General features: G+C 52.7%; 83 protein-coding genes and 1 pseudogene (1 of these 84 running past the window's edge). 29 read left to right on the top strand and 55 right to left on the bottom strand.

Features of this window, described 5'->3' with window-relative positions:
- A protein-coding gene (locus JI741_RS23795; protein WP_202013937.1) for a metallophosphoesterase crosses the window boundary here: on the top strand, positions 1 to 872 show its 3' portion. Its footprint begins 301 nt before the window's first position; 872 of the gene's 1,173 nt are visible here — the last part of the coding sequence; its start codon lies off the left edge, out of view; the stop codon is at positions 870 to 872.
- A 62-nt stretch (positions 873 to 934) separates the two neighbouring features.
- Here the strand turns inward: JI741_RS23795 and JI741_RS23790 are convergent, their stop codons facing one another.
- The 26 genes and pseudogenes from JI741_RS23790 to JI741_RS23665 form a co-directional block, all read right to left on the bottom strand.
- Positions 935 to 4,528 (bottom strand): PAS domain-containing protein, encoded by a 3,594-nt coding sequence (locus JI741_RS23790; RefSeq protein ID WP_202013936.1) that lies wholly within the window; start codon positions 4,526 to 4,528, stop codon positions 935 to 937.
- 12 nt (positions 4,529 to 4,540) lie between these two features.
- Positions 4,541 to 4,987: a response regulator gene (locus JI741_RS23785; protein WP_202013935.1), complete on the bottom strand. Its 447-nt coding sequence runs from the start codon at positions 4,985 to 4,987 to the stop codon at positions 4,541 to 4,543.
- Between the two features lie 151 nt (positions 4,988 to 5,138).
- A complete protein-coding gene (locus JI741_RS23780) occupies positions 5,139 to 5,690 on the bottom strand; it encodes a cupin domain-containing protein (protein ID WP_202013934.1) in 552 nt (183 codons plus the stop codon).
- Positions 5,691 to 6,001: 311 nt separating this feature from the next.
- The gene (locus JI741_RS23775) at positions 6,002 to 6,688 is read right to left on the bottom strand and encodes a DUF2461 domain-containing protein (protein WP_202013933.1); all 687 of its coding nucleotides are present in this window, start codon (positions 6,686 to 6,688) and stop codon (positions 6,002 to 6,004) included.
- A gap of 106 nt (positions 6,689 to 6,794) precedes the next feature.
- A complete protein-coding gene (gene bglX / locus JI741_RS23770) occupies positions 6,795 to 9,017 on the bottom strand; it encodes a beta-glucosidase BglX (RefSeq protein WP_202013932.1) in 2,223 nt (740 codons plus the stop codon).
- Positions 9,018 to 9,185: 168 nt separating this feature from the next.
- A complete protein-coding gene (locus tag JI741_RS23765) occupies positions 9,186 to 10,823 on the bottom strand; it encodes a glucoamylase family protein (RefSeq protein WP_236676249.1) in 1,638 nt (545 codons plus the stop codon).
- Positions 10,824 to 10,904: 81 nt separating this feature from the next.
- Positions 10,905 to 11,813, bottom strand: a complete 909-nt coding sequence (locus JI741_RS23760) for a LamG-like jellyroll fold domain-containing protein (RefSeq protein WP_202013931.1) — start codon at positions 11,811 to 11,813, stop codon at positions 10,905 to 10,907.
- 96 nt (positions 11,814 to 11,909) lie between these two features.
- Positions 11,910 to 13,418, bottom strand: a complete 1,509-nt coding sequence (locus tag JI741_RS23755) for a RagB/SusD family nutrient uptake outer membrane protein (RefSeq protein ID WP_202013930.1) — start codon at positions 13,416 to 13,418, stop codon at positions 11,910 to 11,912.
- A 12-nt stretch (positions 13,419 to 13,430) separates the two neighbouring features.
- Entirely contained in the window at positions 13,431 to 16,457 is a 3,027-nt protein-coding gene (locus JI741_RS23750; RefSeq protein ID WP_202013929.1) for a SusC/RagA family TonB-linked outer membrane protein, read from the bottom strand.
- Positions 16,458 to 16,809: 352 nt separating this feature from the next.
- Positions 16,810 to 18,732, bottom strand: a complete 1,923-nt coding sequence (locus tag JI741_RS23745) for a 7TM diverse intracellular signaling domain-containing protein (protein ID WP_202013928.1) — start codon at positions 18,730 to 18,732, stop codon at positions 16,810 to 16,812.
- A gap of 66 nt (positions 18,733 to 18,798) precedes the next feature.
- Positions 18,799 to 20,184: a glucoamylase family protein gene (locus JI741_RS23740; RefSeq protein ID WP_202013927.1), complete on the bottom strand. Its 1,386-nt coding sequence runs from the start codon at positions 20,182 to 20,184 to the stop codon at positions 18,799 to 18,801.
- 85 nt (positions 20,185 to 20,269) lie between these two features.
- On the bottom strand, positions 20,270 to 21,088 hold the full coding sequence (locus JI741_RS23735; protein WP_202013926.1) for a glucosaminidase domain-containing protein: 819 nt from the start codon (positions 21,086 to 21,088) through the stop codon (positions 20,270 to 20,272).
- A 109-nt stretch (positions 21,089 to 21,197) separates the two neighbouring features.
- Entirely contained in the window at positions 21,198 to 22,631 is a 1,434-nt protein-coding gene (locus tag JI741_RS23730; protein ID WP_202013925.1) for an NADH-quinone oxidoreductase subunit N, read from the bottom strand.
- Positions 22,618 to 24,150 carry an NADH-quinone oxidoreductase subunit M gene (nuoM, locus tag JI741_RS23725; RefSeq protein WP_202013924.1) on the bottom strand — a complete coding sequence of 511 codons (1,533 nt, stop codon included), beginning with the start codon at positions 24,148 to 24,150 and terminating at the stop codon, positions 22,618 to 22,620. The genes JI741_RS23730 and nuoM overlap by 14 nt, the downstream gene beginning before the upstream one ends.
- The gene (nuoL, locus tag JI741_RS23720; protein WP_202013923.1) at positions 24,147 to 26,024 is read right to left on the bottom strand and encodes an NADH-quinone oxidoreductase subunit L; all 1,878 of its coding nucleotides are present in this window, start codon (positions 26,022 to 26,024) and stop codon (positions 24,147 to 24,149) included. Before nuoL ends, nuoM begins: the two co-directional genes overlap by 4 nt.
- 5 nt (positions 26,025 to 26,029) lie before the next feature.
- Positions 26,030 to 26,338 carry an NADH-quinone oxidoreductase subunit NuoK gene (nuoK, locus tag JI741_RS23715; RefSeq protein ID WP_202013922.1) on the bottom strand — a complete coding sequence of 103 codons (309 nt, stop codon included), beginning with the start codon at positions 26,336 to 26,338 and terminating at the stop codon, positions 26,030 to 26,032.
- Positions 26,339 to 26,360: 22 nt separating this feature from the next.
- On the bottom strand, positions 26,361 to 26,888 hold the full coding sequence (gene nuoJ / locus JI741_RS23710; RefSeq protein ID WP_202013921.1) for an NADH-quinone oxidoreductase subunit J: 528 nt from the start codon (positions 26,886 to 26,888) through the stop codon (positions 26,361 to 26,363).
- 5 nt (positions 26,889 to 26,893) lie between these two features.
- Positions 26,894 to 27,409: an NADH-quinone oxidoreductase subunit NuoI gene (gene nuoI / locus JI741_RS23705; protein WP_202013920.1), complete on the bottom strand. Its 516-nt coding sequence runs from the start codon at positions 27,407 to 27,409 to the stop codon at positions 26,894 to 26,896.
- Between the two features lie 21 nt (positions 27,410 to 27,430).
- Positions 27,431 to 28,393 carry an NADH-quinone oxidoreductase subunit NuoH gene (gene nuoH, locus JI741_RS23700; RefSeq protein WP_202013919.1) on the bottom strand — a complete coding sequence of 321 codons (963 nt, stop codon included), beginning with the start codon at positions 28,391 to 28,393 and terminating at the stop codon, positions 27,431 to 27,433.
- An 820-nt stretch (positions 28,394 to 29,213) separates the two neighbouring features.
- Positions 29,214 to 31,085 (bottom strand): annotated as a pseudogene (nuoG, locus tag JI741_RS23695) (NADH-quinone oxidoreductase subunit NuoG); the annotation flags it as partial.
- Positions 31,086 to 31,087: 2 nt separating this feature from the next.
- A complete protein-coding gene (gene nuoF / locus JI741_RS23690) occupies positions 31,088 to 32,350 on the bottom strand; it encodes an NADH-quinone oxidoreductase subunit NuoF (protein ID WP_202013917.1) in 1,263 nt (420 codons plus the stop codon).
- A 10-nt stretch (positions 32,351 to 32,360) separates the two neighbouring features.
- Positions 32,361 to 32,825, bottom strand: coding sequence for an NADH-quinone oxidoreductase subunit NuoE (gene nuoE / locus JI741_RS23685; protein ID WP_202013916.1), 465 nt, complete (start codon positions 32,823 to 32,825; stop codon positions 32,361 to 32,363).
- A 36-nt stretch (positions 32,826 to 32,861) separates the two neighbouring features.
- Entirely contained in the window at positions 32,862 to 34,607 is a 1,746-nt protein-coding gene (nuoC, locus tag JI741_RS23680) for an NADH-quinone oxidoreductase subunit C/D (protein WP_202013915.1), read from the bottom strand.
- 118 nt (positions 34,608 to 34,725) lie between these two features.
- Positions 34,726 to 35,364 (bottom strand): NADH-quinone oxidoreductase subunit NuoB, encoded by a 639-nt coding sequence (nuoB, locus tag JI741_RS23675; RefSeq protein ID WP_202013914.1) that lies wholly within the window; start codon positions 35,362 to 35,364, stop codon positions 34,726 to 34,728.
- Positions 35,345 to 35,788 carry an NADH-quinone oxidoreductase subunit A gene (locus tag JI741_RS23670; protein ID WP_202013913.1) on the bottom strand — a complete coding sequence of 148 codons (444 nt, stop codon included), beginning with the start codon at positions 35,786 to 35,788 and terminating at the stop codon, positions 35,345 to 35,347. The genes nuoB and JI741_RS23670 overlap by 20 nt, the downstream gene beginning before the upstream one ends.
- Before the next feature lie 112 nt (positions 35,789 to 35,900).
- A complete protein-coding gene (locus tag JI741_RS23665) occupies positions 35,901 to 36,329 on the bottom strand; it encodes a CBS domain-containing protein (protein ID WP_202013912.1) in 429 nt (142 codons plus the stop codon).
- A gap of 702 nt (positions 36,330 to 37,031) precedes the next feature.
- Here JI741_RS23665 and JI741_RS23660 point away from each other — a divergent pair.
- The 7 genes from JI741_RS23660 (at position 37,032) to JI741_RS23630 (ending at position 49,244) form a co-directional block, all read left to right on the top strand.
- The gene (locus tag JI741_RS23660; protein WP_202013911.1) at positions 37,032 to 37,421 is read left to right on the top strand and encodes a response regulator; all 390 of its coding nucleotides are present in this window, start codon (positions 37,032 to 37,034) and stop codon (positions 37,419 to 37,421) included.
- A gap of 1 nt (position 37,422) precedes the next feature.
- Positions 37,423 to 38,535, top strand: coding sequence for a sugar transferase (locus JI741_RS23655; protein ID WP_202013910.1), 1,113 nt, complete (start codon positions 37,423 to 37,425; stop codon positions 38,533 to 38,535).
- A gap of 6 nt (positions 38,536 to 38,541) precedes the next feature.
- Positions 38,542 to 39,744: a glycosyltransferase family 2 protein gene (locus JI741_RS23650; protein WP_202013909.1), complete on the top strand. Its 1,203-nt coding sequence runs from the start codon at positions 38,542 to 38,544 to the stop codon at positions 39,742 to 39,744.
- Complete coding sequence (locus JI741_RS23645; protein ID WP_202013908.1) at positions 39,744 to 40,649, top strand: glycosyltransferase family 2 protein; 906 nt, start codon at positions 39,744 to 39,746, stop codon at positions 40,647 to 40,649. Before JI741_RS23650 ends, JI741_RS23645 begins: the two co-directional genes overlap by 1 nt.
- On the top strand, positions 40,640 to 41,245 hold the full coding sequence (locus tag JI741_RS23640) for an acyltransferase (protein WP_202013907.1): 606 nt from the start codon (positions 40,640 to 40,642) through the stop codon (positions 41,243 to 41,245). The genes JI741_RS23645 and JI741_RS23640 overlap by 10 nt, the downstream gene beginning before the upstream one ends.
- Positions 41,246 to 41,840: 595 nt before the next feature.
- Positions 41,841 to 47,888 (top strand): PKD domain-containing protein, encoded by a 6,048-nt coding sequence (locus JI741_RS23635; protein ID WP_202013906.1) that lies wholly within the window; start codon positions 41,841 to 41,843, stop codon positions 47,886 to 47,888.
- Positions 47,889 to 47,900: 12 nt separating this feature from the next.
- Positions 47,901 to 49,244, top strand: coding sequence for a PorP/SprF family type IX secretion system membrane protein (locus JI741_RS23630; protein WP_202013905.1), 1,344 nt, complete (start codon positions 47,901 to 47,903; stop codon positions 49,242 to 49,244).
- Positions 49,245 to 49,258: 14 nt separating this feature from the next.
- On the opposite strand, the gene JI741_RS23625 is transcribed toward JI741_RS23630, so the two are convergent.
- The 10 genes from JI741_RS23625 to JI741_RS23580 all read right to left on the bottom strand — a co-directional run bounded on the left by JI741_RS23625 (position 49,259) and on the right by JI741_RS23580 (position 66,451).
- A complete protein-coding gene (locus JI741_RS23625; protein ID WP_202013904.1) occupies positions 49,259 to 50,392 on the bottom strand; it encodes a hypothetical protein in 1,134 nt (377 codons plus the stop codon).
- The gene (locus JI741_RS23620) at positions 50,355 to 50,999 is read right to left on the bottom strand and encodes a class I SAM-dependent methyltransferase (RefSeq protein WP_202013903.1); all 645 of its coding nucleotides are present in this window, start codon (positions 50,997 to 50,999) and stop codon (positions 50,355 to 50,357) included. The genes JI741_RS23625 and JI741_RS23620 overlap by 38 nt, the downstream gene beginning before the upstream one ends.
- Entirely contained in the window at positions 50,996 to 52,114 is a 1,119-nt protein-coding gene (locus tag JI741_RS23615; protein ID WP_202013902.1) for an acyltransferase family protein, read from the bottom strand. The genes JI741_RS23620 and JI741_RS23615 overlap by 4 nt, the downstream gene beginning before the upstream one ends.
- 81 nt (positions 52,115 to 52,195) lie before the next feature.
- On the bottom strand, positions 52,196 to 58,690 hold the full coding sequence (locus tag JI741_RS23610) for a fibronectin type III domain-containing protein (RefSeq protein ID WP_202013901.1): 6,495 nt from the start codon (positions 58,688 to 58,690) through the stop codon (positions 52,196 to 52,198).
- 387 nt (positions 58,691 to 59,077) lie between these two features.
- Positions 59,078 to 59,791, bottom strand: coding sequence for a TolC family protein (locus JI741_RS23605; RefSeq protein WP_202013900.1), 714 nt, complete (start codon positions 59,789 to 59,791; stop codon positions 59,078 to 59,080).
- A gap of 80 nt (positions 59,792 to 59,871) precedes the next feature.
- Positions 59,872 to 60,996, bottom strand: coding sequence for a glycosyltransferase family 4 protein (locus JI741_RS23600; RefSeq protein ID WP_202013899.1), 1,125 nt, complete (start codon positions 60,994 to 60,996; stop codon positions 59,872 to 59,874).
- Between the two features lie 35 nt (positions 60,997 to 61,031).
- The gene (asnB, locus tag JI741_RS23595) at positions 61,032 to 62,930 is read right to left on the bottom strand and encodes an asparagine synthase (glutamine-hydrolyzing) (RefSeq protein ID WP_202013898.1); all 1,899 of its coding nucleotides are present in this window, start codon (positions 62,928 to 62,930) and stop codon (positions 61,032 to 61,034) included.
- A 75-nt stretch (positions 62,931 to 63,005) separates the two neighbouring features.
- Positions 63,006 to 63,869 (bottom strand): beta-1,6-N-acetylglucosaminyltransferase, encoded by an 864-nt coding sequence (locus JI741_RS23590; protein WP_202013897.1) that lies wholly within the window; start codon positions 63,867 to 63,869, stop codon positions 63,006 to 63,008.
- Positions 63,870 to 63,909: 40 nt separating this feature from the next.
- Positions 63,910 to 65,121, bottom strand: coding sequence for a glycosyltransferase (locus JI741_RS23585; RefSeq protein WP_202013896.1), 1,212 nt, complete (start codon positions 65,119 to 65,121; stop codon positions 63,910 to 63,912).
- Between the two features lies 1 nt (position 65,122).
- Positions 65,123 to 66,451, bottom strand: coding sequence for a flippase (locus tag JI741_RS23580; protein WP_202013895.1), 1,329 nt, complete (start codon positions 66,449 to 66,451; stop codon positions 65,123 to 65,125).
- Positions 66,452 to 66,503: 52 nt separating this feature from the next.
- On the opposite strand from JI741_RS23580, the gene JI741_RS23575 reads away from it, so the two are divergent.
- The gene (locus tag JI741_RS23575) at positions 66,504 to 67,241 is read left to right on the top strand and encodes a class I SAM-dependent methyltransferase (protein ID WP_202013894.1); all 738 of its coding nucleotides are present in this window, start codon (positions 66,504 to 66,506) and stop codon (positions 67,239 to 67,241) included.
- Between the two features lies 1 nt (position 67,242).
- On the top strand, positions 67,243 to 68,007 hold the full coding sequence (locus tag JI741_RS23570) for an FkbM family methyltransferase (RefSeq protein ID WP_202013893.1): 765 nt from the start codon (positions 67,243 to 67,245) through the stop codon (positions 68,005 to 68,007).
- On the opposite strand, the gene JI741_RS23565 is transcribed toward JI741_RS23570, so the two are convergent.
- Genes JI741_RS23565 through JI741_RS23555 form a run of 3 tightly spaced genes read right to left on the bottom strand, consistent with a single transcriptional unit; the run spans position 68,004 to position 72,549 of the window.
- Positions 68,004 to 68,942, bottom strand: a complete 939-nt coding sequence (locus JI741_RS23565; protein WP_202013892.1) for an SGNH/GDSL hydrolase family protein — start codon at positions 68,940 to 68,942, stop codon at positions 68,004 to 68,006. The two genes, JI741_RS23570 and JI741_RS23565, sit on opposite strands and share 4 nt — an antisense overlap.
- Before the next feature lie 4 nt (positions 68,943 to 68,946).
- Positions 68,947 to 70,329: an MBOAT family O-acyltransferase gene (locus tag JI741_RS23560; protein ID WP_202013891.1), complete on the bottom strand. Its 1,383-nt coding sequence runs from the start codon at positions 70,327 to 70,329 to the stop codon at positions 68,947 to 68,949.
- Between the two features lie 6 nt (positions 70,330 to 70,335).
- Positions 70,336 to 72,549, bottom strand: coding sequence for an exopolysaccharide transport family protein (locus JI741_RS23555; protein WP_202013890.1), 2,214 nt, complete (start codon positions 72,547 to 72,549; stop codon positions 70,336 to 70,338).
- A gap of 110 nt (positions 72,550 to 72,659) precedes the next feature.
- Here JI741_RS23555 and JI741_RS23550 point away from each other — a divergent pair, with 110 nt between their 5' ends.
- Both JI741_RS23550 and JI741_RS23545 read left to right on the top strand, forming a co-directional pair.
- Positions 72,660 to 73,523, top strand: coding sequence for a UbiA prenyltransferase family protein (locus JI741_RS23550; RefSeq protein WP_202013889.1), 864 nt, complete (start codon positions 72,660 to 72,662; stop codon positions 73,521 to 73,523).
- A 3-nt stretch (positions 73,524 to 73,526) separates the two neighbouring features.
- Entirely contained in the window at positions 73,527 to 74,123 is a 597-nt protein-coding gene (locus JI741_RS23545; RefSeq protein WP_202013888.1) for an HAD-IB family hydrolase, read from the top strand.
- Here JI741_RS23545 and JI741_RS23540 read toward each other — a convergent pair.
- Positions 74,105 to 75,355 (bottom strand): PD40 domain-containing protein, encoded by a 1,251-nt coding sequence (locus JI741_RS23540; RefSeq protein WP_202013887.1) that lies wholly within the window; start codon positions 75,353 to 75,355, stop codon positions 74,105 to 74,107. The genes JI741_RS23545 and JI741_RS23540 overlap by 19 nt on opposite strands.
- A 196-nt stretch (positions 75,356 to 75,551) precedes the next feature.
- Between JI741_RS23540 and JI741_RS23535 the strand changes: the two genes are divergently transcribed.
- Entirely contained in the window at positions 75,552 to 76,757 is a 1,206-nt protein-coding gene (locus JI741_RS23535; RefSeq protein ID WP_202013886.1) for a glycosyltransferase family 2 protein, read from the top strand.
- A gap of 13 nt (positions 76,758 to 76,770) precedes the next feature.
- Here the strand turns inward: JI741_RS23535 and JI741_RS23530 are convergent, their stop codons facing one another.
- The 5 genes from JI741_RS23530 to JI741_RS23510 all read right to left on the bottom strand — a co-directional run bounded on the left by JI741_RS23530 (position 76,771) and on the right by JI741_RS23510 (position 82,297).
- Entirely contained in the window at positions 76,771 to 77,634 is an 864-nt protein-coding gene (locus tag JI741_RS23530; RefSeq protein WP_202013885.1) for a transglutaminase domain-containing protein, read from the bottom strand.
- Between the two features lie 193 nt (positions 77,635 to 77,827).
- Positions 77,828 to 78,271 (bottom strand): DMT family transporter, encoded by a 444-nt coding sequence (locus JI741_RS23525; RefSeq protein ID WP_202013884.1) that lies wholly within the window; start codon positions 78,269 to 78,271, stop codon positions 77,828 to 77,830.
- A 257-nt stretch (positions 78,272 to 78,528) separates the two neighbouring features.
- On the bottom strand, positions 78,529 to 79,386 hold the full coding sequence (locus JI741_RS23520; protein WP_202013883.1) for an SUMF1/EgtB/PvdO family nonheme iron enzyme: 858 nt from the start codon (positions 79,384 to 79,386) through the stop codon (positions 78,529 to 78,531).
- Positions 79,387 to 79,434: 48 nt separating this feature from the next.
- A complete protein-coding gene (locus JI741_RS23515) occupies positions 79,435 to 80,415 on the bottom strand; it encodes a hypothetical protein (RefSeq protein WP_202013882.1) in 981 nt (326 codons plus the stop codon).
- A gap of 640 nt (positions 80,416 to 81,055) precedes the next feature.
- On the bottom strand, positions 81,056 to 82,297 hold the full coding sequence (locus JI741_RS23510) for a multidrug effflux MFS transporter (protein WP_202013881.1): 1,242 nt from the start codon (positions 82,295 to 82,297) through the stop codon (positions 81,056 to 81,058).
- A gap of 686 nt (positions 82,298 to 82,983) precedes the next feature.
- Here JI741_RS23510 and JI741_RS23505 point away from each other — a divergent pair.
- The gene (locus tag JI741_RS23505) at positions 82,984 to 83,121 is read left to right on the top strand and encodes a hypothetical protein (RefSeq protein WP_202013880.1); all 138 of its coding nucleotides are present in this window, start codon (positions 82,984 to 82,986) and stop codon (positions 83,119 to 83,121) included.
- A 168-nt stretch (positions 83,122 to 83,289) separates the two neighbouring features.
- Here JI741_RS23505 and JI741_RS23500 read toward each other — a convergent pair whose 3' ends face one another.
- Together JI741_RS23500 and JI741_RS23495 are read right to left on the bottom strand one after the other, a co-directional pair.
- Positions 83,290 to 85,911 carry an ABC transporter permease gene (locus JI741_RS23500; protein ID WP_202013879.1) on the bottom strand — a complete coding sequence of 874 codons (2,622 nt, stop codon included), beginning with the start codon at positions 85,909 to 85,911 and terminating at the stop codon, positions 83,290 to 83,292.
- A 76-nt stretch (positions 85,912 to 85,987) separates the two neighbouring features.
- Entirely contained in the window at positions 85,988 to 86,320 is a 333-nt protein-coding gene (locus tag JI741_RS23495; RefSeq protein WP_202013878.1) for a PadR family transcriptional regulator, read from the bottom strand.
- A gap of 217 nt (positions 86,321 to 86,537) precedes the next feature.
- On the opposite strand from JI741_RS23495, the gene JI741_RS23490 reads away from it, so the two are divergent.
- Complete coding sequence (locus tag JI741_RS23490; RefSeq protein ID WP_202013877.1) at positions 86,538 to 87,941, top strand: M20/M25/M40 family metallo-hydrolase; 1,404 nt, start codon at positions 86,538 to 86,540, stop codon at positions 87,939 to 87,941.
- A gap of 241 nt (positions 87,942 to 88,182) precedes the next feature.
- Here the strand turns inward: JI741_RS23490 and JI741_RS23485 are convergent, their stop codons facing one another.
- Positions 88,183 to 88,689 (bottom strand): lipocalin family protein, encoded by a 507-nt coding sequence (locus tag JI741_RS23485; RefSeq protein ID WP_202013876.1) that lies wholly within the window; start codon positions 88,687 to 88,689, stop codon positions 88,183 to 88,185.
- Positions 88,690 to 89,580: 891 nt separating this feature from the next.
- Here JI741_RS23485 and JI741_RS23480 point away from each other — a divergent pair.
- The 5 genes from JI741_RS23480 to JI741_RS23460 all read left to right on the top strand — a co-directional run bounded on the left by JI741_RS23480 (position 89,581) and on the right by JI741_RS23460 (position 94,217).
- Positions 89,581 to 90,348, top strand: a complete 768-nt coding sequence (locus tag JI741_RS23480; RefSeq protein WP_202013875.1) for a M15 family metallopeptidase — start codon at positions 89,581 to 89,583, stop codon at positions 90,346 to 90,348.
- Positions 90,348 to 91,550 (top strand): family 1 glycosylhydrolase, encoded by a 1,203-nt coding sequence (locus tag JI741_RS23475; protein WP_202013874.1) that lies wholly within the window; start codon positions 90,348 to 90,350, stop codon positions 91,548 to 91,550. Before JI741_RS23480 ends, JI741_RS23475 begins: the two co-directional genes overlap by 1 nt.
- 104 nt (positions 91,551 to 91,654) lie before the next feature.
- Positions 91,655 to 92,797 (top strand): lactonase family protein, encoded by a 1,143-nt coding sequence (locus JI741_RS23470; protein ID WP_202013873.1) that lies wholly within the window; start codon positions 91,655 to 91,657, stop codon positions 92,795 to 92,797.
- A 169-nt stretch (positions 92,798 to 92,966) separates the two neighbouring features.
- On the top strand, positions 92,967 to 93,800 hold the full coding sequence (gene bla / locus JI741_RS23465; RefSeq protein ID WP_439647555.1) for a subclass B3 metallo-beta-lactamase: 834 nt from the start codon (positions 92,967 to 92,969) through the stop codon (positions 93,798 to 93,800).
- A 12-nt stretch (positions 93,801 to 93,812) separates the two neighbouring features.
- The gene (locus JI741_RS23460; protein ID WP_202013871.1) at positions 93,813 to 94,217 is read left to right on the top strand and encodes an Imm1 family immunity protein; all 405 of its coding nucleotides are present in this window, start codon (positions 93,813 to 93,815) and stop codon (positions 94,215 to 94,217) included.
- Positions 94,218 to 94,255: 38 nt separating this feature from the next.
- Here the strand turns inward: JI741_RS23460 and JI741_RS23455 are convergent, their stop codons facing one another.
- From JI741_RS23455 to JI741_RS23440, 4 genes are all read right to left on the bottom strand, one after another.
- Positions 94,256 to 94,927: an OmpA family protein gene (locus tag JI741_RS23455; RefSeq protein ID WP_202013870.1), complete on the bottom strand. Its 672-nt coding sequence runs from the start codon at positions 94,925 to 94,927 to the stop codon at positions 94,256 to 94,258.
- 155 nt (positions 94,928 to 95,082) lie between these two features.
- Positions 95,083 to 98,007: a DNA gyrase/topoisomerase IV subunit A gene (locus JI741_RS23450; RefSeq protein ID WP_202013869.1), complete on the bottom strand. Its 2,925-nt coding sequence runs from the start codon at positions 98,005 to 98,007 to the stop codon at positions 95,083 to 95,085.
- Between the two features lie 38 nt (positions 98,008 to 98,045).
- Positions 98,046 to 99,950: a DNA topoisomerase IV subunit B gene (locus tag JI741_RS23445; RefSeq protein WP_202013868.1), complete on the bottom strand. Its 1,905-nt coding sequence runs from the start codon at positions 99,948 to 99,950 to the stop codon at positions 98,046 to 98,048.
- 237 nt (positions 99,951 to 100,187) lie between these two features.
- Entirely contained in the window at positions 100,188 to 100,622 is a 435-nt protein-coding gene (locus tag JI741_RS23440) for a hypothetical protein (RefSeq protein WP_202013867.1), read from the bottom strand.
- 38 nt (positions 100,623 to 100,660) lie between these two features.
- Between JI741_RS23440 and JI741_RS23435 the strand changes: the two genes are divergently transcribed.
- The 3 genes from JI741_RS23435 to JI741_RS23425 all read left to right on the top strand — a co-directional run bounded on the left by JI741_RS23435 (position 100,661) and on the right by JI741_RS23425 (position 103,202).
- Positions 100,661 to 101,890: a sterol desaturase family protein gene (locus tag JI741_RS23435; RefSeq protein ID WP_202013866.1), complete on the top strand. Its 1,230-nt coding sequence runs from the start codon at positions 100,661 to 100,663 to the stop codon at positions 101,888 to 101,890.
- Positions 101,868 to 102,239 (top strand): hypothetical protein, encoded by a 372-nt coding sequence (locus tag JI741_RS23430; RefSeq protein ID WP_202013865.1) that lies wholly within the window; start codon positions 101,868 to 101,870, stop codon positions 102,237 to 102,239. Before JI741_RS23435 ends, JI741_RS23430 begins: the two co-directional genes overlap by 23 nt.
- A gap of 69 nt (positions 102,240 to 102,308) precedes the next feature.
- Complete coding sequence (locus JI741_RS23425; protein ID WP_202013864.1) at positions 102,309 to 103,202, top strand: 3-hydroxybutyryl-CoA dehydrogenase; 894 nt, start codon at positions 102,309 to 102,311, stop codon at positions 103,200 to 103,202.
- A gap of 73 nt (positions 103,203 to 103,275) precedes the next feature.
- On the opposite strand, the gene mscL is transcribed toward JI741_RS23425, so the two are convergent.
- Entirely contained in the window at positions 103,276 to 103,713 is a 438-nt protein-coding gene (mscL, locus tag JI741_RS23420) for a large conductance mechanosensitive channel protein MscL (RefSeq protein ID WP_202013863.1), read from the bottom strand.
- Between the two features lie 128 nt (positions 103,714 to 103,841).
- Between mscL and JI741_RS23415 the strand changes: the two genes are divergently transcribed.
- Together JI741_RS23415 and JI741_RS23410 are read left to right on the top strand one after the other, a co-directional pair.
- Positions 103,842 to 106,976 (top strand): PAS domain-containing sensor histidine kinase, encoded by a 3,135-nt coding sequence (locus JI741_RS23415; protein ID WP_202013862.1) that lies wholly within the window; start codon positions 103,842 to 103,844, stop codon positions 106,974 to 106,976.
- Entirely contained in the window at positions 106,966 to 107,373 is a 408-nt protein-coding gene (locus JI741_RS23410) for a response regulator (RefSeq protein WP_202013861.1), read from the top strand. Before JI741_RS23415 ends, JI741_RS23410 begins: the two co-directional genes overlap by 11 nt.
- Before the next feature lie 56 nt (positions 107,374 to 107,429).
- Here the strand turns inward: JI741_RS23410 and JI741_RS23405 are convergent, their stop codons facing one another.
- Positions 107,430 to 108,248, bottom strand: coding sequence for a DUF3108 domain-containing protein (locus tag JI741_RS23405; protein WP_202013860.1), 819 nt, complete (start codon positions 108,246 to 108,248; stop codon positions 107,430 to 107,432).
- Between the two features lie 95 nt (positions 108,249 to 108,343).
- Positions 108,344 to 109,156 (bottom strand): 2,3,4,5-tetrahydropyridine-2,6-dicarboxylate N-succinyltransferase, encoded by an 813-nt coding sequence (locus JI741_RS23400; protein WP_202013859.1) that lies wholly within the window; start codon positions 109,154 to 109,156, stop codon positions 108,344 to 108,346.
- Between the two features lie 20 nt (positions 109,157 to 109,176).
- Here JI741_RS23400 and JI741_RS23395 point away from each other — a divergent pair, with 20 nt between their 5' ends.
- The 4 genes from JI741_RS23395 to mnmE all read left to right on the top strand — a co-directional run bounded on the left by JI741_RS23395 (position 109,177) and on the right by mnmE (position 114,712).
- Positions 109,177 to 110,292 (top strand): glycosyltransferase family protein, encoded by a 1,116-nt coding sequence (locus JI741_RS23395; protein ID WP_202013858.1) that lies wholly within the window; start codon positions 109,177 to 109,179, stop codon positions 110,290 to 110,292.
- Positions 110,293 to 110,385: 93 nt separating this feature from the next.
- The gene (locus JI741_RS23390; protein ID WP_202013857.1) at positions 110,386 to 111,039 is read left to right on the top strand and encodes a metal-dependent transcriptional regulator; all 654 of its coding nucleotides are present in this window, start codon (positions 110,386 to 110,388) and stop codon (positions 111,037 to 111,039) included.
- Positions 111,040 to 111,052: 13 nt separating this feature from the next.
- On the top strand, positions 111,053 to 112,942 hold the full coding sequence (locus JI741_RS23385; RefSeq protein ID WP_202013856.1) for an Nramp family divalent metal transporter: 1,890 nt from the start codon (positions 111,053 to 111,055) through the stop codon (positions 112,940 to 112,942).
- A gap of 402 nt (positions 112,943 to 113,344) precedes the next feature.
- Positions 113,345 to 114,712, top strand: a complete 1,368-nt coding sequence (gene mnmE / locus JI741_RS23380; protein ID WP_202013855.1) for a tRNA uridine-5-carboxymethylaminomethyl(34) synthesis GTPase MnmE — start codon at positions 113,345 to 113,347, stop codon at positions 114,710 to 114,712.
- The last annotated feature ends 631 nt before the right edge of the window (positions 114,713 to 115,343 follow it).

Genomic DNA, 115,343 nt, shown 5'->3' with positions numbered 1-115,343 from the left:
TCGGGCTGGCGGTTGCGCCGGCACCGGCCACCTTCACGTTTGTTCATGCTTCGGACACACACATCAGCCCGGCAAGTCTTCCGCGCACCGAGCGGCTGCGGGCCATGGCCGATTCGCTGCGGCCGGCGTTTGTGCTGGTGTCGGGCGATCTGGTGAAGGATGCATTGCGTGTTCCTGAAAAGGAAGCGTCCGATTTGTATGCGCTCTATGTGCAGGAGGTGAAGAAGTTTTCGATGCCCGTGTGGAGCGCTGCCGGCAATCATGAAAACTTTGGCATCGAGCGGCATCAGTCGCTGGTGGGCAAAACCAATCCGCTCTATGGGAAGAAGATGTTTCATCACTACCTCGGTCCAAACTACTATTCTTTCAACTTCGGCGGCATTCATTTCGTGGCGCTCGACGATGTTGATTTTGAAGACCTGTGGTATTATGGCCATGTGGACTCGGTGCAGGTAGCGTGGCTGAAGCGCGACCTCGCCGCCGTGCCCGCCAACCAACCGGTGGTGACGTTCGCGCACATGCCGTTCTTTTCGGGCGGGCTAAGCCTTTCGAATTTTGAGGAAGAAGGTCCCGGACGTTCGCTGGAGCGGCAGCAGGGCAAGTTGCACTATCGGCATGTAGTGTCGAATGCGCAGGAGCTTGTGGGCATTCTTAGCGGGCATCCCTATCCCCTTTCGCTGGCGGGGCATTTTCATTTCCGGCAGGTGTTCACGTTTGAGTCTTACGGGCAGCCTACACGCTATGAGCAAACCGCGGCGGTGGTGGGGCCTGCGCAGGAAGGGTCGATTCAGATGCCTTCGGGGATAACGGTGTATACGGTGAAGGGTGGTGTGATTGGGGAGGGGAAGTTTGTACGGTTAGATGTGAAGTAGTTTTTTTTGTGTCAGTCATAGACTGACTTTGTGGGGGGCACGGGTCGCAGACCCGCGCCAGTTCATTCCGTATTCGCGGGAATGAAGATGGTGAACTTGGCGCCTTTGTTTAGTTCGCCGGTGGCTTCGATGAAGCCCAGGTGGTTTTCTACTATCTTTTTGCAGATGGCGAGGCCGATGCCGGTGCCCGGATATTTGTCTTTGCCGTGCAGGCGCTGGAACACCTGGAAGATGCGATCGCTGAATTGATGTTCGAAGCCGATGCCGTTGTCGGTGATAACGATGCGGTGGTAGGATATGTTTTCGGCGGTGGCGTGGTTTTTCAGTTCCAGTCCGTTCACGATGTCGGCATGGATGGCGATGAGGGGTGCCAGGTCTTGTCGCGAAAACTTGAGGGCGTTGGCGATGAGGTTGGTGAACAGTTGTTCGAACTGGAAGCTTATGAGGTTGAGTGTGGGTAATGTGCTGGATAAGATCACGGCGTGTTTTTGCTCGATGGTTTCTTTCAACTGTTCTTTTACCAGACTCAGAATGTGATTGAGGTCTGTGCGTTCGAAATGTTTTTCGTTGGTGTTGGCGCGCGAGAACGACAGCAGGTCAAGAATGAGCTGTTGCATGCGCACGGAAGCCGACTGCATGCGGCGGAAGTAGTCTTTGCCCCGGTCAGACAGATTGGCTTCTTCCACCTCCAGAATGCGTGTGGCAAAGGTTTGAATTTTGCGCAGCGGTTCTTGTAAGTCGTGGCTGGCCACGTAGGCAAACTGGGCCAGTTCGTTGTTGCTTTGCAGCAGGTTTTGGTTGAGCTGGTTCAGCTCTACGGTGCGTTGCTGCACCATGCTTTCCAATTGATCGGTAAAGATTTTACGGTCGTGGATGTCGGTGCTGGTGCCCACCCACATCACCACTTTTCCGGCGGCGTCGCGCTGGGGCACGGCGCGGCTCAGTTGCCAGCGCTCTTCGCCATCGCGACGGCGCATGCGGTGTTCGAATGTGAATTCCTGGCCGATGTGCACGGCGTTTCTCCATACAATGTCGTAGGTCTCGCGTTCTTCGGGATGAATGCTGTTGGTCCATCCTCCGGCAAAAAGCTGTTCGGCAGCAAGGCCGGTGTAGTGCGACACCGACTGATTAAAGTAGTTGATCACTCCCGTGGCATCGGCGGTCCAGATAAACTGAGGTATGGAGTCGGCCAGTGTGCGGAATTTCTTTTCGCTTTCCTCGATCACTTTTTCGGCGCGCTTCGTTTCCGTGATGTCGATCATGGTGCCGATCATGCGCTCGGGTTGCCGGTTGTCGTCATAGAACACTTTGCCGTGGGTGCGTATCCAGTGTTCTGAATTGTCGGGATGAATGACGCGGGCTTCGTAGTAGTAGTTGCCCGTGACCATGGCGGCGGTGAATGCTTTCTCCACCACGGCCACACGGTCTTCGGGGTGAAGGGCATTGCGCATGTCGGCGTGTGTGATCACGGCATCTTCGCGACGACCAAAGATGCGGGCCAGGCGCGGCGAATAAATGATGTCGCGTGTTTTCAGGTCGAGGTCCCACGTGGCCAGCTGTGTTCCTTCGGTGGCAAGGGTGAGGCGTTCGGCAGCGTCCATGATCTGCTGGCGCGCTTCCACTTTCTCGCTCACGTCGTTCACCGTCACCATGATGCCCGACACCGTGCCGTCTGAATCGAACAAGGGTGCGTATTCAAAATCAAGATAGTAGCTCTTCAATCCGTCTTCGCCATCTACCGAGGCGAAGGCTTCGTTTTCGCGGTAGGGCTTTCCGGTGTCGAACACGTCCAACAAAAGGCGGGGAAATTGTTGTTCGTGCAGTTCGGGAAATATGTCGAGGAGCTTGCGACCCTTCACGTCTTCCCAATTGCGTCGCCACAGGTTTTTCAGCATGGTGTTGTTGGCGATTTCAATCACCAGGTCTCTGCTGCGGAAAATGGCCATGGCAATGGGCGAGTTTGCCACCAGGTTGCGGAAGCGCAGTTCGCTCTCGTGAAGTTTCTTGCGCGCCAGCACCTGGTCGGTCACTTCCGAGGCCACCACCATCACACCGTCTACCACGTTGTTGTCGCGGAGCGGGTGGTATACAAAATTGAAGTAGCAGGCTTGTCGTTTGCCGTGGCGAACAATGGGCACTTCAAACTCAGTGCCATAGTAAGGCTGTCCCGTGGCCAGCACGTTGGTGAGCAGCGGGCCCACAAACTCCATCACTTCCGGAAGGCCATCGCGCAGGTGTCTTCCCACAAAATCTTTCTCCTCGCGGTCCACAATTTGCAGGTAAGTGGTGTTGGCGATTTCCACCATAAAGTCGGGGCCTCTCAGGATGATGATGCCTACCGGAGCCTGTGTTACGGTGTCGCGGAACTTGCGTTCTTTTTCGCGGATGGTGTCGACAAACGTTTTTTCCTCAGTGATGTCTTTCACGGTGCCCAGGATGCGGTAGGGTTTCCGTTGTGCGTCGAAAAAGATCTTGGCCTTCACATTAATCCACAGCTGTGTGGCATCGGGTCGCACAATTCTTACGGCATATTCCAACAGTCCGGTGCGCATGGCTTCTTCCATGGCCTCGTCGCGAATGGGGCGATCGAGTGGATGGATGGCCTCCACGAGATCGTGTTGGGTAAATTTCTTTTTGCTGCCGAACAGTTCGCTGATGCGATCGGAGTATATAAGGGCACCGGTGATCAGGTTCAGATCGAACGTTCCCAGCATGGCTGCGTCCACGGCCAGGCGTGTGCGTTCTTCGGCGTCGCGAATGCGGTTGCGCGCCACCACCTGGTCGGTCACATCATAGCCCATGGTGAGAATGCCGTTGATGTTTCCGCTCTCGTCGCGCAGCGCCTTGTAGATAAAGTTGATGTAGATTTTCCGGAGCTTGCCATCGTGATCCAGCAAGGCTATGTCTTCCTTGCCTTCATAGGTTTTCCCGGTGGCGTATACGTCCGTGAGCAGGTCCAGGAAAGGCTGGCCCTTCAATTCGGGAATGGCTTCGGCCACGGGCTTGCCCATCACACTGCGGTCTTTGCCCCAAAGTTTCAGGGCTTCGTCGTTCGCCAACTCAACCACAAACTGAGGTCCCCTGAACACGGCTGTGCTCACGGGGGCTTCGTCTACGAGGCTTCGCAGCTGGCGTTCGTTTTCGCGGGCGCGATTCAGGTTCAGCACCTTTTCGGTGGTTTCGGAACACACCACCAGCACCCCTTCAATGCTGCCCGATTCGCCCCGCACGGGACTGTAGCTAAAGGTCCAGTATACGTCTTCGAGCAGGCCGTTGCGATAGATGGGGATGAGCTGATCTTCGAAATAGACCGACTCGCCCTGGGTCATCACCTGGTGAATGAGCGGGCCGATGACGGGCCAGATCTCGGGCCAGCATTCCTCGCCCCGCTGGCCCACGGCATGCGGATGTTTGCCACTGTTGCCCAGGCTGGGCCGGTAGGCGTCGTTGTAGAATTGAATGAGCTCGGGGCCCCACCACAAAAACATGGGAAACCGTGCCGAAAGCAGTATGCTGAGGGTTGTGCGCAGACTTTGGGGCCAGGTTTCGGGTGCGCCCAACGGGGTTTGTTCCCAGTCTTTGGCGCGTATGAGGCCTCCCAGTTCTCCCCCGCCGGAAAGAAATTGTTCTGTGCTATGCGGGGTTTCAACCGTCATGTGCTTGTCCGTTTAGGATTGAAGTATAAAATTGTCTTTCGAGGGCTGCGGCATTGACGCTCCCCAATCGATGTTCAGAATTTTGTGAATCACGTTCTTCAGCACGCCATAAGTGCGTGGCTTGGGAACATAGAAGTGTGCACCACCGGCATACACCTTGTCGACCGTTTCGGGTTGACTTGATGTTGAAAAAATAACAATCGGGATGTGCTTAAGTTTGGGAGATTGTTTGAGTTCCTGCAAACACTCGATGCCATTTTTGCGGGGCATGTTCAAATCCAGAAAGATCACATCGGGCACCCGGGTCTCTTCCCCGAGCATGGCCAGCAATTCCTGACCATCGTGTGCCAATGTGAGCCGCGCCCGTGCCGACACTTCGCGAAGGGCTTCTTCAAAAAGCATGCGGTCGTCCGCGTCGTCGTCGGCCAGATAAATGGCGCGTTCTGGATATTGATTCATTCGTGCCTGGGAGAAAACTCCCCCACCTCATTCGGAGACGTAAATTACCAAGGCCAGCCGACTTCCCAAAAGATGGGCAGGGGTTATTTTGGAACCGGCGATTCGCCGGGACTATGAACACGTTTGTTGCCTGGGCTTTTTTGGTGATTCCTTAATCCAGGTAGCGGCGATACGTGGGGCGATAGCCCAACAGGTAGGCCACCGGGGTGAGCAGTCCGAACAGGATCTTCTGCACGGCGAAGGGTGGTTTGGTCATTCGGAAAACGTGGTCGTATTTTCCGATGGTGAGTGCCACCTGGAGTAGGTTGGGCACGCCCTGGTTGTTGGTTTTGCCGTCGATGGCCAGACCGGTGGTTACTTCAAACAGATTTTCGGTGTCGAGGGCGGGTTGCACTTTCCAGTTGGCTTTGGCTTCCTGTGTGCCTGCGTTCCACATGGCGTGGATGGTGTGGCGGGGAACGTGAAGAGTGTCGCCAGCTTTCAGGATTTTTGTTTCGTTGTTGAGTTTCACGGTCAGTTCGCCTTGCAGCACTGTGAAGTGTTCGTCTTGCCTGGGATGATAGTGGGCCATGGGTTCCTGTGAGTTGCCGCGCCAGGTCGATTCCATTTCCAGCAAGGCTCCCTGCGTGTCTTTTGCTGTTTGGAGAAAGGTGATGGTCTGTCCTGTGCGCGGATTCTGAAGCACCTTGTTTTTGTAGGCCATGGCTTTTTTTTCTTGCCTTAACGGGATGTTGCGCTGTGGGGTTGGCACTTTCTGTGGCACGCTGAACAACCGCGAACCCGCTTTCCCCTTGCCTTAACCCTGCCTGATACATGGCTTTTACCCGTCTTTGCCCTTTAGAGGGAAGGGAGTTTCAACGGACTTTCTAAGGTGTTTCTAAGGAGTTACCGGTAGGCCTGTAGTTGCCGGAACAAACATCGCCAGACGTCCTTGGGGCCGATCGCCTTTTTGACGGGTCCGGCAAGATAGAAAATAAATCAGGCCAACACAACCTTCCGGCTATGCAAATCGCGTCAGACCGGTTCGCCGTTGCCATCGGTTGTCAGCACGTCGCTCACGTAGTCAAAAAACGGGCGGATGCTTTTGAAGGTTTGGTTCACGGTTTTCAGGAAGTCGTGAGCGAGTGCTTCGCGATCGGTGAAGGTTCGCTCGAACCAGTATTGTTTGTAGCGCAGCAGTGCTATGGACGGATCGCTGGCGTCGAAACCACGGGGTGTTGTTTTCACCTGCTCGCCGGTCATGCTTCCAAAGGTGTTGACGATTGATTTTGTGCGGAGCAGTTTCTTCCAGTCGGCGAGGTTCATGGCCATGTCTTCGCGAATGCGCTTGAGGTCAGATGGATTAGGATAGGCAAAGCCGCAGGCCACGCGCGTTGCACCAGGCTTGATCCAGATGTAGTAGCCTCCGCGCAGGAAAGGTTTGACACGGCGCAGGTATCCGGCAAAGCGCGGGCTGTATGGACTTTTGTCTTTGGCAAAGCGCACATCGTTGTAGATGCGGTATAGGCTCTTCTTGCCCGAGGGTGTTTCCAGTTGGTCGTGCACGTTCATCTTGGCAATGAGGGCGTCCATGACCTGCTCGGTGTTTTCCTTTGCCTTTTCGAAGTGGTGTTTGTTTTGTTGAAACCACTCGCGGTTGTTGTTGGCGGCGAGCTTCTTCAAAAAGTCGAACGTGGATTTATGAATCTGGATGTCGGGCATGATCGGTCAGCACATTTTGCGCAAGGAACTGAAATGCCCCCGAAGAACAAAATGCCATGACCATACATGATCAATGTGCCCCTCCATCCTGCTCAAACCATTCCGGTTAACGCAGTGTGAAGGTTGCCTGGTTGGTGGTTTCCGCATTGGGGCCGACAAACACAATGTACTTGCCCGGCTCTGTGCCAAACGACATGTCGCGGCGATAGAATGAAAGATCCTGCTGGCTCAGGGTGAAGGCCACGTCTTTGGTTTCGCCGGGTTGTAGCATCACTTTGCGGAAGCCTTTCAGTTCTTTCACGGGGCGCGTGACACTGCCCACCAGGTCGCGTACATAGAGCTGCACAATCTCTTCGCCTTCGCGCTTGCCGGTGTTCTTCACCTTGCAGGTCACGGTGATGTTGTCTTGCATGGTGATGTCGTGTTTGCTGAGGGCCACGTTGCCATAGTCGAACGTGGTGTAGCTCAGGCCAAAGCCGAAGGGAAAAAGCGGTGTGTTTTTTTCGTCGAGGTATTTCGAGGTGTATTTATTGTCGGGGTCCATGGGACGCCCGGTGTTTTTCATGCTGTAGAAAATCGGAATCTGTCCCACGGAGCGCGGGAAGGTGACGGGCAGTTTTCCGGCGGGGTTGTAGTCGCCAAACAACACGTCGGCAATGGCGTGGCCGGCCTGTGTGCCGAGGAACCAGGTTTCGAGAATCGACACGTTGCTTGTTGTCATCCAGTTGATGGTGAGGGGGCGACCGTTCATGAGCACCACGGCAATGGGCTTGCCGGTTTTGTAGATTTCTTCCAGCAATTGTTGTTGCACACCGGGGAGGTTGAGCGATGCGCGGCTTGCGGCCTCGCCCGTCATGAGCGCGGCTTCGCCGAGGGCCATCACCACCACGTCGGCTTGGCGGGCCGCTTGCAGCGCTTGTGCGAAGTAGGTTGTGGTGTCGTCGTTTATGTTGCAGCCCCGGGCGTAGATAATCTTGGTGGCCGGTGGTGTGGCGGCTTTAATGCCTTCCAGCAAACTCACCGCCCTGGCGCCTTCGCCCGCGGCCGACCACGACCCGATCATCTCCTTCTTTGCATCGGCCAACGGACCGATGACGGCAATGGTCTTTGTGTTTTTCGAAAGGGGCAACACGTTCTTGTCGTTTTTTAGCAACACGATCGACTTGCGGGCCATGTCGCGGGAGGCGGCGAGAAACTCCGGCTTCATGATGGTTGCCTTTTCGCGTTCGGCATTGCAGAAGCGATAGGGATCGTCGAACAGTCCCAACTCAAATTTCTTTCGCAGCACGCGGCGCACGGCCTCGTTCACCAGAGCCTCCTTCAGCTTGCCTTCTTTCACCAGGCGTGTGAGGGCGCTGTTGTAGAAGCCGGCTTGCATGTCCATGTCCACACCGGCTTCGAGCGAAAGCATCGCGGCCGAGGCGGTGTCTTCGGCAATGCCGTGCGGGATCATTTCCATAATGGAGGTGTAGTCGGTCACGACAAAGCCTTGAAAGTTCCACTCCTTCCGGAGGATGTCGGTCATGAGGTATTTGTTGCCCGTGGCGGGAATTCCGTTCAGTTCGTTGAAGGAGGTCATGACGGTGGCGGCGCCGGCATCGACTGCGGCCTTGTAGGGCGGCAGGTACACTTCGCGCAGCACGCGGTCCGACATGTCGGTGGTGTGATAGTCGCGGCCGGCTTGTGAGGCACCATAGGCAGCAAAGTGTTTCACACAGGCCATCACGGCGTTCAGTTCTCCGATGCCGTTGCCCTGAAAGCCCTTCACACGGGCCGCGGCAATTAACGCACCGAGATAAGTATCTTCCCCTGCACCTTCGGCCATCCTACCCCAGCGCGGATCGCGCGACACGTCGCACATGGGGGCATAGGTCCAGTGCAACCCCTGCGCTGAGGCTTCGTCGGCCGCGATGCGCGCCGACTGTTCCATGGCCGTCAGATCCCAGCTCGCCGCTTCACCAAGGGGTATGGGAAAGATGGTGCGATGACCGTGAATGACATCATAGCCAAAGATGAGCGGAATGTGCAGGCGTGTTTCCTTCACGGCCAGTTCCTGGAGTTTGCGGGTGTAGTCGGCACCAAATGCATTGAATACCGCGCCCACCCTGCCGGCCCGGATGTCTTCGCGGTAGTTCTCGCGGATGGTGGGGCCGGTCACATCGATGTCGCTGGTGAATAGCGTGAGCTGTCCCACTTTTTCATCGAGGGTCATCAGCGTCATCACCGAGTCGACACGACGTTCGATGTTGCCCGACGATGATGTTGTATTTTTTTGGCAGGCCGTGGCCACCAAGAGGAGCACGGCCGACAGAAAGAATATTCGTTTCATGAGGTCACATTTATAAATAAAACATGCAATGAAGTATTGTTGTAAAGAGATGCATATCGGTCACCTTGCGTTGCATCCGCCACACCAAAGCAAGTCTCCCGCATACCGGAAGAACTTATCTTTGGCTGGGCTCCTATCCCGGAGTTCTTTGTGTTTATATACTGTCTGTTATTGAAAATCAAGTTTCGTTTTCACGGCCTGCACTTCGGGTGCTGACATGAATAGCTCCCACAACAAACCCGTGCGATAGTTTTCGATCATCACCACAATCGGTCCCTGATCGATGGCCAGATAGCTGGTTGCTACCCACCCTTCCGACAAGTCGAATGCGTCATAAAATCCATAGGTGCCCCACAAGCGATCGCCCAGCGTGTAGTAGAAGAACTTCAGGGCCTTCATCGATTCTTCGGGTGTGTAGGGAAACGACGAGAGTGCCGCCGTGGGCGTGATCACCCCCTGATCGTTGCCAGGCGAATGTGCGTCGTAGCCCGAGGGATTGTCGCTGGCGGTGAGGCCCCAGCACATGTCGCTATAGCCAACATACTTTCGCGGGTTGGCTACACAATAGGCATAGTTGATGCGTGTGGCGTTCACGTTCTGCTGCCAATAGTCGGCGAAATCGTCTTTGAAATGTGGATCAAGTCCGAGGTATGAATACTGCACCCAGAACAACGGACTGGGTGTGCCCAGGGGCAGCACGATGTCGTAGTAGGTGTTGCCGGTTTTGATGGCGCCGTTTCGTCCGTAGCCATTCACGTATACGCTTTTCGGAATGCCGTGCGTGGGTGATGCGGCGGCGAGCACATAGGTGATCTGCTCTTCGAAATATCCCGACAAGGCGAAGTTCATGTCCCAGTTGTAGTTGGGCGACCAATGCCAATAGAGCACTTCCTGATTGTCTTTGCGATACCAATCCCACTCCACACCTTCCCACAATCTGGTGATGCGTTTGATGAGGTTGTTCCCCACGGTGTCGGTGCCGTTCAGGTATTGGCGGGCGGTGAGCAGCCCCTGCACAAGGAAGGAAGTTTCCACCAGGTCGCCGCCGTTGTCTTTGGTGCTGAAGGGTATGACCTTGCCGGTGCTGCCGTTGATCCAGTGCGACCATGCGCCATGAAAGCGGTCTGATGTTTCGAGGAAGGTCACAATTTTATTGAGACGCTGCACGCCTTCCGTGCGTGTCACAAAGTTCCGTTCCATGCCCACCACCAGGGCCATGATGCCAAAGCCACTGCCGCCGCTGGTCACGGTGGTGCCGGAGTTGTTGCGTTCGCGTGCCATGCCGCTGGAAGGATCGGCGCCTTCCCAGAAATAGTTGAAGGTCCGTTTCTGGGTGAGGGTGAGCAGTTCGTCGTCGGTGATGCGTGGAAATTTGTCGGCGGGATCAAACGTCGTAATGACCTTACTGTTGATGTTTCCGCCTAATGCTTTTTTCGCGACAGACGTTAACGCTGTCGAGATTTGGAAATCGTATTTGCTAAGATACTTCAGCGTGCTGCCAGGCGTGATGGTGACGGTGCTGTCGCCATGGCTGTAGGAGAAATTCAAGTCGAGGTCTTCGGTGGTGTTCACCAGCACGATGGCCTGCGATGCCGTGGTGCGATCGATGGGGGCTGAAAACGACGCCACTATTTCGGGAGTCACGGAAGCTCCCGGTGCCGTGGTGCCCACAGGTCGATCGTCCAGTTCAAGCGACACGAGCGTGAACGTGGGTTCATCGGCCGGAGACGGGTCATCTTTTTTACAAGCGCTTAACGCTATCGCGCAACACATCCACACCAGCGCCGTTCTCCGGAATATTTTCATTTTGTCATTGAGCGTTTAAAGAAGAAACATAAAAAAAGAGGGTACACCATCGGGTGTACCCTCACCCTGTACAACTATGAATTATCTACCGGCTGTTCCGAGATTAAATAAAGCGGTGATGTCTTTTTGAGCCAACACGGTGTTGAACACGCGCACATCGTCGATGGAAGCGGTGGCCAACGGTGCCCACTCGGGACGTGTTGCATTGGCAAAGCCCAGGTCTTTGTCGGCCATGCTGCCAAACATGGCTTGTGCAGGCACGCGCATTTTCATGATGGGTGCGGTGCCACGGTTGGTATATCCGCCCACGGCTTCTGCATTGCCATAGATTTCAAATTTGTGAGTCGCCGCATCCCAGGTCATCACATAGTGCGACCATTTGTTGGCGCCCATGAAATATTTTCCGGTGCCTCCATTGGGAGCATCTGTGCCGGTGTTTTTCAGGGCCACGTTATCCTGCACGTTTTGTGCACCATCTACCGTGGAGCTCATATAGTTTTTCAGCTCCAGCGTATCGTATGTGGGCAAGTGGCGCGACGTTTCAGCACATGCCTGAATGTTGCCCCAGATGTCGTCTACGGCCGTCGGGAAAATTCCGAAGAACGATGTGAAACCGCCGCCGGCAACGCCTTTGGTTCCCTTCACATTCACCCACAAACTGATGGTGAAGTTGTTCAACGCATCCACGGTGTTGATTTTGTCGATAGCGGGAAAGGCAATGGCGCCTTTGGTGAGTTGCAACGCCTGGCCAATCTGGCCTGTGGTGAAGCCTACGGTGCCCACGGTTTTGTTGGGTGCCGTGCTGGAAATCACTTCGTTGTTGGTGCCGTCGAATGTCCAGTGTGCTACCAGATTTGTAGCTGCAACTTCATCGGAATTGTTGTAGCCGTCAATTGCCGGCAACGCATCGTCGTCTTTCGAGCAAGACCCGATTGTTAACACGCCCAGCGCGAGAACACCGGCCTTCAGATAGTTCATTGATTTTCTCATGTTCATTTTAGTTTTCATTTAGGGTATAAAAATTCAAAGTTGTATTCGGGTTGTCGTGGCTTCCATTGGTTGGCGTAGAGGCCATAGACCGTTGTCTTAGTAGAGCGGGTTTTGTTTCAGCTTATTTCCGCTCAGCAGAATCTGTGAATTGGGAATAGGAAGCAGCTCGTGTTTGCCTTCCACGAAGTTGGTTTTACCCACGGCGTGCATCACCTGTGCTGCGCGTCCCTGGCGCACCAGATCCCAGAAGCGATCGTGTTCCATGGCCAGCTCCACTCTGCGCTCGTGCCAGATGTCGTCTATGGTCACGGCACCTTTGGGGTCGAGTTTGGCGCGCGCGCGCACCAGGTTCAACGGTGTGGCTGCATCGCCTCCTTCGTGGAGCGCCGCCTCGGCATTCATCAGCAACACATCGGCAAAGCGCAGGATGCGGATGTTTTTCGGATGATCTTTGTCTTCCTTGATGGGAAACTGCTCGAGGGTTTTGCTGGTGTAGGCCTTATAGTTGTAGTATAGGTTTTGTACAGAGTCGGAGCTGGGAATGCGAAAGCCGTCCCACAACACCGTGCCCTTGTGAGTGCCCGAGTTGTCGATGGCGATGATGGTGGCGTCTTTGCGCACGTCGCCGGGTTCGTAGGCATTCACGAGGTTGGCCGACGGGCCGTTGAAACCCCATCCCAAATCATTCCAACCGCCCACACCCCCTACGCGTGGACCCTGACACACGGTGTAGTTGTCGACTCTGAAATTGCTGTTGTTGAATTTCCCCGTTTGAATTTCGAAGATCGATTCTTCGTTGTTGTCGCCTACCTGGCGCCAGAGTTCGGCATAGTCGTCCACGAGGCTGTATTTGCCCGAGCTGATCACTTCGTTGGTAAGCTCCAGCACCTTGGGCCAATCCTTCTGATAGAGGTATACTTTGGCCAGCATGGCTTGCGCCGCGCCTTTGGTGGCATGACCGTCGGCAATTGTTTTCAACGGAAGGTTGTCGGCTGCAAATTGCAGGTCGCGTTTAATGCTGTCGTAGACCACCGACGCATCAACGCGCACCTTGAACACGTCGGTGTTGGCATCGTCTGCATCGGCCGCCACGCGAAGCACCAGCGGCACACCGCCAAACATGCGCACAAGGTTGAAATAGAAATAACCTCGCAGGAATCGCACTTCACCTTGCAGCTTTCTGCGCACCGCCGGATCCAGGTTGGATGTGGAAAGTGCCAGCAATGCCTGGTTTGCCGCGCTGATTCCTTTGTAGTGTCCACCCCAAAGTGTTTCGGCAAATTTGTTTGTGGGTGTGGTGTTGAAGTTATCGATGTCGCCCACGGGCACAAGTTGATCGCTGCCGGTGCTGCCTTTGTCGGCATCGTCGGAGATGATGTTGGTGACGGAGATAAATGCAAAGCCGTGCATGTCGCCGTTGCCCCACGAGTCGCCCTGGGTCATGCTGTTATAGACGCCCGTCACCAGTTTTGGTGCGAGGTTCGGATCGAGGTCGGGTGTTTGTCCACCCTGCAAGGGCACATCCAGAAAGTTGTCGCTGCAGGCCACGGCCGTGAGGGCAATCGTGGTGAAAAGTATGTGGCGTAAAGTACGTTTCGTTTTCATGCTGTTCTGTTTTTAAAAACCCACATTTAAACCGGCGGCAAACGTGCGCGTGGTTGGATAGGATGTTAATTCAATTCCCGACGACAGGGGGTCGCCCGGCAACTCGGCCGTAAAGCCGCTATACTTTTTATAAGTGAAGAGGTTCTGGCTCGTCACAAACACGCGCAGGTTCGCGATCTTCCAACGCTCCAGCAGCGCGGCCGGGAGCGTGTAGCCAATGGTGAGGTTGTTGATGCGCGCAAACGAACCTGACTCCACGAAGTAGTCTGACGCGGGCAGGTTGCCGGTGTTGGCCGAAGGTTCGGATTGCGTGTGGTTGGCCGACGTCCACCGTTTGTACACCATGTCTTTCTCTACGTTGTCGGTGCCATAGACACGGGCGGCTTTCTTGCCGTTATAAACTTTGTTGCCTACGTTGGCATAGATGGAAAGCGAGAAGTCCCAGCTTTTATAGTTTGCACCGAGGTTCACACCGAAGTAGGCAACGGGCTGATACGATCCGGCAAACTCGCGGTCACTGTCGTCAATCACACCATCGTCGTTTTTATCGAGGTAGCGGAAGTCGCCGGGCTTTGCTGTGGGTTGAATCACTTTGCCCGCGCTGTTGGTGTAGGCTGAGATCTCGGCTTCGGAATTGAACACGCCTAGCGTTTTGTAAACATAAAAGCTTCCCACAGGCTGTCCGTTGTCGGTGTAGGTGGTGAAGCCCTGCCCTGCGCCCACGGAACCGCCATATACAGCCTGGCCGCCGTTCAGGGCGAGCACTTTGTTTTTGTTGAAGGTCACGTTGCCGCCAATGGTGTAGGAGAAGTCATCGCCGATCTTGTCTTTCCAGTTCAGCACCACTTCCACGCCGCGGTTCTGAATGGAAGCCACGTTGGTGTAGATCACTTTGTCGCCATCGCCCGAGGTGAGGTTCACGGGAACTTTGATGAGGGCGTTTTCAACTTTCTTGTCGTAGTAGTTAACCTCACCCGTCAGTTTGGACTGCAGGATGGCAAACTCCAGGGCCACGTCATATTCCTTGGTGATCTCCCAGTTGATGTTCGGATCGATGATCTGTTCAATGAGGGCACCGTTGGTTGCATCTTGTGTGCTGCCGTTGTAGGGATAGGGTTTGTTCAGCGTCACACTCTTGGTGTAGGCATCGGTTGGAATCTGGTCGTTGCCCACTTTTCCATAGGAAGCACGCAACTTCAGCAGATCGAAGATGCCCTGCCCCTGCATGAAGCCTTCGCGACTCACAACCCACGCAGCGCCTACCGAGGGAAACGACTGAAAGCGATTCACTTTTGGCAGTCGAGAACTACCGTCAACACGAAAGGTTCCGGTCAGCAAATATTTTCCGCCATAGGCATAGTTCAATCTTCCGAGGTAAGAGTTTCTGGCCCACGCATCGCCTTTGCCATCGTTCTGTGAGCTATTGGCGTCGCCCACGTTGATGTACCACAGGTTGGGATCGGCCGGCACATCGTTGCGATTGGCGGAGATCCACGTTTGATTATACTTCTCGGCGGTTGTTCCCACCAGCAAGGTGAAGTCGTGCTTGCCAAATGATTTATTGATGGTGGCCGTGTTGTCCCACACCCACCGGAAAGTTTGAATTTGTTTTATGTTCAATGCGCTCAGGGCACGCAACTGATTTCCACCGGCCACTACGAAGGTGGTTTCGTCGGGATTGAACTGGTAGTTGTATTGACGATTCAGCGAATTTTTCCAATCGGCGCCAAGCGATGTGCGCAGCGTTAACCACGACACGGGCTTGTAGCTTAGGTAGCCCGATCCCTGCATGCGGTTTTCTTTCACCTTCACATCGTTGCTCTTCACGTCGAGCAGCGGGTTGCCCACGTTGCCATAGGCCGATGTGTTTCCATAGCGACCATCCACAATGCTCGGGATGAACGGCGCCGCACGATAAGCATCGCTATAAACCGAACCCACATTGCCATAGGTGTCGATGTCGATGACGTTGAAGCCGTTTTGATTGATGCTGTTGCCATACGACGACTGGAATCCGAACTTCAGGTTTTCACGAATCTGGTAGTCGTTGTTGAGGCGAAGCGTGAGGCGTTTGAATTCATTGCCAATCACAATGCCTTCGTCGTTGAGATAACCAACGTTGAACAGATAGGTGGACTTGTCGCTGCCTCCGGAAATGGAAAGGTTGTGGCTCTGTTCCCACGCCGTGCGCAAAATGGTTTTGTACCAATCGGTGTTGTAGGACGATGCGGGTGGTGGCGTGCCCACGGCAGCCTGCACGTAGTTGCTGTATTCGGCACTGTTAGCCATTTGCACCAGGTTGGCCGCCTGACGGATGCCGATGTTGTTGTTGTAAGTAATCTTCATGGCCCCCACCGACCCCTTGCGGGTGGTGATGATGATGACTCCGTTGGCACCACGCGAACCATAGATGGCTGCAGCCGAAGCATCTTTCAGGATGGTCATGTCCACGATGTCGGCGGTGTTGATGTTGGTGATGTCGTCGGTCAGCACACCGTCAACCACATAAAGCGAGGTGGTTCCACTCAGGGCAGTGCCCACACCACGTACGCGGATCTGGGGTGAGGCGCCGGGCTGGCCGCTGCTGATGATTTGCACGCCCGCCACTTTGCCTTGCATGGCTTGTGTGGCGGTGAGCACGGGTTGCTTCGAAAGTTCTTCGCCTTTCACGTTGGCGGTGGCGCCGGTGATGTCGCTTTTCTTTTGCTCGCCATAGCCCACAACCACCACTTCGTTCAGCTGGGTGGCGTCGGTTTCCATCACCACATTCACGGTGGTCTGATCGCCCACGGTGATGGTTTGTGCTTTGTAGCCGATAAATGAAAACGTGATCACATCCTCGCCCGGACCCAGCTCAAGGCTGTAGGCTCCGTTCAGGTCGGTGGCCATTCCCCGGGTGGTTCCCTGCACCAGAACGCTCACGCCCGGCAGGGGACTGCCGTCTTCGGCGTCGGTCACTTTGCCGGTCACGGTCCGGTTCTGCGCCAGCACCTGGGTGCCCAGCACGGCCAAGAAAAGTGTAAGTAAAAATGTCCGCATAAACCCTGGTGCGCAACAGGTTTTGGGTTCAGGTTTTTAGCTGTTCGCGCCAGTGAAGGTTGGACTTGTCAAGGGCTTTCGGGAGATTTTTCGAAGAAAGTCGACCAAATCAGCCGTGGAGAAGAGTGTTTCTGGTATGTTATTTTTCCAGATTAAAAACATTGAATTCAGCGGCTTTCAACCGTTTTCTGGTCCTTCCCGGACACTTCTTTGGCGCAATAAAAACATAGCTGCGGGAACGTTTGCTAAATGGATGGCTAAGCCCGTCCAGGCACCTTCGCAACGCATCGCAAATCGCATTTTAGCGTTGCCTTTAAACCTTGGCTGTGTGAGTGTTTGGGAAAGACGTTGGTTAGTTCTGGCTGCTTTTCAACCGGCTCTGGACCCGCGCCGCGGCAGGCAGTTTGGAGGGTTTCTCCTGGATCAGAATGACCTCCTGCCAGCGCGCAGAGTGTGGCCGGCGTCCTGTTTTTTCAAGGTCGTGGATGCGCTCCGCCACCTTGTGACGGAATGCCCAAAGGGTGTTCACCCGCAGGTCGAGCTGCTCCGAAAGCATCTCGAGGGTGTACTCCTTCTGGCCGATAACGGTGAGGTAGGCGATGTAGAATGCCTTTTCGATGGGGAACTTGATGCTGTGAAAAATGGTGTAGGCGGTGATGGATTCGTTGTAGCCACAGCGCGTGCAGCGTCGGGCAAACTTCTGGGCGCCGTCGAAATACTTTTCGTTGCCACACTTGCGGCAATGAAAGGTCCCCTCCCACTTCAGGTTTTCCAGGAAGCGATAGCACGCCAGCGTGTCGGGATAAAGCGTCTTAAACTGGTGATAGTCCATCGTCTTTTCCAGAAGGCGCTCGCTCAGCACTTCCTTGATGCTGTTCTTGAGTTTCCAATTGTCTAGATCGAGAATGGAGTTGATCTGGTTGATCTCGTGCGACTGGCGTTCGAGCTTTGTGTTAATTTCTTCCAGCAAATGATTCTTATCGTTTAGTTCGATGGTACGCTCCTGCACCTTCTGTTCCAGTTCGCGGGTCACTTTGTCTTTCAACTGCATGTTCACTTCGTGCTGGTGAATGATGCGGCGCAGTGCCCGGTCGCGCATGTCTTTGAGAATGCGAATGCGATCGCCCAACGCGAACGTGAGGAACAACATTTCCAGCACAAAGCTGAAGTGAAGACTATAGTGCAACGGCGTGGTGAACGGCAACACGTTGAAGTAGACCAGCGACCGGATAAAAAATCCAATGAACAACACGCCGTAGGCAATCACAAAGAAGCGCGCCGGCCGGTAGCCCTGGTTCCAGATGGTGATGCCGGTATAAAAAATGAGCGAGAGCGGAATGATCTCCACATTGCGATAGGTGAGCAACTCCGGCAGGAAAAACAGCTCCACCAAAAACCACACCGTGCGCAGCGCAATCATGCCCTTCAGGGCCTTGTCAAGCCTCGGCGCGTTGGCGCGTGTGCTCAAAAAACGCCGGGTAAAAATCAGTCCCCAGACAATAACGGAATAGAGCGTTACGCCCACGGCATAGTTGTTCCATTCCGGATGGTTGGGCCACAGGTATTGAAAGCCGATGCCATCATAACTCATCGCGTAGGCCGCCACACTCAATATATAGATGATGTAGTAGATGTTTTTTATTTCGCGAATGGCGAGATACACCAGGAAGTTGTAGAGGCTGATGATGAGGATCATGCCATAGAATGTGCCGAAGAGCAGGTATTCGTTCAAAGCATAATACACAAACCTATCAACCGACCGGAACCCGATGCGGATATCGGCAAACTCATGCGAACGGACATTGAAGTAATAATACATCAACGTGTCGGCGTTGATGTTCAACACGATCTCAAAGTTTTTATGACGCAACAGGCGGTGGGCAAAAGGCTGACTGTCGCCCATCATCACGTTTCGATACGATCCGTTTTCCTGGGGAATGTAGGCCTCAATCTCATCGATGGTCTGATCATAGAACTCCAGCATCCACACTTCTGTGCTGTTGGCCCGATGCCGAACGGGCAACCTGATCCAGTAGGAAGCGTTGGTCTTAAAATCCTTGTTGTGATAGTCGGGGTGCGCCTGAAAACGATTCGAAAAACTGTTGGACGAGACCTGCCAGAACGACAAGGTGTTGGTGGTGTCTACATAATACTCCAACTCATAGGGCATGAAGTTGTGTTCGTTACGACCGTCTTCCACCTCAAACACTTTCTGGGCACTGGCACTGCCCAGAATGATGATGATTGCCACGCCCGTCACTATCCACTGCTTCATACGTGAATATACTATGCGTTGTCTTACTTGTCCAACAGAAAGCGCCGCGAATGTGTGACGCGCATTTTATTGTTCGAGCCACCCTCCCGCAAAGCCTGCTTTTTTCAAGCCGTCTCGAATGTGTTTGTTCTTCTTCATCACGTTCCAGATCACTTGCGAGCGCCAGTTCTCCAGTTGAATGAGGATGGGTCCCTGATCGATGCCGAGATAATCTTTGTCAAACCATCCTTGTGTGCCATCGGCATAGTCGATGCTGAGGTTGAAGGCGTCTTTGAATCCGTATTTGTCGTAGAGCTTTGTGCCAAAGCGTTTCTTCATTTCCTGTAGTGCCGGTATGCAGATCTCCGGTGCAAAGGCAAGGGATCCACCGGCGGCCGTTGGTGCAATGGTGCCATCGTCCTGAAGATAGAATTGAGAAGCACCGCGCGCGTTGTAGCCCTGAAACGACACGTTGGGGTTGCGCTTGCCATCGTTGCCCGGACCATCGCAGGCCGTGAGACCCCAGATGCTTTTTTCATAGCCTTTGAATCCTGCAGCGTTCACCACACAATACGAGCGATTGGCATAGGTTGCGCGGCGCGAATTTTCGAAATAGTCGATGCCCTTTGTCTTCATATAGTCATCCGAGATGCCTTTGAAGTCAATGAACATGTGTGAATACTGATGGCCAAACAACGGACCGAAGTTCACAAACTCCTGCCCCTGATATTTTGTCCATTGATAAGAATCGGTCCATGCTTTCCAGCTGTCGGGTGAGATGCTGTGGGTGGGTGAACCTAGCGCAAGGATGTAGAGGATCATGCCTTCGTTGTAGCCGCGCCACGTAGCATCAAGGAAACCGTGTTCCGGATGCCAGCCCATGCTCATCACATTTTTTTTGTTCATTGCCCAGTCCCACTCCACAGCGAGGTAGAGCGCTTCGGCGATGTCACGAATTTCTTTTTCGGTGGCCGAGGCGCCGTCGAAGTAAGACTGTGTGGAGAGTATACCCGCCATGAGCAAGCCCGTGTCGATGGTAGAGAGTTCAACCTGCTGAAACCGAAGGCCGGTCTTCATGTCGAGAAAGTGATAGAAGAAACCTTTGTAGCCGGCTACCCCGGCCGTGGCGTCGCCTTTGGGAAGGGCTTGCATAAACTTGAGGGTCGTCAACACTCTTGTTGCGGCCTGTTCGCGGGTGATGTATTTGCGTTCCACGCCTACGATATAGGAAGTGAGTCCAAAGCCGGTGGCGGCAATACTGGAAAAGCTTTCTGAAGGCCAGCGGTCGGGTTGCTGACCGTTGTCTTTACCGGCCAGGTCCCAAAAGAAATCGAACGTCTGTCGCGACAGTGAATCGAGGAACGCTTTGGGAAGCGGCACTTTGGCCGGTGCCTTTTGCTGCGCGAAGGTGGTGCAGCAGCACACGACAAGAATCCATGCGGCGAGAATGAGTCTTCGAGAGGCATTGATCATAATAAAACGTCTTTGGTTGTAGAATAGAAATATCGGAAGAAAAACGAGATATGAAAGACGTATTTTTTTTGAGTGGCGTCTTCGGCTATTCTTCAATCAGAAATTCAGGATCGATGCGATAGCGATCGTATTGTGTGAGGTTGTTGGCCACGATCACCGAACGAAGCTGGCGGGTGTAGGCCGACCGGCGTTCGGAGAAATATTTGAGATGCGGCAAGAGCTTGAACGGATTGTCGGTCTTGAGGCGGGCGCGGCGCAGGCTTCGGTAGGCCGTTGATCGCGAAAGTATTTCGAAGTAGTGTTGAATGGACTGCGACATGTCGGTGTACGAGCGCAGGTAGATCATGCGGTTGCCCCGCGTGTGCGATGCCGCGATGCGCGGCTCGTTGGCGTTGAACGACCAGATGCCAAACAGGTTGCTGGCACTGAGAAAGAAACGGCTTTGCCCCCACCCGCTCTCTACCGCCGTTTGAGCCAGCACGATGCTGTTGGGCAAGGTTCGCATCCGGCCGATGAGGTCGTTCACTGTTTTTGCTTTGTAGCGAACCTTCATATCAAAAAAGAAAACACTATCGTCGGCTTCCCACGCCAGCTTCTTTTTCAGCTGCACCATGCGCTTGCGGTCTTCTTCGATGTTGTGTTTGGCGATGAGAATGGACGGCAACACGGCCGCAATGAACTTGGCTTTGGCCTGGGGCGATGGCAGGCGATCGAACCCCGACACGTTGGTATACAACACGGGCTTCACCAATTCGTCTTTCAGCATCTCCACCTCGTCCAGCGATTTGATGCTGATCGTTTGGGAATCTACCACCGTGCCTTTGTGACGGTTGCAACCCATGCCGAGCATGAGCAACACAACGGTCGCGATCTTCAACCCATATCCACCACAGCGGCAAGCCATAAAACAAAAATAACCAGGAAAGGTCTGATCACACCAACCAGTCATCGCCACCGGCTGCTGTCGGGCGATGCAGGAATGCTTTCACATTTCCTCAGGTAAATTTTTGATATTACAACAGCCCTTTAATGATGCCCATCAGTCCCGCCGGAAAAACGCCGAGCCAGATGAGCGACACCGTGAGGATGGCCATGGTGAACCCGCTGATGATGTAGGCCACCGGGTGCAGCATGTGTGGTTGATCGCTGTCGCGTTGTGGCTGCTCGAACATGACGGCGATGATTCTGATATAATAATACAGACCAACAACACTATTCACAGCCAGCATCACCACCAGCAACCATTGCTGCGTGTGCACACCGGCGGCGATGACATAGAACTTACCCACGAACCCGGCCGTGAGGGGAATGCCCGCCAGTGAGAGTAACATGGCGGTGAAGATGGCGGCCGTCCAGGGCCGGCGCCAGAGCAGGCCGCGATAGTCGTCCATCACTTCAGCGTCGCGCTCGGTGTCTGAGAGCGTGGCCAGAATGCCAAACGCTCCCAATGTGGTCACGAAGTAGGCCACCAAGTAAAAGGTGACGGCCTCCGTTCCCATGGCATCGCCCGCAATGAAGGCCACCAGCAGATAACCCATGTGCGATATGGATGAGTAGGCCAGCACACGCTTCACATTGTTCTGACGCAAGGCCAGAAAATTTCCGGCGAGCATCGACGTGATGGCGATGCAGGTGAAGATAAGTACGAGCACGGGGTATTGTTGCGCATGAAGGGTGTCGAAGAACCGCACCAGCAATCCCACCATACCTCCTTTCGACACGGTGGCAATGAACGCTGTGACCGGGGCGGGTGCACCTTCATAGACATCGGCCGCCCACATGTGAAACGGCACCACGCTCAGCTTGAAGCCCATGCCCACCACCATCATGCCCAGGCCTGCCACCATCATGAACGGCAGGCCTTGCACCGTTGCCAGGTATTGGGCCATGCCTTCGAACGACATGGTGCCCGTGGTGACATAGACCAGCGCCATGCCAAACAACAGGAACGCCGAAGAGAACGCCGCCAGAATCAGATACTTGATGCCGGCTTCGTCAGACCGCTCGCGCTTGCGCAAGTAGGCAATCATGGCATACAACGCCACGCTGAGAATTTCCAATCCCAGAAACAACGACACAAAATGTTTGCTGATGACCAGCACCACCGAACCCAGCGTGGCCAGTATCAGCAGGATATAATATTCCTCTTTACGTTCCTCGCGCTGCTCAAAATAGGCATACGACATCATGGTGACGAGCAACGATGTCAGCAGTATGAGGCCTATATAAAATACACCAAAGCCATCGATAACAAACAAGGGCTCCAGCTCATGCCGCGTGCCCGCCATGTTGGCAACTACATAAACAAAATCGGCCAGCAACGACAAGAGCGTGATGATGTAGATGACTTTATGATTGCGCTTCACGGCAATGGAGAACATGATGAGGATGGCCGCGCTGGTGAGAATGAACAGCGGAACAACGCTCAGAAAATCATTTCGGGTCATGCTCACCTCCTTTCACATGTTGATTGACCAACAGCCCTGACGTGGTGACCTGCGTTTGTGCAGTGCCTGCCTTCGCTGGTTGGTCTACCTGTTGCATGACGGCTTGCGGAAAAAGCCCGAGCCAAACAATTGCCACTACCAATGGAACCAGGATAAGTTTCTCACGCCCCGAAAGATCGGGTAGTGTGTAGTGGTGCTCTGGTTTCCCCAGGAAAATTTTTTGAACGATGCGTAGCGAATAGGCGGTTGCCGCCACCAGCCCCACCGTGGCGAGTATGGTGAGGGTATGATTGGCCTGCCATGCTCCCAGCAAGGTTAATATCTCCGCTACAAAGTTGCCCAGGCCCGGCAGCCCCAGCGACGCCATGGCAAACACCAACCCCATGGTGCCCATGAACGGCACCTGCGGCCAGAAGCCTCCCATGTGATTGATGTCGCGCGTGTGTATACGTTCATAGAGCACGCCTGCCAAAATGAACAACGCTCCTGTGCTGATGCCGTGCGTGATCATTTGCATGACCACACCTTTCATGGCCACCTCGTTGAAAGCAAACACGCCCAGCATCACAAAGCCCATGTGGCTCACACTGGTGTAGGCCACCAGGCGTTTGATGTCGGTTTGTGCAAAGGCGAGGATGGCGCCGTATAAAATTCCCAGCACGCCCAATCCCATGAGCACCGGCGCGAAGTAGTGCGAGGCTTCGGGAAACAGGGGTACCACAAAACGGATCAAACCATAGGCGCCGGTCTTCAACAACAGTCCCGCCAGGATCACGCTGCCGGCCGTGGGCGCTTCGGCGTGTGCATCGGGCAGCCACGAATGAAATGGCACCACGGGCAGCTTCACAATGAAGGCGGCCAGAAATCCAAGCATGAGCCAGCGGCCGGTTTGGGTCGAGAGCGGTGTGCCCAGCCATGCGAAGTAATCGAACGTATATTCTCCAGCCGTTGCGCCGTGAACAAAATACATGCCCAGCACTGCCAATAACATCAGCAGCCCGCTGGCTTGTGTGAAGATGAAAAACTTGTAGGCCGCATACCGACGATTCTCATGGCCCCAGATGCCAATGAGAAAATACATCGGGATCAGCATCATTTCCCAAAAGAAATAAAACAGAAAAAGGTCCATCGCTAAAAACACCCCGCTGATGCCGGCCAGCACCCACAGCATGTTGAAATAAAAGAAGCCCACCCGGTTTTGAATTTCCTTCCAAGAGATGAGCACCGCAGCCATGCCGAGAAAAAACGTGAGCAACAACATCAACAGGCTGAGGCCATCAAGCGCCAGGTGAAAGCTGACGCCAAATTGTGGAATCCACGGCTTCATAAAATGAACCTTCCAGCTTCCCCCGGTCAGCGCCGTAGTATTTTCGGCACTCCAAAGCGAACCCATAACCACAAGATAGATGGCAAGCACCGCCAGGGCTATCCATTTTGGATAGGAGGCGTTTATTTTTTCGGCGCTCCAGGCCAGTATCCCACCGGCGAGAAGGAAGATGATCAATGCGGGTAAAATCATAAGATCAATCCAATGGTTAACATCAGTATGGCCCCGATCACAATGCCCATCACATACCAGCGCATCATGCCACTTTGTGTATAGGCCAGCGCCCGATGGAAAAACTCGGCCACCGTCACCAGACCGGTATAGAATTTATCCAGTACGTCGTGCTTATTTACTTTCGCTATGTAGACGAAGGGTCGCACCAGCAGCGTATCGTAGAGCGCGTCGAATCCCCAACCCACAAACCAAAGGTGGTGGAGCCCGGGAATCTCTTCTTTTATTTTCGAAGGCAGGTCCGGCTTTAACACATAGAGGTAATAAGCAAGCCCTACCCCACTGAGCGCCACCACCGCCGCGATGACCTGGAACAACAACTCCATCGATTCTGCATCGGGCCGGACGTTTACTGCCGGAAGCACCGGGCTCAAAAAGTCAGAGAAGATCGTGACATGCCCCAGCGTGTGCGGCAATTCCAGAAAGCCGGCCAGCGTTGACAACACAGCCAAAACCACCAGTGGCGTCAGCATAGCCTTTCCAACGGGATGACTAACATGCGAATGTTCCGCTCCGAAGAACGTGACAAACACCATACGAAAAGTATAAACAGAGGTGATGAATGCGCCGAACAATGCCGCGAGATATAACAACACGTTGCCACGTTCTCCCGCCCAGGCCAGCCAAAGGATCTGGTCTTTGCTATAGAATCCACCGGTAACCAGCGGGATGGCGGCCAGCGATGCCGCGCCAATGAGAAAGGTCCCATAGATTACAGGAAGCTTGTGACGAAGCCCGCCCATTTTGAACATGTCGTGCTCATGATGCAGCACCAGGATGATGGCCCCGGCACCGAGAAACAACAAGGCTTTGAAGAAAGCGTGTATCATGAAATGGAAGATCGCCGCCGACCATGCGCCCACCCCAAGCGCAAGAAACATGTAGCCGATCTGGCTGATGGTGGAATAGGCCAGCACACGTTTCAAATCATTTTGCGTGAGAGCGCTGAAACCCGCCAGCAAAAGTGTTACCGCGCCAACAATGCCCACAGCCAGTTGGGCCTGTGGTGCCAGTTCAAAGATCACGTGCGTGCGGGCAATGAGGTAAACGCCGGCCGTAACCATAGTGGCCGCGTGAATGAGTGCGCTCACGGGCGATGGCCCCGCCATGGCATCGGGCAACCAGGTTTGCAACGGCAGCTGTGCCGATTTGCCAACCGCGCCACCCAGCAACAAGAAGCCAACCAGCAACGCCGTTTGATCGCCAACACTCCAGGCTTGGGGTGCTTGCTGCAGCAGGCTTTGAATGTGAAGGGTGCCAAACGTTTGGAACAGAATGAAGAGGCCAATGGCCATGGCCGTGTCGCCTACTCGTGTCACGATGAATGCCTTGCGGGCAGCGTAGCCGTTCTTCTCCTCCTGATACCAAAAGCCGATCAGCAAATAGCTGCAAAGGCCCACGCCTTCCCATCCCAGGTAGAGCAACAATAAATTGTCGGCCAGCACCAGGATGAGCATCGAACAAACAAACAGGTTGAGATAGGCGAAGAAGCGGGCAAAGCCTTCATCGCCGGCCATAAATTCGGAAGAGTAGATGTGAATGAGAAATCCCACGAAGGTGATCACAAAGAGAAAGATCATCGACAACGCGTCGAGGTGAAAAGCGAATGAGGGTTGAAAATTTCCAATGGCCATCCAGGTCCAGAGGTGTTGGTCAAACGGCTCGGGTGCCGACAGAAACGCGAACCCGATCAATAGCGTGATGAGCGCCGAGAGGCCAACACTTCCCGCCCCCACCAGGGTGGCCAGTGTGCGCGACATCCTGTGCCCACCCAGAATCAGGATGAGCGCTCCGGCCAACGGCCATGCAGGTATGAGCCACAACAATTCTTTCATAGGGATTATCCTTTCATTTTACTGGCCATGTCGCCGTCGAGTGTTTTCAATTGATGATAGATCTGCAGAATCAACGCCAGGCCTACCGACACTTCGGCTGCGGCCATGGTGAGAATAAAAATAAACATCACCTGTCCGTCGGCTTGCGCCCACCGCGATCCGGCCACAATGAAAGCCAGGCCAGCCGCGTTGAGCATGATCTCTACCGAGATGAGCATGAAGATGATGTTGCGCCGGATCAGCACGCTGATCAACCCCAGCATGAACAACACGCCGGCCAGGAGCAATCCGGATTCTACGGGAACGGTTTCCATTTTTCTAATTATTTAAGCGTCGTCATTCTTCTGTGCTTTCCAGAAAGCGGTGAACCACTTTCTTCTTTTGTCGTCCAAGGTGATAGGCACCTACAATGCCCGCCATCAACAGGATACCACTCAACTCGACACCGATCACATAAGGCCCATACAATGAAAGCCCGACAGCTTTGGCATCGAGCATGGGTGCGTTGAAGTCGGTGGTGCGGCTTTGTAAAATCATGTAGGCCAATTCCGCCAGGAGCACCACTGAAAGCAGCGCGGGGCCGATGAATATCTTTCGCGTCAGCCACTCCCGCTCCTGCTCTACCGCTTCGGCCTTCAGGTTCAGCATCATGATCACAAAAATGATCAGCACCACAATAGCACCTGCATAAACAATGATCTCCAGCGCCGCCACAAACGGCGCACCCAGCACGAAGAACACGATGGAAATGGCCAGAAAAGAAACGACGAGATACAGCAACGCGTGAATGAGGTTATAGCGCGTGATGACCATGATGGTGGACAACACAGCAATGGCGGAAGCGACATAGAACGTGAGGTGCATAGCGGTTATGGCATTAAACTTTTCACATCTACCGGCGGATTTTCATTTTCCGCTTCTCCTTTATCTTTTCCACCGATCGCCATGCCCGCCACCTTATAATAGTTGTAGCCGGCATACTTTCCTTGTCCGTCGATGAGCAAGTCTTTCTTTTCATAGACCAGGTTCTGACGATTGTATTCCCCCATTTCAAAATCGGGGATCAGTTGAATGGCATAGGTTGGACATGCCTCTTCGCAGTAGCCGCAGAATATGCAACGCGAAAAGTTTATCCTGAAAAACGCCGGATAACGCCGGCCGTTCTCATCTTCTGTGGCCTGCAGCGAAATGCAATCTACCGGGCACGCTGCTGCACAGAGATAACAACCCACGCATCGTTCGCCCATGTCGGGATCGCGCGTGAGCACAATGCGGCCTCGCCATCGCGTGGTGAGCTTCACCTTCTCTTCGGGGTATTGAATGGTCTCACGTTTATGAAACATGTGCAAGAACGTGATCCACAGACTTCGAACAATGCTGAACATAAAATAGCTTGTGTTAATGTGTTATGTTTCCAGCCACAGCAGAATGGTGGCCGTAGCCACCAGGTTCAGCAACGTGAGCGGAAATAATATCTTCCAGCCAAACTCCATCAACTGATCATAGCGCGGCCGCGGCAACGAAGCCCGCAGTAGGATGAAGAAGATGATGAAACCGAATGTTTTCAAGGCAAACCAGGCCACCGGCGGCAAAAACTCCGGCCCAAGCCAGCCCCCAAAAAACAACACCACCGTCACACTCGAGATGAGCGTGATGCCCAGATACTCTCCTACGAAAAACAATCCGAATTTCATTCCCGAATATTCCGAGTGAAATCCGGCCACCAGTTCACTCTCTGCTTCGGGTATGTCGAACGGCAGGCGGTGTGTTTCGGCGACGCCGGCAATGAAGAACATGAGGAATCCAAAAAACTGCGGCACCACATACCACATTCCCCGCTGCGCTTCCACAATGTCGTTCAAACTAAACGACCCCGACATGAGCACCACGCCCATCAGCGAAAGCCCCATAAAAACTTCGTAGGATATCAATTGTGCTGCGCCGCGCATGGCACCCAGCAACGAATATTTATTGTTCGAAGCCCAGCCTCCCAAAATGATGCTATAGGCTCCCATAGACGACATGGCCAGAAAAAAAAGTATGCCCACATTCAGATCCGACACCACAATGCCCGGAGCAAACGGCACCACCACAAAACTCATCAACACCGTGATGGCCACAATGGCCGGCGCGATCACAAACACAAACTTATCGGCAAACGGTGGTATCCAGTCTTCCTTGAAAAACAACTTGATGGTGTCGGCCAGCACCACCAGCAAACCAAAAGGGCCCGCGCGATTGGGACCATAGCGATCCTGCCACAACGCCAGCATGCGGCGCTCAAGCCAGATCAACCCCGGGGCAATGGTAAGCAATGCCCCCAGCACCGCGCCGATGATGATCATAGGATGTAAAGCTGTTTTTTCCATGATCGTTCTATTTTAGGATGGACCATGCCGGCAATTCTACAATCGTTAACCCTTCCAGACCATAAGGCATCCCGGCCACGCCCTTTGGCAAATATTGACTGATGACCACGGGCAACGCAAATGCCTGTCCCTCTACCTCAAATGTCAATGTGTCGCCGGCATTCAGACGGCGCTCGGCGGCATCGTCGTTATTCAGCATAACATACGGTTGGGGTATACGCTCAGCAACTGGTTTGGAATGGTTGCTCAATTCTTCCGACCCGTAGATGTGATGAAGGTGCACCATCAGCAAATGGTCCTTCATGGGATGAAACGCTTCGGGTATGCCGCTGAAATAGGGCGCTGCGCCACGCTCCTTGGGTTCCAGCAAACGAACACCCGGATCGCCATCGCGCAACGCGTGGCCCACCTCGTCCTGGTATTTGTTTACCGACTGCACCGAGTTCCATCCCGGCGACCAAAAGAAAGGAATCATGCTGGACGGCGCCTGACCACGATAGCCCTCCATGGTGTAGGACAGCGAAGAGTCTGCGTCTTCCGGCGGTTTTGGTTCGCTCACGTTGATGGCGGCGTTCATGGAAGTTCTTCCACTGTAGCGGTGCGATTCGCGCGGAATGCGCTGCCCCGCCATGCGAAACGACGACGGGGGTGTGACCTTCTCCACGCCGCGAAGCAAAACTTCTTCGGCGGCCAGGGCGCGTGTCACGTCTTCAAAATTCTTCCAGGCTGCCAGCCTGGGATGGTCAACGGCCGCGCCAATGTTCAACAGCCACCGCCAGCTTTCCTGCATGCCTTGTGCGGGCTCATAGACCTGGAAGAAGCGTTGTGCGCGACCTTCATTGTTCACCACCGTTCCGTCGGATTCGGCAAAGGTTCCGGCCGGCACCACCACACTGGCTTTTTGTGTGGTGGGTGTGTTCAGGTAGTCGACCACAATCACATTGTGGCATGTCTTCATAAATTCGTCTACGACTGACGGTGGTCCGTGACGATAGAGATCGTTTTCCAGAATGATCACGGTGTCGTCGCGCCGGTTCAGGATGGTGTCGAGCGCCGACTGAAGCCGGTGGCCATTCAGAAGGGCAAGCCCCATGGCATTCGATTCCGATAGCGTGAGCACAATGCCTGCGGCTTTGTTTTTCTTTTGCAGCGCCCAGGCCACGTTGGCCGCGGCCCGCAGAATGATCTCGCTGCCACATCCTGTTCCGGAAATAATTACAGGCCGCTGTACTTGCTGCAACGTGTTGGCTATTTGCAAAGCCTGTTCTTTTTCATCGTTGCTGAGGTCATCAACGGCCGGCGCTTCAGGATCGAGAAGGTGCGCCACGGCAAATCCCAGGCGGGCAATGTTGTCGGGTTCGGCGCGATAAACACGTGTGGCCAGCTCGTCCAGTTTTGTGGTGTGCACGGTGGCCATGAACAATGGCCCTTTTTCGTCTTGTATAAATTCGCGGGCGGCGGCGTCATTCCATTCCACGATATTGTTTTTCGCGGCGTGTTGCAGGGGTTGCCGGCGCACGCTTTGGCGAACGGCCAGGGCCACCATGGGCGCCGTGTTCGTCAGGTCTTCGCCCAGTATAAAAACAGCATCGCAGTTCTCCACCTCTTTCAAGGGAAGACTTCGCGCCGGCCCTTCGGTGAGGATCTTCACCACGAGATCGCCCAGGTTGTGTTCGTTGTCGTTAACACCGTGATAAAAGTTATCTTCTCCTACCAGGGCCTTCAATACAAAATTGGACTGCAGAGAAGCTCTTGGCGAACCAATACCGATCACGTTATGCCCCAGAATGGAGCGTTTGATCTCTTCCAGTACAGTTTCGCGCGACACGGTTTCGTGACGCACCCTGGGTTTGCGTATGCGGTCTTCTGCATTCACAAAGCCATAGCCAAAGCGGCCACGATCGCACAGAAAATAACCGTTCACTTTTCCATTATAGCGATTCACGATCGATCGCAGTTCGCCGTAACGTTCGCCGGCAATTGTATTGCAACCCACGCTGCAGTGCTGGCATATGGACGGCGCGTTGGTCAGATCCCATTTGCGTGTGTAATGTTCCTTCAGCGTTTTGTCGGTGAACACACCCGTGGGACAAATTTCGGCCAGGTTGCCGCTGAACTCACTTTCCAACGTTCCTTCTTCGTGGCGTCCGAAATACACCTGGTTCCGGGAAGCAAATGCATCAAGGTCTTTGCCGCCGGCATAGTCTTTATAGAACCTCACGCAACGATAACATTGAATGCAGCGGTTCATCTCGTGGTTGATGAACGGGCCGAGGTATTGATTTTGATAGGTGCGTTTCTTGTATTGAAAATGCCGGTAGTTGTGGCCGGTCATCACGGTCATGTCTTGCAGGTGGCAGGCGCCGCCTTCGTCGCACACGGCGCAGTCGTGCGGGTGGTTGGTCATGAGCCATTCCACCACGTGTTCGCGAAACTCTTTTGCTTCGGGGTCCTGTATGGAGATGCGCTGATTGTCGGCCACCGGTTCCATGCACGACATGATGAGTCTTCCCTTCTTGTCGTCGGCATCTTTGTATACTTTCACGGCACACTGCCGGCAGGCGCCCACCGAGCCCAGCGAAGGATGCCAGCAAAAGTACGGCAAGTCGAGGCCCAGCGAGAGGCACGACTCCAGCAGGTTCTTCCCCGCTCCTACCTCGTACGATTTGTTGTCGATATAGACGGTGGCCATGGCTATGCTGAAATTTTATGATGAATCAACATTTCAAAATCCTTTCGGAAATATTTCAACGCGCTCTGCAGCGGTTCCATCGCTCCCGGCGCCAACGCGCAAAACGTGTTGCCCGGACCGAGATATTTGGTATGGAACTCCAGCAGCTTCAGGTCTTCGGGTTTTCCTTCGCCCCGCTCGATGGTGTGCAGGATCTTCTCGACCCACGGAAGACCTTCACGACACGGCGTGCAAAAGCCGCACGACTCCTGGGCAAAGAAGTGTTCGAGATTTTTCACAAAGCCCACCACACTGGTTTGGTCGTCGAGCACAATCATGGTGCCCGTGCCCAAACGACTTCCGGCAGCAGCCACCGACGTGTAGTCCATTTTCACGTCGAGATGTTCTTCTACAAGAAAATCAGTTGATGCACCGCCTGGCAACGCGCCGCGAAAACGATAACCGTCGCGCATCCCGCCAGCATGTTCTTCCACCAGTTCGCGCATGGTCACATTCATGGGCAACTCCCACGCACCCGGTCGTTTCACATTGCCGCTGACACCATAAATTTTTGTTCCGGCATCCGAGCCACGACTCAGGTCCTTGAACCACTCGGCGCCATTGTTCACGATATGCGGAATGCAACACAACGTTTCCACATTGTTCACGATGGTGGGTTTGCCAAACAATCCGCTGATCTGCGGAAAGGGAGGCTTGGCCCGCGGGGTGGCGCGTTTGCCTTCTAGTGAATTGAGCAGGGCCGTTTCTTCGCCACACATGTACCGACCCACGCCGGTGTGAAGATGCATGTCGAGATCGAACCCTGTACCCAGTATGTTTTTGCCGAGATAACCTGCGGCGTATGCTTCCTCTATGGCCGTGGTGATGACCTTTGCCGCTTGCTTGTAGGCCCAGCGCAAAAACACATACGCGTTGTCGGCCTGAATGGCGAAGGCCGCCAGGATCATGCCTTCGATGAGTTGATGCGGCGTGTTCTCCAGCAGGATGCGGTCTTTGAAAGTTCCTGGCTCCATCTCATCTGCATTTGCGATAAGATATTTGGGCTTGGGCGCATTCATCGGAACAAAACTCCATTTCATGCCCGTAAGAAAGCCAGCGCCCCCACGTCCGCGCAGGTTCGACTCTTTCACCAACGTGGTGACGGCCTGCGGCGCCATGTCTTTCAATGCCTTGCGCACGGCGGCATAACCTCCGGCTTTTTCATATTCCTGAAGCGTTAACGGCCTGCCGTCGGGGCGAACATGTTGGGTGAGCGGTTTGTTCATAGCGTTTAGGTCAGGTGTATTTTTCCAGTATGGCGTCCAGCTGATCCGTTGTCACGTCGCGGTACAGGTCGTGATCGATCATAAATGCCGGTGCGTGATCGCAGGTGCCCAGGCATGGGTTGGGCAACATGGTGTAGCGCCCGTCGAGCGTGGTTTCTCCAAAGCCGATGTTCAGCTTTTGGGAAAGATGTGCCTGTATCTTTTCATAGCCCATCACCCAACAGCTGATGCTGTCGCACACTAATATGATATGACGCCCCACGGGTCTTCTGAAAATGAGGTTGTAGAATGTTGCCACAGAGTCAAGCTCCGCGGGCGACATGTCCATGAACGCAGCCACGTCTTTCAAACTTTCGTCGGAAACCCACCGTCGATGTTCCTGCACCACTTTCAGTGCTTCGATGCACGCCGCCTTTCGCAACGGCACCTGGTGAATGGCGCGTTCTATTTCCTGTTTTTCTTCGAGCGTCAGCATAATCTTTTCATTCTATAGTTTGATTGAATTTTGTTCCTATCGGTCAATATCTGCCAGCACATAATCCATCGCTCCCAGTATGCTCAGCAAGTCGGCCACCGTGTAACCTCTGCTGATGTAGGGCACGGTCTGCATGTGTGCAAACGACGGGGTGCGAATGCGCATGCGATAGGGCGATGTGTTGCCGTCGCTGATGGCATAATAACTATTGGCACCTTTGGTAGCCTCTGTGCACACCATGGCCTCGCCCGCCGGAATGACCGGTCCCCAACTCACCCCTAAAAAGTGTGTGATGAGCGTCTCTATATCTTTCATAGTCTGTTTTTTCACGGGCGGTGTAGTGAGCGGGTGTTCTGCTTTGTAGGGACCTTCCGGCATATTCTTCATGCATTGCTCCACGATGCGCAGGCTCTGGCGCATTTCTTCCACGCGCACTTTCGCGCGATCATAACAATCGCCATTCTCGCCGAGAGGAACGTCGAAGTCAAAATTTTCATAACCGGAATAGGGTTGTTTTTTCCGGAAGTCCCAATCAAAACCACACGCGCGCAGCCCCGCGCCGGTCACACCCCACTCGATGGCTTCTTCGGTGGTGAAGATGCCGATGCCTATGGTGCGCGCTTTGAACAGGCTGTTGCGCATCACGAGGTCGTCGTATTCCTTTAAGCGTTTCGGGAAATAGTCAATGAAGGTTTTCACCAGCTTCTCCCATCCCAACGGAAGATCCTGGGCCACGCCGCCGATACGGAACCAGTTGGGATGCATGCGTCCGCCACACACGGCTTCAATGATGTCGAACACACGCTCGCGGTCGGTGAACATATAGAACACGGGCGACAGCTGGCCCACATCCTGCGCAAAGGTTCCATACCAAACCAGGTGACTGGCAATGCGAAACAGTTCGCACAGCATGATGCGAATCACGTTGGCACGTTCGGGAACTGTGATGCCGGCAAGTTTTTCGATGGAGAGAAGGTAGGCGAGATTGTTGTTGACACCGCCAAGGTAATCGATGCGGTCGGTGTAGGGGATGTAGGTGTGCCACGACTGGCGTTCGGCCATCTTTTCGGCGCCACGGTGGTGGAAGCCGATGTCGGGCACAATATCTACAATGTCCTCACCATCCAGTTGAAGGACGAGACGAATCACGCCATGGGTGCCGGGATGTTGCGGCCCAATGTTGAGAAACATAAAATCACTGTCGTCGCTTTGCCGCTCCAGTCCCCAGTCTTCGGGATTAAATTGCAGGGCCTCTTGTTCGCGGTCCTGCTTTTCGTCCCACAGTCTGAAGGGTCCCATTTCGGTGGCGCGGGCGGGATGTTCTTTTCGCAACGGGTGTCCCTCCCAGGTCAGCGGCATGAGAATGCGCGTGAGGTGGGGATGGCCTTCGAAACGGATACCAAACATGTCGAACACTTCGCGCTCATACCAATTGGCATTTGCCCACAGGTTGGTAATGCTGGGCACAGACAACTCCCCTTCTTTCAACGCTACCTTGAGGCGAAGAAAGCCGTTGCCACCATAGGAAAACAGGTGGTAGACCAGGGTGAAATGTTCGGAAGGATTGGAAGGATCTTTTTTGCGGGAGCGCTCGTCGATGGCAGTGATGTCGTAGAGAAAACGATAGGCGGGTCGGTGATCGGTTTTCAAAAAATAGAGAACTTCCTTTAAACGGCCCAACGGCAGCCAAAGGGTGACCATGTCATCCTTTGTCGCTTGTCTGGCGAAGACATCGCCAAACTTTTGCGCCAGCAGTTCTGTTGGATCAAGTGGTTTTTCCATAGTTATGCCGCACACCGCAGTGCCCGGATTTTTAGGTCAACCTGTTTTCAATCACTCATTCGTCATCGTTTAGTGTGTTACATACTTTGTGAATTGTTCCCGGGTTCTCGTGCACAGTTCAAACTTCATCGGGAGAGCGAAAGGTTGTCATCTCCTTTCGCCGCGCATAGCGTTGTTCTTTCATTGATATTTTTTCAGGTTTTATCACCCCCTGTTCGCCAATCACCCAACTGAGCGGGCGTTGTTCTTTTCCAACCGAAGCGGCGAGCAGGGTGAGGCCTTCCATAAATGCATCGGGCCGTGGCGGACAACCGGGCACATACACATCCACCGGCATAAACTTATCCACGCCCTGCACCACACTATATATATCATACATGCCTCCGGAGTTGGCGCAAGAGCCCATGGAGATTACCCAACGCGGCTCCATCATCTGTTCGTAGAGGCGTTTGATGATGGGGGCCATTTTAATGAATACGGTGCCGGCCACGATCATCACATCGGCTTCGCGGGGCGTGCCCCGGATCACTTCCGCGCCAAAGCGCGCCACATCGTATTTCGGTGTCATGCTGGTGGCCATTTCCACAAAGCAGCACGACAAACCGAAATGAAACGGCCACATGGAGTTTTTCCGGCCCCATCCCAGAAGGCTTTGCATAGACGACAGCATGACACTTTGCTGCACCGTTTCCTCGAACGATCCCGTGCCCGTCAACGCGCTGACGGGAGCATCCGGTTTAGTGAGCCACCATTTCATGCGTTGCAGTTTTGCGTTTTTTGTAAGCCTTCAGAATTTTGCGGCCGTCGGGGCCAAAGTCGAGCGCGCCGTTGCGCCATTCATAAATGAGCACCACCACCAGCAGGATGATGAACGTGAGCACCCCGGCATAGCCATACCATCCCAGTTCACGGAACGCGATGGCCCATGAAAAAATGAAAATGGTCTCCACGTCAAAAATGACAAAGAGCATGGCGATGAGATAAAATTGTGCTGAAAAACGGAGACGTGCAGAGCCGGTATTGAGAATGCCCGACTCGAAGGGCTCGCCTGTAGCGCGGTCGTTGTGGCGTTGGCCGAAGACATACGACAGTCCCAGTATTGCGCCAACGAGGGTGAACACGATTGCCGCATACGCGAGTATGGGCCATACGAGTGTGACGGTTTCAGGTGAACGATTCAAAACTTATTTGCCTCCAGCAAATCGTTTGGAATGCCGACGTTCAAAAATTAACCAGACAGGTTTGTCAAAGATGCTTGCAGCGAAATTCTCTTTCCGCTGCCACAGTGCGCGTTTAGTGCGTGATGTACTGCTCGAGGTTCTCGATGATGAACCGTTGTTCTTCGAGCATGTAGCGAATGATGTCGCCGATGGAAATGATGCCGACCAGTGTTTCGCCGTCCAGCACCGGCAGGTGGCGGATGCTGCGGTTGGTCATAACCTGCATACATTCCTCTATACTATCATCGGGACATACGGTGATGGGGCGCTCACTCATGAGCTCTCGGATGAGGGTTTCTTTTGAATTTTTCCCTTTCAACACGAGCTTGCGGGCATAATCGCGTTCGGTGAAGATACCGACCAGTTTTCCATTTTCGCAGATTAGCAGGCCTCCGACATTCTGTTCAACCATTAACTCCAAGCCATGATACACAGTGATGGTAGGTTCAACGCTGAAGACGGCAGTACCTTTATTCTGCAGGATGTTTCTGACTTTTCCCATAAAATAAAGCGGATGATGATGAAATGAATTTAGGAGATCTAAACACTAAAAGCAAGCCTGCAATCGATTTAGTGATACCAGAAACATTTTTACGGACACATTCAACGGACGGCCGGAGGGCTTCATGCAGGCTTGGGATGCTTTTTTACTGCCGGACACCCCGGGAAAAACGGTCGATGAAAAAACAGGCGCCGCAGGTTCGGAAATGCATCGCTTTTCCAAAAAATCACATCGCCCAACACACAATGACCTTCCTAAACCAGGGTCGCTTCAAAAAAAATGCTTACAAAAGTTCAGGTTTGGCAACCTCCTGACTGTTGATTCGTAAGAACCATACCCGAGCGATGTATGGTAGTGTTGAAAGAAAAACGGGTATGAACGGTGGCCCGGGTGGTTACTTAACCGGTGATGCCCGGATTCAAAAAGTGACCAAAAAAGTATAAAGCAGTACATGAAAAAAAATGCTTCTGGGGAATTTTATAGACGATTTCAGTTATTTTATCCCCGAAATCAGCCCTATTCACACGTTCGCATGAAAATATTTAAATAAAATCTGCAAAAAAGTTACATGCGATAATGTTTTTTGTTAGTTTTGAAATGTCTAATAATAGTTTGGCTTTAAAGATCCCGAATCCAGTCCTAAGCGCTCTTCACAAATCTTTAAAGCAATAGTTTTTATTCGGTATTTAAATTTTTAATACCATGAAAAAAGTGTTGCTGATCGAGGATGACGCTCCTCTTTGTTTGCTTCTTGAGAAAATCCTCAAGAATACTTGCGAAATTTTTATCATTAACGATGGTATGGAAGCCTGGTCGTGGCTGACCGATGGCAATACGCCGGACCTCATCATTTCTGATTTAAAGTTGCCCAATCTCGACGGCATTGAACTTCTTGAAAACCTGAGCAACAGCGGGCTGTTCACCAACATCCCCGTTATTGTGCTCTCCGGCTTTGAAGATGGAAGCAAGCGAAGAAGATGTCTTGAACTCGGTGCGTTCACGTACCTGCTCAAACCCTTCGATCCTCAGTCCCTCGTGACAGAGGTTGATCGTGCATTAGCGTTTCGTAAGGAAAATTTACTTGTAAATTAACATGGAAGCGGTTCTACCCTTTAACTCCCAAAATTTTAGCGCAGATCTTAGCATCGACTCACAACCCGTGTCTGCCAAAGATCTGACCCGTCACATCCTTCGTATCGGTTTTCCGGCAAATGCCCTGGAAAACGAATATGCCCTGGGTGCGACTCTTTTTACCAACACCACCCTGCAAGGGGCTGTGAACAGCATCATTGCTTCCGAGCAAATTGATGCGCTGTTTGTTCACCCTGACCAGCTCACTCCTGCCCTTCAGCCTCTGAAAACACTGGCCAAAGCGCAAGCCATTCCCCTGGTGGTTTATTCTGCAAAATACGATCAGCAATGCCGCGAGCTCGCGTTGAAGAACGGTGTGGACGACTACTTTTATGGTAGCATCACCGCAGCCTACCTGAAACGCCTCGAGTTCATCACCAAGCTGAAGAACTATAAAAACAAGCGTGGCAACAAGCCCTACGTGAAGCAAGCCATGGACGATGCTCCAAAAATCAAGCTGTGGGCGTTGAAGAGAACCTTCGACATCCTGGTTTCGGGAACAGCATTGCTCTTCTTGTCGCCCATCATGTTGCTGGTAGCGCTCCTCATTAAACTGGAGTCTAAAGGCCCTGTGTTTTACATTTCGAAACGCGCCGGCTCCGGCTACAAAATTTTCGACTTCTACAAATTTAGATCTATGCGCATTGGTGCCGACGCCGAATTGGCAAAGCTTGCGCACCTGAATCAATACAGCGAACAAACCGATGGCAGTGTGTTCTTTAAATTGAAGAACGACCCCCGTGTGTCGCGCCTTGGCCAGGTGTTGAGAGATACCAGCCTTGACGAACTGCCCCAGTTGATCAACGTATTGAAAGGTGACATGTCGTTGGTGGGCAACCGCCCCCTGCCCCTGTATGAAGCCGAAAAACTGACAAAAGACCAGATCGCATGGAGATTTCTAGCCCCTGCCGGCATCACCGGGCTATGGCAAGTGACCAAACGCGGCAAGGAAAATATGTCGGAAGAAGAAAGAATTCAGCTGGACATGGAGTATGCCATGAACAATTCGTTCCTGTATGATATGAAAATATTTGTAGGAACATTCCCAGCCCTTATCCAGAAGCAGCGCGTTTAAGCCGTCATGTGGATACTTGAGCTGCTGGTTCTTTCTTATTTCGTATTCGTCGTTTTCTATACTGCATTCTTTTCTGTCGGGGGCTTGTTCTATCGAACGGTGCCGTTGGATGCCCCCAGCTCCTTCAAAAAGTTTTGTGTTCTCATCCCTTCCTACAAGGAAGACGCGGTGATATTGTCCGTGGCCCGGCAGGCTGTTGTTCACCCCTATCCTGCGGAAGCGTTTGATGTGGTGGTCATCGCCGACTCGCTGCAGCCCGAAACCATCGTGGCCCTGAAGCAGCTCCGCCTGCGGGTGATTGAAGTGTCGTTCACCAACAGCACAAAAGTGAAGTCCATCAACAAGGCCCTGGAAGTGTTGCCCGACGGCGTTTATGATGCCGTGGCGTTGCTCGATGCCGACAACGTTATGGAAGACAATTTCCTGCATCGCATGAACGGTCTGCTCCAGAAAGGCTATCGGGTCATTCAAGGTCGGCGCAAAGCCAAGAACGACGAGAATTCACTCGCGTTTCTCGACGGCGTGAGCGAAGCCATCAACAACTACATCTATCGCCAGGGCACCGTAGCGCTGGGCATGCCGGCGTCTATCATTGGGTCGGGGATTGTGTTTGACTATGGTATCTTCAAAAGCAAACTCACCAGCATGAACTCCGTGGGAGGTTTCGACCGCGAGCTGGAGTTGCTGTTGCTCCAGGATAAAGTGCATGTCTACTATGACCGCGATGCGATTGTGTATGACGAAAAAGTGGCACAGACCAAGTCGTTCGAAAACCAACGGAAGCGCTGGATCGCGAGTCAGTTCTTTTACCTGCGCAAGTATTTCAAACAAGGCGTGACCTCGTTGTTCACAGGCAATTTCCTGTTCTTCAAAAGCGCTATCCTCACCAACATTCAATTGCCACGCCTCATCAACCTCGGTTTGCTAACGCTGCTCACGGTGGGTTTGTTCTTTGTGCGCGACTATCTTCACTATGGGTATGGCATCTGGGCGACGTTGTTTGTTGTGAACATGGTGGCCACATTATTGTCCATCCCACGTGAGTTCTATTCGATTAAATTTTTGAAAGCCTTGTTGTCGCTCCCCTATTTGTTTGTGCGCATGTTTTCGCTGCTCTTCAAATTGAAAGGCGCCAACAAGAAGTTTATTCATACGCCGCACGGACAACAGCACCTCACCTCCGAAAAACCCCTTAATCCAAAACTCTAATGGCTCCCTCACCGTTAGTTTCGCTCATCACCATAAACTACAACACCCTTACAGACACCCAGCAACTATTGGAATCTGTGGAGAAGCTAACCTACAAGAACATCGAGATGATCGTTGTGGACAATGCTTCAAAGGTGTCGCCTGGCGCAGCACTCACGGCAAAATTTCCCTGGATAAAATTTATTCAAAGCGATGTAAACCTCGGTTTCGCCGGCGGAAATAATTTGGGCATCAAAGCCTCTAAAGGTGACTATGTGTTTCTGGTGAACAGCGACACGATTGTGTTTCCGGATTTCCTGGAGCCCATCGTTGCGTTTATGGAGTCACACCCCGATGCCGGCATGGCCACGCCAAAAGTTTTGTATCCCGACGGAAAGACCTTGCAATATGCCGGAGCCATTCGCATCAATCCCTATACTGGACGCGGACGCAGACTTGGGTTGTTGGAACAAGACCATGGCCAGTATGATAAGAATTATAAAACCGACCTGGGTCACGGCGCCGCATTGATCATTCCCCGCAGAATCATTGACCTGGTGGGGCTCATGCCTGAGTTATATTTTCTCTATTACGAAGAACACGACTGGTGTGAGATGGTGAAGCGCGCCGGCTTCTCGATGTATTACATCGGCGATTCCAAAATATTGCACACCGAGTCGGTGAGCACCGGCAACGACAGTCCGCTCAAGACCTATTACCTCACCCGAAACCGGCTCATTTTCATGCGTCGCAATTTCAGTGGCATACCCTTGTTGAGCGGCATGCTTTTTTTCTTCACCGTTTCGTTGCCGTGGAATATCCTGAAGTATACGGCCAAGGGTAAGATGACTTTATTGAAAGCATTTTTGCGTGGGGTGGGATGGAATTTGACACACTTACGATTAGCTTTGGGTGTATGTCTATAGCCGCTACCATCCGATCAAAGCAGGAGGCGTTCAAACGCAGCAATCCCGACAGCAGTTCGCTTGATTTCTTTATCAATCTTTTTCAAGGTGGCATGCGGGTGTTCATGGCACGCATCTATTTGCGCAAGTGCACACGCATCGGTCGCATGGTGTCGATCAACCGAAAACCGGTCATCGACAACCGTGGCGAGATGATTCTGGGCGATGAAGTGCGCGTGTGGTCGAACATTGTGCAGGCCAAGCTTTATACCGGAAAAAAGGGATCGCTCATTGTGGGCACAAACTCGCGGCTCAACGGCGTGCACATCGATGTGCAACACCGCGTGGAGATTGGCGCCAACGTTAGAATAGCCCCCTATACCATCATTCTCGACAGCGACTTTCACGATCTGAAGGACCACTTCTCGGATGGTGTGGCAAAGCCTGTCATCATAGAAGATGACGTGTGGATTGCCACGCGCTCGACCATTCTCAAAGGCGTTCGCATTGGCAAGGGTGCCGTGGTGGCCACAGGCTCCGTGGTTACACGCGACGTTCCTCCTTACACTGTGGTGGGCGGAGTGCCCGCGAAGGTGATTAAGAAAATCGATGTATGACTATACATTAAAAATCCTTTTTAGTAAATTGTCCTACCAGGCTTCCCCCAGGCCTTGGCCCGATGTACGCATCTTACTTCAAATCACGCCTAACGCGCTTTTGACCTATGAGTATCCGATGGACTACAGGTACGTGGACACCGACACTTCTTTGGCTACACCCGGGCCTCAGACAATGTTTCTTCTTGTTTGAAATTGCCGTTAAAAAATCGAACGGCCTGCGTATACGCCGCATCACCGTTGTGTTGTGTGATCCATTGCAGTTTTCGAAATCAAGCGCCAGGAAATCGATTTCAGATGTGCGGCATTTTGGAAACGGCAGTCTATCTTGCACGATGGCAGACCCTGCACTTGCCTGGTCGACCATCCCAATCCTGGAATTCTTCCTGATTTTTCGAAGGGAAAGACACTATGGATTGGATAGACATAAAAGAAATTAAACACGGGTTAACTTGGATTTCCTGCATTTCATAGGTTTAGAATAAAATAACAAATGAAAAGCAGTTATTCTTGTTTTGCTTTTTTGTAGATTAAGTAATATAGAACTATAAGGATTATGGCTTGTCGACTCTCTACTCTAGTGGTTCTTACCGCTGTGCTAACAACGCTATGCAGCCACGTCTATGCCCAGTGCGGGTGTGACTTCATCATTTCAACTGCTGCCACCGAGTGGCAATTTGACGGCGCAAAGAAAGGTGTTAAACCCGGAAACAAAATATGTTTTGCCTCGGGAACACGAACCGGCATCGGTCTCTTAAACATCAAAGGAACAAAAGACAAGCCCGTTATCATCACCAACATGTGCGACGGCAAAGTGGTTATCAACGCGCCGGCCAGCTATGGTAACTGTATTCAAGTCGACAATTGCCAATACATCCAGTTTACGGGCTCAGCAAATCCAGCAGAAAAATATGGTATTGAAATTCGGGGTGGCCAAATGGGGATAAACTTCCAGGGCTTGTCCACCGAAGTGGAAGCCGATCACCTGAAAGTGAACTTCACCGGCTGCTGCGGCATTGTGGCCAAGACCGACCCCACGTGCGATCAAAAAACATGGCGCGCGAACTTTGCCATGACCAACACTCGCATCCACGACAACTATATCGGCGACACAGGCTGCGAAGGCGTGTACCTCGGCAATTCGCACTACGACACGGGTGTTGACCGCGGTTGCGGACAAACCGTTTTGGAGCACGCCATGGAAGGCGTCTACATCTATAACAACGAACTGCGCAACATCGGAAACGACGGCATCCAGATTGGTGGCGCACCCAAAGATGTGGAAGTGCATCACAACACCATCTATAACGTGGCCACCAAAGCCAACTATGGTCACCAGAACGGCTTTCAGGCCGGCGGTGGCACAACGCGCGCGCTGGTGCACGACAACATCGTTGACACCGGCACCGGTCATTGTTATTACGATTCGGGGGGCGGTGGAATCTACTACAACAACATTGGCATCAACGGTCTTCAGGGTGGCTTCCTGCTGCAGGACACCAACCCGGGCTATGCCCCTACCGGCTTCATTGTTACCAACAACACGCTTATCAATTGTCAGATGGTGGGTCTGCTGATGTTTAGCGAGAACCCTGCCCAGTCGCAGTTTGTCAACAACATCATTGTGGCCACAAACCAGTCGGGCTATTCGTATGTGAAGCTGAACAACCCGAGTGGTGTTATCAAACTGATCGACGCCAACAACATCAAAACAAATGACATCAACCTGCCGAAGTTTGTCAACGCGTCGGGCAAAGATTTTCACTTGCAGCCAACCTCTCCCGCCCTCGATGCCGGCAAAGACATGACGTCGTTCGGCATCACCGACGACTTCGATGGCAACATCCGCCCTTCGAATGGAAAGTTTGACATCGGAGCATTTGAATATCAAAGTGGAAAAGTATCCTCCAACGCAGGCAAGGATGTGATCATCACATTGCCTACCAACTCGGTGACATTGCCCGGCTCGGGCAACAGCGCGACGGGCATCACCGGCTATAAGTGGACCAAGAAATCGGGAGGCGTGGCCACCCTTGCCAACGACCTCACCGCGACACTGAGTGTGAGTGGTCTTGTGGCGGGCAGTTATGTTTTTCAACTGGAAGTGACTGACGCCGGCGGCTCAGCTTTTGACGACGTGACCGTGACGGTGAATCCGGCGGCCGTCAATCAAAACCCTACCGCCAATGCGGGAAAAGATCAGACAGTAACCCTGCCTACGAGCACCATCACTCTGAAAGGTCAGGGCACAGATCCCGAAGGCTCAGTGCTTACCTATGCGTGGGCCAAGTTGAGTGGCCCTGCCGTTACACTGGCCGGAGCAACCACTACAGACCTTGTGCTGACGGCCTTGCTGGAGGGCACCTACCAATTTCAACTGACGGTGACCGACGACAAAGGGGCCTCGGCCACAGCCACTGTGAAGGTGACGGTGAATCCCGCCGCGACCAATAAGCCTCCCGTTGTGGCGGCCGGCGCAGACAAGACCATTTATCTCCCTATTAACCAGGTGGTGCTGACCGCCACAGCTTCTGATCCGGAAGGTGGTGCGCTCACGTTTTTGTGGGAAAAGAAATCCGGCTCTACTGCCACCCTGGCCAATGACAAAACAATATCGCTTACCGCCAGCAGCCTTTTGTTGGGTACTTACGTATTTCGCGTGACGGTGACCGACGACAAAGGTGCCACCGCGTTTGACGAAGTGACAGTGCAGGTGCTACAGGCCAACCAAAACCCGGTGCCCAACGCCGGCAAAGATCTGTCGATTACATTGCCCACCAATACCGTTGTGATTTCCGGGTCTGCTACAGACGACGGTTCCATCACCACCTATGCGTGGACCAAAACCAGCGGCGGTGCAGCAACGCTCACCAACGCGGCCACAGCCACGCTCACCGCGAGCGGATTGGTGGCCGGCACCTATGTGTTCCGGCTGACCGTGACCGACAACAACAGCGCCAGCGCCTATGATGAAGTGACGGTAGTGGTGAACGCCATCCCTGTGAACACACCGCCGGTGGTGAATGCCGGTGCCGACAAGAATCTGACCCTGCCTACCAACACCGTTATCCTCACCGGAACGGCGACCGATGCCGACGGCATTGCCACGACCGTGTGGACGAAAAAAAGCGGCCCGACGGCGACCCTTGTCAATCAAAATACCCTGAACCTCACGCTGCAAAATCTGGTGGCGGGTGTCTATGTGTTTACCCTCGAAGCAACCGACACCAAAGGCGCGAAGAACTCCGCCGACGTAGTGGTGGCGGTGCAGCCCAACACCGTGAATCAGTCGCCCGTGGCCAGCGCAGGCCCCAACAAGTTTGTGACCTTGCCAGCCAATTCCACCACACTCACAGGCACATCGTCGGACCCCGATGGATCGATTGCCAGCGTGGTGTGGACAAAGGCCAGTGGCCCCGCTGTAACGATCAGCGGCGACAACACGGCAACGCTTTCGCTCTCCGCCCTGGTGGAAGGAATCTATGTGTTCCGCTTTACCGTGACCGACAATCAAGGTGCATCGGCCAGCGATCTCGCGACCGTGACCGTGACCACGGGCAACATCTCGCCGGTGGTGAATGCCGGTGGTGACAAAACGGTTTCTGCCGCGGTGGGTTCCTATGAAATCAATGCCAGCGCCAACGACCCCGACGGAACGATTGACCTCTTCGCCTGGATACAGGTTTCAGGTCCCAACACGGCCACCCTCAGCGGACAAGGATCGGCTACACTGTCGGTGAGCAACCTTATTGTGGGCAACTATGTTTTCAAGATCACCGTGACAGACGACATGCTGGCCACCGCTGAAGATCAGATGACCCTCACGGTATTGCCCGCATCCACCAATCAACTTCCGCTGGTGAAGGCAGAGTCGGATCAGGTGATTTACCTGCCCACCAACAGCATCGTGCTTACGTCGACAGCCAACGATCCCGATGGCACCATCGTGTCGAATGCCTGGACACAAACCGGTGGCACGGCTGCCCTCATGGACAACCAGAACACCGACGCATTGACCGTGCTAAACCTGGTGCAAGGTGTTTATAAATTCAAAATCACCGTGACCGACAACAACGGCGGCACCGGCACCGACGACGTGCAGGTGACTGTGCTACCGGCCACCACAAATCAACCGCCCGTGGCCAACAGCGGTGGCAATAAAATCATTCAGCTCCCCACCAACACGGTGACGCTGGCAGGATCGGGAACCGATAGCGATGGTTCCATCGCTTCGTATGCGTGGATAAAAACCTCCGGCCCTGCCGCCACGCTTGCAACGCCCACCAATGCATCGTTGATTGTGAATGGACTGCTGCAAGGAACCTACGTGTTCCGCCTCACGGTGACCGACGACAAGGGTGCTACTGCCGCTTCTTCTGCCACCGTCACGGTGCTGCCTGCTACGGTGAACCATAGTCCGTTTGCCGATGCCGGACCGAACCAGTCACTCTATCAGCCTGCGTCGACCACCAGCCTGACCGGGTCGGGCTTTGATGAAGACGGCACGATCACCAAGTATGCCTGGACACAGGCCAGCGGACCTGCCGGTGCTGTTATTGCTACGCCTGCGGCCGCTACAACAGACATTTCCAACCTGGCGCTGGGCACCTATACGTTCCGACTCACGGTAACCGACAACGCCAATGCTACCGGCTCTGACGACATCCTGGTGACGGTGAGCGACGCGTCGGCCAACAAGCCTCCCGTGGCCATAGTTCAGGATAACCAAACCATCACGCTGCCCACCAACAGCATCAACCTCGTGGGTTCCGGTTTTGATCCGGATGGCATCATCACAACCTATAAGTGGTCTAAAGTGAGCGGCGGTGCAGCAACATTGGCCAATGACAACACCCCTACCCTTACCGTTACCGGTATGGCTGCAGGACAATATACCTTCAAGCTTGTGGTGACCGACAATGGCGGCGCCTCCAACGAAGATGTGACGATGGTGATTGTGAGACCACAAAACATCAACCAGCCTCCTATTGCATTTGCCGGTGGCGACAAGCGTTTGTATCTGCCCGTGAATGCCACATCGCTGCTGGGAAGCGGATCGGATGTGGACGGCACGGTGATTGAATATGCCTGGACACAACCCGGCGGACCACCTTCTACCATGACCGGCCAGGACGTGCCGACGCTGAAAGTGAGCGCGCTGACACAAGGTTCGTTTGTGTATCGCATCACCGTGACCGACGACATGCTGGCCAGTTCGTTTGACGAGATGGCCCTGGTGGTGGCCCCGCCTACTAACAACCTCGCTCCTCAGGTGATTGTGGGCAACGACACCACCATCTATCTTCCCCAGACCACACTGTCCCTGAAAGCTTCGGTAACCGACGACGGTGCCGTTCAAAATTTTCTGTGGACCAAAGTGAACGGCCCCGCATTAACGCTGAACAATCCTACCGAGCAAGACCTGGACGTGACCAATCTTGTGGAAGGAACCTATACATTGCAATTGACAGCCACCGACAATGTGGGTGCATCATCGTTTGATCAGATTGTGGTGAAGGTGATGCCCGGCACCGTGAACCAGCCTCCTACGGTGAGCGCCGGTCCGGACAAAACAATTGCATTGCCCACTACGCAGGTCACCCTGAACGGCACGGCCACAGATTCGGACGGCAGCATTGCTACCCTGAAGTGGACCAAAACCAGCGGCGGAGCAGCGACATTAACAGGAGACCAAACGCTGAGCCTGCAACTGTCGGGCCTCGCCGTTGGCACCTATGTGTTCACGCTCACCGCCACAGACAACTCGGGCGTTGTTGCCTCCGACAACGTGCAGGTGGTTGTGAACCCCGTGCCACCTAACCAGCCTCCCGTTGTGGATGCCGGACCAAGTCAGGTGGTGAGCCTTCCCGCTACGGCCACTACGCTGAACGGCACCGCGACCGATACTGATGGAACCGTGACCGCCGTGAAGTGGACACAATTGCAAGGCCCCAACACGGCCACCCTTGCGAACTCCACCAGCCTGACGTTAACCGTGAGCAATCTCGTGATCGGAACGTATGTTTTCAGACTTACGGCAACCGACAACAACAGTGCTTCGGCCTTTAGCGATGCCATTGTATTTGTTTCGGAGAATCCCAACGACACCAAGAAAAAACCGATTGCCTATGCCGGCGACGACCTGACTGTGGTGTTGCCCGACAACGCCGTGTCCATTGCCGGAGAGGGTCTTGATCCCGATGGCTTTATTGAACGTTACCTCTGGGAACAGACGGCCGGTGCGCAAGTGCCCTATACTGTGGAAAACAATATCCTGCACATCACCGACATGACGTTGGGGTCGTATGCCTTCCGCCTCACCGTGGTGGACAGCGATACGCTGAGCGGCTTTGACGATGTGAACATCACCGTGATCGAGAAGGTGGATGAGATTCCAAAATTCTTCTCCCCGAACAACGATGCCGTTGGCGACTACTGGACTTTCCGTAACGTGGAAGCGTATCGCGAATGCTCGCTGAAAGTTTTTGCCCGCTCGGGACAGGAAGTGTTTGGAGCCTTCCCCTACGAGAACAACTGGAACGGAACCTTCCATGGCAAACCGCTGAACGAGGGTGATTATTACTATACGCTCTCTTGTACGGACGGCCGCAAACTGACCGGAGCAGTCCGAATATTACGCTAAGCCTGTGACCCTATGCTGAAATTTTTTACCATCGTATCGGTTTTGCTTCTCGCCTCGCTTGCGTTACCCTGCGCGGGACAGCAATACCCCTTCTACACACAATGGATTTTTAATCCGTACACCATCAACCCCTCCATGGTTGCCGCAGGGCGCCGCACAGAGGCGAACATTACCTATCGCCAACAATGGACACAGATTCAGGATGGACCACGCACGTTGCAATTCGACATCCAACATCCGCTTGATTCGCGCATGGCCATTGGCCTGAATGTGTATGACGACCGCACCGTGCTGGTGTCGGCAACCTCGGCCATGCTCACGTTTGGTTATAAGGTTCCCCTGGCCACCGATCACTCTCTTGGGTTTGGCATTTCGGCCGGCGTGTTTTCCAATCGCATTCGCCTGAACGACATCACCAATCCCATCGATCTACAGGACCCGGCGTTGCTCAGCACAACGTCTAACAATTTTTCGTTTGATGGTCAGTTTGGTGTGAACTACACTTTCAAGAGTTTTGTGTTGGGCTTTTCCATGTTGAAACTGGTCGATCACAAGACCTTGTCGCAGGAGAGCTTCCAAAAGGTTTCGCTCAGTCCGTTAAAGAACAAAAACCTCTTTGCCACCTACCGGTTCACCCTGGTGCCCGACACCTGGGCGTTGCAGCCCTCCATTTCATATCGCTTCAACGACGACGACGTGAACTTCTATGAAGCGAGCGCATTCGTGTCCTACAAAGGTGTGTTGGATGTGGGTGGCGGCTACCGTCAATACTTTGGACCTTCGGCCATGCTGCGCGTGCACGTGAAGGATATCGCCATTGGTTATGCCTACGACTTCCCCTCGCCCAACATGCAGGTGTCGACCGGCGGTTCCAATGAAGTGCAAGTGAAGTGGCGCTTTGGTCGCTCGATAAACACGCCGTCGAAGAAACCTTCGAAAGAGAGTGCGCCAGCGCGCACCGACGAAGATGTGGCCAAGGCCGCTACTAAGACGGTTGACCCTGAGAAGACCGATAGCACCGGTGCGGTCTCTCCCACCGACAACGCGGTTGCAAAGACCGAGAACGCTGCGGCCGAACCCAAACGTTCGTCATGGGAAGATCACATGGAAGTTGACGACAAACTGCCCGGCCAGTATTACTATCTGATTGTGGGAACATTCAAGAAACAATCAAACGCCAACAAGCTGGTGCGCTACCTCGCCGACGATGGTGTGACCGCCGAAGTAAAGAAAGTGGATGACTACTACTACGTGCACATCTCGAAATACAAAACAAAGATCATCACGTTAGATCGCGTGATGGAGATACGCCACGAAACACAGTTTGCTGACGCGTGGTATAAACGACTTGAATAAGGCCCTTTCTTAAATCAGGCCAGGCGTTGCCTGGCCTGTATTTGATTCTCGATGTGTTGCAACACCACCGGCAGAAAAATCAGCAGCGTAGGCACCAGGTATAAACGACTCTGGTAGGCCACCACCGAAAACAAATGAATGCCAAACCACACCGGCACGATCACAATAAAAAAGATCTTGAGATACTGATTCATTTCCTTGAACAGGAAAAGGCACCAGATGGGCAGGAAGCCAAACACGCCATACATTTCCATATACGTTTTCACGCTAACCGAACTGAACAGGTTAAGCTTCAGCATGGGCAACCCGGCGGGTACACGCCAATCGGTCTGTGGCCGATAACCAAAGTGCATCCGTATGGCGGCAAAAATAACTACAAAGAAAACCATAGACACCGCGGCAACAATCCACGGCTTGAAGTTGGTAAAGAACAGCTGTTTGAAGTCGGGCCATTTCGACCAATCGACCTTTGAGCAGAAATAGATCGCCGGGATCATCAACGATGTTTCGCGGTTCAACGCCCCCAGAATGGTGAGCGGCACAATCCACCAATCACTATAGCCTTTCACAATCACCAGCCCCGCCAGCAAATAGAGCGTCACGTCCATATAGGTATTGAACGACAGATCGCTGTCTACCACGGCATTGCCCATCATGAACGGAATAAACATGATGCTGAGCAAAACGATTGAGCGGCTTTTCAGGAAGTGTGAAAAATATTGAAACGCAAGAAAGAAGATCAACGCGTTTTGCAGGAAACGGAATCCTACGAACACGATGGTGTATTTGATGAACTCCGGCTGTTGTGCCAGGCGAAGCATCTTTTGAGTCACTTCGTTTTTGTCGCCGGTGTTGCCCGGCAAGTTCAGTTGAGGTCCGGCAAAGTGAATGAGCTTGAACACGGTGTGATCGAGCACCTGGTAGGTTCCCTCTACGATTTCATAGCACAAAATCCTGTATTGCCAGGGATTGTAGAACATGGAACGGTCGGCTTTCCAATCGAGAAAACGTTCGTATTGTTCGATGGCAAGCCCGCGATAATAGTTGGTGTAGATGGGATAGGCCGCCATCCACGCAATGATGAAAAAGATGAGAATGGAATAGGCAACCTTACTTCGTGAGGATAACTGTGTAGTGGGGGTAAACATAGATTTGCTTTTTATTCGTACTCAGAATTTTGAAACCGATTTTCTCAGCGGTTTCGCAAAGGCGCTTCATAGACCATTCGTGGCCGATCTCGCGGGCAAACACCAGGTCATGCATTTTATTGAATAGCACAAAAGGGCTTCCGCCGTTAATGTCTTTCACGATGAAGCGCGCGCCCGGACGCATGTGGGCATATACTCGTTTGAAGAATTCGTTCTGGAATTTCACCGGGATGTGATGCAGCACGTCGATGAGAAAAATGAGATCGTACTCATTCATATTGTCGGGCAACGTGGTGCCGTCGTAGGGACGAAAATCGGTGGTCACCTTGCCGCTGTAGGGCTTTAGCAACTCGCGGGCGTTGTTCACCAGGCGGTCGTCGATCTCAATGCCTCCGATGCGTTTGATGTTTGTGAATTCCGCCAGGAGCAACGCAAATTGCCCTGAGCCACATCCGATGTCGAATGCGCTCTTGGCATCCTTCACTTCGTTGAGCAGCTCATCGAACGGGCAGATCAACGGCCGGTAGCTGACTTTAATTTGATCCAGGAAACCCGACTTCACGGTTTTCAGCTTCAAAAAAGAAACCAACTCACTGGTCTGTATCATGTTGCAACTTGATTACGGTTGAAGAACTTATTTTTAAACGAAAGCAATGGCTTCTCAACCACCACGAAGCTTATGTAGGCCACGCCGATGCAGATCAATCCATAGCATATAAATCCCAGCAATGGAATTTTAAAGTAAGGCTTTGCAAATTTACCAAAAGCCATCCAGATGATCCAATGATAAACGTATAGGCCATACGATATCTTGCCCAGAAACACCATGAACGCATTCCCGAACAGCACACGAACCACCTTTCCCTGCTCGTATTTCACGACCGCCAAAATGATGCACATGCACAACAAGGCAATGAGCGTGTAGGACCAAACGTACTGATAGTTTTCCATCCCCCCGCACGGATAGCCCAGCGAGCTAATACCCACCCCAGATCCGCCGTTCACCATGGCCGCATAGTTCAGTAGTCCCAGAGCCACCGCGAGGAAGCCCGCACCCCAAAGCCATTTGGCCGGGTTGATGGGCGCCGACAGCAATCCAAACACCGGGATCGCCGCCCCGAAGGCAAACGTGTCCCACTGTCCAAACGTGAAGCGATACACAATCTGCCCGGTGAAGTCGGCAGACACTCCCTTTTCCAGCAGGTAGCTGGCCAGCAGGAAGCGGATCACAGGCGCTACCAGGATCATGCCCACCAGCACCACCCGCAGCTGACGCAGCGTGAGGAAGTAGACAATGAGCGGCCAGAACAGATAGAACTGCTCTTCAATAGAAAGCGACCAGAAGTGTGTGAAGAAGGTATCAAACCTGAAGTCGTAGACCAGAGGAAATAAGTTGTAGGTGTACGTGAACAGGAACGGGGCCGTTTCCCGGAAGTCTTCGGGTGTGTGAAAGGCGGCATAAACGCCCGCGACGAAAAAGATGTAGAGATAGTAGATCGGGAAAATCCGAAGGGTACGTCGCCAGTAGAACCCCTTCATGTAGAGGCCCAGCGATTGCTCCTGCTTGTCTTGCAACAGAATGGTGGTGATGAGATAGCCCGACAGCACAAAGAACAACTGGACGCCCATCCAGCCCATCTCGATCAGATAATCATAGTGAAAGAACATTACCAATACGATGGCCAGGCCACGTATTCCGTCTAGATTCTTTACGTACTTCAATCTTCTGGGATATGTGTGTTGTGAATACGATAAAAAAAAACCTACCTCACGCGAATGAGGTAGGTTTCTTGAAAGAACATCTTAGTATTTAACGAATTTCTTCACTTGCACTTTGCCATCGGGATAGGCAAGCTTCAGGAAGTAGATGGAGTTTTTCACACCGTCGCCTTGCAGATCGAGGCTAAAGGTCGAAGTCACTTCATCGTTGGTGTAGGTGCCTTCTTTCACAACCTTACCCATTTGGTCAACCACCGCATAGCGGATGTCGCCGATTGAAGAGTCGAGCGTCTTGATGTTCAGCTCGCTTTGAGTAGGGTTAGGATACAGCACCACTTGAGGGTTCGATTCGCCATAGCGAACTTCACGCATCGTGCCACCTTTGGTTTCGGTTCTGCCACCCGACACACCTGAACTACGGTCGTCTGTAGGATAGGCTTCGATCACGATCGCGTTCAGGATTGACCAAGGCGATCCAAGGGCTTCTTGCACGGCGATCTTCACTTCGCTATTCTGATCGGGAACGATGCTTCTCAGATAGCCAACGTTCGAGATGTTTTGATCCTGACGGTTCGATACTGTTCTGGAACCGATCGTAAAGTTTGTGGTCACGTTCAAGGCCACGTCGATGGCGCCAAGGAATCCGAAGTTGTAATTGAATCCCTGATCCAAACCTTCTATCGTCAGTTTACCGATGCCGTTGTAGGCGTTGGTGTAGTAGAAGCTCTTCAGAACTTTATCCGGGAAGATTCCCGAGTTGTTGCCGGTAGACATACCCCAGTCGTTCATACCTTCCATGGCTTCTTCGAAGCGGAGACGCAGACCGGTTTGATTTCCGGATTCGTCTCTCAGGTTATAGAACACGTCGTTGTCAACCGCCAGGCGGCTCAGGTTGTTCCAAGGTGCAGGTGCATCGTATGCTGCCACACCGTTGATGTTAATGTATACTGCGAAGGCGATTGTTCCGGCGCTGGCCACGTTGCTGTAGCCTGTGAAGCCACCAGGAATGATTGCTCTTACTTTGTAGTAGTATTTCTTGCCGTTGGTTGCACCGGTGTTGTCGGTGTAGGTTGCCACGTCAGTTGCAGTTGTTCCGATGAGCGAATACACGCCGTCGGCAGTGGTGGTGGAACGATACACTTCAAATCCGGTTTCCGTAGGCGAATTGTCTGACCAGCCAATGATGATGTTGGTCTTCGAGTTGGCCGAAGCGATCAGCGAAGTAGGTGCGAATCCGGAAGGATCGATGGCTACAGCTTCGATTATCAAACCGTTGATGTAACCTACTGTTGCATCGCCTGCTTTCGTAATGTCGACAGTCACTTCACCGTTGGCATTTGTAACCACGTCAGAGATCACGGCCAGGTTTGAGGTGTTGCCTTGAACATTCACCGACGATGTGCGGCTTCCGATGGTGAACACCGTGCTGCCATTGTTGATGATTGATCCGTTGTTCGTGAAGTTACTGCTGGCTACGAATTTGAACGTGTACTTGTTGAGCTTGCTCAAACCCGACACTTTGAGTTGTGCTGCGTTGGGCGCGTTGAAGGCACCAAACCAGTAGTATTCTCTCAATACGGCATCCGGCACGACACCCGAATCCGATCCGGTCACTGCGCCTTCGTTGAAAGCACCACCGAAGCCGGAGGTGAGGGTAACACTTACGTTACGGTTCACACCGCCATCGTCTTTCAGGTTTGCAAACACATCGTTCACCGCAGGGGCTTTCGACGTGTTATTCCAAGGCGCTGCAGCATTCGAGCTCTGGCTGAAGTTCAGCGATATTCTGTACACCAATGTTTCGCTTACAGTCACTGTCACATCTTTCGTTGTGGCGGCACCTTTGTTATCCGTTGCTTTCACCGTGAAGGAGAATACACCCAGGTTAGCCGAAGTCGGATTGAATGTTATCGTTCCGGTGAGCGGTGTGTTTTGCTGATAGGTTGCGAACGAAGGGAGACCTGTTACAGCAATCGTAAGTTGGTTGGCAGGAAGATCCGTTGCCGAAACCGTCACAGTAGATTGTGAGCCTCTGGTGAGGGCCAGGCTACCGGTGAGTGTGATTTTAGGCGCAAGGTTGGGAACGCTGATCGAGTCGATGTTCGAGTAAGCCGACACTCCTGCATCATTGAACGACCTAACCTTGTAGTAATACTTGGTGTCTTCCACCACTGTGGCGTCCGTGTAGGTAGTGCCGTTGGCGGCTACCGCTGCTGCGTTCACTTTTGTATAGGTGCCGTTCTTTGTGAGCGAACGGAACACATCAAATCCATTTTCATTGAATGGTGCATCCACCCAAACCAGCTTGGCTTCGTTGTTCGCGTTGAGCGCGATGTCAAGTGCGCGGGGTGCTGCAGGGGCAGTGCCATCCTGATATACCGATTCAACAACCAGTGCATTCAGGTAACCTACTTGCGAGGCACCTTCTTTGCTCATGGTGAAGGTGATCGAACCGTCGGCCGCAGGGGTCACGCTGGTGATCTTGCCTACTGTTGAGCTGTTGTTCTGTGCTCCAACCGAAACCGTCTTCGCACCGATCGTGTAGGTAGTTGTTCCGTTGTCGGATACACCTGTCCACTTGCTGCTGGCGAGGAAGCTAAGAGTATAGTTGCGTGCAGGGTTAAGACCGGTCACTTTCACATCCACGGTATTCGGCGCGCCGAAGATACCGAAGTAGTAGTAGTCGCTGATTACCGCGTCAGGATAAACACCCGAGTTGTTGCCGGTCACGGCGCCTTCAAACCAGGTGTTCCAGGCAGTCGTTTGGAAATCCAAACCAACGGTGGTGGTAGCACCTGTGTTGTCTTTCAACGCTGTTGTTGTTTTGCTTGTGATGTTGTTCCAGGGAGCGACAGCGCTGGTAGAGTACACCAGGTTCATCGATACCGATGAGTTCGGGTTCACATCGCCCACAGAAACTTTGAAGGTTCTGGCCGATTCACCGCCAACGTTATCCTTCACCTTAACAGTGAGTGAATAGTCGCCTGAGTGAATGTAGTCAGGAGTAAGCGTTACGGTTCCCACGCCTTGTGCATTGCTGCTCAGCGAAGCAAAGGCAGGGAAATCAACCGCTTCCCAAATCAGGTTCTGCGTGCCGGCATCAGACGATGCCGTGATGGTTACGGCGCGTGTCTGACCTTCGCTCATGGTCACATCGCTCACAGGAACAATGTTGGGCACGTCTTTGTCGGTCACCACAAACTTGAAGGTGGCTGTATCTTTTCCAGTGTGTTGATCTGTTGCAAATATCCGGATGTTAGGATACTGTCCGAGGTGCGCCAGTTGAGGTGTGAACACCAGTGTACCGGTTCCGTCGCCCTGATCCGAGAACGTTGCAAAGGCCGGCAGGTTTTGCGTAGTGAGTGTCAACGGTTCGTGATCGTCGTCCTGGGCCACAACACTCAACGTAAGTGTCTTACCATATTTCAGGAAGATGTCGGCAATGCCTGTGATCACAGGAGGCGTGTTGAGCGTAGTTGCACTCACAATGGCTGTGGACGTGCTTCCACCTGTACCTACTGCAGATACTTTATAGAAGTATGTTTCATTGGGGAACAATCCTTCGTCAAGGAAGCTCGTAGTGTTCGGAGGAAGTGTTTTGAACAACACAAAGCTGGTCGAAGTGTGTACCGAACGATACAACTCGAATGCCGTTTCTGTTGTGCTGGCATCTGTCCAGGAAACGTTGATGGAGGTCTTAGACAAAGGCGATGCTGCAAGGCTTGTCGGCGCTGCAGGGGCTGCAGGCAACGGCAGGGTTGTAGCATTCACATCGTCATCAGCCAACACCGTCGACGGGATGAGTTGTTTGGCAACGCCCGGTCCTTGGTAGCGAACTTCAAGTCCAAAACCACCTGTACCGTTTCTGTATGAAACCACGATGTCGTGTACGCCTGCCGTGAGGTTGTTCACCACACCGGAGCGCTCAGTCATGCCTTGGTTGAAGTCGTTTGCCACACGTTGCACACCATCGATGAACAACACGCTTCCGTCATCCGAAGTGGTGAAGAACGTGTAGTTGCCGGTAGTGGCAATTTTAATCTTACCAACCCACTTGAATGCAATGTTTGCATCACGCTTCCGGGGCGTCAGGTCGAAACCTGTGGACGTTCCCGTAGAAGTGGGTGTCAGCGAGTTAATGTTGGCCAACGTGGTGAGGGTCTGTTCGTAGTAGGAGTATGCAACACCTCTCGTGATTTCATTCGAAAGGGTCGACTCACCGTAGCGGCCAATGGCCTTCACACGGTAGAAATATTTCGTTGCAGGATCAACTGCCTTGTCGCTGTAGGACGTGGTGTTGGCAGGCACGATAGCAATGGCTGCATAAGGGCCGGCTGTAGCAGTCGCTCTGTAAAGTTGGAAGCCTGTTTCGTTCGTGCTGTTGTCTTTCCAGGTCAGGTTGATCTGGTTGTAGGCAACGGCAGACGCAGCAAGTTGTGTCGGGAATGCCGGAGCCACATCAGGATACGTGAACGTTGATTTGAATTGAGAATCCGGAATCAATTGACGGGTTGAACCAATGCCGCTGGCTGTATTTTTCCAATACAACTGCATCGTTCCAGTTCCTGTGATGTTGAAATACGTGATAACAATCGGATACGTACCGGCAGTGGCAAAGTTCTTTGTGCCTGTGCGGTATTGCAAACCGTGTGCACCGTCGTTGTTCACAACCTGATAAGATGCACCGTAGCCACCGATGTACACTTTGCTTCCGTCGTCGGAATATGTTTCAAAGGTATAGTTACCGGCTACAGGGATGGTGATGTAACCTTCCCAGTACATGGCAAAGTTTGTATCGGTTGTTCTCACGCTAAGGTCGATGTTAGGCGTGTTGCCCAATTTCACGGGTGTCAGCGTGTTGAAGTCCGGAAGCACAGTCCATGAACCGGTGAATACTTTATAGTTGAGGCCGTTGTTGATCGAAGCCGCCGTCACCTGGTTACTTTCAGGCGAAAGGTTGCCGGTCACGTCTCTTGCTTTCACAACGAAGTTATACACTTCATTAGGCGTCAGGTTATATACGGTAGTCGAGAGACCATTCACAGCAAGCACCTTTGTGCCATTCTTGAAAATGTCGTAGCGATACACACCTACGTTGTCTGTAGCAGCTTCCCACACCAGTGTAACCGATGTTTTTGTGCTACCCGCCACAACCAGGTTCAACGGCGCTGTAGGAGGTGTTGCATCCACTTTCGTTGCCACGCCAATGGTGGTCGAGATAGGACCTGCCGCAGAGGCATTGATAGGGCGAACCAGGTAGTAATAGGTAGTGTTCGGCGTCAGGTCGCTGTCAACATACGTGTTGGCATTGGCGGCCGTAGTCGTCAATAAGGTGAAGGGGCCAGTAACGGTCGCACCTCTGTAGATTTCAAAACCAGTTTCGTTGTTTTGAGGTGTAGGGTTGTCGCTCCACGCCAGGGTGATTTGCGTTTGTGTGTTGGCATAGCCAAGGAAACCACTGATGCCGTCGGGCTTGTTAGGGCCGTTTGCATTCACCACCGTGAACACGGGCGATTCAACACTTGAACAGCCGTTCACTTCAGTCACAGTGGCTTTGTATGTGCCTACAGTTGCCGTTGAGAACACACGGGTGTTAGCTACGATTGCGTTGGTTGCAGCGTTTCTCCATACATAAGCAGAGTATCCTTCGGGTTCTTCAAGCGATGTTGTTGTCGACCCGTCGGGAGCGGGCAACACAATCGTCTTGTTAGCAGAAGGAACGATAGCAGGCGTGTAGGTAGGTTGTTTTGTTTTCACTTCAACCGGAGCAGACCATTCGCTCCACACACCTCTGTTTTTGATACGACCGGTGTACACACCGAATTGCGTAGCGGTGATTTTGTAAGTGGTTGCACCCGGAATAAGCACACCGTCTTTTCTCCACTCATATGCGTCGAAGCCGGGCGTGAAACCCATCGTTGCAGAAGTGGGAACGCCAGGACAAAGTTCGTTTCTATTAAAGAGTACTAAAATTTCATTTTTCTTGTGCGATAAGAACCAAGGGAAGAAATCAGGACGGGCATACATAGTTTCCCATGTGCCGTGACCCACGCCAGGGAGGTAGAAATACTCAAGGTGACCACCGTTGGTGTTAAACCAATCTACGATCGTCTGAGTCCATCCCGGGTTAGGGTTGTTGTCTCTCTCACCTTGCGACTGACGCAGGGGGATGTACAACATTTTTTCTTGTTTCGCATCATCGTTAGAAGCCGACATCGGGAAAGCTGCTGCGATCAGCGTAGGGTTGGCGATCGTGAACTTCCACGTGTCACCACCACCACCAGACAAACCGTGGATGTAGATACGGTTGATGTCGATGGGCAGAATAGAGATCATCTTCTCCAGCTGAGCCTTGATCTGATCAAGCGTTGAAGATTGCTCATAAAACAAAAATCCTGGAAATAATCCGGATTTCACGGCGTCTCTGTGACGCTGGCCACCATGTTTCAGCTGGTTGTTGTTGTCTGTACCCGTCTCCCCTGCTCCGTGCAGGAAGATGATCATCGGGTAAAGTTTTCCGGGTTCGGAAAACGTCCACGTTTTCGTAGGCGTGTTATAGGTCACCCCATTTGGAGGCATCAACCTAAACCAGCGGTTTTGATAAATGAACGGGAGGAACGGTGATGTGTCCCAGTTGGTACCAACTTGCTGGTAGCCCCAAGGCTCCAAAGCATTGTTGTCGCGTGTACCGGTAGGAAAAGGGACGGTTTGGGAAAAGACTGAAAATGCAACCAGGAACAAGGTCGCAAGTAAAGCCAGGGACTTTTTCATAAAGGGTAATAGATTAAATTAACTATAGACAGCCGACAAAAGCACACACGAAATTAAAAATTATACCATAACGGACAAAAATATTACATAGTATTTTTCTGTTATTTTTTAATGAAGCCTGAATTCTGGCTAATTTCAGGGGTTTGAAAATATATTTTGACTTTGCTGGTTACTTTTTAAAGCCAAAAAACTGAATTATAGTACTTCCTCCATCTTCACCCCAATGAGTTGTTCGAGGTCGATCTTTGCTTTATCGAAGTCGTTTTTAGCCATCGCATCCTGAATTTGCAAATCGCGCAACAGGCGCTGTGCCGTGGCATAGTCCTCCAGACTGGCCGAACCTTCCTTGAAATTTTTCTCTACGGTATTAAAGTTCTGGCGGAAATCTTCCAGGTCAGCGTTGCGGATTTTAGCGATGAAATCATACTTCTGATAGTCTTTATAGGCCTTGAGCACGCGCGCACGGATGTCGAGCTTCAGCATGTTGTTTTGTTCTTCTTTGATGCCCACGCGCTCGCGGGCCGCTTTTTTGGCGTTGGGGAATTCGAAAAACGCCGACAAGGGCAGGTTGAGGTAAACGTTATAACGCGGATAGAAGGTGTTGCTGGTGGCGCCGGAGCTTGAGTTGGTGAATTGCTTTATGGTGAATTCGTTCAAGTTGCCTTGTGCACCAAACAAACTCGTCCACCGCGTGGCGGCCACCTTCACTTCATATTGCGCCGCGGCCACGTCGTGTTGCATCACTTTGGCCGAGGGGTTGTTCTTCCAGGCCAGTTGCACCAGGCGCTCCTCGATGCTGACGTTGGAGATACTTTCCGGAAGGATGATCTTCTTGTAGTCAATCTGCTGGGCGCCGGCCTGCAGGCAAAGAACAAACACTCCAAGCGCGAGGGTAGATAATTTTTTCATGTCTGAAATCAATATAGAGGATTAAAAATCGGATCGAATTTGAGAATTAATACGGGCATGACAAAACCGATGGCGCGGGCTCAACGGGTCTTGCCATTAAAGCTGTCGTAAATGTTTTCGATTTGCGTCACCATGGTTTGCACGCTGTGGTGGGCCGTCACATACTGAAAAGCGCTCAGCGCCATCTTCTTACGAAGGCCCTCATCGGCTGCGGCACGCGCCAGGGCATGTTGCAGCTCATCGCGGTTGCCCGGTGTGGTCAGCAATCCGTTTTCGCCGTGCACAATGATCTCTTTTGATCCGTCAACCGCGGTGGCCACCACGGCCTTTTGCATGGCCATGGCTTCCAGCAAGCCCAACGGCAGGCCTTCCCACAGCGAGGGCAGGCAAAAGATGTCGATCACGTGGAGCAAGGCAGGAACGTCTTTGCGGAAGCCCGTCAGCACCACCTTGTCGGCGATGCCCAAGGTTTGGATGGACGCTTTCACCTCGGGCATCAGTTCACCATCCCCCACCATGAGCAGGGTCAGGTTAGGCTGGTCCTTGGCAAGGGCCGCAAACGCCTCCAGCATCAGCACCGGCGATTTTTGATAGGTGAAGCGGGCAATGAACCCGATCACCACATTGCCGGCCGGAATGTTCAACTGCGCGCGCAGATCTTCGGCCGAGGTGTTCCGGCTGAACTTGGCAAAGTCCACCCCGTTTTTCACCACCACCGACTCAAAGTCCTTTATCTTGTCTTTGCCGGTCTGCTGGTTGGAATGCGAAACCGATATGTTCACATCGGCCCTTCGCGCCAGGAACCCTTCGCTCCACACGCGCACGCGCTGCACCAAAGGTTTCTGATTGTCGTGGAAAGACCAACCGTGAATGGTATAGATGAGGGGTATCTTTAACGCCCGCGCCGAGGTGAACACGTTCGACATGGCGCGCGTGCCGTGGGCATGCACCACGTCGGGTTGTTCCTGTTGGAAAAAGGATTTTACCTTGGGCCACATCCGAAAATCGAAGGGCTTGGTGGTGGGTATGACCACTGTCTTAACGCCCATGTCGTTGAGCGTGCGGATCATCTCTCCTTCGGTGAACGAGAGCACCACCGGTTCGTAGCGGGCCTTGTCCAGGTGTTTCACCACGTCGATCACGTGGCTTTCACCACCGCCGATGGAGCCCTGGCGGATGGCTTCAATAATTTTTATGCGCTTCAAAAAGGATCTTGTTTAAACGGTTCTGGATTTGCCGGTCACTTCATCCACTTCTCCATCCACATTTCAAATATCAGCAAATTCCATAATTTCTGATGATTCACTTTTTTACCCGACAGGTATTGGTTGCGCATTTCCACGATGGGCGCGGCTTGCAGCAAGCCCTCCTTGCGGATGCGGCTCTCGTCGAGGTAGTTCAGGAAAAAGTCTTTCAGCTCGTTCATAAACCACACCGTGAGCGGCGCAATGAACGGCTTCTTCGGCCGGTCCATCAACGGGCGCGGAATGTGTTTGTAGACGATTTGCTTCAGAATGTATTTGGTCACGCCGTCGCGCATCTTCAGGTGCGATGGAAGACGGGCCACGTACTCAATCACTTTCTGATCGAGAAACGGCTCCCTTCCCTCCAACCCCACCGACATGGTGGCGCGGTCTATCTTCACCAGGTTGTTGTCGTTCAAAAATGTTTTATAATCAATGGCCAGCATCTTGCTCAACGCATCGTTGTGGCCTGCAAATTCTTCCTTCATTTGGAAGAATGTTTTGTAGTCTTTAAAATCCTTTGCCACCAACCGTTTCACTTCCTGCTGGGGAATATACTGGCTGATGATGTCCATGTTCACCGACGGATCGCCGCTCTGCAGAATGTGGCGCATCTTTTCGTAGCGCGTGGAAAAATTGTAGCGCTGGTTCAATACCGGAATGTGTTCGGGGTTGATCACGCCCATGGTCTTGGCCAGCGACGTTTTCATCCACTGCGGAAAGCCGCCGTTGGCAAACTTGATGGCCTGGCTGAATTTGTTGTAGCCCGCAAAAATTTCGTCGCCCCCATCGCCCGACAAGGCCACCGTCACTTGCTTGCGCGCCAATTGCGACACCAGCACCGAGGGAACTGAAGAGTTGTCGGCAAAGGGCTCGTCGTAGATATCCGGCAGGGTTGGGATGATGCCAAGCGCATCTTTGGGCGAGCAGTAGTATTCGGTGTGATCGGTGCCCAGGTGTTCGGCAATGCGACGGGCATCGGGTGCTTCATCGAAGCCTGGCACATCGAAGCCGATGGTGAATGTTTTCAGACGGTCTGTTCTGTCTTTCTGAATCAACGCCGCCACGGCAGAACTATCGAAACCACCACTGAGGAAAATCCCCACGGGCACATCTGCCACCATGCGATAGTTGAACGACTCGGTTAATATTTTCTCGGTTTCCCGAATGGCTTCGTCGTCGCCGATGTCAAGCTTGGGCTGGTTGTAGCTGTCCACAACGTCCCAGTACTTGTGCATTTTTATGTCGCGCGTGTTGAGCGAAATTTCCAGGTAATGGCCGGGCAGTAATTTCTGCGTATGCTGGAAGATGCAATGCGGGCCGGGGATGTAGCTGTATTGCAGGAACAGGCCGAGGCTGGCCACGTCAATTTCCTTGCGGAACGCGGGGTGCACGTGAAAGGCTTTGAGGGTGGAGCTGAACAGCAACGTGCCGTCGAGGTTGTAGAAATACAACGGCTTCACCCCTACGCGATCGCGCACGATGTAGAGTTTTTGTTTCTCTTCGTCATAGAGACTGAAGGCAAACATGCCCCTGAAATACTGGAGACATGAAGGTCCCCATTGTTGAAAGGCGTAAAGAATCACTTCGGTATCGGAGTGACTTTTGAAGGTGCATCCCTCCTTCTCCAACCGTTCGCGTATCTCCATGAAGTTATACACTTCACCGTTGAAAGTGATCACCATCTTGCCCACGCGCATCGGCTGATGGCCCAGCGGCGACAAGTCTAGAATGGAGAGACGGGTATGGCCAAAGCCGAGGGTGAATCCCGCTTGCTCATCGAGAAACGTTCCGGAGTCGTCCGGCCCGCGATGATGCAGGGATTGGGTCATCTTGTTCAGCACATCAGCGCCAGAACGTTTGTTGAAATCACAGAAGCCAACTATTCCACACACAGTAATTTCAGATTAGAGGGTTTAAGAAAAATAGACATTCTAAAAAGCAAAACAAAAACAAAAGCATCGAAAAACTTAAGCAATCGTTTGTTTCTGGCCGTTGCCATAGGCAAGATTGCTTTCGTCCAGCAGGTCTAAAATCGCGGCGTCCACGGTGTCGTCAAACTTGCGCGCCAGGAAGCAGGGACTTTCCAGCAACGTTTGATGATCGTGACGCTTAAAGATTTTCGGGGTCACGTTGCCTTCCGACCAATCGATGTGCCGGAGATTGTTGAACGTAACTTTCTCACGAAGGTACGAGTTCATGGCGATAGTATTGAAAATAAATTCATCGGGCGACCAAACGGTTTTCATATGACGAATGAACCGCGGATGGCTATCGATGAACTTGAGCGCATGGTCCACAAAGTGGTCGGTGGCCGTGAACCAGGCCGAACGGCCAAACGGCTCAAGGCCGGGAAAGAACTTGCGTTTGGGAATGAATCGGTTGATGATGTTCTCGATGCGATAGCGCCCTTTGATCTCCCACTCTATAAAGTGAAAGCGCTCGTAGCGATGGTAAGCCTGGGGCCACGAAGGCATGTCATAGATCTCGAAGAATTCCGTGCCATAGGAGTTTTTAAGAAATTGATAGAAGGCTTCCGTCGATTTGATGGGATAATCCTGTCCGCTCATGACGTTGAAATACTGAAAGGACTCTTTCGCTTTCGCTATGCGGAAGGCATCGAGAATGACCTGCACAAAACCATAGCCCGCATAAACCAATCTGCGCCGGATAGGCAGCAGCGTTACGTTAGGCAACCCATCGAACTCGCCCGCATAGGGACAACGAATGTCGAGGTGCACGAAATGGTGAAAGTGGCGTGCATCGTATTGCTGTAGCAAACGCAATACCTGCTTCGTATTCTTATGAGCGACGACAATGTTGGCAATCCGCACAAACGTTGATTTTTAGTAGCGTTAGGTTTCTTTCGTAAAGTTAGGCAGGCACCTGTTTTTTAGATTCAGGCTTCACCTTTTCGATCGCTTCCAGAATGAGCTCTGTGTTTTTCTTCCACGTATGCTCCAAGGCAAATGCGCGACGTGCTGCGGCCTTTGTCTCGCTGTTTTCGGCGATGGCCTTGGGAATGAGCGCCACATAGTCGTCCACAGATTCGCCGAGGTAAACGTGCTCGCGAAACGGGTTCATGGCGTGCGTTTTGGTGGCCACCACGGGCTTCCCTGCTGCCAGGTATTCATCCACTTTTCGGGGATAGTTGCCAATGGTGATTTCGTTCATGGCCTGTGGGTTGATGGTCACATCAACACCATAGAGAAACGCCGGCAGTTCGGAGAAATCTTTCTTGCCCAGGAAATAAACGTTCTTCAGTTGGTGAAGGGCGCTGTCTTTGAAGGCCTGGTCTTCGGAGCCGATAAACACAAAACTGTGGTCGGGCATTTTGGTGGCCATGCCTTCTATTAAATGAATGTCTAGGCGCTCGGCATTGATCGCACCCATGTAGCCCACAATGGGCTTGGGAATGTCTTTGAGCATGGCGTCGATGCTGGCTTGGGGTGGTCGGGTAAGGAAGTGCGTCACATCGCAGCCCTGGCCAACGTAGTAGCTGTGCGGGTTGAATTCGGATGCGTAGTCAGAAAGGTATTCGGAATTGGCCACCACCACATCGGCCGACTTGATAAGCGATGGCTCTACGCGGCCCACGTGCAGCTTCCAGTATTTCATGGCCGCCAGCTTGTCGCGCAGGTAATATACATAGAGCGACGGCTTCACCAGCTCTTTCATGGTGAGGCCGTTGTAGACTTCGTTGTCGTTGATCAGAATAAAATCTTCGAAGCCGATTTGCTTCACGGCCTTCAAAATTGACTTGGAAAATCGTTTGTTGTTCACGCCGTTGATAAGGTTGAACAACGACGGCGACTTGACCTGGTTCACCGATTCGAGTATTTCCGTGGGGATGTAGTGCCAGAGGTTTTCCTGAATTTTCACCAACAGCTCTTTGCTTTTGATGCGCTCCTCCACCTCCTTCACAAACGGTTGATCCCGCTTCAGCCAGCGATCTTTTCGCTTCAAGGGAACGTCTATATATAAGACCCGATGTGACTTGGCCAGCTCGTAGCTGAGGTCTTTAATGTTTGCGCCGTAGTTGATGTTCCACTGCGACAAACTGAAGATGACAAAATTGTAGGGCATGCTATTTTTTTCGTGATATAAAACCTTTGATTTGCTGCGGAGCATTTCTGTAAAAATCGAACAGGTGCTGCACGGTGCGGAAGAGGCTAACACTCAACTCGCGCTTGAGCAGGACCTGGCTCACCACAAAGATAAAAACATTGGTGAAGAGCATCGACCACACAGCCCCCATAATGCCAAGCCTGGGAATGAGAATGATGTTGAGCGCGAGGTTAAAGACATTGGCCGATATGTTGATGTAGAAGCTGACGTGGGGCTTGCCAATCACTTCGAAGGCCGACCCAACCTGCACGTTGAACGGGATCAGGATGGACGCTGTTGCCATGATCCGCAAAATTGGCGCGGCTTCCAGGTAGTTTTTTCCGGCCGTGATGAGCAACACAATGTCGGGCAGCACAAGCACCCCCAGAATCACGGGCAGGATAATGCCCACAATGGTGGCCACCGACTTTTCATAGAGTCTCCCTGCAGAAGCACTCCCCTCCAGGTTAGCCCGTTCGGCAATTTTGGGATACACAATGTTGGAGATCGACAACGTGGGAATCTCCACAAAATTCATGACGCGCACGGCCGCGTTGTAGAGCGCCACCGAGCTGTGGCTGATGGATCCCAACAGAATCTGGTCGGCGTTTTTACCAATGGTAGATGCCACGCCGGTGCCCAGAATGTATTTGCCAAATTTGAACAGGTTGCGCACCATGGCACGGTCGGTCACCAGTTTCCGGGGAGCGAATTGTTTTGATAAAATCCATGCGCAGGTGAGGCCGGCCAGGGCCCCAACGCTCTGCATAGCCGCAAAGAAGTTGAGCGACAGGTTGGGCACCCACAGAAAGCAGATGGCCACCACGCTAAAGAAAAAACCCTGGCGCACAACGGCGCTCCAAAACACACCACGGAAACTTTGGTTGGCCTGTTCCAGGTAGTTTAGCTGCGTGAGAGGAACCAGAATAAGCGATGTGGCACAATACCAAAAGATGAGGCCCGAGATTTCTGTCGTATGCCAGAATATGGTGAGGACTGGGATGAGCACTAACATCAGGGCAATAAAAACAACGGTCGAAATAAAATTAAGCGTAATACTCGCGGTAGTCAGCGAAAACCTGTCGATATTGGGCTGACTGTAAAATTTTACAAACGCGTTTTGGATGAAGGCCGACCGCGACATCTCCACCACTGAGGTGATCACGACAAACAACGTCCAAACACCGAATGTGTCTTTGGAGAAGTAGCGAACCATGAAGAAGTAACTACCGAAGCCAAACACAAAAATTGCCAGGCGCTGAAGGGTAACGTAAGTGCTGGCGCGCACCCAATAATTTTTTTCGGTCATGAAGTTGTTATAATTAACCTTATCTTTGAATCTTCGTAAGTTGATAAAACATATGAAAGTAAGCAACCCTACCTCTCGACTAAAGCTTAAAATTCCCAGTCAGGCCAGTGTGCTTGATGTGGGCAGCGGTCACAATCCGCATCCGCGTGCAAACGTAGTAACCGACAAATATGTGGATGATAACTATCATCGTGCCGGTGACATCAAAGTCTTAAAGAAGCAACGCTTTGTTCAGGCCGACGGCGAAACCCTGCCGTTTAAGGACAACGAGTTCGACTATGTGATCTGCTGCCATGTGGTGGAGCACGTTGACGACCCCGCCGTGTTCATGGACGAACTTAGCCGCGTGGGCAAAGGCGGATACCTGGAAGCCCCCTCCCTGATCGGGGAGTTCATGATTCCCCGCGGAGCCCACCGGTGGGTGCTGCTGGAAATCGATAAGAAGATCGTAATCGTTGACAAACAACGGTTGGGCATGACTGCCACGCACGACTTCGGCGACCTCTTCCTCCACTACCTGCCGCGCAATTCGTTTGGCTGGAAAATTCTGCAACGCACACAGCAGCAAATCTTCACCGTGAACTATGAATGGAAAGACCGCATCGACTATGTGGTGGAACCCACAGACGCGGAGCTGAAAAAATACTTCACAACGGTTTGGGACCAGACCATGTATGAACACATCGTTCCCAAGCGAAGCCTCGGTGGTGAATATCTCGCTGCCATGGGCGCTACGGCCGACATCTTCAAGGCCATCTTCAAATCCAGAATCTTAAGCCGGTTCAAATAGCATGAGAAATAGAGTACGTTTTTACGAACTGGGTTTATGCATCATGAACTACGGCTGGTGGAATGGGTTAAAGCTTTTCATCAAACTGAAACTAAAAAAGACCGCCACCCTCAACGTGGCCGATGCGCGCTATCCCATTTCCCTGCGCGCCGGCAACTCTGATCAGCTGGTATTTAAACAGGTGTTCCTCTTAAAGGAATATGATCTCGATAAAGATTTCGGCATGGCCATTCCTTCTGACTTAGGAGTGATCATAGACGCAGGGGCAAACATCGGTTTGGCTTCTGTCTATTTTGCCAATCGCTATCCCAACGCCAAGATCATTGCCATTGAGCCGGAGACCGGAAACTTTCAGCAGCTGAAAAAAAATACCGCATCCTATAAAAACATCATCCCCCTGCAAGCCGCCCTCTGGAACAAGAAGGAAGAGCTGATCATCAACAATCCCGGCTATGGCGATTGGGGATTTATGGTGGAAGAAAACACAAGCAAAAAAGATGGCGCCGTGCAAGCCTTGTCGGTGTCGGATCTGATGGAGCAATACAACCTGAAGACCATCGACTTGTTGAAAATCGATATCGAAGGTGCCGAGAAGGAAGTGTTTGAATCGGGTGCCGAAAAATGGCTTCCCAAAACCAAGACCATTGTGGTGGAGCTTCACGACCGGATGAAACCCGGTTGCTCCCGCGTATTTTTCGAATCAATCAAAGAAGAAAACTTTGCCCTGCTGGTGTCGGGCGAAAACCTGATCTGCGTGCGCGCCTAACGGGCGGGCACCATGGCGGCCTGGGTGAGAATTTCACGCAACAAGTATTGCTGACCTTTCTCACTCAGGTGCCCATGATCAATATAGTTGCTCAAATCCTTTGTGAAAAATTCATAGTCGGGCGTGTTGAAATCCACAACGCGCACATCATTCCCCAGAACATCACGCATCGTTTGCTGATAGGCCGTGAGCGGCGCCCTGAACTTGTCGTACAACGGGAAGGGTAATGGATGGAAATAGCCGATCACCTTCACATTCTTTTCACGAAAGGTGTTCATCAAGGTGGTGAACTCCTGAAGCGCCACCGAATCGATAGCGGTTTTGATAGCATCCGGACGTTTCAACTGTTCCTGAATCTTCTCCTCCACCGGCATCACCTGCAAAATCTTGTCGTAGAAATTATAGCCGTAGTCGTTGTATTGGTTTGACGGATACTTGCGCGTCATCAGGTTGTGCTCGCGGATAAACTTGATCGCATACGTTTTGTAAAGACTCATGGAGCCGAGCGCGCCATAATATTCCTTGGGGTTGATCATGCCTGTTTTCATGCCATGATCCTGGGTGAGGTATGGGTGCAGGCACACGATCACAAACTCGGGGGCTTTGCGCTCCAGGGCTTTGTCGACCACCGCTTTTTGTTCGGTGATGTTGGCGCCCATCATGCTGAGGTTGTAGATTTTGTATTCGGTGATGAGCTTTGGGTTCAGGTTGGCCGATAAAGACGGACCAAGGATGTAGCCTTGAAAATTCTCCGGCACATAACGGTGTGCCAGCAGATATTTGCTGGTGCGCTCGTCGCTATAGATCGACAGATGGCGTTCTCCTGCCGGGCGAAAAAGCCCATAGAGATCCACATAGGCATTGATGGCCACCAGCACCGCGGTGAGCAAAATGACTACGAGTGCACATCGAATCAAAAATTTCTTGGCCGACATAGCGTTAAAAATCAAAGTATAAAAACTCCTGGTTCGTCGCCGAATTCAGGAACAGTAAATTTATCAGGATCACGAGCACCAGCGTCACGAGACGACGGGTATCGGGTTTGAATTCTGCCCCCAGCTCGTTTGTGTTTTTGGTGAACAACAGAATGGCCGCTGCCACCCAGATGGGTGCCGAATAGTAATCGCTCACCAGCGATACCTCCGACATTTTCGCGCCCACGCCAAACATGGCGCGCAGCAAATCGGTTGCCGCTGTCCAAGAAGGCGCTCGAAAGAAAACCCAGGTGATGTTCACGTAAAAGAACGTAACAGCCACCCCAAGCCAATCGGGAATCGCAATCTTGAGCTTGGTGAACTGCCGGTGAATGACCAGCGCCGCGCCATGCAAAAATCCCCAGAATATATACGTCCACCCCGCCCCGTGCCAGATACCGCCCAGGATGAAGGTGATCATGAGGTTGCGTGCCGTGGCCCACTCGCCCGAACGATTTCCCCCCAGTGGCACATAAATGTAATCTCTCAAAAATTGACTCAACGTGATGTGCCAGCGACGCCAGAAGTCCTGAATGTTCTTGGCGCGGTAGGGCGAATTGAAGTTGAGCGGGAAGTCTATATTAAACAACAATCCTAAACCAATGGCCATGTCTGAATAGCCGCTGAAGTCAAAATAGAGCTGCACCGAATAGGCCAGCGACGTGACCCAGGCTTGCAACGTGGTGAGCAGCGCCGTGTCGGCATATCCCTTCGACACAATGGTGGAAAGCGTGTCGGCAATGATGATTTTCTTAGCTAAACCCAGGTTAAAAATAAACATCCCACGGGCAAAATTCCACGAATTCAGGTTTGCATTCTTCTGGTCCTCAAACTGCGGCATCAGCTGTGTGTGGTGCACGATGGGCCCGGCAATCAGGTGGGGAAAGAAGGTCACGAACAGGCAGTAGTTCGAAAACTTATAGTTCCCAACTTTGCCCTGATAGCTGTCGACCAGGTAGGCAATTTGTGTGAACGTGAAGAAGCTCACCCCCAGCGGCAAGATCACGTTGAGCAGGCTATAGTGTCCTTCGAATAGCGTGTTGAAGTTGGTAAGGAAGAAGTTGGCGTATTTATAGTAAAACAGTACGACAAGGTTCACCGAAACACCCAGCGTGAGCAGCCACTTCTTCCGGTGTTTGATGATGAGGTTGCCAAACGAGAAATTGAAGATCATCGACAACCCGATGAGAATAAGATTGTTGTAATTCCACCAGCCGTAGAAAAACAGCGAGGCCACCAGGAGCCAGAGCCGGGAGTTCGCGATCTGCCGGTTGGACGCCAGCAGGAAGTAAACAACCAGGGTTACCGGTAGAAATGCAAAAATGAATTCGGGCGAACTGAAGAGCATAGACCGCTAACTTTTCTCCTCCTTCGGAACGTTGTTCAAGATGGCTGGTCCGAGTTTATTCTGAAGCGATTTCAAAAAGTTTAGCGACTCCTTGTCTTCCTCGGTGATGGACGAGTCGGCGGAGAATACGGGAATGACCAGGTCTACAAATTTTACCAGCTCGCGCGAATCCGAGAATTCGTTGAGACCGGCGCCTTCCAGAATGATATAGTCGTATTGCGCTTTCAACCACTCGATCAGCACTTTGAAGTCGCCACCGGGAATGATTTCCGAAGGCGACAGCTGACTCATCTTGTTGCCAATGATGTCGACCATGGGGTTGGTGGTGGGTGTGATGAGGTTGGTTTCGGTGTCTTTGGGATCGGTGCTTTTGGATGTGCCGATCAACTTCGTGTTCTTGTTATAGAACTCCATTAATTGCTTGAGGCTGAAACGTGCCGTGAGCATAACGGTGAGGCTGTTGTTGCGCATGTTGGTGTCGATGATGAGCGTGCGCTTGTGGATCAACCCCAGCGAATAGGCCAGCGACATGATGGCAAACGATTTGCCCTGCCCCTTCTTGGTGCTGGTGACGAGCACCACCTGGCCTTTTTTGTTTTCAATTTCATAGCGAATCTTCCGCAGGTCGTGATTGAGGCGGTTCAGTTCGGTCGATTCATTGCTGGCATTGAAGAAATTCCACGTAGGTTGTCCAACCGATTTCGGCAATTGTTCGAGGGCGCCGGCCAGGGGAAGTTTTGCCAGATTTTTGAATCGTTGTGGTGTTTTAATGCGGGTGTCGAGCATTTCCAGCAGGATGATCACGAAGGCGCACAGTCCAAAGCTGAGCACGCCGGTGAAGACCATGAACACGATGGTTTTGCGTGACTCGGGCTTTTCGGCCACCTCTCCAACCACTACTTGTTTGAGGGGCATTTTGTTGGTGACCAACTTCTCGCGGGCTTCGTTGTAGCGGGCCTGTGCGGCGAGGTATTCTTCACGGGCCACTTCCACTTCCTTGCCCATAGCCTGGTTCACAGCTTCGCGGCTGGCAAAGTTGCCCACGCTATAGCGGATGGAGTTCAATATATTGTTGAGCGACACCAGGTTCTCTCTTGAAATTTCAAGATCGATTTTCGTTTGGTCGCGCTTGTCTTTCAGAGCATTAAACTCTACCGGCGAAAGTTTGGGAACTTCTACGGCGGCGTTGAGGAGACCCTGCAGCTGATTGCGGAAAAGGGTGATACTATCGAGCAGGATTTGGTCGGTCTGCCCGCCAGCGATGTAGCGTTCGTTGAATACGTTTATTTTTTTCTTGAGATCAACAATCCGCGCGTTGGGCTTGTTGCCTGTGCTGCTGCTGGCCTGTTCAATTTTCATCTCCATGTTGGCGAGTGAAAGCTCGGCACCGCGAATCTTCTTTTGCTCGTCGGCAATCTGATCTTCGTAGTCCTGGATCTGGCGGATTTTGCTGGCGCCCTGGGCTTCGGAGTTGATCATTTCATGGTTGGCCTGAAAGTTTTTCAAGCCCTCGGTCTTCTCCGCCAGGTATTGCTTCCGTTGCTCCACAATGGATTGCAACGACTCCAGCGACACGTTGGACCGGCTCAGTTTGATATTGGTGTAGTAGCGGATAAACTCCGTGCAAAGTGTGTTCACCACATAGGCCGACAGGTAAGGACTTTCGGAGGTGTAGCTGATCTCTATATAATCCGAGATGTTGATGCGGTTGATGGCGAGCTCTTCATTGAGGGATTCATAATTATAGCCATAAACATCCATCACTTTTTTGATGAGCTTTTGTTTAGGGTCGGTGAGGTCGAGCAGCGATTGACTCTCCAGTTTTTCAGTGAGTATCTTTTCGAAATCAGCCTTATAGCTGTTGATGTTGATGTTGGCCAGCTCTTCGAGCTTTGTTTCGGACGGTTTTCGGAAGGGCATTTCTTTTCCGTCTAAATCGCGCAGCAGCAACCTGTAGGATACCTGCGTGAGAACTACCCGCGACTTGATTTGCTCGATCAGGTTGGTGAACGTGATCTGCATTTCGTAGGGGTTGAAATACTTGCCATTGTCGATCAACTCGTCGGTGATGGTGATGCCGGTGGCCATTTGAGCCGACGACCTATACTTCCATTCGCCCAGCATGCGGATGAGGAAGGCCCCTCCCACCGAGATCATCGGAATGACAATCAGTATCCAACGTTTTTTCCAGAGAACACGAAACAGGGTTTGTAAATCCATACACTAGGGCATAAGGTATCAAAGTTCATTAAAAAATCGTAGCCTTCAAAAATATTCGGCAGTTATACAGCAGGATTGTTTCAACCCTTTATATTTACGAAAAACCGTCTATGCTGGCTTACATCAAACTCATTCGGGTTCACCAATGGGCTAAGAACACGTTCATCTTCGTTCCGATCTTTTTCGCGGGTCAGGCCTTTGATTGGGACCTGTACCCCAACCTAATCCAGGGATTCTTTGCGTTCAGCTTCATGGCCAGCGCCATCTACATCCTCAATGACTTCCGGGACCGTGAAGTAGACCGTTTGCACCCCAAAAAACGTTTCCGGCCGCTGGCTTCGGGTGAGGCGAACGTCTACGTGAGTTTTGGGATCATGGCCGTGCTCATCGCCAGTGCCCTGCTCATCGCCTTCACACTCAACCGTAACTTTCTCATTCTGCTCAGCATATACGGGTGTATGAACGTAGCCTACACCTTTGGGTTAAAAAATTTATCCATCGTCGACATTTTTATTGTGGCTTCGGGGTTTCTGTTCCGGATCTATTCGGGCAGCGTGCTGTCTGATGTGTATGTGTCGCATTGGCTGGCCATCATGGTGATGCTGTTGTCACTGCTGCTGGCGCTCGCCAAACGCCGCGACGACCTTGTGCTGGGAAAAGAAGGAGAGTTTGTGCGGAAATCGTCACGAAATTATAACGTAGAGTTCATCAACGCCTGTCTCGCCATCTTTGCCGGTATCATCATCGTTGCTTACATTATGTATACCGTGTCGCCCGAGGTGACGCAGCGTCTGAACACACAATGGCTCTTTGGCACCACCATCTTTGTGATTGCCGGCGTGATGCGTTATCTGCAAATCACGTTTGTGTCGCAGAACAGCGGATCGCCCACCACCATCCTGCTGAAAGACAAGTTCATCATTGTCACCCTGTTGCTGTGGATTGTCAGCTTCTACCTCATCATTTATATCTGAGGCATGGCATCAAAACATCTGGTGTTGTTTGATTTCGACGGCACGCTCACCAAATCGGATACGCTGTTCGCCTTTATCCGTTTCTATCATGGCACCTTCAAATTTGTGCTCGGGTTTGTGTTGCTCAGTCCCGTGATGGCGCTTTACCTGGCGAAATTAATTCCCAACGACAAGGCCAAGGAAATCGTGATGACCTATTTCTTTGGCAAGGTGCCCGTATCAAAATTGAAAGCAAAGGGGATTGCATTTGCCACCACGGTTGTGCCCACACTCCTGCGCGACCACGGTGTGGCGTTGCTGCGCGACTATAAAGAAAAACAATATGATATCGCAGTGGTGTCGGCCTCGCCTGAGGATTGGGTTGGCCCCTGGTGCGAGCAATGGCAGATCCGTTGCCTGGCCACGCGGCTTGCGTCAACCAACAATCTCATCACCGGAAAAATAGAAGGAAAAAACTGCTTTGGCCCCGAGAAAGCGCGCCGCATCAAAGAGGTTTACAAGCTGGAAGATTACGACCGGGTGATTGCCTATGGCGACTCGCGCGGCGACCGCGAGATGCTGGCGCTGGCCCAGGATGCGCACTACCGGTTTATCGACTGACGCATCAGCACCAGTTCAACCTGGTCTTTGCCTCCCCCCTTGCCGCCTTTGCTAAACTTGTCGATGCGCGATCCTTCGATCCCTGCCAAAACCAGTTGATTGATCACCTCGCTCAGCCGCTTTGTGGTTTGCTCGTCTTCCTTGTCAAAGTATTGCACCTGCACACGAATGTCGCGCTTGCCCAGAAGTTTGTTGGCGAGAAACCAGATGAGCTCGCGCTGCGACGATGTGAGCGTGGTGACGTCGGGGGTAAATTCCATTTTACGAATCACCTTGAAACCAAAGAGGTCTTCCACTTCTTTTTCGGTGAGGTAGACCGTGGCCGCTGCTGATGGGCGGGGCTTGGCTTTGGCCGTATAGATGTCGTCTGATTTTCCACCGCGGTTGCTCACGAAGTATACCGACGAATCTTTTTGCAACGAGAAGTAGGCATCGAACTGTGGTGAGTTCAACTCGGGGCCAAGGTTCTTGGGAACGGACCATGTCTCCCATGAATTATAAAGACGATCGCTATAAAAGATGTCGCCGTTGCCCGAGCCGGGATGGCCGTTGCTCGAGAAATACAGCCGGGTTTTATCGGCCGAAAGAAAAGGTGAAATTTCGAAACCTGTTGTGTTGATGGTAGGGCCCAGGTTGAGTGGCGTCGACCACTGATCGTCGGTGCCTTTCAGGCTGATGTAAAGATCCTCCTCTCCACGCGAGTCTGGCGCTTTCATCGAAATAAAAACAACGTCAAAATCGGGCGACACATAAACTCCCAGAAATCCTGCGGAGCTCAGTCCCTTGAAGGGCACCAGTTCGGGTTTGCCCCAGCCGGCTTCCGTGCGCTGCATAAAATAAAAACCCTTCGAGGGTTTCGACGATGTTGTGTTGAGCGTGTAGACCACCCTGCGCTTCGAGTTCACGCCAATCACGGCGTTGTTGCCTTTGTCGTTGGGCAATTCGGTGTTCACGGCTTTGCCCCACGTGTTGGTGGTGGTATTGAAGTGGCTCACCCAGATGTCGGAGCCGGCAAACTTTCCGCCCTTGTTTTCTTCGGTGCCGGTGCGTATAAAATACAGTGTGTTGCCATCGTCCGAAATGAGCGGCATGGCCTCGTTGTTGTTGCTGTTCACGGTGGCCGGCAGTTTCACCGGGACACTAAAATCCAACTCCTGCCCTAGGGCAACCCCGGGGAACAGCAAAACCGTCAGTATAAAAGCTAAACGCATCGTATCTCCGCTCCAATTCATAATAAGGTGATGTTGGCCTTCGTCGTGTTCACACATTCGCCGGAGTGTTGTGGAAGCTCCCTCGACGATCCCTGAGAAAAGCCATGAACACCAGCGCTTTTCATGAAGGCAATTGACAAAATTAATAAATATCTTAACTATTCCACTTCCTGCTTAAATTGCAAAGGTGTAGACTTAAGTCCCCAAAACCCGCGTCATGGATACTCTCTCGATCTTCCTCTTCTGGCTGGGCAGCGCCATTGTGTTGTATACGTATGTCGGCTATGGCATCGTGGTCTATCTGCTGGTGAAACTCCGCCCAAAGGCCACCCCAATCCAGCCACAGACCGACCAGGACCTGCCTAACGTGACCCTGCTCATTGCCGCCTACAACGAAGCCCCCTACCTCGAAAGCAAAATACGGAATACGTTAAGCCTGGATTATCCCAAAGACAAACTCTTTATAAAGTTTGTGACAGACGGTTCAAACGACAACAGCGGTGAAATTCTGCAGCGCTATCCCGTCATCGAGGCATACCACGAGCCGGAACGACGGGGCAAAATTCACGCCGTGAACCGGGTCATGAAATTGGTGACCACCCCCATCGTTATTTTCTGCGACGCCAACACCGACCTGAACGACCAGGCCATTCGCCTTATTGTGCGGCACTACCAACAGCCCGAGGTGGGCGGTGTGGCCGGCGAAAAACGGATCTTCAAGAAAGCGGAAGACAATGCCTCCGGAGCGGGCGAAGGACTGTATTGGAAATATGAATCGTTCCTGAAAAAGAAGGACTCCGAACTTCACTCGATAGTAGGCGCCGCCGGCGAGCTCTTCTCTGTGCGCACCGAGCTTTACGAAATACCACCCCAAAACATGGTGATCGAAGACTTCTACATGTCTATGCGCATCGCAGCACGCGGCTATCGTTTTCGCTACGAGCCCGATGCCTATGCTGTGGAAACTGCGTCGGCGTCGGTGGCGGAAGAATGGAAACGCAAAGTGCGTATATGCTCCGGCGCCTTTCAGGCCATGGGCATGTTGCTCTATTTGCTGAATCCGTTTCGTTATGGCATCCTCAGCTTTCAATACGTTTCACATCGCGTGCTGCGCTGGACACTCGCGCCGCTTTCGCTGGTGTTTGTTCTGCTCAGCAGTGTGTGGCTGTCGGCACAAGGCTATCGCGTCTATCAACTTGCCTTAGGACTGCAGGTGTTTTTTTATGGCATGGCCTTCCTGGGTTATCTGAATCGCGACAAAAACATTTCCATCAAAGGTTTCTTTGTTCCATACTATTTCACCGTGATGAACCTCGCCGTGTTTGCAGGACTCTCGCGATTTTTAAAAGGAAGCCAAACCGTGCTTTGGGAAAAGGCAAAGCGCGCCTCCACGACCGAACAGGAACAACCCGCAAACCCGTAGCAGTCTGCTCTTTTTATGATCGTGCTCTAGCCATTCGTAGCGAAACGTAGTCCAGCCCCTGTTTGCAATTTTCTTTCAACGCCTTGATGTCGGGATTTTTTGACTTTTCTAAAAGCGAAAGGGCTGCGCGAAAATAGTCGCCTGCCAGTTGCAAATCTGCTTTTTTTGATTGGGCGCTGTTCACAATGTCAACAGCACTATTGAAGTATTCGGTGATCAGACTATTGGGATTGCTGGGATTGAAGGCATATTCATGTTTTGCCGTGCGCAGATTCAGGGTTTGTGGCGTAAGACGGGCCATGGCCTGCAACGAATCCTTGTAGTGAAGAAAAGGCAGGTGGGCAACTGTAGAATCGATACCCGTTACTTTCCCGGTGAAGGCCGTTATGCTTATCGGATAGTTCTGAAACTGAAAAACGGGATCGGCGGGTAAATGATCTTGTAAAAAAGATGCCTTAGCCGGAAACAAATAATCGGTGGTCAGTCTCTTTTTAAACTGATGCCCCTTAGACGCGTTCTCTTTCAATTCACAGATAGACCAGAACAGGTCAAACGATTTCCACTGATCATCGATGCGAATGACATTCCAGGCATGGTTGGTCTCATAAAACTTATCCCCTGCCTTAAAGTTGGTGTACTTGACATAGCCCGTCACCTTCATACAAGGAATACTCAGTGTTTTGCAAAAGTCAGAAACAATAGAAGACAGTTCATCGCAAAGGCCAAGGCGTTGCGTGAAGGCAACACTCGTTGACAGCGGCTCGCCACCATTAAAGAATCTCGCCGCATCGGGTTTCATATACTCGAACGACCAAAGCAAAAGCATTTCGATCTGCTCTTTTTTGTTGGGGGTTAGCAAGGCAATTTCTTTCGCCAACGCCTGCACCGTGGGCACGGCCGCCAAATTAGCGGCAGCAAATTTATCGGAAATTGTTTTGCTGATCTGGCCCTGACCACAGACGTGCTGCACGGAGAATAGCAGCATTCCAAACAACATTTGTTTCATGCCCGATAGATACAAAAAAAAATCAATCGCTATCGAAATGACCTTTAACCCGCTCCGGACCTGCTCAGAATTTCCGGATGATAATAACACCAATCACCACAAACGCAACGCCCACAATTCTCCAGGGGTTGATGGGGTGAGGCTGCGCCACCAGAATGTTAAAATGATCGAGCACCAGCGAAATGGCCATCTGCCCCGCCACCACCAGGCCAAAGGTGAGCGCGGGTCCAAGACGCGGGAAAGCCAGTACCATAGCGGTGACATAAAACGCACCCAGCACGCCTCCGATCCACGTCACTGCCGGAACACTTCTGGCACCGGCAAACGAAACGGGTTGGCCCGAAACCAGCACATACACGATCAGCGCCACAGAGCCCACCAAAAAAGACGTAAGCGAAGCATATAACGGGTTCTCGAAGGCCTTCCCCAAACGCGCATTCAAGCCGGCCTGAATGGGCAACACAGCGCCGCACAACAGGGCAATCAAAATCCAAAGAGGTCTGTTCATAGTGTTTGTGAAATTATGGTCGCACAGCTGCCCGCGCGATAGGATACAAATTTGGTCCGGAGTAGTGAACGGATCACAGACCAAAAGAAACTAAAAAAATCCTCAAAAACTTGGGCACTGACGGCCAGGGCGTTGTAATTAAAGAAGGTGCAGGCTTGGGATGGACGACAAAGAAAAAACCTCCATCGCGAGCCTTGGGCAAACAATGGAGGTCTTGAATGAATGTTATGAACGTTCAGCGATCGAATCGCCGACTGTTATTTCTCACCAATCGATTTCGCACACCGGAAACCAATGTGCACCATCGACGACTCCGGTGTGGACGACGAACGGCCCGTTACCTGAAAGCCGTGGCACACCATGGGGTCGCAGAGAAAAGAACCGCCACGGGTCACGCGACGCATGCCGGGGTCCATCTCCGCTTCGCGGCCAACGGGCTGGATGGTGTCGGAGCACCACTGCCAAACGTTTCCCCCCATGTCGGTGAGGCCGATCTTGTTGGGACCGAAGACGCCTACCGGCGACGTTGTGGCATAGCCGTCCTCTACAGTATTGTGACTGGGGAAACTTCCTTGCCACGTGTTGGCCTTATACTTTCCGTCCACCACAAGGTCCTGTCCCCAGGTATATTGTTTGGACGATGCCTCGCCATTTTTGGCAGCATGCTCCCATTCCCATTGCGTGGGCAATCGCTTGCCTTTCCAGGTTGCATAAGCCACAGCATCGTTCCACGACACTTGTGTTACCGGATGTGTGTCGGGCGCTTTGGGTTTGGACCGGCCAAAGGGATAGCGAAAGTTGGCTCCGTCAACTAGTGTCCATCCCTGTGCGGCGGCATCAAACACGCCGCCGTTTCCAAATTTTTCCGCTTCGGTCACGTAGTGTGTGGCCTTCACAAAAGCTTCGAACTCGCCCACCGTCACCAGGTTTTTATCCAGCAAAAAAGGTTTGATCGCCACTTGCTTGGCCGCATGCGTGATCGGGTCGGTGGTGTAGAGTGTTCCTCCTTTCACCGTGGCCATCTCGGCAAACTCCGGACGCGCAAAGGCGTAAAACAAAAATGAAACGGATAGTAGAGCCAGCAGGCCAAAAGTCGTTTTCAGAAAGTGTCTCATAAGCTTCGTGCTACTGTCAGCACGGATGATTTGGACGATATTCGTAAATCAGTTTTTTGAAGCCGCTCCACCATTTGCCTTGCGGGCCTTCAGGGCTTCGGCATCTGCAGCGGAAACCTTCTCCTGGCTTTGCTGGAAACGTTTCGAATCCGGCTTCAGAAACCCAAAGCTATGCAAACCTTCCTGACTATTCTGAGCAACCCATTTCAAAAATTTCAATGCCTCGGCATTGGTGCTGTTCTTGTCGATAGACAGGTGCAGGTGTTCTGTGGGAATGTTCTTTGGTGTCTCCGCTTCGATCTTCGAAATCACCTCGTCGAGGTTGCCATAAAACTTTTCACTGGCCGCCACGCGTCCGTTGTCGTCTGCGTCAACGGGAAGGATGACGAGACCTGCCAGCGGCTGGCGGGTGGTCACATCATAGATCAACCCGGGAACGCTATAGGACACCCCTGTTGAATCTCTCAGCAACGACTTGATCAGGTGTTCGTCTGCACCGGCAATGGCCTTGCCCTTGATGTTGGCTTGCTGATAGCCAAAGTAATGCGCAAAGGTGATGGGAGCACCGGCCTTTTGCAAACGTGTATACAATGTATAGGTTGAAGCATCAATGACATCGTCGCCCTTTTTGCCGGCCGTGAGATCGTTGAAGTAAATTTGTTTGATGCGCTCCTTTGTCAAACCCTTGTCGGCATAGGTGCGGGCAAACGCCGACTTGCTGTTGGCTACGGGCAGCAGTGCATAGCGGGCGAGGTAGAGATACTCGCGGCTTTCTTTCTGTTTGTCGTCCGGCTCATAGGCTTCGATCAGCAGATCGTATTGCGACGGATCAGTCACCGTACGCGGCTCTATCTGAAGCTGCACATCCGGGTTCGCAGCTTTATAGTCCTGTATCCATTTTTCAACCAACGGGTAGGCAAAGCGCACACCCGTTATCACAACCTTTCCCGACGGCGGTGTTTGACCAAACGATGCGGACGCGGGAAGCAACACAAAATAGACAAGCAGTATGGAAAGTATTGATTTCATAAAAGGGTAATTTTTAAAAATTGGCGGCCGCGGGATGCACCTGTGTCTCTGTAAAATTCCACCAAGTCTTTCACAAAGACCGGTGCATCCGGAAGCCATATTAGAAAATTCGTAAGTCCTCGATCACCTAAAAATGTGCGAGACGGTATGTTCACATACCGGGAAGGATTAACAGCAACAACAACACTGACCAGGCTTGTGCACGGTTAATGAACCGGAAGAAATGGACATGTTTTGTGCGTTCATCGCATCTGATTTTATAGGTTTCATTTTTATAAAATGTCAGGACTAAACCTCTATGTCCCTAGCGGACTTTCGGCTGAAGATCAACGAGGCCCTGCCCTCTCCCTTCGTTTTGCTATAAAATCAATCTGGTGGGAATTGATTATCTACTTATTCGATAGACAAAGTAACTTTCATTTTCTTTACGAATCAAGCTTTATTAAAAAAAATTAAGCACCCCTGCATGCAAGGGTAAACTCAATCGGTAGCGCTACGGTAATTTTTTCAGGAGCGTCGCGAAACTTCTTTCCCGTTAGCTAGCTATTTCCTTCACAGAACAGCAGGCAGGTGAACGTGGTTTCTCGCATCCCAACCCTGCACAGTCGAGACCAACAACGATGTTGTGCAGCGTTTCCTCCTAGCATTTCTCCACAAGATCAATGGCTTCTTCCTGCACATCCAGTGGTCTGCCAGCGTAGCGGATGTTTCGGCGACCAAAAATCAGGATAACCAAACCCAACAAGGCGCAAACCGCCATCACCCCTGTCATGGGCATGGCCGACTGCGCGTTCAACGCACCCACCGATGCTGCGGCGAGCGCACCCAGGCCCATCTGAATGGCGCCCATCAACGCCGAAGCACTGCCGGCTTCCTTGGTGAACGGCGCCATGGACAACGCGGCCGAATTGGGGAAGCTGAATCCCTGGCAGCTGAGAAATAAAAAGATAAGGAAGATGGTGCTATACAGTTCGAGAACGCCAAAGGCCGTGCCCGCAAAAAGCGTGACACCCACCAGGCTCTGCAATATCAATACGGTTTTCATGATTTGCTCGCTGCTGAAACGTGAGAGCAGCACGCTGTTTAGCTGGCTGCTGGTGATGAGGCCCGCTGCAATCACGGCAAAAATCCATCCGTATTGTTGTTCAGTCACCCCAAACAATTTCATAAACACAAAGGGCGAACCCGACAAGTAGGCAAACAACCCCGCCGAAGCAATGCCACCTGCCGATGCATAGGTATAGAACTGCGGATCTTTCAGCACCGTGGCAAAGCTGCCGAGAATGGGCTTGGGACGAAGGGAGAACGTTGGATCAGGTTGCTTGCTTTCGGGCAGGTATAGAATCACCGCCAGCAAGATCGCGGCAGTCACCAATCCCAACACGGCAAACACATAGTGCCATCCCAGCGTGGCAATCACGTAGCTGCCTACGGTGGGCGCCAGAATGGGCGACACCCCCAGGATGAGGATGAGCAGTGAAAATATCTTGGCGTTTTCCTCCACCGGAAACACGTCGCGCACAATGGCCCGTGGTGCCACCATGCTCACACATCCACCCAAAGCCTGCACAAACCGGAGCACAATCAGCATTTCGATCGAACCCGCCAGCGCACATCCAATAGAAGACAGAATGTAGAGCGTCAACCCGGTGATCAACGGCACCTTGCGCCCAAAACGATCGAGCAGCGGACCGCTGATGAGTTGCCCCACACAAATACCCACAAAGAAACTCGCCAGCGAATAGGAAACCATGTCTACTGTGGTGTGCAGATCGAGGGCAATGGCCGGGAAACCGGGCAAGTACATGTCTATAGAAAAAGGTCCGATGGCTGAGAGAAGGCCGAGGATTATGATGGTGAGAAGTCGTCTGTTTTTGTTCACGTTTTTATAGAGATTTTATCATCGTTAAAGGGATTCACCGTGTTCGTGCTCCCCCATTGCCGGGGGTAAAGCTAGCCAACGCAATCGCGATGGAAGTGGTTCAACGGATTTATTTATTATTATGATTTCGAGACGGCGATTTCCTCACATGAACACGCTTTGCAAAGGATGCGTCACTTATACACGCCAAGCAAATTGAATGTGTCTTATGCACCGCGAACATCCTGCATTATTCAAATCAACACGACGTTGATTTCATGCGTTGCAAATGTGTTGTCCAAAGAGAGTGCATGCGGAAGGTGAATACCATGAAACCCCGTGTTCATTTCCAACAAAAAACTCATGGTGCCATGAGGAATTCTAAAAAACATTACCAAAACATGCATTAGCGTTTCAAAACAACGTTGCATCTGGTTCGACGACGTGGCCCGGAGTGAATTTCCATTCTATGGCGAAGCAATTTGCCAACACAGGTTAAGAAATCGATAACGGGCTTTATTCCACGTTTTTAATCATACGGTATCGCACCGCTACTTCCGACGATTGCCCAATGAAAATGCATCGTCCCGGGAAATTTCAACATTGTCTAACACCGGAAAAGCGTAGAATAAAAAAAGAAACAATACACCCTCAGCCAAACGCATCATTTGAAATATTTTAGTGAAAGCGATGGCATACTTTAGTATATGCCTGCACGTGTACAAGAAAAATTTGAGATCAACCCGATCAAAAAGGGTTTGATCATCGCGCTCTCCATCAGTTTGTTTATCGGAATTGCCCTGGTACTGCTCGTACTCTTCGCGCTCGACACACTCACCCGTTAAAAAAGATATTCTGTCGGAGTTTTTTGCATAAGTCTGCAGCAAACTTCATAACGGTAAGGATAGTGGCCGACGAGTGAACATCATTCGCCGTCAAACGAACGGCTTCAACCGGTTGAATTAAAAATCCATTTTCAGCAATAGCAAATCACCCCCGAAGATGGGTGTCGCTCACTCGTGTTTCATACTGTCCACAGGGTTTCGACGTGCCGCCACCACCGTTTGAAAACTCATGGTGATGAACGCCAGCAAAAGAATGGCCGCCAGCGGCAAAATGAACAACACCGGCCCCGGTGTTATGCGATAGGCATAGCGCGTCAACCACTGGTTCACGGCGTAGTATAGAAACGGAAGCGGAAGGATCATGCCCACACCCGCCAGCATCATGAACTCGCGCGACAACAACATCATCACCTGCGACACCGTGGCGCCCATCACTTTGCGTATGCCGATTTCCTTCGTGCGGCGATGCACAGCATAGAGCGTGAGCCCAAACAAACCGATGCAGGAAATAAATGCGGCCAGCAGCGACAGCGCCGTCACCAGCGTGCCGACCTGTTGATCAGCCGCATATTGTCGATCAAAAAAATCGTCCAGAAAATAATACTTAAAAACATTGCCGGCATACGTTGTCTTCCACACCGACCCGATGGCCGCCACCGTGGCCTGCATGTTTCCTCCCGAAAGTTTGATGGCGTAGCGCGGATTGCGTGGATAACCCTGTATGTAGAGCAACGGTTGTATGGCCGTTTGCAATGCGCGGAAATGATAGTTGCGCACCACACCAATCACTTCGAATTGCCGGCTTCCCACAAACACGTTTTGCCCCAAGGCCTGTGCCGGTGTTTCGAAGCCAAACATTTTCAGGGCTGCTTCGCTGATCAGCATCGTCTTGGTGTCGCGAGGGTTGGTGGCATCAAAGTTCCGGCCCGCCAGCAAGGGCAAGTCAAAGGCTTCCAGAAACTCAGTGCCGATGCCCACGATGCGACTGCCGTAGCGATAGCCTGCGTCGGCTGCGCCCAGCGTGATGTCGGTGCGATGCCAGTCAATTTCTTCTCCGGCAAAACTTGAGGCATACGTCACATGTTCAACCCCCGGCATTTTCAGCAACGCTTGCCGGAAGGGTTCATAGTGGTTAGCGGTAGTGTTGTCGGTAAGCAAAGGTGATTCAACAATGAGGGTTTGGTCGAGCGCTATACCCAGGTTTTGGCTGCGCATAAAATCCACCTGCTGCCGAACGGCCATCACGCCCGTCAGCAATGCCACGCTCACCGACAGTTGCACCGCCACCAGCACCTTGCGCAGCACGGTGCGATCGGCAAACGAACCGATCTTTCCCTGCAACGACAGCAGTGGTGTGAACGACGACAGAAACAGGGCCGGATAAAATCCCGTACACAACGTGCCCACCAACACAAACCCTACGCCATACAAAATATTACCATCCTGCCAGAGCGTGATCGTTGCAGGCTGACCAAAGTAGGCCGCCAGCGATGGCCAGCACAACACAAACAACATCAGCGCAAGGCCACCCGACACCAGGTTGAAAATGAAAGCCTCCACCAGAAACTGCATCATCAACTGAAACCGTCCCGCGCCAATGAGCTTGCGCACGCCTACTTCTTTGAGGCGTTCGAAAAATCGCGCCGTAGACAGATTCACAAAATTGAACCACGCCAGCAACAGCACGATGGCGGCCAGTACCATGAAGAAATTTATTAACCCGCCTCTTCCACTCCCATCCAAAGCCTGCAAGCGAATGCTGGCAATGGGTTCCAGCAGATAGCGGTCGCCGGTGTTGGAGTGGTGGTGTTGTTTCACCATTTCGGCGAAGGCCGGAGCAAGCGCCGTGGCATTGGCTTCCGGTTGCAGCAACACATAGGTGCTCACATCACCCCACGACCAGTTCTCGTTCCAGGCCTGCTCGTTCGGCGGAGGTAAAATCATGTCGAAGCGGAGGTGTGTGTTCGGCGGCATGTCTTCAAACACACCGGCCACGTGATAATCTTCCGGAAGCGCACTGCCGTTGTTAAAACCAATCGCCAGCATCTCGCCGGTTACGTCGCGGCGATCAAAGTATTTTTCGGCCAGCGCTGTGGATATGAAAATGGAATGCGTGTCGGCAAATGTTTTTGGTGACTGACCATTCACAAACGTCAACCCCAGCACATGCGCCACCGACGCGTCGGCATACACGATCTGGTTCTCCAGGTCTTCGCGGCCTTTCAGGGGGTTTGCTACCACACCACCCGTTTTCGAACCCACGCGTGCCACGTCTTCCACGGCGGCCAGTTGATTGCGCAGTTCATATCCCAAACCCGACACCGTGGCGGGCGATATCTTGTCGAAGACTCCGTTCTCGGTGTTGTAGAGATTCACCCGATAGGTGCGGTCGGCATGCGGACTGTAGCGATCAAAGCTTTTTTCGAACAACACAAACTGCGCCACCAGCAAACACACCGCGAGGCCCAGCGTGAGACCCAGCACATTCACCGTCGAAAATGTTTTGTTGCGTATCCATTGGCGCCCCGTGAGTTTGATGGTATTGGCCAACATGAGGTTTCGCCGGCGCACGGTGGATGCATGACGTCGGAACAGGATGGACGGACGCACATAGCGGATCACGTTCCAGGCAAACCGTAGTCTGGCCCGGCGCGCCCCCAGTAGAGTGACATCCTTTGCGAATCGCTGCACAAGGTCTCCTTCAATTTCCTCCAGCAACTGCGGCGGACAAACAAATTGCAGGAAACGCAACACCAGTCGCGGCGGCGCAGAGTTGGGCATATTGGCCATTTGAAAAAACGTTTAACAAGATCAACTACTGCGAAACATTCAGCAGCATGCGGGCACAGGATAAGCAACGCTTCCCCTACCCGCCAATCATCTTCAGCTGGGGCACCATCTTCCACAAATCAAGGCGCATCTCTTTCATGGCGCGCAACAGGGCCATGCCGGCGCTGGTCACGGTGTAGATTCGTTTCCGGCGGCCGCCGCGTTCTTTTGTTTCGCCGCCCATCACCGACTTGATGAGTCCCTTGTCTTCCAGGCGATAGAGTGTTACGTGCACGGCGCTGAGGTTCACATCGCGTTTGAGGCGCGTCTCTATTTCTTCGGCAATGGCAGCACCATAGGCGTCGTCCTGCAACCCCGCCACCAACGTCAGAATCAGTTCCTCAAACTCTCCCAGGTATTCCTTTGCCATATACTTATACTTTGTTAAGTAAATAACTTAAGAAAAACCTACAATTACAACCTGTGCCCGGTTTCATTCGGCCATCAGCGTCCATCCAAGCCTTGCGTCACCCTTGCCCGCCATTTTCAAACGTTGCAATACAACCGCCTTGCCGGCCATCCTGTTCCAGCGCGCATCGTGTGCTTTTCTTGCTTAGCTTCCCTGAACTTTAACGCATCCTAACCCTATGAACCTGTTGACCCTTTGCCGCAGCATGGCCCTGTGCTTGCTGGTGCAGGCCACCGCGCTGGCCCAAGCCGATCAAAAACTCACCCACGACATCTTTAAGGAACTGATCGAAATCAACACCACCCACTCGGTGGGCAGCACCACACGCGCCGCCGAAGCCATGGCAGCCCGGCTCAAAACGGCAGGGTTCACCGACAAAGACATTTTCATTGGCGGCCCCACCGAAACCAAAGGAAACCTGGTGGCCACCCTGCGTGGCTCCGGCAAACGCAAGCCCCTGCTCCTCCTCGCCCACCTCGACGTGGTGGAAGCCCTTCGCGAAGACTGGACTACCGACCCGTTCAAGTTTGAAGAAATCGACGGGTTCTATTATGCCCGCGGCGCCAGCGACGACAAAGCCATGGCCGCCATCTTTGTGGCCAACCTGATCCGACTCAAACGCGAACGCTTCATCCCCGACCGCGACATTATTGTGGCCCTCACCGCCGACGAAGAAGGCGGCGACAACAACGGCGTGAAGTGGCTGCTCGAAAATCACAAAGACCTCATCAACGCGGAATACGCCCTCAACGAAGGAGGCCGCGGCCAGGAGAAAGACGGAAAGAAAATTCTGAACCAGGTGCAACTCAGCGAAAAGGTGTTTCAAAGCTTCACCCTCGAAGTGCACAACCGCGGCGGCCACAGCTCGCAGCCCCGCAAAGACAACGCCATCTACAAACTCGCCCACGCCCTCGACAACCTCAGCAAGTTCGACTTCCCCCTCAACCTCAACGAAGGCACACGCGTCTACTTTGAACGCTCGTCAAAAATTGAAACCGGCACACTCGCGGCCGACATGAAAGGCATCCTCCAAACTCCCTACGACGCCGGCGCCCTCGCCCGCCTCTCAACCTATCCCAACTACAACGCCCTGCTGCGCACCACCTGTGTGGCCACCATGATCCACGGCGGCCATGCCGACAATGCGCTGCCACAGACGGCCACCGCCAATGTAAACTGCCGCATTTTGCCCGGCGAAGATCCTGAGAAAATCAAAGCCACACTCATCACCGTCTTCAACGATCCCGACGTGAGCGTCACCGCCAAGAACGTGGCCAACATGAGTCCCCCGTCGCCCCTCAACCCCGAGCTGTTCGGTCCCATTGAACGCATCACCCAAAAGATGTGGCCCGGTGTTCCCGTCGTGCCCGTCATGTCTACCGGAGCAACCGACGGCGCCCACCTGCGCAACGGCGGCATTCCAACGTATGGCGTATGCGGCATCTTTGCCGACATGAACGACGTGCGCGCCCATGGCAAAGACGAACGCATCGGCATCAAGGCGTTCTATGAAGGACAGGAGTTTTTGTATCAGGTGGTGAGGGAGCTCTCAATCAAAACCAGCGTGAAGCGGGAAAACTGATATATTGAAAAGGTGCGCTTCGCTTTTCTAAATCGTCGGGGAGAGCCCGGCGATTTAGCGGTGCGTTGTTTTGATACTGAATAGAATTAAGAAACGTCACGTCTTCCGCCAACGTGGGAACTTAACCTATCCTCGGTGCAGGTGTGTGAGCCGCCAGCGCTTCCTTCGCCTTCAACTCCGCAAAGATCTTTCGCTTCACAAAAATGCAGAAATAGTTTCTGCAACGCACAGCGCCGCTTTGCTATTTCTTTTTGAAAGCGTATGTGCCGTGGATGTCCATAGAGGCAGGGCCTTGTGCCAGCACATAGTCCCAGTTGATCTTCAGCGTTGTGGCGGTTTGCTCGACGATTGTGGCGTGTTGTACGCCTTGGGCTGAGGTAACGGTTAGCGTGTTGCCGTCGAGGGTCCAGGTGCCGTTGGCAAGAAAACCTTGAAAGGGATAATCTTGTGTTGTGCTTTGGCCCAACACAACACTTGTCAACGCAATGGTGTAGTCGCCGCTGCTGCTGAATGTAGCCGGGTTTTTGTTAAGGGTAACGGTAAGATCCATGTCCTTTCCCTTTCCGGTAAAATCTGTCTTGAATGGCGAGCCAGCAACGGTGGTCGTACCGGTGTAGTCGATGGCCGTAGCGGCCCAACTTCCGGTGATGTCTTCAACGGTTGGTGTCGGGTCATTGTCTTTGCTGCACGAAAAAAGAATAGTGGCAAGAACGATTGCGAGGTGTTTGGTGGTTTTCATAGTGCTCATGGGTAGGTGTATTTTTAGTTGGGGGCTTCATTAAAATAGGTCACAACAAAACAAAAACTAACCGGTGCGTATATTTTCCAGTAAACACATCAGGCCACTAGGCCATACGTTCCGTTCGGCATTTTCTCATGACGAGCGAAAAATAACACGCCTCACTGCAATGGTTTTGCAGTGGTGCAGTGCACCCATGATTTATTTTTGAAATCGCTGGGGAACCGGCGATTTTGCGCATCACATGCAACCCATTGGATCAATGCCCACATGCGCGTCACATCGATCATTCACATCTAATTTTCTTAGTGAATTCACTCCCGCCAAATCCATCGCCCCCTGCTATCGAATGCAATAGCAAGCAAGCTTGATGATTGGCAGTTTGGAAACTTTGATTGGATGTGGGTTTGGGCGTGCCCCGACGAGTCGGGTCCGCGCTGTCCGCTATACTCCTCGCGCAGCCGCACCGTGCTGCGCTGCTGTGGGGTGCCGCTGCCATCGCTCACGCGGGGCCAGTCGGAGACTGGGAACTTGTGTGGTCACGGGGTCGCAGACCCGCGCCAGGGGTTTTGCGAACGATATATCGTTTGCTGCAGGGTTGAAATGAGGGGTTGGGCGTGCCCCCGACGAGTCGGGGTCGCGCTGTCCGCTATACTCCTCGCACCCGCGCACAAGGCCAACGCTTGCTGTGGGGTGCCGCTGCCATCGCTCACGCGTGTGCAGTCGGAGACTGGGACCTGGCGGGGTACCGGGCGCCGACCCGCACCAGAACTGGAGAATGTTACTATAACCTTACTTCAGCGTTAAAAAATCAAAACTACACGGGATTCTGGGGGTCTGGTTTTGGTCGCAATTGGCTAAATATCATATCTTTGTCCCTTTCGTAAATTGGCTTTGCTCATGCGTATTGTATTAAGGTCCTCTCTTTCACTCGGTTTGCTCGTCGCTTGTTTTTCGTCTTTTGCACAGATCAGCGCGTTGTTCACGCCCTACGATTGTCGTGAACATGCCGAAATGTTTTATGATGAGCCCGTTGCCGAAATAGCGCTGGATTCGGTGGCCGCCGTGGTGGCCGTGGAAGAACCCATCGTGTTGCCCGACACCATCGACGGTTGGAAAACCTGGAGCAGCGTAGAGAACTATACGTTTGGCAAAGACCGCGGTGCCATGTCCATGATCACCGACGTGCAGGCCCTGCATCCTTTCTTTCGCGACAAAATAAAACAACTCATGGCCGCCTGCCGCGAGAATGGCATCGAGCTGGCCGTGGTAGAATCGTATCGCACCCACGCCAAGCAAAACGAATACAAAACCATGGGTAAAAAATACACCAACTCAGGCGCCGGCCGCTCCAAACATCAGTACGGCCTCGCCATCGATGTGGTGCCTATTGTTGACTCGGTTGCCGTGTGGGACAACGTGGCCCTCTGGAAAAAAGTGGGCGTAGCCGGCGAGAAACTTGGCCTGCGCTGGGGTGGACGTTGGCGCAAGCCCTACGACCCCGGTCACTTCGAATGGACCGGTGGCCTCACCTCGGCACACCTCACGGCCGGCATCTTTCCCGTGGTGCCCGACACCGAATATCCCTGCATGGAAGAAGACCTGAAGCTTCTGCTCAAATACTGGAAGGCCTGGGAAGTGACCCAAAGTGCGATGACACGCCGGTGATGAAAATCACATTTCCCGATCATTTTTTCTTCGGAACCAGCACCGCCGCGCCCCAAATCGAAACCGCCTTCGAACACGACTGGCAAGGGGTGAAAGCCCGCCAGGGATTTGTGTTCGACCGCACCACCGATCACGAGAAACGATTCAAAGAAGACGCCGGCATCATTGCCTCGCTCGCCCCCAACTACCGCATGAGCCTCATGTGGAGCAAGCTGCAACGCGAGCCCTATGGCACATTTCATCCCGATACCACACAAGAATATCACGCCTTCATCCAGGACCTGAAAAACAAGCGCGTCAACATCATGATGGTGCTGCACCACTTCACCAACCCCCTGTGGTTTGCCAAACTGGGTGGCTGGGAAAAGGAAGAGAACATCGACTATTGGGTGGACTTCGCCAAGAAGGTGGTGGATGAATATGGCCACTACGTTTCGTACTGGAACACCTTCAACGAACCCAACGTCTATGCCAGCTACGGCTGGATTACCGGCTTCTTCCCGCCTTTCAAAATCAACCCGTTCCTGGCGGGCAAAGTGGTGAAGCACATGGGCATGGCCCACGACCGCGTGTATGACTACATCAAGGAGAAATTTCCCAACCAACCCGTCGGCATCTCGCACAACGCCACCATCTTCTCGGCCGAGAATCTGCTGGGGTGGTTTCCGGCCCGCCTGTCGGACTGGTGGTTCATGGAATATGTGCCCAGTCATTTCGAACGCGTCGACTTCTTTGGCATGAGCTACTATGGGCGCATCCCCCACGACCCGCTGCCCATCACCTACCTCGAAACACCGCATAAAATAAAAGCGCTGGGCCGCCGCCACGACGACATCTGGGAATATCATCCCGAAGGGTTGCGCACATGTCTGGACCGTTACTGGAACAAGTATAAGAAGCCCATCATCATTACCGAAAACGGTGTGTGCGACGAAAGCGATTTCCTGCGCCTACAGGCCATCCAGGACTATGCCCTCATTCTGCACGAAGCCCTGCAAGACGGCATCGACATTCGCGGCTACTACTTCTGGAGCACGTGGGATAATTTTGAATGGCACCTCGGCCCCTCCATGCGCTTTGGTCTCTATGAGTGCGACCCCGTGACTATGCACCGGATGCGCCGGCCCAGCGGCGATTTGTTCGCATCGCTTGCCTACACCAAAAAGATACAGGTTGCCGTTCAAAAAAAGGTTGCCAGTTAATCGCTGCATTCTCATTAACTTTTGTTTATCGATTCGCCACCTGGCCTCTCTGCTTGGCGAATGTTGAAAGTTAGCGTAGTTTTGAATACCACTTTTTCCACTCCATGAAAAATCTGTTACTGTCGTTTTCGCTGCTGCTCATCGGCTATGCTGCACAGGCGCAATCCAAGAAAGAAATCATGTACGTAGGCACCTACTCCGTTCGCGGCAGCCAGGGCATCTATGCGTTCACATTCGATCGCGCGAAGCGCACCCTCAAGCCGTTGCAAACCGTGCCGGGACTGGAAAGCCCCAACTATCTGGCCATACACCCCACCGGCAAGTTTTTGTATTCAGTGAACAGCGGCAAGGCCAACGCCGCCGACAGCGAAAAAGGATCGGTGAGCGCCTATGGCATCGACCCCAAAACGGGTCGCCTCAGTGGCCTCAACAACCGCTCTTCCTACGGCGACGGCCCCTGCCACATCACCATCGACAAGACCGGGCAATTTGCCTTCATCTCAAACTATAGCCAGGGCAACCTGGTGGTGCTGCCCCTCTTCGACGACGGCCTGCTGGGCACCCCCTCCGATGCCAAGAAATATGTGGGCAACAGCGTGAACCCCAAGCGCCAGGAAAGCCCGCACATCCACTCCACCCTTATCTCGCCCGACAACAAGTTTTTGTATGTGGCCGACCTCGGCACCGACAAAGTATACGTCTACGATTTCGACGCCAAGGAAGGGCACCTTCAACCGGCCAGTAGCCCGGAGGTGCCCGTAACGCCCGGCGCCGGCCCTCGCCACATGGCACTGCATCCCAACGGCAAGTTTGCCTATGTGGCCGAAGAACTCACCTCCACCGTGGGTGTGTTCACCATGAACAAAACTACCGGTGCCTGGACCGTTGTGGAAGACACCGTGCGCTCACTGCCCGTCACCTTCAAAGAACAAAACACCAGCGCCGACATACACATCGACCCGAAGGGCAAGTTCCTCTACATGTCGAACCGTGGCCTCAACGCCCTCAGCATCTTCAGCATCTCCCCCACCACCGGCAAACTCACCTTCGTGGGCAACCAGGACGTGGGCGGCAAAACCCCACGCAACTTCCTGATGGACCCCAAAGGGGAATTCATCTTCGTAGCCAACATGGAAACCGACAACATTGTGACGTTCAAGATCAACCCCAAAACCGGAAAACTCACCGCGGTGGGCAAACCTGTAAAGGTGCCTTCACCCGTGTGTTTGAAGTTGCATACGCTTTAGAAAACAAGGATCTGCCTGCTGTGCAGAAGATCGACTTCCGGAAATAGGTCGGACGTTCTATTTGCGTGGGCAATAATGTCAGCCCGAATTTTTTCTATGTAGCTAATTCCTGCCCTCTATGATTATTCTGAGAACTTTAACCCGCGCTGCACTGATCGCATGCCTGTTGATGATCAGTGTTTTTGCCATCGCACAGAAAACAATACAGCCTCCCTTCATGCAGAAAGAATGGTCGCAGGACTATGAACCGTTTCGTCTTGTAGGCAATGTGTATTACGTGGGCACGTACGATCTGGCGTCGTATTTTATCACAACACCCAAAGGTCACATCCTCATCAACACCGGCTTGGCCGAGTCGGCGGAGATGATTCGCGCGCATGTTGAGAAACTGGGATTCAAGTTCAAAGACATCAAGATACTACTAGCCACCCACACGCACTATGATCACGTGGGTGCCATGGCAGCCATCAAAAAAAAGACGGGCGCAACGATGATGGTGCACGAAAAAGACGCGTCCGCGCTGGCCGACGGTGGCAACTCCGATTTCCTCTTTGGTGGCAAGGGCAGCACCTTTCAGCCTGTGAAAGCAGAACGCCTGTTGCACGACCGCGACACCGTGAGCTTAGGTGGAACTTCCATCGTGATGCTGCACCATCCTGGCCATACGCCCGGCGCCAGCAGCTTCCTGCTCAACACGCGCGATGAGAAGCGCTCCTATCGCCTACTTATTGCCAACATGCCTTCGGTGCTTGACGAGACAAACCTTGCGGGCATGTCTACCTATCCCGATGTTGGCAAAGACTACGCCTACACCATGGAAGTGATGCCCGCGTTGCAGTTTGACGTTTGGGTGGCGTCGCATGCGAGTCAGTTTGGATTGCACGATAAGCGCAAGCCCGGCGACGGTTATCGGCCTGAGGTTTTCGCAGATCAGAAGGGATATGATGAAACGATGGCGCGGTTGAAAGCGAATTACCTGAAGCGTCGTGATGGTGGGAAATGATTGAATTAAAAAATGAAATTTAAAATACATGCCGACGCGTGGGAAGGGAATGCAGACCATGGGACTTCCGCTATTCTGGAAAGCGACAGCATTCGAAAGTACTTAACCTTACTAGACGGAAAAGTGCACACTCAAATACTAATCATTCCACAGGATAGATCAAGCAGCATACTAATTGGTGGCGGAAACAATGAAACCTATGTTCTTACTTTTACGGTAGGAAGTGATGAAGATTTTTACAACCTGGTTGATCTAACAAAAAAAGGAGAGCAGGAAATTGAGTTAGTAACCGGAGGCCAGGCGGGGCTTTTTTCGGATAAGTATTGCGCAGACTTCAACACTATTCTCGCTGCCGCTGACTATTATGTTCAGCATGGTGAACGCAATCCCAACCTTCATTGGGAGAAACAAGCATGAGCAAATGAAACATGGAAAGCGCGCGACGGTGCGCGCCGTTAATCTTTGAGAATCCGCATCTCCACGCGGCGGTTCAGCGCGCGTGCTTCCTGCGTTAGTTCATTCGAAAGCGGTTGGCTGCCGCCGAAGGCTTTTGTCTTCACGCGGTCTTTGCCGATGCCTTTGCTGACGAGGTAGCGCTTCACAGCCTCCACGCGATCTTCGGACAGGGCCAGGTTTGCTTTGGAGCTTCCCTGGTTGTCGGTGTGGCCTTCGAGCTGAATCACCACCTTGGTGTTTTCCTTCATCATCTGAGCAACCTCATCCAACTCGCCAAACGATTTGGGGTCGATGGTAGATTTGCCCTGCGCGAAGATGAGGTGCGAGAGGCGCATGGTTTGGCCGATGGGTGTGAGGGCGATGTCGCGCATCACTTTGCGATTGGCGTCGATGTCTTTGGGATCGACAATGACGGTGCGCGGGTTGTAGCCGGTGGCCTCGGCCGTGATCTGGTATTTTGCCGTGCCGAATATGGGGAACGAGAAGGTGCTGTCGTTAAATCTTCCGAAGATGCTTCCCGTGGGGATGCTGCTGTAGCGCACGCTGGCTTTGATGCCCTTGTTGGTGCGCGAGTCGGTGATCTTGCCTTCGGCGAGGATCTCGGGTTGCTGCGCGAACGCATAGTGATGGGCACAGGCAAATGCTAAAAGCGTGATGAGAGTCTTTTTCATAGCAACAAAGGTATTCAAGTTTTCAGAGCAAAAAGAAAGCATTCCGGTCAACACCGGAATGCTTCGTTATAAATCAAGTTCAATCGTTTCGCCAACACCAAACGCCTTGTCGTCGTCATCATCTTTTGATGATGGCTTAGGCGTTCCGTTTCCGGTTAGCGTTTCTTCTTCGCGGTCTTGGCCGGCTTCGCCTTTTTGGCCGGGGCTTTCGCGGCTTTCTTGGCGGGTTTGGCTTTGACCGGTTTGGCTTTCGCTTTCTTCGCGGCTTTCACTTTCGTGGGCGCTGCTTTCTTTGCTTTGCCCGCCGAAGAGGTCTTGCTGCTCGACTTTGACTTTGACCCTGGGCTGCCCGTCTTTTTGCTGGTTTGCGGGGACTTGGTGCTTGGGCTTTTCCGGCTCACCGAAGAGGTTTGCTTGCTCGCCTTCCGCGATCCAGAGGTTGGGGTCGTTGATGTCTTTGACGTCTTCAGATTCTTTTTTTTTTGGCCGCCATCGGCCGCCTCGATGATGTCGTTGTCTGCATCACCCTCTTCGAACCCGGTTTCTTCCGGGTCTGCCATCAAGGTCACATTGGTCACTTTGTTCTGGCTGAGACGGTTGCCTTGTGCTTTCCAGCCTTTCACATCGATCAGTTCTTCCAGGTTTATCACCTCGGTCACTTTCTCTTTGTCTTTGCCACGCACTTCGGTCATTTCCACTTCGGGTGTTTCAGACGAGGTGGCCAACACCAGGCGCGAGCCAATGCCTTCGGAGATGAATCCGAATTCCTTGTCGAGTGTGGTCGTTTCGATCATGAAACGTTTCACCATGTATTGCTTGCTCTCGCCGTCTACATAGACTGCCGAGATCGGTTTCTTGGGATTGAATTTTTCTACCAGCAAGGTCTTCTCGGGCTCATAACGATTCGTGAGGTCATAGCCTGTGATCTTGTAGGTGCCGTTGCGCGAGAATGTGATCAGTTGATCGTCGCCATCGAACTTGCCCAGGTATTTGCCACGCTTCTCTTTGTTAAGTCGGCCGGAGTCCGGATCGAACCAGAGGTCGAGTTTGCTGAGGGTGGAGCCTCCGGCTTTCAGGAAGTCCACTTTGCGCATGGGATATTTGGTGAGGATGTTTCCACGTGCGCTGCGGCCCTTCACTTCCAGTTCAGAAAAATCAAATTCAAATACCTTCTTGCGCGCCGAGCTCGACTGCGACAGCTTCACCTCTACCTGTTCGGCTTCGCCGTTGGCGTTGCCCGACACGTAGTAGAGTTTTGAGTTGGGGTGGCCCTGGGTCAGATCATACTCTTTGTCGCGGATCACGCCGGGCAGGTTGAAGCGCTTCACAAAGCCGCTGCCACTCTTGCCGTCGGAATAGATCACGTTATAGACCATGCGTTCGTCGCCCTTTTTCCAGATGCCCACAAACATGATGTCTTTGCCCATAAAGGCTTTCTCCTGGATGCGCGACACCAGCAGCTTGCCGTCTTTGCGGATGGCAATCACGTCGTCAAGTTCCGAACAGTCGGCAATGTACTCGTCGCGTTTCAGGCCATAGCCCACAAAGCCGTCGGTGCGGTTCACATAGAGCTTCTGGTTGTTGGCGATAACCTCCACGGCCGTCACCGACTGGAAGCTCTTGATTTCTGTTTTACGTTCACGGCCTTTGCCATACTTGGTGAGCAGGTTCTGGTAGTAGGCAATGGCGTAGTCGACGAGGTTCTTGAGGTGGTGTTCCGTTTCCTTCAGTTCTTTCTGGAGGTCGCGCAACAGTTCGTCGGCTTTGAACGAGTCGAACTTCGAAATGCGTTTGATGCGGATTTCGGTGAGGCGTATGATGTCGTCGCGGGTGATTTCGCGATAGAATTTCTTTTTGTGGGGCTTCAGGCCTTTGTCGATCGTTTCGATCACTTCTTCCCAGCTTTCGGCTTCTTCGATGTTGCGGTAGATGCGGTTTTCGATGAAGATCTTTTCCAGCGACGAGAAGAGGATCTTCTCCATCAGTTCGTTCTTCCGGATTTCAAGCTCCTGCTTCAGCAGCTTCACGGTTTGCTGCGTGTTGTATTTCAGGATGTCGCCCACGGCCAAAAACCGGGGCTTGTCTTCCACAATCACACAGGCGTTGGGCGATATGCTGATCTCGCAGTCGGTGAAGGCATAGAGCGCATCCATGGCAATTTCGGGCGACTGACCCGGTTGCAACAGGATCTGGATCTCTACGTCGGCGGCCGTGTTGTCGATCACCTGCTTCACTTTTATCTGTCCCTTCTCACTGGCCTTCACGATGGATTCCATCAGCGAAGTGGTGGTGGTAGAGAACGGTATATCTTTAATGACAAGTGTTTTTTTGTCGATGATCTCGATTTTTGCGCGGACCTTGATCTTGCCGCCGCGAAGGCCCTGGTTGTAGTCGGTGAAATCGCCTATGCCCCCCGTTGGAAAGTCGGGATAGATCTTGGGGTTCTTGCCCTTCAGGATGTCGACCGATGCTTTGATGAGCTCGCAGAAGTTGTGGGGCAGGATTTTGGTAGACAAGCCCACGGCAATGCCTTCCACACCTTGCGCCAGCAACAGCGGGAACTTCACGGGTAGTGTTACGGGCTCGCGCTTACGACCGTCGTATGACAATTGCCATTCGGTTGTTTGCGGGTTGTAGACCACATCGAGCGCGAACTTGGAAAGGCGTGCTTCGATATAGCGGGGTGCTGCGGCGCCGTCGCCGGTGCGCACGTCGCCCCAGTTGCCCTGGGTTTCGATAAGGATGTCTTTCTGGCCAATGTTCACCATGGCTTCGCCGATGGCGGCATCGCCGTGCGGGTGAAACTGCATGGTGTTGCCGATCACGTTTGCCACTTTGTTGAAGCGGCCGTCGTCCATCTCTTTCAGCGAGTGCATGATGCGGCGTTGCACGGGTTTGAACCCGTCTTCGATTTTGGGAACAGCGCGTTCCAGAATCACATACGACGCATAGTCGAGGAACCAGTTTTCATATAAGCCATCAATGGCTACCGAGTGTACCACGTCTTCGCCGCCCTCGTGCCCTTCGGGCACGGGGGGCCTGCGGGGCGGGCCGGCGTTGGGTTTGTCTTTTTTACTCATGATGTATCGCTTCGCTCTAAAAAATCTTATTTAACAAATCAGGCTTCCTCTCCTTCTTCCACTTCCTCCACAGGCGCCTTTGCTTCCACCTTGTCCAGTTCGATGCGCAGGTTTTCGATGATGAAGCCTTGGCGGTCGGGCGTGTTTTTGCCCATGTAGAATTCCAGAATCTTGCTGAGGTGTCCTTCTTTGCCCATCAGCACGGGTTGCAGGCGGATGTCTTCGCCAATAAACTTGCCAAACTCGTCGGGCGAGATTTCACCCAGGCCTTTGAAGCGGGTGATCTCGGGTTTGGAGCCCAGTTTGGCCACGGCGGCCTGTTTCTCTTCTTCGCTGTAGCAGTAGATGGTTTCTTTCTTGTTGCGCACCCGGAACAACGGTGTTTCCAGAATGAACACGTGGCCGGCTTTCACCAGCTCTGGAAAGAATTGCAGGAAGAAGGTCATGAGCAGCAGGCGGATGTGCATGCCGTCCACGTCGGCATCGGTGGCCACAATCACTTTGTTGTAGCGCAGGCCTTCGAGACCGTCTTCGATGTTGAGGGCGTGTTGAAGCAGGTTGAACTCTTCGTTTTCATACACTACTTTCTTGGTGAGGGCATAGCAGTTGAGAGGCTTGCCCCGAAGGCTGAACACCGCCTGGGTTTCTACGCTGCGCGATTTGGTGATGGATCCGCTGGCCGAGTCGCCCTCGGTGATGAACACCATGGAGTCGACGCCTTTCTCGTTCTTTTCGTCAAAATGATAGCGGCAGTCGCGCAGCTTCCGGTTGTGCAGGTTGGCCTTTTTCGCGCGGTCGTTGGCCAGCTTCTTGATGCCGGCAATTTCCTTGCGTTCGCGTTCCGATTGCAGAATGCGCTTCAGCATGGCTTCGGCGGCCGAGGAATTTTTGTGCAGATAGATCTCGATTTCTTTGGCCACGAAGTCGCCCACATAGCTTCTCACGGTGGCGCCATCGGGTGCCATGTTGGTGGAACCGAGCTTGGTTTTGGTCTGCGACTCGAACACCGGCTCCTGAATGCGCACGGCCACGGCGGCCACAATGCTGGCGCGGATGTCGGCGGCGTCGTAGTCTTTCTTATAGAAGTCGCGCACGCCTTTCACCACGCCTTCGCGGAAGGCGGCAAGGTGCGTGCCTCCCTGGGTGGTGTTCTGGCCGTTCACAAACGAGTAGTATTCTTCGCCGTACTGGTTGCCGTGCGAGATGGCCACTTCGATGTCGTTGCCTTTGATGTGGATGATGGGGTAGCGAAGGTCTTCGGCATCGGTTTTCTGCTTCAGCAGGTCCAGGAGGCCGTCTTTCGAGAAGTATTTGTTACCGTTGTAGAGTATGGTGAGGCCTGCGTTGAGGAACGCATAGTTCCACATGAGGTCTTCTAGGTATTCGGGAATGAAGTGGTAGTTCTTGAACATCGTGTTGTCCGGTTCAAACTCCACCAGGGTTCCGTTTTTCTCGTCCGACTTGCCGATGCGGCCGTCGTTAGTAAGCACACCTTTTTTGAACTCGGCCATCTTGGCCTGGCCGTCGCGGAAGGCCTGCACCCGGAAGTAGTTCGAAAGGGCGTTCACCGCCTTGGTACCTACACCATTCAAGCCTACCGATTTCTGAAATGCGCCGGAGTCGTATTTGGCGCCGGTGTTGATCTTCGACACCACGTCTACCACCTTGCCCAGGGGGATGCCGCGGCCATAGTCGCGCACCGTCACTTTCTGTTCGGTTATCTTCACTTCAATGGTCTTTCCGTGACCCATCATGTGCTCATCGATCGAGTTGTCGACCACTTCCTTCACCAGCACATAGATGCCGTCGTCTTTGGAAGAGCCGTCGCCCAGCTTCCCGATATACATGCCCGGTCGCATACGGATGTGCTCGCGCCAATCGAGCGATCGGATGCTCGACTCATTATATTCCAGCGAAGCGGCTGATTTTTCTACTTTTCCCATAACACGTTTCGGAATAGTTTATAAAGAATGAAACAGTTCAAAAAATCAAACATTGCGTTTAAAAAGTCGCCGATGTTATGCCTCCGAATATTAACCGGAGTATAAATCAATTCGCGACGAAGAAAACATTTTTTCAAATCACTTCCAGCACTTTCATAAACCTATAGTTATAAAAATACTTTAATACCATCCTTTCAAAACATTGAAGGATAGACCACTTAAGCCCACAAACAAAACTTATGATTTAACCGAAAATTTCCGGTAAATGCTATACACCGGCCAGCTGATGGCCCAAACCGCAATGAGCGCCACACTGCCGTAGATCGCGAAATCGATGCGGCTGTAGTCGAATTTCTCACTGCTGTTGTAGAGCGCGATAAAGCTCAGGGCGATGACAAAAAACACGTTCACAGCCATCATGAACCCATAAAACCAGGTGCGGAAATCGGGACGGTGCTTTTGGATCTTGGCAATGAGATAGACCAGGGCGTTGACCAGGATGATGAATGCGACGGCTGTATAGAAGAAAGCGTCGCGACCGATGGTGATCTGACCCGTTGCTTCTTCCTTAACCACCACATGCTCAGGCAATCCGGCGTAGGTATACAAGACGTCTATCACCACTACCACCACCGAAAGAAACCAGAATGCCTTGAATATCTTTAATGCCATGTTTGTAAATTTGGGTGCAAATTAAACGATAAATACCCTTGAACTTAAACCCCATCGTTCTATCAATCCCAATTTTTTTCATCCTCATCGGGATCGAATTGGTGGTGGAGCGATTCACACACAAGGACCTCTATCGCCTTCCCGACGCCATTGCCAACCTCAGTTGTGGCATCACCTCGCAGCTTTCGGGGCTGTTTCTGAAGATCTTTGCCATCGGCATCTACCAGGTTTTGTTCGAACATTTTGCCTTCTTCACGCTCACACCCAACTGGCTCTACTGGCTGGTGCTCTTCCTGTTAGTGGACCTGGCCTATTATTGGGCGCACCGCATGAGCCACGAGATAAACCTGTTCTGGGGAGGCCACGTGGTGCATCATCAAAGCGAGGAATACAACCTGTCGGTGGCCCTGCGCCAGAGCTCGCTGCAGGTGGTGTGGACCTTTGCGTTCAGCCTGCCCATTGCGCTGCTAGGGTTTGACACGGTGCATTTTGCCCTCATCTCGGCGCTGAACACCCTTTACCAGTTCTGGATACACACCGAAACCATCGGCAAAATGGGTTGGTTTGAGTATGTGTTCAACACGCCGTCGCACCATCGCGTTCACCACGGACGCAATCCGAAGTATATCGACAAGAACCACGCGGGGTCGCTCATTATCTGGGACCGCATGTTTGGCACCTTTCAAGCCGAAGAAGAAAAACCCATCTATGGCATCACCAAGCCCATCAACAGCTGGAACCCGGTGTTTGCCAACGTGAGCCACTATGTGGAGATGGCCCACGACCTGAAGCGTATCCCCACGGCGTGGGACAAGGTGCGTTATCTGTTCAAAAAACCGGGCTGGCTTCCGGAATCATTGGGAGGCCAACGGGCTGTGCCCGAGGTAGATCGCGCCACCTATCGCAAGTATGATACGCCTGCTCCTGCCCTGCTCAACTACTATGTTGTGTTTCAATATGTGCTTTGCCTGGCGGGCACGGCGCTGTTCCTGTTCAATGCCGGCAAGTTTTCGCTGGGTCAGCAGGCTTTCATTGCCGCGCTGGTGAGCCTGGTGGTGGTGAACGCCGGTGTGCTGTTCGAGAACCGCGCGTGGGCAAAGTATGCCGAGTGGTTTCGCATTGTGGCCTACCCTGCCCTGTTGGCAAGTCTTTGTTTCTTAAACGGTTGGTCGCCCTGGCTTTATGTTGTGGGGGGTGCCTACTGTTTCATCTCTGTAACCTGGTTTTATGGTATTCAAAAAAAATATGCGCAAGTGTCTCTCGTGTAGTGTCGTGATGATGTTGATGATGTGGGGGTGCACGAAGCCGCTGCCGTCGCTGGAGGGAATCGATCAGGCCCTGTGGAAGAAAGACAAGAATGCGTGCGCCGGAAAACGTTGGGCCATGGTGACTCAGATTGAAAGGCAGAAGGACAAACTGCTGGCCCTCAGCGAAGACGACATTGTGGCCGTGCTGGGCAAGCCCGACCAGAACGAACTCTATAAGCGCAACCAGAAGTTCTTCTACTATTTTGTGCAACCTGCCCCGGCGTGTCAACAAGACACCGTGGGTGCCAAACGGCTGGCCATCCGTTTCAACGCCATGGGATTGGCCAAAGAAGTGGCCGTGGAGAATTAACCTTTTTCGTTCTCGATCAATTGCAGATATTGCCGGGCAAGTAAAACCCAAACGCAAACCCCATTCTGCATGAAGAACATCGCTGTTATTGGTTCCGGAACCATGGGAAACGGAATTGCACACGTCTTTGCCCAACACGGTTACACGGTGTCGCTGATCGACGTATCGGAAGACGCGTTGAAGAAAGCCCTGTTCACTATCGATAAGAACCTGACACGCCAGGTTGAAAAAGAAACTATTACGGCCGAGGTAAAAGCCAAGGCCCTCGCCAACATCACCACACACACGGCCATCAAAGACGGCGTTGCCGGCGCCACACTGGTGGTGGAGGCCGCCACCGAAAATGTGGAGCTGAAGCTCAACATCTTTCGCGAGCTGGATGCCCACGCTGCCCCCGACGCCATTCTTGCTTCCAACACATCGTCCATCTCCATCACCCGCATTGCATCGGTCACGAAGCGCCCCGGCCAGGTCATCGGTATGCACTTCATGAACCCCGTGCCACTGATGAAACTGGTGGAAGTGATTCGCGGCTACAACACCACCGACGTGGTGACAAATGCCGTGATGGAACTGTCGCGCGCCTTGGGAAAGGTTCCGGTGGAAGTGAACGACTATCCCGGCTTTGTGGCCAACCGAATTCTCATGCCCATGATCAACGAAGCCGTCTACACATTGTATGAAGGCGTGGCTGGCGTGGAGGAGATCGACACCGTGATGAAGCTGGGCATGGCCCACCCTATGGGGCCGTTGCAGCTGGCCGACTTTATTGGGCTGGATGTGTGCCTGGCCATTTTGAATGTGCTCTTTCAGGGCTTTGGCAATCCGAAATATGCGCCGTGCCCATTGCTGGTGAACATGGTGCAGGCGGGGCATCGCGGCGTGAAGTCGGGCAATGGGTTCTATGCCTATGCGGCCGGCAGCAAAACGCTGGTAGTGGCCGATCAATTTAAGAAGCGCTGACGCGAGTTCGTAACAACACAGAAAAGCCGCCCCGACATGTCGGGGCGGCTTTTTCATTTGGTATGTTTTCAGATTATGCTTTTGCTTTCAACAGATCGCGTATCTCCGTAAGCAACAACACATCGGGCGATGGCGGTGCCGGTGCGGCAGGTTTTTCGGCGTCTTTCTTCTTCATGGCATTCATGCCTTTCACGATAAGGAAGATGATGAAGGCCAGGATGACGAAGTTGATCACCACCGTGAGGAAGTTGCCCCATGCAAACACAGGCCCCAGTTCTTTGGCTTTGGCCAGCGGCAGGTTGGGATCGGCAGACAGGGCGTTGATAACTTTTTCGGAAAGCGGAATGTAGAGGTTGGAGAAATCGGCTTTGAAGGCGATGCCTACCAGCGGCATAATGAGGTCGTTCACCACGGAGTTTACGATCGTGCCAAAGGCGGCACCAATGATTACCCCAACGGCGAGGTCCATCACATTTCCGCGAAGGGCAAATTCTTTGAATTGTTTCAACATGCGTTTTCGAGGGTTAGGTTGGCTGTGAAATTTAGGTTTTAGATCTCTAACAACAAAATGACGGTTTCGTTACGTGCTTTCAGGAGCCGCCAATAATTGGTATCTTTTGGACTTGCGAAGCAACGTCTATGGCCAAGAAAAAGGGCGCACAACAGAAACCCGGGAAGGCGTTGGCCAAACCGAAAACATCATCGGCAAAAAAGAAAGCCCCGGCCCTTAAGGGGAAAAAGGAAGCCGACAAGGCGTTGCGCGAAAGCCAGAAACTGCTAAGCTTCGCCCTCAACGCGGCCCGCATGGGGCTGTGGGAATGGGATCTGAAAACAGACGTCATCCATTGGTCTGACGACGTTCACGAAATCTTTGCACTACCACCCGAAGCGTTCGACGGCAGTTTCGAAACCTACGTCAAATACGTTCACCCCGACGACCGCGCGCGCCTAACGGCCACGCTTGACGAGACACTGGCCCAGAAAAAATCATACTTCATCCAACATCGCATTCTCCGGAAAAAAGAAGTGCGCTGGGTCGAAGCCATGGGCGATGTGATCCTCGACAAAAAAGGCAAAGCCGTGAAGCTGACCGGCACAGTTCAGGAAATCACCACCAAGAAAGAAGTTGAGCTGGAGAAGGAAGACTGGAAGGTTCGCTATGAACTAGTGGCCGCATCCACAGGCCAGGTCATCTACGACTACAACACCCTTACCGACACCATTGTGTGGAGTCATAACATCAAGGCAGTGCTGGGTTATTCGGGCCAGGAAGTGAAAGACATCGGGCGCTGGTCCAGCCTTATCCATCCCAAAGACCGGCCAAGTGCCCTGGGTGCGCTGGCCAAAGCCGAGTCGGCTCTCAAACCTTTCGACCTGGAGTATCGCTTCAAAACCAGGAAAGGCGACTATGTGTTTGTGCACGACCGTGGTTTTTTTATCACCGATGCCTCCGGCAAAGTACAACGCATGCTGGGTGCCATGGAGGACGTTAGCGACAAGGTGAAAACCGAAGAACGACTGCTGCAAAGCAATCGCTTCAAGGAAAGTCTTGAAAACGCCATGCCCGGTGTGCTGTATGTCTACGACTTTTCTACGCAACGGAATGTGTATGTGAACCGGAACCTGTTCTCGCTCCTGGGCTACACGCCCGACGACGTGAACAACATGGACGGCAACGCGTTGGCCCGGATGGTGCATCCCGATGACCTGCCCCTGATGCCGCGGTGGACAACCGAGGCCCTGGGCGAAGTGAAAGAAACCGAATATCGCGTGCAGGCCAAGGATGGTCAATGGCACTGGTTCATGGGGCGCGACACCGTGTTTCAGCAAGACAAAAACGGAAACGTGAAACAGATCATTGGCATCGCGCAAGACATCACCGCGAAGAAAGCCAACGAAACCCTGGTGAAGGAAAGCGAGAAGAGCTATCGCGAACTGTTTAACCTGACCGGGCAGGTAATCTATATTCTCACCCTCGACGGATTCTTTATTGATGTGAACGAAGGGGCCTGCCGCATGTATGGCTATGAGAAAGAAGAGTTCGTCGGCAAGACACCGGCCTTTCTGGGTGCCGAAGGTAAAAACGACATGAGCGAACTGGAAACGATTTTTCGCAACGCCAACCTGGGCATCCCACAAGCGTTTGACTGGTGGGGGCGCAAGAAATCGGGCGAAGCGTTTCTGAAGGAAGTGCGCATCACCAAAGGATCATACTTCGGCAAGGAAGTGCTCATTGCCATTGCGTGGGACATCACCGCGCGCAAGCAGGCCGAAGAAGCATTACGCACCAGCGAACAGCGTTTCAGAAACCTGATCCGAAACCTCAACGTGGGCGTGCTGCTGCAAGGGCCCAATGCCGAAATCATTGTGGGCAACCGGGCCTCGTTCGAGATGCTGGGCATTTCCGAAGATCAGTTGCTGGGCAAGACCTCGTTTGATCCGGAGTGGAATGTGATCCACGAAAACGGCACGGACTTCCCCGGCGAAACACATCCCGTTCCCACGGCCATCAAAACACGCAAGCCGGTTCGGGGTGTGGTGATGGGCGTTTATCATCCCACAAAGCAACAACGCATGTGGTTGTACGTGAACGCCGAGCCGATCCTGGAACATGGCGAACTGAAAGAAGTGGTGTGCACCTTCACCGACATCACCGAACGCAAACGTGTGGAAGAAGAGCTGAAAGAAAGCGAGCAACGTTTTCGCACGCTGCAACAGGCCTCGTTTGGCGGCATAGGCCTGCACGACAAGGGCATCATCATCGACTGCAACCAAGGGCTTTGCGACCTCACGGGCTATACGCGCGAGGAACTCATCGGCTTCAACGGCCTGCTGCTGGTAGCCCCCGAGTGGCGCGAAGAAACCGTGGCAAAGATCATGTCGGGTTTCGAAAGGCCCTACGATGTGGAAGGCATTCACAAAGACGGCTCACGCTTTTCGCTGGAGATCCAGGCCAAAAACATCCCCTATCAGGGCAGGTCCATCCGCGTAACTGAGTTTCGCGACATCACCGACCGGAAGCTGGCCGCCGAAAAAATTCTGGAACAAAATGCGCGGCTCGTGGCCATCACCGAAGATCTGAAGCGAAAGAACGAACAGTTGGAAGAGTTCACCCAGATTGTGTCGCACAACCTGCGCTCGCCGGTGGGCAACATCCTGACGCTGCTCAGTTTCTTCGAAAGCTCCGACAAACCTTCCGAGCGCGAAGAGTATCTGACATTACTAAAAGAATCGGGCACCACCACGCTGCGCACGTTGCACGAGCTGAACGAGGTGTTGAAGATCAAACAAAACAAAAGTTTGGAACGGCAGGAAATCAGGTTCGAGTCGGTGTTGCAGCACGTGAAGAGCATGCTCAGCGCCAAGATTGCCGAGACCGATGCATCGATTGAAAGCGACTTCTCGGAGAGCCCGGTCATTCTCTATCCCAACATCTACATGGAAAGTATTTTCCTGAACCTGTTGAGCAACTCACTCAAATACATTCAGCCCAATCAAAAACCGCTGGTGCGTTTCAAAACCTATTTTCAGGACGGCAACACCATCTTAACGGTGAGCGACAACGGGTTGGGCATTAACCTGGAGCGTTATGGTCATCAGATTTTCAAGCTGCACAAAACATTTCATCGCCATCCGGAGAGCCGGGGTATAGGATTATTCATGATAAAAAATCAAATTGAGGCCATGGGTGGAGAAATCAGCATTCAAAGCCAGGTAAACCAGGGAACTACATTTTTTGTTAACTTTAATAAGTACTATTTTAATGGCCTCTAGCGCACCCATCATAGCCCTTGTAGACGACGATAAGGTTTTTCAACTCACCTCATCGCGCACCTTGAAAGCCGCGAACCTCACGGACAAGATCCTGCAGTTCGAGAACGGAGAAGAAGCGCTTCAATTTCTAAGAGAACACGCCGCAGAATCGGATACGTTGCCAGACTATATCTTCCTCGACATCAATATGCCCTATGTTGACGGCTGGATGTTTCTGGAAGACTACGCCACCCTGAAAGCCAACCTCAAGAAAGACATCTTCATCTACATGGTGAGCTCATCTATAGACCCGCGCGATGTGACGCGCGCCAAACGCGACGAGAACGTGCGTGAATATATCATCAAGCCCGTGAGCCGCGAAAAATTCGTGGAGCTGCTCAGCCGCGCTGCAGCCTGATCGAAAACAATCTTCTTTACTTTTTTGGAATACCTGAGGTCGTCGCCCGAGGATGTTTACTCCTGCACGACGTTGAGCGGATTTTTGAGCCCCGCATAGTCGGTGAGCTCAACCCCTGCACTGCCAATGAACATGTTGGCGTTGATCTTGATGGGGATGCGGTTCTTGTCGTCAGAGAACCAGGCCGTGATGGAGTTCTCGCCGTCGAACACTTTGTTGTCGGGCATCACCGGCTTGAACACCAGTGCGCGTATTTTGCCCGCCTTCACCTTAATAGTCTCTTTGCCCATGTAGAGGATCTTGAAGTTATAGAACTGGTCTTCAAAAAATCCTTTCACCGAAATGGTGTCGGCCACTTTCACACGCGACAAGTCCATGTTGCGCAGCAGTAGAAATCCGGCCACCATGTCGCGCACTTGGGCGGGTGCGTCGTAGTGTTGTGAGGGTTTGTATTTGCCCGTTTCGTTGTCGAGCGTCTTCACTTCAATTTTGTGATTGATCTGGTCGAAGTTGGTCCACTCGTCTTTCTTATAGCGACCTTCGCGGATGCGGCGGTAGAACTGATGGGGAATCATGGCCACAGTGTCGATGTAGGCGCCCCACCGGTCGTCAACATCCGCGACCCAATCGACCATGCCCACGGTTTTGCCGTAGACATCGATCTTGAAACAGTCGCGGTTGTTGATCCGGAAATATTTGGGATGAATGTTAACGCTTCCTTTGCCCACGGTGAAAATGCCGTAGGTCATTTTGAAGTTGATCACCTCGCCACGGGTGAAGCTGTGATTCTTCACCGGGGGATAGCTATCGTTCTGCTCCGCCACAAAGCCGGAGAGAAGGGCGATAATAAATAGACTAAAAGCTCCTCTCTTCATTATTCAATCATTCCAAATTTACACAATTCCACGTTTCGGTGGTATGAACGATTTATGAATTCCAAAGCGTGTGCCAACCCCGTCAAAAACGGTTGCTACACCGAAACATTATTTTCGCGTAGCGCATCGTTGAGCGACGTTTTCTTGTCGGTGCTCTCTTTGCGCTGGCCAATGATGAGCGCGCAGGGCACCTGAAACACACCCGCCGGAAACGTCTTGGCATAGGTGCCGGGAATGACCACGGAACGCTCGGGCACATAGTTCTTATATTCCACTGGCTCCGAGCCGGTTACGTCGATAATTTTGGAGCTGGCCGTCAGCACCACGTTGGCGCCCAACACCGCTTCCTTGCCCACGCGCACGCCTTCCACCACAATGCAACGCGATCCCAGAAACGCGCCGTCTTCAATGATGACCGGTGCTGCCTGCACAGGTTCCAGCACACCGCCAATGCCAACGCCACCGCTGAGGTGCACATTTTTGCCGATCTGTGCACAACTGCCCACCGTAGCCCACGTGTCGACCATAGTGCCCTCGTCTACGTAGGCACCGATGTTTACATACGACGGCATGAGAATCACGCCCTTGCTGATGTAGGCGCCGTGACGGGCCACGGCATGCGGCACCACGCGCACGCCGAGTTCTTTATAATTGCGTTTCAGTTTTATCTTGTCGTGAAATTCAAACGGACCTACTTCAATGGTCTCCATCTGCTGGATGGGAAAATAGAGGATCACTGCTTTTTTAACCCACTCGTTCACTTGCCAGCCCGACGCCACGGGTTCGGCCACGCGCAGCTCACCCAGGTCGAGCTTCTGCACCACCGAGCGAATGAGCTCCTGGCTCTCAGCCTGTTGAAGCAATGTGCGGTCGTTCCAGATTTGTTCAATGCGTTCTTTCAATTCCATTATGTTAGATTTAAATCGACATGCAAGAAATAAAAAAAAGGAGAATAGTCCTCGCGTCGGTGTTGAAACCCGTGAACGACACACGCATGTTCGAAAAGCTGGGATGTTCGCTGGCCACCGTCTATGATGTGCACATTCTCGGCACCGCAGCCAACACCCCGATATCGCAGGGGGTGACGATGCATGGTCATGCCCCCTTTCGTCGCATGAGCCTGCAAAGGTTTGGCCGCGTGTTCGCGGTGATGCGAAAGGCATGGCGGCTTTCGCCAGATGTTTTCATGGTGTGCACGCACGAGTTACTGTGGGCTGCCGTGGTGGTGAAACTCTTCACAGGCTGCAAGGTGGTGTATGACGTGCAGGAAAATTATGGTCGGAACATCCGCTATGGCATGGCCTTTCCCGCGCCGCTCCGACTCCTGATTGCCGCATGGGTTCGCGCCAAGGAATGGATGACCAGGCCGTTTGTGTCGTGGTTTTTTCTGGCAGAAGCCGGCTACGAAAACGAAATCCGTTTCCCCGGAAAACACGTCACCGTGCTGGAGAACAAAGCGATTTTACCGGCCATGCCATCCCAGCCCCGCAAGCCTTTTGGCCACGCCCCCATCACCCTCTTGTTTAGCGGCACGCTGGCCCACACCACGGGCGTGTTCACGGCCATCGACCTGGCCCGCGCCCTGCATGCGTGCGACGCGCGGGTGAGCCTGCACATTATCGGCTACTGCGCCATGCCCGCAGTGCTCCAACAATTGAAAGATACGATAGCCCAACATCCCTTCATCACGCTTACGGGGGGCGACCAGCTTGTGCCCCACCCTGAAATTGTGTCGGCCATTGAACACGCCGATGTGGGCATCGTGGCCTATCCTCCCAATCCTTCCACCGCCAACGCCATTCCCACCAAACTCTATGAGTACATGGGGCATTCGTTGCCCATGTTGTTGATTGATCACAAGCCGTGGGTGGAACGCTGCGCGCCCTATGCCGCGGCCATCACATTTCGCCGCGAAGCACTGGATGCACCCGCGTTGCTGGCCGCGCTCCGCCACCAGAAGTTCTACACAGCACCACCTCAAAACATCGACTGGGCTGCCGAAGCGCGCAGGCTTTTGCCTGTAATAGCGGCCCTGTTGCGTTGAAAGGGCGTTTTGGCCGCATGTGTATTATTTATTCTAAATATTTTTTTAGACTAGTCTAAATTTTTATTTTTACGGAACTGTTCTTCACATACCATGCTCAGTTTCACCGAAGAAAACTACCTCAAGGCTATCTACCACTTGTCGGAAAGCGGCTCGAAGGCCGTGCTCACCAACGAGATTGCCGAAGCCATGAGCACCAAGGCGGCGTCGGTCACTGACATGATCAAAAAACTGTCGACCAAAAATTTTATCTCCTACGAGAAATACTATGGCGTGAAAATCAGCCGCCAGGGCAAGAGCGAGGCGCTGATGATTATCCGGAAGCACCGGCTTTGGGAAACGTTTCTGGTAGAGAAGCTGCTGTTCAACTGGGACGAGGTGCACGACATTGCCGAACAGCTGGAACACATCCAGTCGCCGTTGCTGATCCAGAAGCTCGACGAATTTCTCGGCTTCCCGAAAAGCGATCCCCACGGCGAACCCATTCCCGACAAAAACGGAAAAATCAGCATGCCCTCGTCCATGCCGCTGCACGACCAACTGCCCGGCTATGCGGGATCGATCGTGTCGGTGAAAGACTCTGACTCTAATCTGTTGAAATACCTGAACCGCATCGGGGCCACGCCCGGCAAGAAGATTCGCCTGCTGGCCAAAGAGGAGTATGACGAAAGCCTCGAAATTGAAGTAGACGAAAAACGACTGACCATCAGCAAAGCGGTGGCACAAAATATATTAGTAGCTGTATAGCGAGAATGTGACTATGGAAACCGAAACAATACAACGAAAGTCATTAAGTGAAGTGCACGGCTCCATCGATGCCAGCCAACGCAAGGGCTGGCGCAAGATGCTGGCCTTTATCGGCCCCGCCTACCTGGTGAGTGTGGGCTATATGGACCCCGGCAACTGGGCCACCGACATTGCAGGCGGAAGCCGTTTTGGTTACTCGCTGCTGTGGGTGCTGCTCATGTCGAACCTCATGGCCCTGTTGCTGCAAAGCCTCAGTGCCCGCCTCGGCATTGTGCGCCAGCTTGATCTGGCCCAGGCCTCGCGCAGCGCGTATAGCCGCCCCGTGAACTTCTGTTTGTGGATACTGGCCGAGATTGCCATTGCCGCCTGCGACCTGGCCGAAGTGCTGGGCATGGCCATTGGTCTTCAGCTGCTCTTTGGTTTGCCCCTCATCTGGGGTGTGAGCCTCACCGTGCTCGACACGTTGTTGCTGCTGGTGCTGCAAAGCTATGGCATGCGCCGCATCGAAACGTTCATCATCGCACTGGTGGCCATCATTGGCGGAGCCTTCCTCATTGAAATGATTCTGGCGAAGCCGTCATTGCCCGAAATGGCGCGTGGCTTTGTGCCCTCGCTGCCCAACGACGAGGCGCTCTATATCGCCATTGGTATTATCGGGGCCACCGTGATGCCCCACAACCTGTACTTGCACTCGTCGCTCGTGCAAACCCGGCGCTATAGTCCAGGAGAAAGCGGGATTTGGTCGGCCATTAAATACAACTTCATCGACTCGGCCATTGCGCTCAACGCTGCATTCTTTGTGAACGCGGCCATCCTGGTGCTGGCCGCCGCCACCTTTTTCAAGGCGGGACTCAACGACGTGGAGCAGATTCAGGATGCCTACAAATTTCTGTCGCCCATGCTGGGCACGCATTGGGCTTCCCTCCTGTTTGGCATCGCGCTGGTAGCTGCAGGACAAAGCTCCACCATCACCGGCACGCTGGCCGGACAGATTGTGATGGAAGGGTATCTGAACCTGCGCATTGCACCGTGGATGCGCCGGCTCATCACACGCCTCATTGCCATTGTGCCGGCGCTGCTGGTCATCATCATCTATGGCGAACAGGAAACGGGTGCCTTGCTCATCTTTAGCCAGGTGGTGCTGAGCCTGCAGCTGGGCTTCGCCATCATTCCGCTCATTCACTTCAACAGCGACAAAACCAAGATGGGCATCTTTGTGATCAAGCCCTGGGTGAAAGTGGCCGCTTGGATCATCGCCTTCATCATCGTAGGCCTGAATGTGAAACTGGTTATTTCGGAAATCACCGATTGGCTGATCGTGGCTGGCAACAACGCATGGATCATTTGGCTCACGGCCATCCCCATTTGCGTGGGTGCCGCCGGTCTTTTGATCTACATCACCATCAAGCCCCTCATTGAACGCCGCGCCGCCGAACGCGATGCCCGCATACCGCATGGCCACGCCGTTACGCTGGACATGACACACGACCTCACCTACAACCGCATTGCCGTGACCCTCGACTTCAGCGACATCGACAACCACACCGTGCGCAGCGCGGTGGCCCAGGGTGGAAAGCAGGCCCGCTACCTGCTGCTGCACGTGGTGGAAACCGCCGGCGCCATGGTGTATGGCAGCCACATTGCCGACCACGAATCGCACCGCGACGTGGCCTCGCTCGAAAACTACCGCGACCAGCTCCGCGCACAAGGCTACACCGTAGACATCAAAATAGGCTACGGCAATCCACGCCGCTGCATCCCCGAAATGGTGCTGGAGTTCCAGGCCGACCTGCTGGTGATGGGTGCCCACGGCCACAAGTTCTTTAAGGACCTTGTGTTTGGCACCACGGTCGACACGGTGCGTCACCGGGTGAATGTGCCCGTGCTCATTGTCAGAGTTTAGTCGTTCGTTCAGAGTTCCTTCTTCTTCCAACATACGGCCTCATTCCGGACGTCGACGCTGCGCCTATGCGCACAGGTGACGGGTATGCCATTCGGTTTCCCGCCACGCTTGCAGCGTGCGTATGCCTGGATGCGGCACATTATGCCTACACCTGAACCGGATATCCGCCAGAGATAATCCAGAGCTTTAAAAGACTGGGTTATCAGTGGGTTATCTCTGGGTTATATGTGGGTTATCTCTGGATTATCCTATCCTTTGTTAGGAAAGAACCCCTTATTGTCATGAGGCAAAGGGTTCAAAAACGGGTCTGTCTCTTTCAGGATTCGGAACTTGCAGGCGACTATCCCTCGGTATTGGCAAAAACTTTTAATACGCACCGTAACTAATACCTAACTTTGCCGCATGTCTGTTCACACTGAAGATACCATCGTGGCCCTGGCCACTGCGCAGGGCATAGCGGCCATCGCGGTCATCCGTTTGTCGGGAGAAGATTCTATTCGCATCACGCAGCAATGTTTCCGGGGCAAGGACCTGGAGGCCCAGGCATCGCACACCCTTCATTTTGGAACGATGGTGGACGATGGGCGCACCATTGACGAAGTGTTGGTGGCCGTGTTTCGCGCGCCCAATTCGTTCACGAAAGAAAACGCGGTGGAGATTTCCTGTCACGGCTCGCCCTTCATTGTGAAAGAGATCATCAAGACCTTATTGAAACACGGCGCACGTCTGGCCGAACCCGGCGAGTTCACCAAGCGCGCCTTCTTTCATGGACGCTTCGACCTGGCCCAGGCCGAAGCCGTGGCCGACCTCATCCACGCCGAAACCGACAACGCACGCCAGGCAGCCCTCAACCAAATGCGGGGCGGTTTTTCGAAAGAGATCGACCACCTGCGCGAAGAGCTCATTCACTTTGCCTCCCTCATTGAACTGGAACTTGACTTTGGCGAAGAAGACGTGGAGTTCGCCCAACGCGACGACCTGCGCAAACTGATCCTGAAAATCCAGACCGTGCTGCGCGCCCTCATCGACTCGTTCGACCAGGGCAACGTGATCAAAAACGGCGTGCCCACCGTGATCGCCGGAAAACCCAACGCCGGAAAATCGACACTGCTCAACACACTCCTCAACGAAGACAAAGCCATCGTGTCCGACATTCCCGGCACCACCCGCGACGCCATTGAAGACGAAATTATTTTAGGCGGCATCAACTTCCGCTTCATCGACACCGCCGGCCTGCGCGACACCAGCGACGTGATTGAAGCCATTGGTGTGGAACGCACAAAGGAGCGCATGAAAAAAGCATCGCTCATCATTTATTTGTTCGACCTCGCCAACACCACCCTCGAAGAAATTGAAACACAACGGAAGGAGCTTATCACCCTCGGCATCCCATTCATCAGTGTGGGCAACAAGCTCGACAAAGCGGAACCCTCCCTCCTTTCCAAACTACAAGACCACGACTTCACATTTATCTCAGCCTCCGACAAAACCAACGTGGGCGTGTTGAAAGAAAAACTGCTGGCCCGCGTGCAAGTGAAGGAAGTGAAGACTGGCGATGTGATGGTGACAAATCTTCGTCACTACCAGAACTTGCTTCAAACGTATGACGCCCTTGCGAGAGTGCTTGATGGGATGAGTGGTGGGATTACCGGAGACTTCCTGGCGATGGATATTCGACAGGCGCTGCATTATCTTGGGGAGATCACGGGGACGATTACAACGGATGATTTGTTGGATAATATTTTTAGTAAGTTTTGTATCGGAAAATAACGTTCCGAACAATATCAAACAAAATCAAATCAACATTCTGATTTTCAGTACGTTACAAAATTAACGATTAAGTTTCTTTTGACCTGAAACGGGCTTTTTAGGTGCTTTGTGTTACCAGTTTGTTACTCGTTTCCGATGAGTAACAAACGAGTAACAAAAATAACCTAAGACGGGCGAAATGATGGCACACGCTGACACGTGTGGACACTCCCTGACACACCTAGACACGTACTGACATGAGTTCAAACTTTACAATTCAGAAGTTTCTGTGAATACTGTGGAAAACCTTTTACAGCAAAGACTCTCGTAACCAGGTATTGCTCTAAAAAGTGCAACGGTAGACACTATAAGCAGCTTGCCAGACAGGAAAGGCTTAACGTTCATAACGCCCAAGAGGTAATTAGCATCTCTCCCAGCGAGGTTTTAAAGAACATCCCAAAAGTATTTTAAAGTAGGTGAAGCCGCTCAAATCATGAGAGTTAGTAAAAGAACGCTAAACCTGTAAGCTCCCCGAAAATTGGGCCACTCAAAAGTTTCCTTTTCAGTCTATAAGCAAAGCTAAGTGACCGCTCCATGGATATCAAGACCAAGGCGAGCGATTGCCTGCGGCAATCGGTCTTGACATCCCTTC

The sequence above is a fragment of the Chryseolinea lacunae genome, assembly GCF_016735595.1.
Classification (GTDB): Bacteria; Bacteroidota; Bacteroidia; order Cytophagales; family Cyclobacteriaceae; genus Chryseolinea; species Chryseolinea lacunae.
The sequence above is the reverse complement of the archived record's forward strand: the minus strand, read 5'-3'. Positions and strand labels throughout refer to the sequence as shown.

What these genes read in the sequence shown, in the direction of transcription:
- JI741_RS23790 (WP_202013936.1), bottom strand. Translation starts at nt 4,528, where the DNA reads ATGACGGTTGAAACCCCGCATAGCACAGAACAATTTCTTTCCGGCGGG.
- JI741_RS23785 (WP_202013935.1), bottom strand. Translation starts at nt 4,987, where the DNA reads ATGAATCAATATCCAGAACGCGCCATTTATCTGGCCGACGACGACGCG.
- JI741_RS23780 (WP_202013934.1), bottom strand. Translation starts at nt 5,690, where the DNA reads ATGGCCTACAAAAACAAGGTGCTTCAGAATCCGCGCACAGGACAGACC.
- JI741_RS23775 (WP_202013933.1), bottom strand. Translation starts at nt 6,688, where the DNA reads ATGCCCGACATCCAGATTCATAAATCCACGTTCGACTTTTTGAAGAAG.
- bglX (WP_202013932.1), bottom strand. Translation starts at nt 9,017, where the DNA reads ATGAAACGAATATTCTTTCTGTCGGCCGTGCTCCTCTTGGTGGCCACG.
- JI741_RS23765 (WP_236676249.1), bottom strand. Translation starts at nt 10,823, where the DNA reads ATGAAAATATTCCGGAGAACGGCGCTGGTGTGGATGTGTTGCGCGATA.
- JI741_RS23760 (WP_202013931.1), bottom strand. Translation starts at nt 11,813, where the DNA reads ATGAGAAAATCAATGAACTATCTGAAGGCCGGTGTTCTCGCGCTGGGC.
- JI741_RS23755 (WP_202013930.1), bottom strand. Translation starts at nt 13,418, where the DNA reads ATGAAAACGAAACGTACTTTACGCCACATACTTTTCACCACGATTGCC.
- JI741_RS23750 (WP_202013929.1), bottom strand. Translation starts at nt 16,457, where the DNA reads ATGCGGACATTTTTACTTACACTTTTCTTGGCCGTGCTGGGCACCCAG.
- JI741_RS23745 (WP_202013928.1), bottom strand. Translation starts at nt 18,732, where the DNA reads ATGAAGCAGTGGATAGTGACGGGCGTGGCAATCATCATCATTCTGGGC.
- JI741_RS23740 (WP_202013927.1), bottom strand. Translation starts at nt 20,184, where the DNA reads ATGATCAATGCCTCTCGAAGACTCATTCTCGCCGCATGGATTCTTGTC.
- JI741_RS23735 (WP_202013926.1), bottom strand. Translation starts at nt 21,088, where the DNA reads ATGGCTTGCCGCTGTGGTGGATATGGGTTGAAGATCGCGACCGTTGTG.
- JI741_RS23730 (WP_202013925.1), bottom strand. Translation starts at nt 22,631, where the DNA reads ATGACCCGAAATGATTTTCTGAGCGTTGTTCCGCTGTTCATTCTCACC.
- nuoM (WP_202013924.1), bottom strand. Translation starts at nt 24,150, where the DNA reads ATGATTTTACCCGCATTGATCATCTTCCTTCTCGCCGGTGGGATACTG.
- nuoL (WP_202013923.1), bottom strand. Translation starts at nt 26,024, where the DNA reads ATGAAAGAATTGTTGTGGCTCATACCTGCATGGCCGTTGGCCGGAGCG.
- nuoK (WP_202013922.1), bottom strand. Translation starts at nt 26,338, where the DNA reads ATGGAAACCGTTCCCGTAGAATCCGGATTGCTCCTGGCCGGCGTGTTG.
- nuoJ (WP_202013921.1), bottom strand. Translation starts at nt 26,888, where the DNA reads ATGCACCTCACGTTCTATGTCGCTTCCGCCATTGCTGTGTTGTCCACC.
- nuoI (WP_202013920.1), bottom strand. Translation starts at nt 27,409, where the DNA reads ATGTTCAGCATTGTTCGAAGTCTGTGGATCACGTTCTTGCACATGTTT.
- nuoH (WP_202013919.1), bottom strand. Translation starts at nt 28,393, where the DNA reads ATGGAAAAAACAGCTTTACATCCTATGATCATCATCGGCGCGGTGCTG.
- nuoF (WP_202013917.1), bottom strand. Translation starts at nt 32,350, where the DNA reads ATGAACAAACCGCTCACCCAACATGTTCGCCCCGACGGCAGGCCGTTA.
- nuoE (WP_202013916.1), bottom strand. Translation starts at nt 32,825, where the DNA reads ATGCTGACGCTCGAAGAAAAACAGGAAATAGAACGCGCCATTCACCAG.
- nuoC (WP_202013915.1), bottom strand. Translation starts at nt 34,607, where the DNA reads ATGGAAAAACCACTTGATCCAACAGAACTGCTGGCGCAAAAGTTTGGC.
- nuoB (WP_202013914.1), bottom strand. Translation starts at nt 35,364, where the DNA reads ATGAAATGGTGGCTCACTAAACCGGATGCTCCCGTCAGCGCGTTGACG.
- JI741_RS23665 (WP_202013912.1), bottom strand. Translation starts at nt 36,329, where the DNA reads ATGGGAAAAGTCAGAAACATCCTGCAGAATAAAGGTACTGCCGTCTTC.
- JI741_RS23660 (WP_202013911.1), top strand. Translation starts at nt 37,032, where the DNA reads ATGAAAAAAGTGTTGCTGATCGAGGATGACGCTCCTCTTTGTTTGCTT.
- JI741_RS23655 (WP_202013910.1), top strand. Translation starts at nt 37,423, where the DNA reads ATGGAAGCGGTTCTACCCTTTAACTCCCAAAATTTTAGCGCAGATCTT.
- JI741_RS23650 (WP_202013909.1), top strand. Translation starts at nt 38,542, where the DNA reads ATGTGGATACTTGAGCTGCTGGTTCTTTCTTATTTCGTATTCGTCGTT.
- JI741_RS23645 (WP_202013908.1), top strand. Translation starts at nt 39,744, where the DNA reads ATGGCTCCCTCACCGTTAGTTTCGCTCATCACCATAAACTACAACACC.
- JI741_RS23640 (WP_202013907.1), top strand. Translation starts at nt 40,640, where the DNA reads ATGTCTATAGCCGCTACCATCCGATCAAAGCAGGAGGCGTTCAAACGC.
- JI741_RS23630 (WP_202013905.1), top strand. Translation starts at nt 47,901, where the DNA reads ATGCTGAAATTTTTTACCATCGTATCGGTTTTGCTTCTCGCCTCGCTT.
- JI741_RS23625 (WP_202013904.1), bottom strand. Translation starts at nt 50,392, where the DNA reads ATGTTTACCCCCACTACACAGTTATCCTCACGAAGTAAGGTTGCCTAT.
- JI741_RS23620 (WP_202013903.1), bottom strand. Translation starts at nt 50,999, where the DNA reads ATGATACAGACCAGTGAGTTGGTTTCTTTTTTGAAGCTGAAAACCGTG.
- JI741_RS23610 (WP_202013901.1), bottom strand. Translation starts at nt 58,690, where the DNA reads ATGCCTCCAAATGGGGTGACCTATAACACGCCTACGAAAACGTGGACG.
- JI741_RS23605 (WP_202013900.1), bottom strand. Translation starts at nt 59,791, where the DNA reads ATGAAAAAATTATCTACCCTCGCGCTTGGAGTGTTTGTTCTTTGCCTG.
- JI741_RS23585 (WP_202013896.1), bottom strand. Translation starts at nt 65,121, where the DNA reads ATGCCCTACAATTTTGTCATCTTCAGTTTGTCGCAGTGGAACATCAAC.
- JI741_RS23580 (WP_202013895.1), bottom strand. Translation starts at nt 66,451, where the DNA reads ATGACCGAAAAAAATTATTGGGTGCGCGCCAGCACTTACGTTACCCTT.
- JI741_RS23575 (WP_202013894.1), top strand. Translation starts at nt 66,504, where the DNA reads ATGAAAGTAAGCAACCCTACCTCTCGACTAAAGCTTAAAATTCCCAGT.
- JI741_RS23570 (WP_202013893.1), top strand. Translation starts at nt 67,243, where the DNA reads ATGAGAAATAGAGTACGTTTTTACGAACTGGGTTTATGCATCATGAAC.
- JI741_RS23565 (WP_202013892.1), bottom strand. Translation starts at nt 68,942, where the DNA reads ATGTCGGCCAAGAAATTTTTGATTCGATGTGCACTCGTAGTCATTTTG.
- JI741_RS23560 (WP_202013891.1), bottom strand. Translation starts at nt 70,329, where the DNA reads ATGCTCTTCAGTTCGCCCGAATTCATTTTTGCATTTCTACCGGTAACC.
- JI741_RS23555 (WP_202013890.1), bottom strand. Translation starts at nt 72,549, where the DNA reads ATGGATTTACAAACCCTGTTTCGTGTTCTCTGGAAAAAACGTTGGATA.
- JI741_RS23550 (WP_202013889.1), top strand. Translation starts at nt 72,660, where the DNA reads ATGCTGGCTTACATCAAACTCATTCGGGTTCACCAATGGGCTAAGAAC.
- JI741_RS23545 (WP_202013888.1), top strand. Translation starts at nt 73,527, where the DNA reads ATGGCATCAAAACATCTGGTGTTGTTTGATTTCGACGGCACGCTCACC.
- JI741_RS23540 (WP_202013887.1), bottom strand. Translation starts at nt 75,355, where the DNA reads ATGAATTGGAGCGGAGATACGATGCGTTTAGCTTTTATACTGACGGTT.
- JI741_RS23535 (WP_202013886.1), top strand. Translation starts at nt 75,552, where the DNA reads ATGGATACTCTCTCGATCTTCCTCTTCTGGCTGGGCAGCGCCATTGTG.
- JI741_RS23525 (WP_202013884.1), bottom strand. Translation starts at nt 78,271, where the DNA reads ATGAACAGACCTCTTTGGATTTTGATTGCCCTGTTGTGCGGCGCTGTG.
- JI741_RS23520 (WP_202013883.1), bottom strand. Translation starts at nt 79,386, where the DNA reads ATGAGACACTTTCTGAAAACGACTTTTGGCCTGCTGGCTCTACTATCC.
- JI741_RS23515 (WP_202013882.1), bottom strand. Translation starts at nt 80,415, where the DNA reads ATGAAATCAATACTTTCCATACTGCTTGTCTATTTTGTGTTGCTTCCC.
- JI741_RS23505 (WP_202013880.1), top strand. Translation starts at nt 82,984, where the DNA reads ATGCCTGCACGTGTACAAGAAAAATTTGAGATCAACCCGATCAAAAAG.
- JI741_RS23500 (WP_202013879.1), bottom strand. Translation starts at nt 85,911, where the DNA reads ATGGCCAATATGCCCAACTCTGCGCCGCCGCGACTGGTGTTGCGTTTC.
- JI741_RS23495 (WP_202013878.1), bottom strand. Translation starts at nt 86,320, where the DNA reads ATGGCAAAGGAATACCTGGGAGAGTTTGAGGAACTGATTCTGACGTTG.
- JI741_RS23490 (WP_202013877.1), top strand. Translation starts at nt 86,538, where the DNA reads ATGAACCTGTTGACCCTTTGCCGCAGCATGGCCCTGTGCTTGCTGGTG.
- JI741_RS23485 (WP_202013876.1), bottom strand. Translation starts at nt 88,689, where the DNA reads ATGAGCACTATGAAAACCACCAAACACCTCGCAATCGTTCTTGCCACT.
- JI741_RS23480 (WP_202013875.1), top strand. Translation starts at nt 89,581, where the DNA reads ATGCGTATTGTATTAAGGTCCTCTCTTTCACTCGGTTTGCTCGTCGCT.
- JI741_RS23475 (WP_202013874.1), top strand. Translation starts at nt 90,348, where the DNA reads ATGAAAATCACATTTCCCGATCATTTTTTCTTCGGAACCAGCACCGCC.
- JI741_RS23470 (WP_202013873.1), top strand. Translation starts at nt 91,655, where the DNA reads ATGAAAAATCTGTTACTGTCGTTTTCGCTGCTGCTCATCGGCTATGCT.
- bla (WP_439647555.1), top strand. Translation starts at nt 92,967, where the DNA reads ATGATCAGTGTTTTTGCCATCGCACAGAAAACAATACAGCCTCCCTTC.
- JI741_RS23460 (WP_202013871.1), top strand. Translation starts at nt 93,813, where the DNA reads ATGAAATTTAAAATACATGCCGACGCGTGGGAAGGGAATGCAGACCAT.
- JI741_RS23455 (WP_202013870.1), bottom strand. Translation starts at nt 94,927, where the DNA reads ATGAAAAAGACTCTCATCACGCTTTTAGCATTTGCCTGTGCCCATCAC.
- JI741_RS23450 (WP_202013869.1), bottom strand. Translation starts at nt 98,007, where the DNA reads ATGAGTAAAAAAGACAAACCCAACGCCGGCCCGCCCCGCAGGCCCCCC.
- JI741_RS23445 (WP_202013868.1), bottom strand. Translation starts at nt 99,950, where the DNA reads ATGGGAAAAGTAGAAAAATCAGCCGCTTCGCTGGAATATAATGAGTCG.
- JI741_RS23440 (WP_202013867.1), bottom strand. Translation starts at nt 100,622, where the DNA reads ATGGCATTAAAGATATTCAAGGCATTCTGGTTTCTTTCGGTGGTGGTA.
- JI741_RS23430 (WP_202013865.1), top strand. Translation starts at nt 101,868, where the DNA reads ATGCGCAAGTGTCTCTCGTGTAGTGTCGTGATGATGTTGATGATGTGG.
- JI741_RS23425 (WP_202013864.1), top strand. Translation starts at nt 102,309, where the DNA reads ATGAAGAACATCGCTGTTATTGGTTCCGGAACCATGGGAAACGGAATT.
- mscL (WP_202013863.1), bottom strand. Translation starts at nt 103,713, where the DNA reads ATGTTGAAACAATTCAAAGAATTTGCCCTTCGCGGAAATGTGATGGAC.
- JI741_RS23415 (WP_202013862.1), top strand. Translation starts at nt 103,842, where the DNA reads ATGGCCAAGAAAAAGGGCGCACAACAGAAACCCGGGAAGGCGTTGGCC.
- JI741_RS23410 (WP_202013861.1), top strand. Translation starts at nt 106,966, where the DNA reads ATGGCCTCTAGCGCACCCATCATAGCCCTTGTAGACGACGATAAGGTT.
- JI741_RS23405 (WP_202013860.1), bottom strand. Translation starts at nt 108,248, where the DNA reads ATGAAGAGAGGAGCTTTTAGTCTATTTATTATCGCCCTTCTCTCCGGC.
- JI741_RS23400 (WP_202013859.1), bottom strand. Translation starts at nt 109,156, where the DNA reads ATGGAATTGAAAGAACGCATTGAACAAATCTGGAACGACCGCACATTG.
- JI741_RS23395 (WP_202013858.1), top strand. Translation starts at nt 109,177, where the DNA reads ATGCAAGAAATAAAAAAAAGGAGAATAGTCCTCGCGTCGGTGTTGAAA.
- JI741_RS23390 (WP_202013857.1), top strand. Translation starts at nt 110,386, where the DNA reads ATGCTCAGTTTCACCGAAGAAAACTACCTCAAGGCTATCTACCACTTG.
- JI741_RS23385 (WP_202013856.1), top strand. Translation starts at nt 111,053, where the DNA reads ATGGAAACCGAAACAATACAACGAAAGTCATTAAGTGAAGTGCACGGC.
- mnmE (WP_202013855.1), top strand. Translation starts at nt 113,345, where the DNA reads ATGTCTGTTCACACTGAAGATACCATCGTGGCCCTGGCCACTGCGCAG.